The organism is Ramlibacter sp. bp-362 (assembly GCF_054956735.1).
This window is the reverse complement of record NZ_JBUDXE010000003.1, coordinates 56152-164354: the sequence shown is the minus strand read 5'-3', so window position 1 is coordinate 164354 and position 108203 is coordinate 56152. Positions and strand designations below refer to the sequence as shown.

The following is a 108203-nucleotide window of genomic DNA, read 5'->3' as shown; positions in this document are numbered from 1 at the left end:
CTCGCGCGCCGCCTGCAGGCTGGCGAGCGCCGCGCCGCAGGCGGGCGACTTCAGCGGGTCGTCCTGCGCGAAGGCCGCGGCGGCGGCGCCTGCGAGGATCAGCGCGAGGGCGGTCTTCATGGTCTGCATCGCGGGCTTGTCCGACACGGGTGGGGCGGGCCGCTGGCTAATTTTGCGGCATGAAGTCCCGTGACACGCGCCCCAGCCACGCCAAGCTCGGCGAGCGGCCGACCTCCTCGGTGCCGGCCCAGCCGGATGCGGGCGAGAACTCCGCGAGCACCATCATCGAGGCGCCGCAGGGCCGCAGGAAGGATCCGCTGGACGCGCATGATTTCCCGGACGGCGGCGGCAGCGGCGGCGCCGAAGCTTTCCGCCGCGAGCGTACCAAGCCCTAGGGCTTCTCGTGCCCCGCTCCGGGCGCGTCCTTGTCCTTCAGGTATCCCGCCTGATTGATGCCCTTGCTGGCGCGGCCTTCATTCTCCACGTCCCGGCTGAGGTCGTCCGGCGGCTGGCCGGAAGCGCCTTCGGTGGGTCGGCGTTCCTGCGGGCGGCCGGCGGCTTCCGCCACTTCCGGGGGATGGGTGTCGCCGGTGGCCTTGGTGTTGTCCTTCGCGTCGGGCATCGTTTCGCTCCTGTCCTGGTGTTCCCGCCAATCTAGGCCCGCCGGCGCGCCGCTTCTGTAGGATGGCTCCGCCCATGAAAATCGCCACCTTCAACGTCAACGGCGTGAAGACGCGGCTCGCGCACCTGCTGCGCTGGCTGGAGCGCGAGCAGCCGGACGTCGCCTGCCTGCAGGAGCTGAAGGCGATGGACGAGGCCTTCCCCGTCGCCGAGATCGAGGCGGCCGGCTACCACGCGCTGTGGCAGGGCCAGCGCTCCTGGAACGGCGTGGCCATCCTCGCCCGCGGCGTGCAGCCGGTGGAAGTGCGGCGCGCGCTGCCCGGCGACCCGGAGGACACGCAGAGCCGCTACCTGGAAGCCGCCATCGACGGCGTGATCGTCGGCTGCCTGTACCTGCCCAACGGCAATCCGCAACCCGGGCCGAAGTTCGACTACAAGCTCGCCTGGTTCGAGCGCCTCATCGCGCACGCGGCGACGCTCGTCGGCTCGGGCCATCCCGTGGTGCTGTGCGGCGACTACAACGTGGTGCCCACCGATTTCGACATCTACAACCCGCGCTCCTGGCGCAAGGACGCGCTGCTGCAGCCCGAGACGCGCGCCTGCTACGAACGGCTGCTGGCCCAGGGCTGGACCGACGCGATCCGCCACCTGCATCCCGATGCGCCGATCTACACCTTCTGGGACTACTTCCGCCAGCACTGGCCGCGCAACGCCGGCCTGCGCATCGACCACCTGCTGCTGAACCCGGTGCTGGCGCCGGCCCTGCGTGCGGCGGGCGTGGACACGTGGGTGCGCGGCGAGGAGAAGGCGAGCGACCATGCCCCAGCCTGGATCGAACTGGACCTGGCCGGCGCGGCGAAGGCGCGGCCGCGCCGCCGCTGACGAGCTTAGGCAAATTCCCTAGCAGCTCGGCCATTTTTCCTAACGCGCTGCGGCCGAGCGCATGGTTTCATCTGGTTACGTCGTAGGGGAACCAGATGGAAACGATCCAGGAACACGCGCTCCTGCTGGAAGCGCTCTCGGACAAGGTGCTGCACCAGCTGCCGCCGGCCGTTTGGAAAGGACTCTTCCTGGGCGCCGAGCGCGACAGCATCCGCTTCGAGCAGCGGCACCTGACGCTCGTCTGCGCCGACGTCGACGTGCCCGCCGGCAAGCCGGGCGGGGCCGCCGAACGGCTGTACCAGGCGGTGCAGCGACTGAACACGCGGCACAACGGCCGGCTCGACCCCTACGGCCACGAGACGGTCCTGGCGACCTTCGAGAACCCCGGCGCCGCCGTGCGCATGGCGATCGAGCTGCAGCGCACCGCCGAAGGAGTGGCCCTGCGCATCGGCGTCGTCAGCGGGGTCTGCACGCTCGCCTACTTCCGCGTCCAGGGCCGCCTGTGGTGCACGCCGCTGGGCACGCAACCGGAGCGCGCCGCGCAGGTGGCCGCCTCCGCATCGGTCGGGGGCATCGTGATCTCGCCGGAAACCTACGGCCCGCACGAAGGCCGCGCGCGCCTGCAGGCCGATGCCGATGCGCCGGATTTCGAGGACTCCGAGCTCGACCTGTCGACCCTCGCCTGGGAAACGGAAGCCGACGGCATCGACATCCGCTGCTAGCGATTCACTTCAAAAAGTCGCAAGCGACTTTTTGAAGTGGTTCAGCATGTGTGAGAAGGACCGGCGAAGCCGGATCCTTCTCACAAGGGGAACCGCGCTGCATGTTATTCCGCGCGGTTCTCGCCCGGCGGGCAGCTTGGAGCTGCCCGCCTCGAAGACTGCGCGGAATAATATGCAGCGCAGTCTTCATCCGCGGAATCCGCCCTCTTCCAGGAAGCGCTCCTCTTCCGCCGTACTCGTTCGACCCAGCACCGCGTTGCGGTGCGGGAAGCGGCCGAAGCGCGCGACGATGTCGCGATGGTGGCGCGCGAAGCGCAGCGTGTCCCCGCCCAGGGCTTCGCTCAACGCGACACAGCGCTCCAGGTCGGGCAGCTGCTCCGAATGCATGAACGGCAGGTAGAAGAAGCCGCGCAGCGCCGGCTCGACCTGCTCGTCGAAGCCGGCCCGCACGGCCGCATCGGCGGCGGCGCGCGCCTGCGCATCGGTCGCGTACATGCGCGGCGTCCCGCGGAAGGCGTTGCGCGGGAACTGGTCCAGCAGCAGCACCAGCGCCAGCGCGCCTTCGGCGTTGTCCGCCCAGGATGCCAGCGCGCCCGACGCGGCCGCTTCGTGCGCGGCCAGGAAGCGTTCCCTCAGCAGGGCATCGAAGGCCGGATCCGGGCGGAACCAGCGGCCGGGGCCGGCTTCGCGCCAGAAATCGAGCAGTTCACGGGCCAGTGGCTCCAGCATGGCCGCAGCTTAGCGCCGGGCAACGAAAAGCGGGGCCGAGGCCCCGCATGACAGGCACGTGGCGGGGTCAGCGCTGGCCGCCCTGGTTGCCCTGGTTGCCCTGGTTGCCGCCGCCCTGGGACGAGGAGCGCTGCTGCTGGCCTTGCGAGGCCTGGCCGCGGTCCTGTTGTTCCTGCGAGGACGGGTTGCGCTGTTGTTGCGAGGCCTGCCCGCGCTCGGACTGGCCCGGCTGGCCGGACTGGCCGCTGTTGCTGCCCTGGTTCATGCCCCCGCCTTGCTGCTGGCGCTGCTGGCCGCCCTGCGAGGCCTGGCTGCGCTCCTGCTGGTCCTGTTGCTGTTGGCGATTCTGGTCTTGCCCTTGAGCCATCGATTCTCTCCTTGTCGGTTGCGGGAGGGCCGGTGTGCACCGGTCCGACAACCAATGTAAGAACGCGCGTGCGTCGCGCACGTCGGACGGGGGCCCCAGGGGTGTAGGAGATGGCCTGCGTGCGGCAGATGGCTGGGCCGTGGCGCGCGGCCGGTCCTACAGCGGGGCGGCGGCGCTGCTTGCAGCCGCGGGCAGGCAGGTTGCCTAGATTGCGTCATGAGCACTGAAACCAGCATCGGTCCCGCCCCCGACCGGGGCGGCAACGAGGACCACGGCAACGCCGACGGCTGCGGCAACAAGACGCTGGGCGACCATGCCGAGCAGCAGGCGCCGGCGGGCGCCGGGATCGTCGGCGAAGCGGGCGCGCAGGTGCCCGCCGGCGTGCCGGGCGCGCGCCCGCGTCCCGAGGTGAAGAAGGGCGCCGACGCGTATCCCGACGGACCCAACGTCGAGGACAGTCCCTGGGAACTCGACGCCGCGCGCGGCAAGCTGCCCAAGGACCGCTGACGGCGGCGGCACGCGCTCGTTGCGCGCGCAACGTTGCGGCGCTATAGTTGCGCCCGCAACGAAAAGGAGCCAGCGTGGGGCCAGCCCAGCCGCTGCCGGACGGCATTCCGGTGCTCATCGCCGGCGGCGGGCCGGTCGGCCTGACGCTCGCCGCGCTGCTGGCGCGGCAGGGCATCCGCAGCCTCGTGGTGGAGGCCGACGCCGGCTACTGCACCGGCAGCCGCGCCATCTGCATCTCGCGGCGCTCGCAGGAGATCCTCTGGACGGCGGGCGCCGGCGCGGCGCTGGCGGCCAAGGCGCTGCCCTGGACCGGCGGGCGCAGCTACTGGCGCAACCAGGAGGTGCTGCACTTCCGGATGCCCAGCGAACCCACCGAGCGCTTCGCGCCGATGGTGAACATCCAGCAATACCACGTGGAGGCCTTCGTGCACGGGGCGCTGCAGCGCGTGCCGGAGCTCGTGCAGGTGGCCTGGTCCGCGCGCGTGGCGGCCGTGCGGCCGCAGGGCGATGGCGTGGAAGTCGAGGTGGAGGATGCGTCGGGCCGCAGGCGCATCCGGGCCGACTGGCTGGTCGCCTGCGACGGCGGCCGCAGCACGGTGCGCGAGCAGCTCGGGCTGCAGTTCGAGGGCACGCAGTACGAGGGGCGCTACGTCATCGTCGACATCGTGCAGGAGACGAAGCGGCCGGTGGAGCGGCTCGCCTGGTTCGATCCGCCGTCGAACCCCGGATCCACGCTGCTGATGCACCGGCAGCCCGACGGCGTGTGGCGCATCGACTACCAGCTGCGCGACGACGAGGACGCCGAGGAGGCGCTCAAGCCCGGGAACATCGGGCCGCGCGTGCAGAGCCACCTCGCGATGATCGGCGAGGACGCGCCCTGGAAGATGCTGTGGGCGTCCATGTACAACGCCAAGTGCCTGACGCTGCCCGCGTACCGCCAGGGCCGCGTCCTGTTCGCCGGCGATGCGGCGCACCTGGTGCCGATCTTCGGCGTGCGCGGCCTCAACTCCGGTCTGGACGACGCAGCCAACCTCGCGTGGAAGCTGGCCCTCGTGCTGGAAGGCGGCGCCGACGCCGCGCTGCTGGACTCGTACTCGCAGGAGCGCGTGCAGGCCGCGCGCGAGAACATCGCCTACGGCGCCAAGAGCACCGAGTTCATGGCGCCGCCGGACTTCGCCTTCCGGCTGATGCGCGAGGCGACGCTGCGCCTCGCGCCCGACGAACCGGCCGTGCGCTCGCTGATCAACCCGCGCCAGTCGGCGCCGGTCGCCTACGCGGACTCGCCCCTGAACGGGCCGGAGCAGGGGGAGTGGGCGAGCGCCCAGGCCGCGCCCGGCCAGCCCGCGCCGGAGGCGCTGCTGCAGGGCGCGCAGGGGGCGTTCCACCTCACGCAGTGCTTCGGCACCGCGTTCACCTGCCTGGTATTCGGCGACGGCGCGCTGCCGCAGGCCGTCGCCGGGCTCGCCTCGCATGGCGTCGCCGTGCTCGACATCGCGCCGGAAGCGGACGTGCACGGGCAGGCGCGGGCACGCTACGGCCTGCCGGGGGAGCGCGCCACGGGCCTGGTGCTGGTGCGCCCGGACGGCTACGTGATGGGACGCTGGCGCGGGCTGGACCCGGCGCCGGTGCTGGCCTGCCTGGCGCAGAAGGGACTGAAGCCATGACCGATGCCGACCTGGACCGCAGCTACACGGCCCTGTGCCAGGCCCTGGGCGAAGTGGGCGCCGAGCGCAGCCAGCTGCTGCTCGCGATGGTGGCGCTGGCCTTGATGGCGAAGGCGGCCGACGCCGACGAAGTGCTGGCGCTGGTGGCGCGCTCGCGCGAGCGCTGCCTGCAGGACTGAAGATGGCCGCGCGCCCGGCCACGCTGCCGCTGGACCAGTTCCTGACCTACCGCCTGCACCAGGTCAACAAGATCACCGACAAGGCGAGCACGGACGCGTATGCGGGCGAGCTCGGCCTGGCCGTCGGCGAGGCGCGCTGCCTCGCCGCCATCGGCAACTTCGCGCCGCTGTCGGTGAACCAGCTCGCGGCGCGCGCCAACCTCGACAAGGCGCAGGCCAGCCGCGCGGCGCAGGCGCTGGTGGAGCGCGGCTGGGTGCGCAAGGAGGCGAGTCCCACCGATGCGCGCGGCGTGGTGCTGCAGCTGAGCGCCGAAGGCAGGCGCTGGTGGACGCGGGTGATGCGCGTGATCGCCAGGCGCAACGAGGAGATCTTCGGCTGCCTCAGCCGCACGGAGCAGGAGACGCTCGCGGCCATGCTGGAGCGGGTCGTGGAGCACGCCCGCGGCTGAGTCAGGTCAATGACCGGCCGGGTGCGGCGCCGGGGGAGAGTCCCTACAATCCCGGGTCCCCCATGAACGCCCCCCTCGACGTCTCCTTCTTCGCCCGCGCCGCCAAGCCGCTGACCAGCTACCGCAAGTACTGGGCGCACCGCTTCGGGCCCGCGCCCTTCCTGCCCATGAGCCGCAGGGAGATGGAGGCGCTCGGCTGGGACAGCTGCGACATCGTCCTCGTCACCGGCGACGCCTACGTCGACCATCCCAGCTTCGGCATGGCGGTGATCGGGCGGGTGCTGGAGGCGCAGGGCTTCCGCGTGGGCATCATCGCGCAGCCGGACTGGCAGAGCGCGGAGCCCTTCAAGGCGCTGGGCAAGCCCAACCTGTTCTGGGGCGTGACCGCCGGGAACATGGACTCGATGATCAACCGCTACACGGCGGACCGGAAGCTGCGCAGCGACGACGCGTACACGCCCGGCGACATGGGCGGCAAGCGTCCGGACCGCGCCGCGATCGTCTACAGCCAGCGCTGCCGCGAGGCGTACAAGGACGTGCCGATCATCCTGGGCGGCATCGAGGGCAGCCTGCGCCGCATCGCGCACTACGACTACTGGTCCGACAAGGTGCGCCACAGCATCGTGCTGGACTCCAAGTGCGACCTGCTGCTGTACGGCAACGCGGAGCGCGCCCTGGTGGAGATCGCCCACCGCCTCGCCGCGCGCGAGCCCGTCGAGGACATCACCGACGTGCGCGGCACCGCGTTCGTGCGGCGCGCCACGCCCGAAGGCTGGTTCCAACTCGACTCCACCAGCGTCGACACGCCGGGCCGCGTAGAGGAACACGTCAACCCCTACATGACCATCGCCGACCAGGCGAAGGCCAAGGGCCAGTCCTGCTCGAAGGACGACTCTCCTTCACTCCCTCTCCCGCTCGCGGGAGAGGGCCGGGGTGAGGGCGGCGGCGCTGCACCCATCCAGTTCGTCCCCAACCCCCACGTCAAGCTCAAGCCCCCGCCGCGCGACCTCAGCGTCATCCGCCTGCCGTCCTTCGAGGCCGTGAAGTCCGACCCGGTCCTCTACGCCCACGCCAACCGCGTGCTGCACCTGGAGACCAACCCGGGCAACGCGCGCGCGCTGGTGCAGGCGCACGGCGAGCGCGACGTCTGGCTGAACCCGCCGCCGATCCCGCTGACGACGGCGGAGATGGACCACGTGTTCGGCCTGCCGTACGCACGCGCGCCGCACCCGGCGTACGGGAAGGCGAAGATCCCCGCCTGGGAGATGATCCGCTTCTCGGTCAACATCATGCGCGGCTGCTTCGGCGGCTGCACCTTCTGCTCGATCACCGAGCACGAGGGCCGCGTGATCCAGAGCCGCAGCGAGGATTCCATCATCCGCGAGGTCGAGGAGATCCGCGACAAGGTGGAAGGCTTCACCGGCGTGATCTCGGACCTCGGCGGCCCCACGGCCAACATGTACCGCATCGGCTGCAAGTCGCCCGAGATCGAGGCCGCCTGCCGCAAGCCCAGCTGCGTCTTCCCGGGCATCTGCCAGAACCTGAAGACCGACCACGGTCCGCTGGTGAAGATCTACCGCCGCGCCCGCGCCCTGAAGGGCGTCAAGAAGATCCTGATCGGCTCCGGCGTGCGCTACGACCTCGCGATCCAGTCGCCCGAGTACGTCAAGGAGCTGGTGCAGCACCACGTGGGCGGCTACCTGAAGATCGCGCCCGAGCACACGGAGGAGGGCCCGCTCTCCAAGATGATGAAGCCCGGCATCGGCAACTACGAACGCTTCAAGCAGATGTTCGAGAAGTTCTCGGCGGAGGCGGGCAAGGAGCAGTACCTGATCCCGTACTTCATCGCGGCCCACCCGGGCACGAGCGACGAGGACATGATGAACCTGGCGGTCTGGCTCAAGCGCAACGGCTTCCGCGCCGACCAGGTGCAGACCTTCTATCCCAGCCCGATGGCGACGGCCACGGCCATGTACCACTCGGGCAAGAACACGCTGCGCAAGGTCACGCGCGCGAGCGAGGGCGTGGACATCGTGCGCGGCGAGCGGCGCCGGCGCCTGCACAAGGCCTTCCTGCGCTACCACGACCCGAACAACTGGCCGCTGCTGCGCGAGGCCCTCAAGTCCATGGGCCGCGCCGACCTGATCGGGAACGGCAAGCACCACCTGGTGCCCACCTGGCAGCCGCTCACCGACGGCAGCTACGCGAGCCCGCGCCGCAAGAACTCGACCGCGGCGCCGAAGAAGGGCCGCATCCTCACGCAGCACACGGGGCTGCCGCCGCGGCGGGCGAAGTAGGCCTCCCGCCATCCCCGCCTGCGCGGGATGACGATTACGGCATCGTGTGGATCGGCAGGTCGCGCTCGGCGGCGAGGCGGTCCAGTTCGGCGCGGGTGCGCGAGGCGAAGTATGCGGCGATCGCCGCATGGGTCTCCGGCGCGAACATCGTCTTCGCCCCCGCATGGGCGACGCCAGCCGCGGCGCACAAGGCCGCCGCGAAGTGCGGCTCCAGCGCCGCGACGGCGGCGCGGCCGTCGCGACACGGATAGATCCGGTAGCCCGCATGCGCGCCGCCGACGGAGCCCTCCGGCTGCGTGAGGCCCCAGCGCCGGGGCAGGGCGAGGTAGCCTGCCGCATCCGACAAGGCCACCTCCAGGTACAGGCCCTCGGCGGGCCGGCGCAGCGCCGCCTGCAGGACCGCTTCCGAGGCCATCAGCGATCCGCCCATGTCGGCATAGAGCGTCGCGGGCAGTTCCAGCGCGGGCACCAGCCCGTTGTCCGCCAGGTAGGTCAGGTCGTGTCCCGGCTCTTCCGCCCGCGCGCCCGGCGCGCCGACGATCGCGACCTGGCTGAGCGAAGGGTAGCGGGCGTGCAGTTCGTTCCAGCCCAGGCCGAGCTTCTGCAATGCGGAGGGGCGGAACGACGTGAGCAGCACGTCGCAATTCCCGAGCTCCGCGTGCAGCACGTCCTGGCCTGCAGCCGTCTTCAGGTCGGCGGGCAGCACCTCCACGCCTTCGTGCAGTTCGGCGTAAGCCGCCGGGTCGTAGTGCCCCATGGGGTCCCCCGTCGGCGGCTCGATCTTCCGGCAGGCGGCTCCCATGCGCCGGCAGCGCATCAGCGCCGCCGGCCCGGGGAGGTTGAGGGCGAGGCTGAGGATGCGCAGGCCGCGCAGCGGTTCGAAGCTCATCCCCGCATTGTCATGGCTACAACGGCAAGCCGACGTAGTTCTCCGCCAGCGAGGTCGACCCCGCCCGCGAGTTGACCAGGTAGTCCAGCTCCGCTTCCTGCAGCTTCTGCCCGATCGCGCCCTGGTCCGGGAACTTGTGCATCAGCGAGGTGAGCCACCAGGAGAAGCGCTCCGCCTTCCAGACGCGGCGCAGGGCGCGGTCGGAGTAGTGGTCCAGGCCGGCGTCGCTGCGCTCGCGGTAGTGCTCGATGAAGGCGGACGACAGGTACTTCACGTCCGAGGCGGCGAGGTTCAGTCCCTTGGCGCCGGTCGGCGGCACGATGTGCGCGGCGTCCCCGGCCAGGAACAGCCGGCCGAAGCGCATCGGCTCGGCGACGAAGCTGCGCAGCGGCGCGATGCTCTTTTCCAGCGAGGGGCCGGTCACCAGCTTCTCGCGCGCTTCCGGATCCAGCCGCAGCCGCAGCTCGTTCCAGAAGGCGTCGTCCGACCAGGCCTCCACCTTGTCCTCCAGCGGCACCTGCACGTAGTAGCGGCTGCGCGTGGGGCTGCGCATGGAGCACAGGGCGAAGCCGCGCTCCGTGTTCGCGTAGATCAGCTCATGGAACACCGGCGGCACGTCCGCCAGCAGGCCCAGCCAGCCGAAGGGATAGACCTTCTCGTACTCGGTGATCGCGTCCTTCGGCACGCTCGCGCGGCTGACGCCGTGGTAGCCGTCGCAGCCGGCGATGAAGTCGCAGGCGAGCTCGTGCTCCTCGCCGCCGTGGCGGTAGCGCACCACCGGCTGGCTGCCGTCGAAGTCGTGCAGGGTGACGCTGTCGCCGACCTCGTAGACGCTGGCGAGGCCGGCCGCGGCGCGCGCGGCCATCAGGTCGCGGGTCACCTCGGTCTGGCCGTAGACCATGACCGTCTTGCCGCCGGTGAGGCCGGGGAAGTCGATGCGGTGCCGCGCGTCCTTGAACAGCAGCTCGATGCCCTCGTGCACCAGGCCTTCCCTGTGCATGCGCTCGCCGACGCCGCATTCGTCCATCAGGTCCACGGTGACCTGCTCCAGCACGCCGGCGCGGATGCGGCCGAGCACGTAGTCGGGCGATTGCCGCTCGAGGATCACGTTGGCGATGCCGGCGCGGTGCAGCAGCTGGCCGAGCAGCAGTCCGGAGGGGCCGGCGCCGATGATGGCGACCTGGGTGCGTTGCTTCATGGGGATCTCCTGTCCGCGCCAGCTTAGGCGCTGCGGCCCCCGGAGAACAGGGGCGGGCGGCGGCCGCTGTGCGATGATCGGGCAAGCTGCGCGATGATCGCGCACGATCGCCATGAGCATCGCCCACGCGGACTACATCGCCGGCATGGCCAAGGGACTGGCCGTGCTGGAAAGCTTCGACACCTCGCGCCAGCGCCTGAACGCCACGCTGGCGGCCGAGCGTGCCGGCCTCACGCGCGCCGCAGCCCGCCGGCACCTGCTGACGCTGGCCCACCTGGGCTACCTGGAGACCGACGGCAGCTGGTTCTGGCTGGCGCCCAAGGTGCTGCGCTTCTCCGGCAGCTACCTGGCGTCGGCCCGGCTGCCGCGGGCGGTGCAGCCCACGCTCAACCGGCTTGCCGGCCTGACCGGCGAGTCGTACTCCGCCGTCGTCCTGGATGGCGACCACGTGGTGATCGTCGCGCGCAGCGGCACGGCGCTGCAGGCCTACGGCCTGCACCTGGGGGCGCGGCTGCCCGCGCACGCGACGTCCACCGGCCGCGTGCTGCTGGCCGCGAAGGGCCGCCGCGAATTCGGCGCCTGGCTCCGGGGCCGCGACCTGCAGCGGCTGACCGGCCACACGGTGGCGGACGCGCGCGCCTTCCGCGGCCTGATCGAGGAAGTGCGCCGGCAGGACTGGTGCTTCGCGGCCGAGGAGCACGAGCTGGGCGTGCATGCGCTGGCCGTGCCGCTGCGGGACATGGACGGGCGCACGGTGGCCGCGCTCAACGTCGTCACGTCGCCCCAGCGGCGGGACGTGCGGGCGCTGCAGAGCGACCTGCTGCCGCTGCTCCTGGAGGCGGCGCGGGAGCTGCGCGCGCTGCTGTAGCCCAAGCTTAGACCTGCCCAGCCATAAACAAACAACGAGATATTCGTTGCAGGAAGAAGGACCGGTCCCCACAATTCCCTTTCACCGTAGAAAGGGACAACCATGAGCACCTTGCGCCTGGGCGACACGGCCCCCGATTTCGTGCAGGAATCCACCGAAGGGACGATCCGCTTCCATGAATGGGCGGGCGATTCCTGGGTGGTGCTGTTCTCCCACCCCGCCGACTTCACGCCGGTGTGCACCACCGAGCTGGGCCTGACGGCCAAGCTGGCCGAGGACTTCAGGAAGCGCGGCGTGAAGGCGATCGCCGTGAGCGTCGATCCGGTGGAGTCGCACCACGGCTGGGTGAAGGACATCAACGAGACGCAGCTGTGCAACGTCAACTTCCCGATCATCGCGGACCCGGACCGCAAGGTCGCGACGCTGTACGACATGATCCACCCGAACTCGCTGGCCAACGCCACCGTGCGCAGCGTGTTCATCATCGACCCGAAGAAGACCATCCGCGCGACGCTGACCTATCCGGCGTCCACCGGCCGCAACTTCGACGAGATCCTGCGCGTGATCGACTCGCTGCAGCTGACCGACAGCCACAAGGTGGCCACGCCGGGCAACTGGAAGCAGGGCGACGACGTCGTCATCGTCCCCAGCATCACGGACCCGAAGGAACTCGCCGAGCGCTTCCCCAAGGGCTTCAAGGCCCTGCGTCCGTACCTGCGGATGACCCCGCAACCGAATAAATAGATCCCGCTGAAGACGAGCCGCACGACCCCGCATCGCGGGGCCGGCGGGCTCGCTTTGCCTCCTGATCATGAAAACGTCTCTCAAGGTTCTCCTCGCCTCCCTCGCCCTCGCCGCCAGCGGCCTCGCCTCCGCCCAGCAGTCGCTGCTGAACGCGTCCTATGACGTCGCGCGCGAGTTCTACAAGGACATCAACGCCGCCTTCGTGCCCTGGTACAAGAAGACCACGGGCAAGGACGTGAAGATCGAGCAGGCGCACGCCGGCTCGAGCGCGCAGGCGCGTGCCGTCGCCGACGGCCTGGACGCCGACGTGGTCACCATGAACACCACGACCGACATCGAGTTCCTGGCCGACCGCGGCGTCGTGGCCAAGGACTGGCAGAAGCGCTTCCCCGACAACGCGGCGCCCACCACGTCCACCATGCTGTTCCTGGTGCGCAACGGCAATCCCAAGGGCATCAAGGACTGGGACGACCTGGCGAAGCCCGGCGTGAAGGTGGTCGTCGTGAACCCGAAGACCGGCGGCAACGGCCGCTACGCCTACCTGGCCGCCTGGGGCTACGTGAAGAAGAAGGGCGGCACCGACGCCGAGGCGGCGGAGTTCGTCGCGAAGATGTACAAGAACGTCCCCGTGCTGGCGCGCGGCGGCCGCGACGCGACCACCGCCTTCCTGCAGCGGAACATCGGCGACGTGCTGGTGACCTTCGAGTCCGAGGTGGAGTCGGTCAACCGCGAATTCGGCGCCAACAAGGTGGACGTGGTCTATCCCTCCATCAGCATCGTCGCGGAGAACCCGGTCGCGGTGGTCGAGCGCACCGTCGCCAGGAAGGGCACGGGCGAACTCGCCAAGGCCTACCTGAACTTCCTGTACTCGGAAGAGGGCCAGGAGATCGCGGCGAAGCACAGCATCCGCCCGCGCAACGCCGCGGTGCTGAAGCGCCACCCCGACACCTTCAAGCCGGTCAAGCTGTTCACGGTGCAGGAGCTGTTCGGGTCGCTGTCGCAGGCGCAGAAGGTCCACTTCAACGACGGCGGCCAGTTCGACAAGATCTACACCGTCCGATAAGGCTCTCATGTCCGGCGCTCTCGCGGCGCCGCTGCCCGGCGCGGCGGCGGCGCCTTCCCCGTCCTCCTCGCGCGGCGGCAGCCGCAAGGTGCTGCCCGGCTTCCGGCTCACCCTCGGCTACAGCCTGTTCTACCTGTGCCTGGTCGTGCTGATCCCGCTGTCGGCGCTGGTGCTCAAGAGCTTCGGCCTCAGCTGGGACCAGTTCTGGGCCGCCGTCAGCTCGCCGCGCGTGCTGGCCTCCTACCGCCTCACCTTCGGCGCCTCGCTGATCGCCGCGCTGGTGAACGTGGTGTTCGGCCTCCTGGTGGCCTGGGTGCTGGTGCGCTATTCCTTCCCCGGCAAGCGCATCGTCGACGCGCTGGTGGACCTGCCGTTCGCCTTGCCGACGGCCGTCGCGGGCATCTCGCTCACGGCGCTGCTGGCCGGCAACGGCTGGATCGGGCAGTTCCTGGAGCCGCTGGGCATCCAGCTCGCGTTCAACCCCAAGGGCGTGGTGATCGCGCTGATCTTCATCGGGCTGCCCTTCGTGGTGCGCACGGTGCAGCCGGTGCTGGAGGAGTCGGAGCAGGAACTGGAGGAGGCCGCGATGTGCCTGGGCGCGACGCGCTGGCAGACCTTCGCGCGGGTGATCCTGCCTTCGATCGCGCCGGCGCTGCTGACCGGCTTCGCCATGGCCTTCGCCCGCGCGATCGGCGAGTACGGCTCGGTGATCTTCATCGCGGGCAACATGCCCATGGTCTCGGAGATCACGCCACTGATCATCATCGGCAAGCTGGAGCAGTACGACTACGCCGGCGCCACCGCCGTCGCCGTCGTGATGCTGCTGTTCTCTTTCGTGCTGCTGCTGGTGATCAATGCGCTGCAGGGGTGGCAGCGGAAGAGGGCGGGAGGCGCCTGACATGACCGACCTGACCCGCAAGCGCATCGCCACTACCGAAGCCCCCTGGGTGCGCCGCACGCTCATCGGCGTGGCGCTGCTGTTCGTGCTGCTGTTCCTGGTGCTGCCGCTGGCCGCCGTCTTCACCGAGGCGCTGCGCAAGGGCGTCGGCGCCTACCTCGAGGCGCTGAAGGAGCCGGATGCCTGGTCGGCGATCCGCCTCACGCTGCTCACCGCCGCCATCGCCGTGCCGCTGAACCTGGCGTTCGGGGTCGCGGCCGCCTGGGCGATCGCCAAGTACGAGTTCCGCGGCAAGGCCTTCCTGACCACGCTGGTGGACCTTCCGTTCTCGGTCTCGCCGGTGGTGGCCGGCCTGATCTACGTGCTGGTGTTCGGCGCCCAGGGCTGGTTCGGCCCCTGGCTGGAGGCCCACGGCATCAAGGTCGTGTTCGCGGTGCCGGGCATCATCCTGGCCACGGTCTTCGTCACCTTCCCCTTCATCGCGCGCGAGCTGATCCCGCTGATGCAGGCGCAGGGCAACGACGAGGAGCAGGCCGCCATCGTGCTGGGCGCGAGCGGCTGGCAGACCTTCTGGCACGTGACGCTGCCGAACATCAAGTGGGGCCTGATCTACGGCGTGATCCTGTGCAACGCGCGCGCGATGGGCGAGTTCGGCGCGGTGTCGGTGGTCTCCGGCCACATCCGCGGCCAGACCAACACGATGCCGCTGCACGTGGAGATCCTCTACAACGAATACCAGTCGGTCGCGGCCTTCGCCGTGGCCTCGCTGCTGGCCCTGCTGGCCGTGGCGACGCTGGCGATCAAGTCGCTGGCGGAATGGAAGCAGGAACGTGAAATGAAGTTGGCCGCGAGCACACCATGAGCATCGAGATCCGCAACGTCAGCAAGAACTTCGGCGACTTCCGCGCGCTGAAGGATGTGTCGCTCGACATCGATTCGGGCGAGCTGGTCGCCCTGCTGGGGCCCTCCGGCTGCGGCAAGACCACGCTGCTGCGCATCATCGCGGGCCTGGAGAGTGCCGACACCGGCAGCATCCTGTTCGCCGGCGAGGACACCACCGACGTGCACGTGCGCGACCGCCAGGTCGGCTTCGTGTTCCAGCACTATGCGCTGTTCCGGCACATGACCGTGTTCGAGAACGTCGCCTTCGGGCTGCGCGTGAAGCCGCGCGGCCAGCGCCCGGGCGAGGCGCAGATCCGGCAGAAGGTGAAGGACCTGCTGAAGCTGGTGCAGCTCGACTGGCTGGCCGACCGCTTCCCCTCGCAGCTGTCCGGCGGCCAGCGCCAGCGCATCGCGCTGGCCCGCGCCCTGGCGGTCGAGCCCAAGGTGCTGCTGCTGGACGAGCCCTTCGGCGCGCTGGACGCCAAGGTGCGCAAGGAACTGCGCCGCTGGCTGCGCCGCCTGCACGACGAGCTGCACGTCACCAGCATCTTCGTCACGCACGACCAGGAGGAGGCGCTGGAAGTGGCCGACCGCGTGGTGCTGATGAACGCCGGCCAGATCGAGCAGGTCGGCTCCCCGCAGGAGGTCTGGGACCATCCGGCCAGCCCCTTCGTCTACGGCTTCCTGGGCGACGTGAACCTGTTCCAGGGCCGCGCCCACGAGGGCGAGGTCAAGCTGGGCAACGTGCTGCTGGACTCGCCCGAGCACGCCGACGCCCAGCATGCCAAGGCCTTCGCCTACGTCCGCCCGCACGACCTGGACGTCGAGCGCTACACGCCGGGCGCCGGCGTGGACGCGGAGGGGCGGCCGCGCGGCATCGTCGCCCGCCTGGACCGCGCGATCGTCGTCGGCCCGGTGGCGCGGCTGGAACTCGTGCCGGCCGACGGACACAAACCGGCGCAGAATGCGACTGCGGACGGCCTGATCGAGGCGCAGATCCCCGCGCAGCAGTTCCAGGAAATGGGCCTGCGCGAGGGCGAGGTGCTGGTGGTGACGCCGCGCCGCGCCCGCGTGTTCGTGGAGAGCGCGACCTGAAGGCCGGATCCACCGGCTCTCGCGCCGTTGGAGGAAGAAACCGATGTTCCTGAAGTGGTTCGACGCCGCGCCGCGGCGCGTCCTGGCGGCGGTGGCCGTCGTCAGCCTGGCGCTGCTCGCGTTCGGCCTGTACCTGCAGCACGTGGTGGGGCTGGAGCCCTGTCCGATGTGCATCGTGCAACGCTACGCGCTGGTACTGGTGGCGATCGTCGCCGGCATCGCGGCCCTGTTCAAGGCGCGCGGCGCGCACCTGGCCGGCAGCGGCCTCGTGGTGCTGCTGGCCGGCTTCGGCGCCTTCGTCGCCGCCCGCCAGAGCTGGCTGCAGTGGTTCCCGCCCGAGATCGCGTCCTGCGGCCGCGACTTCTACGGGATGATCGAGACCTTCCCGCTCAAGCGCGCCATCCCCATGATCTTCCGCGGCAGCGGCGACTGCACCCAGGTCGACTGGACCTTCCTGGGCGGCTCCATCGCCAACTGGTCGTTCGTGTGGTTCGTGATCTTCCTGGCGGTCGGCGCGACGCTGTTCGTGCGGCAGCTGCGCCGGGGCCGGCAGCACGTGGCCAGCGCGCCCATGGCGGCCTGAGCGGGCGCGCTGCGCGCGCGGCCTGGGTCCCCGCCTGCGCGGGGATGACGCGTCTTTCCTACAGCCCCGAAGGATAGGTCTCCGCCGGCTCGCCGGCATGCCAGGTCGGCTCCGCCACGAGCGGTTCGACCGCGCGCGTCTCGTCGACGTGGATGATCGCGTCGAACTGCGCCGGCAGGTGGGTGTGGAAGTAGTGGCTCATGCGCTCGCTGCGGGGCAGGTAGATCACGCCGATCGCCCGCTGCAGGCGGCGCTCGCGCAGCAGCCCGGACAGCGCGGCGTTGCCGCGCAGCGGCAGCCAGAAGCGCTCCTCGCCGGTCCGGTGGAAGAGGTCCTCGTAGCTGTCGGCCAGCCCGGGGCGCACGCGCTTGCGTTCCGCCACGGCGTCCCATTCGGATGCGGCCGTGACCGTGCCGTGGTGCGTGCTGAAGCCCACCAGCACCGCGCCCTCGGCCCAGCGGTCGCGCGCCAGCTGGCCGACGTTCCATTCGCCCATGTCGCCCATCTCCGTGGCGCTCGCGTCGCCCAGGTGCGAGTTGTGCGCCCAGACGATCATGCGTGACGGCCCGACCGTGGCCGCCAGGTGCTTTTCCAGCGCCTGCAGCGTCTCCACCATGTGGCTGTCCCGCAGGTTCCAGGACGACACCCGGCCGTGGAACATGGTCCGGTAGTACTCCTCCGCGTTGCGCACCAGGCGCGCGTTCTGCTGCGCGAAGAACAGGTCGCCGCGGTCCTCGCTGGAGGCGGCGAGCAGGTCCACCGCCCGCCGGTTCATCTCGCGCAGCTGCTGGATCACCTCGTCCTCGCAGCTGGGCTTCATGCCGAAGCTGGCGGCGTACCCGTAGGCCTGGCTGTCCTCGGCGAAGTGGTCGAAGCAGGCATAGCGGCTGCGGGCACGCCGTGCCGCTTCCGGGTCCACCCGGTCCAGGTAGTCGAGCACGGCGCGGACCGAGGTGAACAGGCTGTACAGGTCCATGCCGTAGAAGCCGACCTGCTGCGACAGGGGCCGTCCCTTGTTGTGTTCGCGCAGCCATTCGACGAAGTCGCGCACCACCGTGTTGCGCCACATCCAGGTCGGGAAGCGCTCGAACCCGGACAGCGCCGCCTCGGCGCTGCCGTCGTCGGAAAGGTGCCGGATGTAGCGGTTGACGCGCCAGGCGTCCGGCCAGTCCGCCTCGACCACCACCGCGTTGAAGCCGTGCTCGAGGATCAGTCGCTGGCTGAGCGCGACGCGCTCGGCATAGAACTCGTGGGTGCCGTGGCTCGCTTCGCCCAGCAGGGCGAGGCGGGCGCGGGCGAGCTGCTGCACCAGCAGCGGGTCGTCGGCGGCGGCCGAGGGCAGGGGTCGCAGGTGCGGCCGCAGGCCCTGCAGGAGCGTGTCGTCGAGGGAGGGAGAAAGGAGGCCCATGGCCTCACGCTAGGCCCGGGGCGCGGCCGGGGCTGTCGGACGGCAGCGCGCTTCCGGTCGGAAGCCGCGCAAGCCTCAGTCGAGCTTCTTCACGAAGACCATGCTGCGCCGGTCCCAGTTGTACTTGCGCTTGCGCGCTTCCGGCAGCCAGTCCGGGTCGACCTGCACGAAGCCGCGCTTGAGGAACCAGTGCATGGTGCGGGTGGTCAGCACGAAGATGCTCTCCAGGCCCATGGCGCGGGCGCGCTGTTCCACGCGGCGCAGGACCTTCTCGCCGTCGCCCTGGCCCTGGCTCTGCGGCGAGACCGTCAGCGCCGCCATCTCGCCGGTGCGCGCCTCGGGGTAGGGGTAGAGGGCGGCGCAGGCGAAGATCACGCCGTCGTGCTCCAGGATCGTGTAGTTGGCGATGTCGCGCTCGATCTCGGTGCGGTCGCGCTTGACCAGCGTTCCGTCCTTCTCGAAGGGTTCGATCAGCTGCAGGATGCCGCCGACGTCGTCGGCCGTCGCCTCGCGCAGCTCCTCCAGCTTCTCGTCGATCACCATCGTGCCGATGCCGTCGTGCACGTACACCTCCAGCAGCAGCGAGCCATCCGTGGCGAAGGGGATGATGTGGCTGCGCTCCACGCCGGCCTTGCAGGCCTTGACGCAGTGCTGCAGGTAGAAGGCGGTGTCGCTGGGGTTCTGCGCCGGCGGCAGGCTCGCAAGCAGCTGTTCGGCCGCGGCCAGCGGCAGTTCGGTGTCGACGGGGTTGTCCTCGCCCGCCGGGTCCAGCGGCCGCACCCGCACGCCGGGCACTTCCGTGAGGAAGATCAGCTTGTCCGCCTGCAGGGCGGTCGCGACGCTGGTCGCGACTTCCTCCATGGTCAGGTTGAAGGCCTCGCCGGTGGGCGAGAAGCCGAAGGGCGAGATCAGCACCATGGCGCCGAAATCGAGCGTGCGCTTGATGCCCGCCACGTCGACCTTGCGCACCAGGCCGGAGTGCTGGAAGTCCACGCCGTCCACGATGCCCACCGGGCGCGCGGTGATGAAGTTGCCCGAGATCACGCGCACCGTGGAACCGGCCATCGGCGTGTTGGGCAGGCCCTGGCTGAACGCCGCCTCGATCTCGTAGCGCAGCTGGCCGGCCGCTTCCTGGGCGCAGTCCAGCGACACGCTGTCAGTGATGCGCATGCCGTGCGAATAGCGCGAGGCGTGGCCCTTGGCCTTCAGCTGCTCGTTCGCCTGCGGCCGGAAGCCGTGCACGAGCACCACCTTGACGCCCATGCTCTGGATCAGCGCGAGGTCCTGGGCGATGTTCGGCAGCTTGCCCGCGGCGACCGCCTCGCCGGCCATGCCCACCACGAAGGTCTTCCCGCGGTGCATGTGGATGTACGGCGCGACCGAGCGGAACCAGGGAACGAAGGTGAAATTGAAGATCGCGGACATCGGCGGCGGCGGGGGCGGCGCGAGTGAGGTACGAGCGCGACAGTGTAAGGGACTCCCCTGCGGGAGCGCGTGCCGTTTGCGCTATCGTTGCGCTCCATGGATCCTCTCGCCGCCGGTTTCTGGGGCGCCTTCTTCGGCACCGCCGCCCTGATGCTCGGCGTGTCGCTCGCCGCTTTCGCGCGCCTGCAGCGCCGCGTCGCGCTCATGGCGGCGCTTTCGGCCATCCTCTCGGCCCTGTTCGTCGTCGCCTACCTCGGCTGGCTGCCGGTGGAGGGCGAGGAGGAGGCCCGCGTGCTGGCGCACGTGGGCGTGATGGTGGCGACCCTGCTGGCGCTCCTGCTCCTGACCTGGCTGGGCCTGCTGCGCGATGCCGGTGGCGCGCGCCGCGGCGTGGCGGTGCTCGTCGCGGTCGACGCCGCGGTGCTGGCCGCCGGCTGGGCGCTGCCGGCGACGCTCAGCCTGGCGCTGGCCTCGCTGCTGATCATCGCCCTGGGCCTCGTGATGCTGCTGGTGGTGGTCCGCAGCGCCCGCCGCGGCGACCGGCAGGCCTGGCTCACCGTGATCGGCATGGGCTTCGTGCTGCTGGCCGTGGCCGGCCTGAGCTGGATCGCCCTCGACCGCACGCTGCCGTGGCCGGTGCACGCGGCCAGCGCCGTCGCCGGCATGGCCTACCTGTCGGTGATGGCGGCGGCGCTGTGGCGGCGCTACTCCTACCTGCTGGAGCTGTCGGAGGTGATGGCGCACGGTCCCAGCTACGACCCGGTGACCCGCATGCGCTCGCACAGCGAGACCGGCCAGCTGGTGGGCGACGTGTTCTTCCACCGCGAGGCCGAGGCCCGCCCGGTGGGCGTGCTGGCGGTCTGCATCGCCAACCTGTACGCGCTGGAGAACCTGCACGGGCGCGCCGCCTTCAACCACGCCCTGTTCATCTGCGCCGGGCGCCTGCGCCGCTGCGTGCCGCAGACGGTGGAGATGGGGCGGCTGGGCGAGGACGGCTTCCTGCTGCTCACGCGCAGCATGGACGACATCCGCGGCATGGAGAAGCTGGCGCGCGAAATCCGCGAGCGGCTCACGCGGCCCGTGGCGTTGAGCATCAGCCGCGAGCCAGGGCGCATCGCGGGCCGGGGCACGACCTGGGCCGCCGACGTCGGCGTCGGCCTCCTCGCCACCAGCACGCAGGTGCGGCCGGCGCAGGCCGTCGCCACGGTGCGCGCGATGGCCCGCACGGCCTGGACCTACGCGACACGCGTGGCCTTCTTCGACCCGGAGGCGGGCCAGATCGCGGAGCTGCCGGGGGAGGCGGCGCCGCTGCGCGTGGCCTAGGCCCGCCCCGCGCCCGAGCCCATGGACACCATCGCAGCCGGCTTCTGGGGCGCCTTCTTCTGCACCGCCACGCTGATGCTGGTGGTGTCGCTGGCCGCCTTCCGGCGCTCGCAGCGGCGGGTGGCCCTGATGGCCGGCCTCACCTCCCTGTTCTCCGCCACCTTCGTGGTCGCCTACCTGGGCTGGCTGCCGCTGGAAGGCAGCGCGGAGGCGCGCGTGCTGGCGCACGTCGCGGTGCTCACCGCCGTCGCGCTCGCGCTGATGCTGATGTCGACGCTGGGCATGCTGCGGCAGACCGCCGTCGGCCGGAAGGCGATCGCCTGGCTGGTGGGGGCCGGGGTCGTGGTCCTCGCCGCCGGCTGGATGCTCCCGGCGACGGAGGCGCTGGCCCTCAGCTCCGTGGCGGCCTTCTCCGTGGGCAGCGCGATGCTGGTCGTCGCCACCCGGGGCGCCCTGCGCGGCGACCGCGCGGGCTGGACGGCCGTCGCCGGCATCGTCTTCATGCTGGTGGCGCTCGCCGGCCTGAGCTGGATCGCCCTCAGCCGCACCCATGCCTGGCCGGTGCACGCGATCAGCGCGGTCGCGGGCGTCGCCTACCTGTGCGTGATTGCCGCCGTGCTGTGGGCGCGCTATTCCTACCTGCTGGAACTCTCGGAGGTGCTGGCGCACGGCCCGAGCTACGACCCCGTGACCCGCATGCGCTCGCACTCCGAGACCGGGCAGATGGTGGGCGACGTCTTCTTCCAGCGCAACGCCGAGGCGCGGCCGATCGGCGTGCTGGCGATCTGCATCGCCAACCTGTACGCGCTGGAGAACCTGCACGGGCGCGCCGCCTTCAACCACGCGCTGTTCGTCTGCGCGGGCCGGCTGCGGCGCTGCGTGCCGCAGAACGTCGAGATGGGGCGGCTGGGCGAGGACGGCTTCCTGCTGCTGGTGCCCAATGCGCCCGACGTGGACCGGCTCGCGCAGCTCGCGGTGCAGATCCGCGACCGGCTGGCGCGGCCGGTGTCGCTCAGCACGAGCCGCGACCCGGCGGGGCTGGAGGCGGCCGGCACCGCGTGGGTGGCCGACCTCGGCATCGGCGTGCTCGGGACCAACACCCAGGTGCGGCCCTCGCAGGCCGTGTCGACGGCGCGCGCCATGGCGCGCACGGCCTGGAGCTACGCCAGCCGCATGGCCTTCTTCGACCAGCAGGTGGGCCAGATCGCCGAGCTGCCGGCCGGCGCCAGCCGCGCCGGCGCGCGCGCGGTCGCCGCCTGAGGACCGGCGGCATCGGATAATCACGGGCTTTCCCCGTGCCGCCTTGCCTGCTCCCCTGAACATCACGTTTCCCGAGAACCTGCCCGTCTCCGCGCGGCGCGAGGAGATCATGGCCGCGATGGCCGCCCACCAGGTGGTGATCGTCTGCGGCGAGACGGGCTCGGGCAAGACGACCCAGCTGCCCAAGATCGCGCTGGCGATGGGACGCGGCAAGCTGAACGCGCCGGCGGGGAAGGGGCGGCTGATCGGGCACACGCAGCCGCGGCGCATCGCGGCATCCAGCGTCGCCAAGCGCATCGCGCAGGAGCTGCAGACGCCCCTGGGCGAGGTGGTGGGCTACAAGGTCCGCTTCCAGGACCGGCTGGCGCGCGACGCCTCGGTCAAGCTGATGACCGATGGCATCCTGCTGGCGGAAACGCAGTCGGACCCGCTGCTGTCGGCCTACGACACGATCATCATCGACGAGGCGCACGAGCGCAGCCTCAACATCGACTTCCTGCTCGGCTACCTGCGCCAGCTGCTGCCGCGCCGGCCGGACCTGAAGGTGGTGGTGACCTCGGCGACCATCGACGCCGAGCGCTTCGCGCAGCACTTCGCCTCGGCGCAGGGGCCGGCGCCGGTGATCTACGTGTCGGGCCGGATGTTCCCGGTGGAGCAGCGCTGGCGGCCGTTCGAGGAGTCGCGCGAGTTCGACCTGAACGACGCGATCGCCGACGCCGTGGACGAACTCTGGCGCGGCAACGCGCCGGGCGACATCCTCGTCTTCCTGCCCGGCGAGCGCGAGATCCGCGAGGCCGCGGACCACCTGCGCAAGCATCTCGCGCACGATCCGCTGACGCGCAACGCCGAGGTGCTGCCGCTGTTCGCGCGCCTGTCGCAGGCGGAGCAGGACCGGGTTTTCGACAGCCACGGCGGCCGGCGGATCGTGCTGGCCACCAACGTGGCCGAGACCTCGCTCACCGTGCCGGGCATCCGCTACGTGATCGACACCGGCACGGCGCGGGTGAAGCGCTACAGTTTCCGCAGCAAGGTGGAGCAGCTGCTGGTGGAGCCGGTGAGCCAGGCCGCCGCGAACCAGCGCGCCGGCCGCTGCGGGCGGGTCGCCAACGGCATCTGCATCCGCCTGTACGACGAGCAGGACTTCGCCGGCCGCTCGCGCTTCACCGATCCGGAGATCCTGCGCTCCTCGCTCGCCGGCGTGATCCTGCGCATGAAGTCGCTGCACCTGGGCGCGGTGGAGGACTTCCCCTTCATCGACGCGCCCTCGCGCCGGGCGATCGCCGACGGCTACCAGCTGCTCAACGAACTGGGCGCCGTGGACGATGCGAACGTGCTCACGCCCATGGGCGCCGAGCTGGCGCGCCTGCCGCTCGACCCGCGCGTCGGCCGCATGATCCTGGAAGCGCGCGAGCGCGGTGCGCTGCAGGAGGTGCTGGTGATCGCCTCGGCCCTGTCGCTGCAGGACGTGCGCGACCGCCCGCTGGAACTGCAGGCGCAGGCGGACCAGCAGCACGCCAAGTTCGACGACGAGAAGAGCGAGTTCTCGGGCTACCTGAGGTTGTGGCAGTGGCTGGAGGAATCCAGGGGAGGGAGACCCTCACCCCCGCCCTCTCCCGCAAGCGGGAGAGGGTGCACTTCTCACCCTCTCCCGCTTGCGGGAGAGGGCCGGGGTGAGGGCGCGCACCACAAGCTCTCCAACCGCCAGTACGAACAGCTCCTGCGCCAGAACTTCGTGAACGTGCGGCGCGTGCGCGAGTGGCGCGACGTGCACAGCCAGCTGCTGACGGTGGTCACCGAGCACAAGTGGCGGCTGAACGCGCAGCCGGCCAGCTACGAGCAGCTGCACAAGGCGATGCTGTCCGGCCTGCTCGGGAACATCGGCTTCAAGCTGGAAGACGATGAAGCCTATCTCGGCGCGCGCGGCATCAAGTTCTACCGCCATCCCGGCGCGCACCTGAAGAAGCGGCCCGGCCGCTGGGTGGTGTGCGCCGAGCTGGTGGAGACCACGCGCCTGTTCGGCCGCGGCATCGCCAACATCGAGCCGCAGTGGGTCGAGGAGGTCGCCGGGCATTTGCTGAAGAAGCAGCTGCTGGACCCGCACTGGGAGAAGAAGGCCGCCGAGGTCGTCGCCCTGGAGCGCGCGACGCTGTACGGCATCGTGATCTACAGCGGCCGGCGCGTGCCGTTCGCGCGCGCGGACCTGCAGGGCGCGCGCGAGATCTTCCTGCGCGAAGGCCTGGTGGAAGGGCAGTGGGAAACGCGGCTGCCCTTCCTCGCGGCCAACCAGAAGCTGGTGAAGCAGGTGCAGGAGCTGGAACACAAGGCGCGCCGCCAGGACGTGCTGGTGGACGAGGAGCTGATCTACGCCTTCTACGACCAGCAGGTGCCCAGGGACGTCTACAGCGGCGTCACCTTCGAGCGCTGGTACCGCGAGGCGAGCCGCGGCCGCCCGGACCTGCTGAAGCTCACGCGCGAGGAGCTGATGCGGCACGAGGCCGCCGGCATCACCACCGACGCCTTCCCCCGGACCGTGAAGCTGGGCGGCGTGGACTGCGCCGCCGCCTACCTGCACGAACCGGGCGATCCGCGCGACGGGATCACCGTCACCGTCCCGCTGTTCGTGCTGAACCAGGTCGGCGAGGACCGGGCCGAATGGCTGGTGCCGGGCATGCTGAAGGACAAGATCCAGGCCCTGCTGAAAAGCCTGCCGCAGAAGCCGCGCTCGCGCTTCGTCCCGCTGCCGGAGTCGGCGGCGCGCCTCGCCGAGACGCTTTCGGACCCGGACCGCTTCGCGCAGGGCAGCCTGACCGACGCCCTGCTGAAGCTGGTGCGCGAAGCCACCAGCCTGGACGTGAAGCGCACCGACTTCAAGCTGGACATGCTGCCGGCGCACCTGTTCATGAACTTCCGCGTGGTGGACGAACACGGCCGCCAGCTGGGGATGGGGCGCAACCTCGGCGCGCTGAAGGCGGAACTGGGCGCCAAGGCCCGGGGCGCCTTCCAGGCGCTGGCCGGCCTCAAGGGTCTTTCTCCCTCCCCCCCTGGGGGAGGGCGGGGTGAGGGCATTCCGCCGCAAGCCGACAAGGCTGCCGCGCAGCGCCCCCCTGCCGGCCTCCCCCCAGCGGGGGGAGGAGAACAGAAATACACCGCGTGGACCTTCGGCGAGCTGCCGGAACTGATGGAGATCCGCAAGGGCGGCACCAGCCTCGTCGGCTTCCCGGCGCTGGTGGACCGCGGCGACGCGGTCACGATCGAGGTCTTCGACGAGCCGGAGCTCGCGGCGGCGAAGCACCGCGTCGGCCTGCGCCGCCTGTTCGCGCTGCAGCTGCGCGACGCGCTGAAGTACCTGGAAAAGAACATCCCGGACCTGCAGAAGATGGCCGTGGCCTACATGCCGCTGGGCACGCTCGAGGAGTTGCGGGCGCAGGTCATCGCCGTCGCCCTGGACCGCGCCTTCCTGCTGGACCCGCTGCCCGCCGACGCGGCGGCCTTCCAGCGCCGGCTGGACGAGGGCCGGGGACGGCTCACGCTGATCGCCAACGAGGTGGCGCGGCTCGCGGCCACCATCCTGGCCGACTACGCCGCGGCCGCGCGCAAGATCAAGGACACGAAGATCCAGCCCGAGGCGACGGCCGACGCCGCGCAGCAGCTGCAGCGGCTGGTTCCCAGGAACTTCCTGGCCGCCACGCCCTGGCCGCGGCTGCAGCACCTGCCCCGCTACCTCAAGGCCATCGTGCTGCGCCTGGACAAGCTGCGCGCCGACCCCGCTCGCGACGCCTCCCGCCTGGCCGAGCTGAAGCCCCAGGAGCAGCGCTACTGGCGCCTGGTCGCCGAGCGCAAGGGGGCCGTGGACGAGCGCATGGAGGACTTCCGCTGGCTGCTGGAGGAGCTGCGGGTGAGTTTCTTCGCCCAGGAACTGCGCACGCCCCAGCCGGTCAGCATCAAGCGCCTCGAAAAGGCCTGGAGCCAGTTGCAAAGCTGAGTTTTCACGCCCGAGAACCTCGGTTCGCGGTACAAAACCGGATGCCCGGCGGCGCTCCGGCCGCTACCGTGGGGCAGCAAAGGAATCAGACGCATGGATCGACGCAGCTTCCTGGAGACGTGCACCGCCGGTGCGGCCGGCCTGTCGGCCGCCGCCACGAGCTTTCCCGCCTGGGCCGCCGACGCCCGCCCGCGCGAGTACGCGCGCGCGCTGCTCGTGGACGAGCGCGGCGATCCGCTGAAGGCCTCGGCCCTGAAGCCGCAGGTGAACTACGTCTTCCACTATCCCTACGAGGCGACCCCGGTGTTCCTGCTGGACCTGGGCAAGCCGGTGAAGCCGCACGCCCTCAGCACCGAGGACCGCCACGCCTACCGCTGGCCGGGCGGGGTGGGGCGCAACCGCAGCATCGTCGCCTTCTCGGCGATCTGCGCGCACCAGCTGGTGTACCCGACGCCCGACGTGAGCTTCATCAGCTTCCGCAAGACGCGCGCGCAGCGCGGCGTGCAGGACGGGCTGATCCACTGCTGCGCGGAGCACAGCCAGTATGACCCCGCCCGCGGCGCCGAAGTCCTGTCGGGCCCGGCGCGCCAGCCGCTGTGCGCCGTGCTGCTGGAGCACGACCCGGCGGCCGACGCGCTCACGGCCTACGCGACGCTGGGCGGCGAGCTGTTCGACGCCTTCTTCCGCAAGTACCAGATGAAACTGAGCCTGGACGTCGGGCCGAAGGCGCGCAATGCGATCGCCGGCAGGACGGTCGTCAGCGAGCTGGCGAAGTTCTGCAAGAACCCGATCCAGTGCTGACGGTGCGTCAGAGCTTCGCCAGCCGCTCCAGCGCCGCGCGCAGCGTCTCGTCCTTCTTGGCGTAGCAGAAGCGCACCACGCGCTGGTCGAAGCCGCCGCCGTAGAAGGCCGACAGCGGGATCGCCGCGACGCCGATCTCGCTCGTGAGCCACTTGCAGAACTCGTCTTCCTTCAGGTCGCTGACCTGCGAGATGTCCACGCACTGGAAGTAGGTGCCTTCGCTGGGCAGCAGCTTCAGCCGCGTGCGCGCCAGGCCTTCGCGGAACAGGTCGCGCTTGCGCTGGTAGAAGGCCGGCAGCTGCAGGTAGGGCTCGGGCGAGGCCATGTAGCTGGCCAGGCCGAACTGCATGGGCGTGTTCACCGTGAACACGTTGAACTGGTGCACCTTCCGGAACTCCGCCGTCAGCACGGCCGGCGCCGCGACGTAGCCGACCTTCCAGCCGGTCACGTGGTAGGTCTTGCCGAAGCTGGAGACGATCAGCGAGCGGGCCGCCAGGCCGGGGAAGCGCGCGGCGCTCTGGTGCAGCTGGCCGTCGTAGACCATGTGCTCGTAGACCTCGTCGCTGATCACGAACACGTCGGTGGGCGCGAGCAGGTCCTGCAGCTGCAGCATCTCCTCGCGGGTCCAGACGGTGCCGCTCGGGTTGTGCGGCGAATTGATCATGATGGCCCGGGTGCGCGGCGACAGGGCCGCGGCGATCTTCGCGAAGTCGGGCCGGAAGCTGCCCGGCACGAGCGGCACGCGCACCACCTTGCCGCCGGCCAGCTCGATGTTGGGGACGTAGCTGTCGTAGCAGGGCTCCAGCACGATCACCTCGTCGCCCGGCTTCACGATCGCCAGCACCGCCGTGATGATGGCCTGCGTCGCGCCGGCCGTGATGGTGATCTCGGCGGCCGGGTCGTACTTGCGGCCGTACAGCGCCTCGATCTTGGAGGCCACCGCTTCACGGAGGGGCGCCACGCCCGCCATCGGCGGGTACTGGTTGAGGCCCTGGCGCATGGCCTGGTCGACGGCGTCGACCAGGCGCGGGTCGCATTCGAAGTCGGGGAAGCCCTGGCCCAGGTTCACGGCGGACTTCTCGGTCGCCAGCGCGGACATCACCGTGAAGATGGTGGTGCCCATGGAAGGGAACTTGGTCTGCAGGGGCGGGGTGCGTTCGGTCTGGGAAGGCATGATGGTCAAAGGTCGTAGTCACTGCCATGGCCGGTCATGGCCTTGGCGATCAGGTTGCGGTCCAGGCGGTCGGAAAGCAGTTCGGCGAAGCGGTAGACGAAGTTTCGCAGGTAGGCGCCCCGCTTGAACGCCACCCGCGCCAGGTTGCTCCCGAACAGGTGGCCGAGCGGCCGGGCGACCAGGTCGGTGGGCTGCGTGGCGGCGTCCTCGCGCATCGCCATCTCCGCCAGCACGCCGATGCCCAGCCCCAGCTTCACGTAGGTCTTGATCACGTCGGAATCGATCGCCTCCAGGACGATGCGCGGTTGCAGCTTCTTCTGCGCGAAGGCCGTGTCGATCTTCGTGCGGCCGGTGAAGGACGGGTGGTAGGTCACCAGCGGCTCCGCCGCGAGGTCCTCCAGCGTGATGCGCTCCTTCTTCGCCAGCGGATGGCCCTGCGGCAGCACCAGCATGTGCTGCCATTCGTAGCAGGGCATGGTCACGAGGTCGGGGTACTCGGAGAGCGATTCCGTCGCCACGCCGATCTCCGCCACCTCGTCCAGCACCATGCGGGCGACCTGGTCCGGGGAGCCCTGGTGCAGGCTCACGCTGACTTTGGGATAGGCCTCGCGCAGCTTCGCCACCGCATGGGGCAGGACGTAGCGCGCCTGCGTGTGGGTCGTCGCGATCGACAGCGTGCCGCTGTCCTGGGCGCTGAACTGCTCGCCGATGCGCTTGAGGTTGCCCACCTCCCGCATGATCAGCTCGATGCTTTTCAGCACGTGCTGCCCGGGCTCCGTCACGCGCTTCAGTCGCTTGCCGTGGCGCGCGAAGATCTCGACGCCGAGCTCGTCCTCCAGCTCGATGATCGCCTTCGACACGCCGGGCTGCGACGTGTGCAGCGCCTTGGCCGCTTCCGTCAGGTTCAGGTTGCGCCGCACCGCTTCCTGGACGAAGCGAAACTGATGCAGGTTCATTCCGAATTTCTTCTAAGAAAGAAATTCATTATGCCAACCGTCTTTATTCCAGCGCAATCTTTGCGATGAGGTCCACGACGCGCCCGTCCTCGCCCACGGCCTGGCGCAGGTCGAAGGACACGCCGGGATGCGCCGCCCGCAAGGCGTCGACGAGCCGCGGCAGGTCCTCGCGCGCGTGCCGCCCGGCGCCCAGGAACATGGGCAGGACGGTCACCGCGTCGGCGCCGCCCGCCACCAGTTCCGCCGCCGCTTCCGGCAAGCTGGGGGCGTCGAGTTCCAGGTAGGCGCAGCGCACCGGCGTGCCGGGGCGCAGGGCCCGCAGGCGCGCGGCGACGGTTTCCATCGGCAGGCGCCACAGCGGGTCGCGCGAGCCGTGGCCGAAGAGGACGATGGCGCGGCCCATGGCGCTAGCGTCGCAGCACCAGCCAGCCGAAGGCGGCGAGCGAGAGCATGGTGTAGATCAGGCCGGGCGCCCCGGCCGCGAGCCAGGGCCGCCAGTTCTGCAGGTTGCCGATGTAGCCGAAGACGTTGTTCAGGAGGAAGAAGCTGATCCCGATCAGCACCCCGCCGAACACGTAGCTGGTGATGCCGCCGGAGCGGAAGTGCAGGTAGGCGAAGGGCAGCGCCAGCACCACCATCACCATGCAGGAGAGCGGGTAGAACACCTTGCGCCAGAACTCGATCTCGTAGCGTTGCGAGGTCTGGGCGTTGGCCGCGAGGTGCCGGATGTACTGGAAGAGGGCGATGGTGCTCATGCGCTCGGGCCGCAGCAGGGCCACCGACACCATCTCCTGCGTGATCTCGGTGGGCCAGCGCATCGAGGGCAGGTGCATGCGCTCCACCTTGGCGGAGCCGTCCTCGGTGTGGAATTCGGTGCGGTCCACGTCGTGCAGCACCCAGGCGCCCTCGCCGAAGCTGGCGCTCGGCGCCTGCGTGATCGACACCAGGAAGCCGCGCGAGTCCGCCTCGAAGATGCGCACCTTGTTCATCTCGCCTTCGGGCGTCAGCGCGTAGACGTTGACGTTGTACGAGAGGTAGCGCTGCCGCTCCTTGAGCCAGGCGCCGGTGGTGCCGATGGAGACGCCGCCGCTCATGCGCGCCTTCAGCAGCTGCGCGGTGCGGTCGCTGAGCGGCGCCAGGTAGTCGCCGGTGGCGAAGGTGAGGATGGTGAAGGCGAGCCCGAGCAGCATCAGCGTGCGCAGGGCCCGCCACGGGCCCAGGCCGCTGGTGCGCAGGATCGTGTACTCGGAGCTCTGGGCGAAGCGCGCCATGACGAAGATGGTGCCGATCAGCACGGCGATCGGCAGCAGCTCGTACAGGTGGCTGGGCATGCGCAGGGCCACGTAGATCAGCGCCTGCGTCAGCCGGTACGGCTGCATGCCGCTGCCGACGTTCCCGAGCTCCTCGACGAAGTCGAAGAAGAAGAACAGCGCGAGGAAGCCGACGCTCACGAAGGCGACGGCGTAGAGGACCTCGACGTAGATCAGCCGGCGGATCGTCCTCACGCGCCATGCCCCCGCAGGCGCTGCACCAGCGGCAGCACGCGCCAGTTGTTGTGCTGCTTGGCGAGCCACAGCGAAGCGGCGGCGAAGGTGCCCCCGTGCACGAGGAGAAGGAAGGTGACCAGCCCCGCGCGCTCGCGCGAGATCCAGCTCTGGCCCAGGTTCAGCAGGTTGTAGTACACGACGAAGGCGAAGAGGGCGAACACCAGGTTGCCGCTGCGGCCCACGCGCGGGTTGACGCTGGAGACGGTGACGGCGAGCAGCACGAAGTTGATCCCGGCCAGCGCCAGCCCGAGGCGCCAGGACAGCTCGGCCCGGTTGGCCGGCGTGGGGTTGCGCAGCAGCGTCAGGGTGGAGCGGGTCTTCGCCGGGCTGTCGTCCGCGCTCATCAGGCTGTTGTCGCGCACGCGGCTGCCATGGAGCTCGAACTCGCTGATGCGCAGGCCCTCGCCGGTGAGGGAGTTCTCCAGCCGCTGGCCGTTGGACAGCAGCAGGAACTGGTCGTCGCCCACGGTCTCGACGCGGCCGCTGCGCGCCGAGGTCACGGTCTCGCGGTCCTTCTCGATCGTGGAGATGAAGATGTTCTTGCCCGACTTGTTGTCCGGCGTGTCCTTGTCCAGGAAGAACACCCGCCGGCCGCTGGCCGATTCCTGGAACTGGCCCGGCGCCACGCGTTCCAGGTCGCCGCGGCGGCCGTAGCGGTCCTTCAGCTCGTAGGTCTGCTGGTTGGCCCAGGGCCAGACCACCAGCGCCAGCAGCGCCGTCACCAGCAGCACGGGCCAGGCGAAGCCGAAGAGCGGCCGCACGAGCGCGGAGAGGCCGCGGCCGGCGCTGAACCAGATCACCATCTCGCTGTCCCGGTACATGCGGGACAGCGTGCCCACGATGGCGATGAACAGCGAGAGCGTCAGGATGGTGGGCAGGTAGCCGAGCACCGTGTAGCCCATCACCATCATCACCTCCTCCGGGTTCACGCTGCCGCGGCTGGCGAGGCTGAGCGTGCGGATCAGGGTCATGGTCATCACGATGGTGACCAGCACGACGAGCGAGGCCCCGAAACTGCGGGCCAGCTCCTTGCGGACGGTTGAATGGAATAACATCGGCGGCTGCAGGCGCGTCGCGCCCATGAACAACGGGATTATGGACTTCGAACTCAAGACCCTCGACCTCGCCGGCGCGGCCCAGGAGAAGACCGACGTGCTGCTGGTCGTGGTCACCGAAGGCCTGCGGGCCGGCAAGGATCCGCTGTCGCGCCTGGTGAGCGCCGCGCTGGCGGCGCGCGACCTGGAGCCCAAGCCGGGCAAGCTGCTGCAGGCCTATCGCAGCGAGGGCATCGCCGCGCCCCGCGTGATCCTCGCCGGCGCCGGCGACGGCTCGGGCAAGCGCGTGCAGCAGGCGGTTGCCGCCGCGGCCGGCGTGCTGCGTGCCTCGACGGCCCGCAAGCTGACCATCCTGCTGCCGGCCGGCAGCGGCGCCGACGCCGTCCGCGCCGCCGTGTGCGGGACGGCGGAAAGCAGCTACGTCTACGTCGCCACCAAGTCCAAGCCGGAAGCGCGCGAGCTGCGCAAGGTCGTGGTCGGCGTCGCCGACGCCGCGGCGCAGAAGCAGGCCTTCGCCCGCGCCCGCGCGGCCGCCGCCGGCATCGAGTTCGCCCGGGAACTGGGCAACCTGCCGCCCAACTACGCCACGCCGACCCGCCTGGGCGAGGAGGCCGCGAAGCTCGCGAAGTCGTACGGGCTGCAGGTCGAGGTGTTCGGGCCCAAGGAGGTCGCGCGCCTGGGCATGGGTTCCTTCATGAGCGTCGCCAAGGGCTCGGCCGAGCCGCTGCGCTTCATCACCCTGCGCTACGAAGGCGCCGGCCGCGGCGTCGCGCCGGTCGTCCTGGTGGGCAAGGGCATCACCTTCGACACCGGCGGCATCTCGATCAAGCCCTCGGCCGAGATGGACGAGATGAAGTACGACATGGGCGGCGCCGCGAGCGTGCTGGGCACCTTCCGGGCGCTGGCCGAACTGAAGCCGAAGCTCAATGTCGTGGGCCTGATCCCGAGCTGCGAGAACATGCCGGACGGCGCCTCGTACAAGCCGGGCGACATCCTCACCAGCCTGAGCGGCCAGACCATCGAGGTGCTGAACACCGACGCGGAGGGCCGCCTGATCCTGTGCGACGCGCTGACCTATGCCGAGCGCTTCAAGCCGCGGGCCGTGATCGACATCGCCACGCTGACGGGCGCCTGTGTCGTCGCCCTCGGCGGCGTGCGCAGCGGCCTGTTTGCCACCGACGACCGGCTGGCGCAGGATCTGATGGCCGCCGGCGACGCCGCGCTCGACCCGTGCTGGCGCATGCCGCTGGACGACGAGTACGCCGAAGGCCTGAAGACCCACTTCGCCGACGTGGCGAACGTGGCGGGCCGGGCCGCCGGCGCCGTGGTGGCGGCGAAGTTCCTGCACCGCTTCACGCAGAACTATCCCTGGGCCCACCTGGACATCGCCGGCACCGCCTGGAAGGGCGGCGCGGCCAAGGGCTCCACCGGCCGGCCGGTCGGCTTGCTGCTCGAGTACCTGCTGGCGCAGGAAGCCACGGCGGCGACCGAGCGCCCGGCGAAGGCCGCTCCGGCGCGCAAGGCGAAGTCGAAGGCGCGGTGACCGGCATCGCCTTCCACTTCAACGTGCCGGACAAGCTGGCCTACGCCTGCCGGCTGCTGCGCAAGGCCACGGCCACCGGTTCGCGCCTGGTGGTCACCGGCCCGGGCGACGTATTGCGCGCCCTCGACACGCAGCTGTGGACCTTCTCGGCGCTGGACTTCATCCCCCACTGCCACGCGGCCTCGGCCGACGCGCAGGTGCTGGCCGCCTCGCCCGTGGTGCTGGCCGACACGCCGCGCGGCACGCCGCACCAGCAGGTGCTGGTGAACCTGGGGGGCGGCGTTCCGGAAGGCTTCGAGCGCTTCGAGCGCCTGATCGAGCTGGTGAGCCGGGAGCCGGCCGACCGCCAGGAGGCGCGCTCGCGCTGGAAGCACTACGCCGACCGCGGCTACGCGATCGAGCAGCACGACCTCGCCGCAAGGGAGACCGCCTGATGGCCAGCAACCGTCCGCCACCGCGCTTCGTGCCCACGCTCACCGAGGTGGTGCATTCCGGACCGGCGCCGCTGTCGCCGGCGGCGGGGCTGTCGCTGTCGCAGGACCAGCTCGCGCACCGCGTCCTGCAGCGCGTGGACCTGGTCCTGGACCGGCGCCTGCGCGAGGAGATCGCCACCATCGTGCTGGAGCAGACCAGCGCGCTCGTGCCGCTGCTGCGCGAGCGGCTCGAGTCCGTCCTGCGCGAGGTCGTCGCCGAAGCTGTCGCCGAGGAGATCGCGGCGCGTCAACGCAGCGGCGCGACGGGCGTTTGAGGCAGGGCGGGAGGTCCGTTGCGGGCCTGGCTGCGGCTTGGCACGACCGGTGCCGCGACCTAGATTCTTTCCCTATGGATCGCGTCCGGAAAATGCGATACCGTCGCGCCCGTTGAGTACAAAAGACGGATCTCAACCCATTTCCCAACTCGGAGGTTTTATGCAATTCAAGCTGAAATTGACGGCTGCGCTGGCGATCGCCGCGGCCTGCGGCGTCGCCGCTGCGCAGGAGCAGGTCGTCAAGATCGGTCACGTCGCGCCGCTGTCGGGTGCGCAGGCCCACTATGGCAAGGACAACGAGAACGGCGTCCGCATGGCCATCGAGGACCTCAACGCGCAGAAGATCAAGATCGGCGGCAAGACGATCAAGTGGGAGATCCAGGCCGAGGACGACGCCGCCGACCCGAAGCAGGGCACGGCCGCCGCCCAGAAGCTGTGCGACGCCAAGGTCGCCGGCGTGGTGGGCCACCTGAACTCCGGCACGACCATCCCCGCCTCCAAGGTCTACCACGACTGCGGCATCCCGCACATCACCGGCGCCGCCACCAACCCCAACCTGACCAAGCCGGGCTACAACACCACGTACCGGATCATCGCCAACGACAACGCGCTGGGCGCCGCGCTGGCCCTGTACGCCGCCGACAAGCTGCACCTGAAGAAGGTCGCGATCATCGACGACCGCACGGCCTACGGCCAAGGCGTCGCCGAGGTGTTCGCCAAGACCGCCAAGGCCAAGGGCATGCAGGTGGTGGACCAGCAGTTCACCAACGACAAGGCCACCGACTTCATGGCGATCCTGACCGCCATCAAGGCCAAGAACCCCGACGCCATCTTCTTCGGCGGCATGGACCCGCAAGCCGGCCCGATGCTGCGCCAGATGGAGCAGCTGGGCATGGACAAGGTCAAGTACTTCGGCGGCGACGGCATCTGCACCTCCGAGATCGCCAAGCTGTCCGCCGGCGCGAAGACCCTGGGCAACGTGATCTGCGCCGAAGGGGGCTCGTCCATCGCCAAGATGCCCGGCGGCAAGGCCTGGAAGGAGCGCTACGACCAGAAGTACCCCAACCAGTTCCAGGTCTACAGCCCCTACACGTACGACGCGACGTTCGTGCTGGTCGACGCCATGAAGCGCGCCAACTCGATCGACCCGAAGAAGTACATCCCCTTCCTGCAGAAGACCAACTACAAGGGCGTGACCGCGAACATCCAGTTCGAGAAGAACGGCGAGATGAAGAACGCCGCCACCACGCTGTACACCTACATCGACGGCAAGAAGACGCCGCTGTAGGCAGCTGGTCCGCGGTAACCGCGTGTATCGACAAGGCCGCCTCCGGGCGGCCTTTTTCATTGGCGGGGCGGGGTGCACCGCGTGTTGCGCGGAGGTCGTCGCCCTGTAGGCGCGCGCGAGCTTTTCTTGTCGGAAGGCTCCTACAGTCCGCGTCCGTATTGGGTTTGCGACGGAGCAAGGGTTCCTGTCGTGTTGAAGGCCTCTCGCGAAGCCGTTACTCTGCCAAGCTTCTGTTGGTGCGCCAACAGTTGCTTACGAATGGGGGATCACATGGAAGTCCTGGCGAAACTGCCTGCTGCCGAGCATCGCGATGGTGACCTGAAGCTGGTGTTGAAGGCGCTGTCGGCGTTCCGGCGCGGAGAGCAGGGAGTGACGCTGCCGACCGAATGGGATGGCCTGTACGGCAAGATCGCCGCCGAATTCAACGAGCTCTCCGCGCAGGCCGCGCGTGCCAGCCACAAGCTGAAGACGGTCGCGACGGCGTCCCACAACGGCGGGCGCGCGAGCCGCCGGCTCGCGGACGACAAGCTCACGGGCTTCTGGCAGGAGAACGTGGCCAGCGTCAACACCTTGCTGGAGGAAGTGGAGGGCGGCGCCGAGCGCACGCGCACGCTGCTGGCGAGCCTCACCGACCTGAAGAAGGGCAACGTCAACGCCCAGCTGCCGCACGACTGGACCGGCCTGTTCGGCAAGGTGGCCGACGTCTTCAACGACGTGGTCGCCGAGAACGTGCGCACCTCGCAGGAACTGGCGCGCCTGTCGCGCGTCGTCGGCAAGGAAGGCAAGCTGAAGGAGCGCGCGGCCATGCCCAGCGCCGGCGGCTTCTGGCGCGATTCGGCCGAATCGATCAACTCGCTGATCTCCGACCTGGTGCACCCGACCTCGGAAGTGGCACGCGTGATCGGCGCGGTGGCTCAAGGCGACCTGTCCAAGTCCATGGCCCTGGAGGCCGACGGCCGCGCGCTGGAAGGCGAGTTCCTGCGCACGGCCATGACCATCAACAAGATGGTGCAGCAGCTGGGCACCTTCTCCGCCGAAGTGACGCGCGTGGCGCGCGAGGTGGGCACCGAGGGCAAGCTGGGCGGCCAGGCGGAGGTGCAGGGCGTGGCCGGCACGTGGAAGGACCTGACCGACTCGGTGAACTCCATGGCCGGCAACCTGACGGCCCAGGTGCGCAACATCGCGGAGGTGACGAAGGCGGTGGCCGCCGGCGACCTCTCCAAGAAGATCACGGTGGACGTGAAGGGCGAGATCCAGGAGCTGAAGAACACCATCAACACGATGGTGGACCAGCTGCGGTCCTTCGCCTCGGAAGTGACGCGCGTGGCCCGCGAGGTGGGTACGGAAGGCAAGCTGGGTGGCCAGGCCGACGTGCAGGGCGTGGCCGGCACCTGGAAGGACCTGACCGAGTCGGTGAACTTCATGGCCGGCAACCTGACCTCGCAGGTGCGGAACATCGCGGACGTGACGAAGGCCGTGGCGGCGGGCGACCTGTCCAAGAAGATCACGGTGGACGTGAAGGGCGAGATCCTGGAGCTGAAGAACACCATCAACACGATGGTGGACCAGCTCCGTTCCTTCGCCTCGGAAGTGACGCGGGTGGCCCGTGAAGTGGGTACCGAAGGCAAGCTCGGTGGCCAGGCCGACGTTCCCGGCGTGGCCGGCACCTGGAAGGACCTCACCGACTCGGTGAACTCCATGGCGGGCAACCTGACCGCCCAGGTGCGGAACATCGCCGACGTGACGAAGGCGGTGGCGACCGGGGACCTGTCCAAGAAGATCACGGTGGACGTGAAGGGCGAGATCCTGGAGCTGAAGAACACCATCAACACGATGGTGGACCAGCTGCGCTCCTTCGCCTCGGAAGTGACCCGCGTCGCGCGGGAGGTGGGTACCGAAGGCAAGCTCGGGGGCCAGGCCGACGTGCAGGGCGTGGCCGGCACCTGGAAGGACCTGACCGATTCGGTGAACTCCATGGCCGGCAACCTGACGGCCCAGGTGCGCAACATCGCGGAAGTGACGACCGCCGTGGCGGCCGGCGACCTGTCCAAGAAGATCACGGTGGACGTGAAGGGCGAGATCCTGGAGCTGAAGAACACGATCAACACGATGGTGGACCAGCTCTCCTCGTTCGCGTCCGAGGTGACGCGGGTGGCCCGCGAGGTGGGTACCGAGGGCAAGCTGGGCGGCCAGGCCGACGTGCAGGGCGTGGCCGGCACCTGGAAGGACCTGACCGATTCGGTGAACTCCATGGCCGGCAACCTGACGGCCCAGGTGCGCAACATCGCGGACGTGACGAAGGCCGTGGCGGCAGGCGACCTCTCCAAGAAGATCACGGTGGACGTGAAGGGCGAGATCCTGGAGCTGAAGAACACGATCAACACGATGGTGGACCAGCTCTCCTCGTTCGCGTCGGAGGTGACGCGGGTGGCGCGCGAGGTGGGCACCGAGGGCAAGCTCGGCGGCCAGGCCTACGTGCAGGGCGTGGCCGGCACCTGGAAGGACCTCACCGACAACGTGAACTCCATGGCCGGCAACCTGACGGCCCAGGTGCGCAACATCGCGGAGGTGACGACCGCCGTGGCCGCCGGCGACCTCACGAAGAAGATCACGGTGGATGTGAAGGGCGAGATCCTGGAGCTGAAGAACACCATCAACACCATGGTGGACCAGCTGCGGTCCTTCGCCTCGGAAGTGACGCGGGTGGCCCGCGAGGTGGGTACCGAAGGCAAGCTCGGGGGCCAGGCCGACGTGCAGGGCGTGGCCGGAACCTGGAAGGACCTCACGGACAACGTGAACTTCATGGCCGGCAACCTGACCTCGCAGGTGCGCAACATCGCGGACGTGACGAAGGCGGTGGCGACCGGCGACCTCTCCAAGAAGATCACGGTGGACGTGAAGGGCGAGATCCTGGAGCTGAAGAACACCATCAACACCATGGTGGACCAGCTGCGGTCCTTCGCCTCGGAAGTGACGCGGGTGGCCCGCGAGGTGGGTACCGAAGGCAAGCTCGGGGGCCAGGCCGACGTGCAGGGCGTGGCCGGCACGTGGAAGGACCTCACCGACTCGGTGAACTCCATGGCCGGCAACCTGACGGCCCAGGTGCGCAACATCGCGGAAGTGACCACCGCCGTGGCGGCCGGCGACCTGTCCAAGAAGATCACGGTGGACGTGAAGGGCGAGATCCTGGAGCTGAAGAACACCATCAACACGATGGTGGACCAGCTCCGTTCCTTCGCCTCGGAAGTGACCCGCGTGGCGCGGGAGGTGGGTACCGAAGGCAAGCTCGGTGGCCAGGCCTACGTGCAGGGCGTGGCCGGCACCTGGAAGGACCTCACCGACAACGTGAACTTCATGGCCGGCAACCTGACGGCCCAGGTGCGGAACATCGCCGACGTGACGAAGGCCGTGGCGGCCGGGGACCTGTCCAAGAAGATCACGGTGGACGTGAAGGGCGAGATCCTGGAGCTGAAGAACACCATCAACACGATGGTGGACCAGCTGTCCTCCTTCGCCGCCGAAGTGACGCGGGTGGCCCGGGAAGTGGGCACCGAAGGCAAGCTGGGCGGCCAGGCCTACGTGCAAGGCGTGGCCGGCACCTGGAAGGACCTGACCGACAACGTGAACTTCATGGCCGGCAACCTGACCTCCCAGGTGCGCGGCATCGCCAAGGTGGTGACGGCCGTCGCGAACGGCGACCTGGCGCAGAAGCTGACGGTGGAGGCCAAGGGCGAGATCGCCTCGCTGGCCGACACCATCAACTCCATGACCGACACGCTGGCGACCTTCGCCGACCAGGTGACGACGGTGGCGCGCGAGGTGGGCGTGGAGGGCAAGCTGGGCGGCCAGGCCAAGGTGCCGGGCGCCGCGGGCACCTGGAAGGGCCTGACCGAGAACGTGAACCAGCTGGCCGCCAACCTGACGACCCAGGTGCGGGCCATCGCCGAGGTGGCGACCGCCGTGACGCAGGGCGACCTGACCCGGTCGATCACGGTGGAGGCGCAGGGCGAGGTGGCCGCGCTGAAGGACACGATCAACGAGATGATCCGCAACCTGCGCGACACCACGCAGGTGAACACCGAGCAGGACTGGCTGAAGACCAACCTGGCCAAGTTCTCGCGGATGCTGCAGGGCCAGCGCGACCTGGTGGCGGTGGGCCACCTGATCCTGTCGGAGCTGGCGCCGGTGGTAGGCGCCCAGCAGGCCGAGTTCTACGTGCTGCGCTACACGCAGGAGCAGCCGCGGCTGCGCCTGATGGCGTCGTACGCCTCGGACGGCCACGGCGCCTACGGCAAGGAGGTCGACCTGGGGCAGGGCCTCGTCGGCCAGGCCGCCTTCGACAAGAAGAAGATCATGCTCACCTCGAGCTTCCCCGAGACGCTCAGGATCGTCTCCGGGCTGACCGAGACGCCGCCGCTGAACGTGCTGGTGCTGCCCATCATCTTCGAGGGCCAGGTCCGCGGCGTGATCGAGCTGGCGAGCGTGGAGCGCTTCAACCCGACCCACCAGGCCTTCCTGGACCAGCTGACGGAATCGATCGGCATCGTGATCAACACGATCGAGGCCAACATGCGGACGGAGGACCTGCTGGCGCAGTCGCAGTCCCTCGCCCAGGAACTGCAGTCCCGGCAGGAGGAACTGCAGCAGACCAACGAGGAGCTCCAGGAGAAGGCCCGCCTGCTCGCGCACCAGAACCAGGAGGTGGAGCGCAAGAACGCCGAGGTGGAGCAGGCCCGCCAGGCGCTGGAGGAGAAGGCCAAGCAGCTGGCGCTGACCTCCAAGTACAAGTCGGAGTTCCTGGCCAACATGTCGCACGAGCTGCGCACGCCGCTGAACTCGCTGCTGATCCTGTCGGACCAGCTGTGCAAGAACCCGGAAGGCAACCTGACGCCCAAGCAGGTGGAGTTCGCCAAGACGATCCACTCGTCCGGCAACGACCTGCTGATGCTGATCAACGACATCCTGGACCTGTCGAAGATCGAGTCGGGCACCGTGGTGGTGGACGTCAACGAGCTGCGCCTGTCGGACCTCCAGCTGTACGTGGAGCGCACTTTCCGCCACGTGGCCGAGGCCAAGAACGTGGAGTTCACCGTGCGCACCGGCCTGAACCTGCCGGCGTCCATGGTGACGGACGCCAAGCGCCTGCAGCAGATCCTGAAGAACCTGCTGTCCAACGCCTTCAAGTTCACCCACCAGGGCCACGTCACGCTCAAGGTCGAGGAGGCCTTCGCCGGCTGGAGCCCGGACAACGAGGACCTCAACCGCGCCCCGCAGGTGCTGGCCTTCTCGGTCTCGGACACCGGCATCGGCATCTCGCCGGACAAGCAGCAGATCATCTTCGAGGCCTTCCAGCAGGCCGACGGCTCGACGAGCCGCAAGTACGGCGGCACGGGCCTGGGCCTGGCGATCTCGCGCGAGCTGTCCAAGCTGCTCGGCGGCGAGATCCGCCTGACCTCGGCGCCGGGGCAGGGCTCGACCTTCACGCTCTACCTGCCGCTGGTCTACATGGCCACGCGTACGGCGCGCCGCATCAGCACGGACTTCCGCACCGACCCGACGCTGTCGCCCCTGCCCAAGCGGCCGCCAGCGGCGCCGGCCACGCCGCTGATCGAGGTGCAGCTGGAGGCGATGGACCTGGCGCAGGAGGGGCAGGACGCCTACGCCCCGGACAACGTCGCCAACGACGACCGCGACAACATCCAGCCCAGCGACCAGGTGCTGCTGATCGTGGAGAACGACCTCGCCTTCGCCCGCTTCCTGCTGGACGCCGCGCGCAGCAAGGGCTTCAAGGGCCTGGTGAGCACCGCCGGCGCCGGCGCGCTGACGCTGGCCAGCCAGCACAAGCCCTCGGCCATCACCCTGGACATGCACCTGCCGGACATGGCCGGCTGGCGCGTCCTGGACCGCATCAAGCACGACCTGGCGCTGCGCCACGTGCCCGTGTGCGTGATCTCCACCGACGACAGCAAGGACCGCGCCTTCAAGTCCGGCGCGCTGGCCTTCCTGGAGAAGCCGATCCGGTCCAAGGAGGTGCTGGACGCCATGCTCGAGAAGCTGCACCACTACGTGGCGCGCAGCGAGAAGAGCCTGCTGGTCGCGCTGCAGGACCAGGACGTGCGCAACGAGCTGATGGCGCAGATCGAGGGCGAGCAGGTGGACGTCACCGTGGTCGCTTCCGCGGAGCAGCTGCAGCAGGCCCTGGACGAGGGCCGCTTCGACGCCATCGTGCTCGAGGACGGCTTCGCCGGCCTCGACCCGCGCGAGCTGCGCCCGGCGATCGCCGCGCAGGCCGGCATCGGGCCGATGCCGCTGGTGCTGTACGGCGGCGAGGGCGGCGCGCGCCAGGGCTGGCATTCGGACGAGGGCATCGCCGTGCAGGAAGTGCACGGCGGCGCGCGCCTCTTCGACGCCACCCTGATCGCCCTGCACCGCAGCATCGCGCGGCTGCCGGAGGACAAGCGCGACGTGATCGACCGGGTCTACGAATCCGCCAAGCCGCTGGCCGGCAAGCGGGTGCTGATCGTCGACGACGACATGCGCAACATCTTCGCCCTGGCCACGGTGCTGGAGGAGCACGGCATGGACATCGTCTGGGCCGACAACGGCCGCGAGGCGATCAACCGCGTGGCCAACGACCCCGGCATCCAGGTCGTCCTGATGGACATCATGATGCCGGAGATGGACGGCATGGCGACGATGAAGGAAATCCGCAAGCTGCCGCAGGGCCGCAACCTGCCTATGATCGCGGTCACGGCCAAGGCCATGAAGGGCGACCGCGAGAAGTGCATCGAGGCCGGCGCCTGGGACTACCTGGCCAAGCCGGTCAACACGCCGGACCTGCTGGCGGTGCTGCGGGCCTGGCTGCAACAGTAGGTTCTACGGGAGCCCGGGTGACGAACGCTGCGACAGGGCAGGAAGCTGCAGACAAGGTCAACATCCTGGTGGTGGACGACCTGCCGGAGAAGCACGTCGTCTTCCGCACGATCCTGGACGAGCTCGGCCAGAACATCGTCAGCGCCCGGTCCGGGCAGGAGGCGCTGAAGTACATCCTGGAGATGGAGTTCGCGGTCATCCTGCTGGACGTCAACATGCCGGACATCGACGGGCTGGAGACCGCCGGCCTGATCCGCCAGTACAAGAAGTCCGCCCAGACGCCCATCGTCTTCATCACCGCCTACGTCGACGAACTGCAGGCGCGGCGCGGCTACGCGCTGGGCGCGGTCGACTACATCCCTTCGCCCGTGGTGCCGGAGGTGCTGCGCTCCAAGGTGCGCGTGTTCGTCGAGCTGTTCCGCATGAACCGGCAACTGCAGAAGCAGGCGGCGCAGCGGGAGGAACTGGCGCGCTCGGAAGCGGCCCGGGCCGCCGCCGAGGAGGCGATCCAGCGGGCCGACTTCCTGGCCGAGGCGAGCCGGGTGCTCTCGCGCTCCCTGAACCTGGACGACACGATCGCCGCCGTGCTGGACCTGTGCGTGCCCATGCTGGGCGACCGGGCCATCCTGGGCATCCCCGACAAGGAAGGCGGCGTGCGCCGGCTGGAAATGCATCCGGCGCCCCGCGCCGACGACGCCGAGGTGTTCACGCCCGAACTGCGGGCCGCGGCCGACGAGGTGATCCGCGGCAAGGAATTCAGCCTGTGGCAGAAGGACGGCCGGGCCGCCGCGATCTGCCCGCTGATGGCCGGCGACGAGCTCCGGGCCGCCATCGTGGTGCTGGGCGACGTGCGGGCATTCGACGCGAACCGCGTCGCGCTGGTCCGCGAATTCGCCAGCCGCGCCGCCATCGCCATGGAGAACGCGCGCCTCTATTCCGCCGTGCAGGAGGCCGACCGGCGCAAGAACGAGTTCCTGGCCATGCTGGCTCACGAGCTGCGCAATCCCCTCGCGCCGATCCGCAACGCCGTCCACATCCTGGCCAGCGCGGAGTCGCTGGCGCCCAAGCTGGCCTGGGCCCGCGACGTGATCGGGCGGCAGGCCGACCACATGGCGCGCCTGATCGACGACCTGCTGGACGTCTCGCGCATCGTGCAGGGCAAGGTCGCCGTCAAGCCGGAGAGGCTGCACCTCTCCACGCTGATCGAGCGCTCGGTGGAGGCCAGCTCGCCGCGCCTGGGCGCGCGCGAACAGGTGCTGGACGTGGTGCTGCCCAAGGAGTGCATCGAGCTGGAAGGCGACGCGGTGCGGCTGTCGCAGGTGCTGTCCAACCTGATCAACAACGCCTGCAAGTTCTCGCCGCCGGGCAGCCGCATCCGGCTGGAGGCGCGCTTCGCCGACGGCGAGCTGCAGCTGGCCGTGCAGGACGAGGGCGCCGGCGTCGCGCCGGAATTCCTGCCCCACATGTTCGAGCTGTTCGCGCAGGCCGACCAGTCGCTGGACCGCTCGCAGGGCGGCCTCGGGATCGGCCTCACGCTGGTGAAGCACCTCGTGGAGCTGCACGGCGGCCGGGTCTGGGCGAGCAGCGAGGGGCTGGGGAAGGGCACCGAGGTCACCATCGCGCTGCCGGCGCGCATCGGCACCGAGCCGGTGGCGGCCATGCCGGCCGGAGGCCAGCCCCGCACGGGCGCCGTGTCGGGTGTCTCGCGCATCCTGGTGGTGGACGACCTCGCCGCCTCGGCCGAGACGCTCATGACGCTGCTGGAGATGGAGGGCTTCGAGGTCCGCGTGGCCCACGACGGCCCGCAGGCCCTGGCGCTCGCCCGCGAGTTCCGGCCGGACGTGGTGCTGCTGGACATCGGCCTGCCGGGCATGAACGGCTTCGAGGTGGCGCACGGCCTGCGCAGCCTGCCGGAATGCCGGGCCGCGCTGCTGATCGCGCTGACCGGCTACGGCGAGGCGGAAAGCCGCTCCCGCTCGGCCCAGGCCGGCTTCGACTTCCACATGGTCAAGCCCGCCGACGTGAACCTGCTGCTCACCATGCTCGCGAATCCCGAGGAGGCGCGCAAGGCGGTGGTCACCGCGTGAGCTACAATCGCGGGCTTGCTGGAGAGGTGGATGAGCGGTTTAAGTCGCACGCCTGGAAAGCGTGTGTGGGTTAACAGCCCACCGCGGGTTCGAATCCCGCCCTCTCCGCCAGCTCGACCAGGAAACCCGCCTCGGCGGGTTTTTTCATTCCTGGCCCGGATCCGCCTGCGCCTCCACCAGCACCGTGTGCGCGAAGTCGATCTGCAGCCAGCGGTGCACCCACGCGCCGACCGTGCGGCGGAAGGTGCGCGCCAGGAACGGCGCGTTGTACACGCGCCAGATCCCGCTCACGCGGTAGCCGCCCAGCACCAGCAGCGCGCCCAGCTCCTCGTACTTGTAGGGCGTGACGTGGGTCAGGTCGCCCCAGTAGCGGTGCGGGTGGTACAGGTTGGGGGTGCCGAGCAGCAGGGTGCCGCCCCGCTTCAGGTGCGCGCGCAGCTTGCGCACCAGCTCCAGGCCTTCCTCGGGGCGAAGGTGCTCGATGACCTCGAAGGCATAGACGAGGTCGTAGGTGCCTTCGATGGCGTCCACGTCGTACCAGTCCTGCCGCGTGGAGCGGTCGATGTCGAAGGAGCGGTACTGCAGGTCCGGGCACAGGGCCTTCAGCCGCGCTTCGAAGCGGCGGTCGCCCGCGCCGACTTCCAGGAAGGCGGCGCCGGGCTTCAGGTGCCGGGCGAGCCGGTCCATCTCCTTCTTCGCCAGGGGGATGCCCCAGATGCTGGGGAAGGCCCGGCTCACGGTGTTGCGGGCCGCGTAGAGCCGCGACCAGTCGATGCCGCCGAGACTGCTCATGCGGCGCGGCCGTCCAGCAGGTCCTGGAAGATCCGGGCGATCGCCGGGCCGGTGGCGGCCAGCGAATAACGCTGCTGCACTTTCTCGCGGGCGGCCCGGCCCATGCGTTCGCGCAGGCCGGCATCCGCATGGAGCCGGCGCAAGGCCTCGAGCCACTCTGCTTCGGCTTCGGGAAGGAAGCCGTCCTGGCCATCGCTGACGAGGTCCCGGTTCATGCCCACCGGGCTGGCCACGGGCGGCACGCCGGCGGCCATGTACTGCACGGCCTTGAAGCCGCACTTGCCGCGGGCCCACTCGTCGTCCGCCAGCGGCATGAGGCCGACGTCCATGTCCAGCAGGTCCGCGATCTCGCTGGACTCCGACCAGCGCCGGTTCACGACTTCCACGCCGTCCAGCGCGAAGTCGCGGTCCGCGACGACCAGCAGGCGGGCAGGGCACTGCGCCGCGAAGGCGCGCAGCACCGGCCCGAGCGCGGCCAGGTAGGGGAAATTGACGGAGTGCCCGATCCAGCCCAGGGTGAGCACGTTGCGCGGGCCATGCTGGCGGGCCGGATAGCGGTCTGTGTCCAGCACCGTCGGCACTACCGCGACGCGCGGGTTGTGGCGGCGGGCATAGGCGGCGAGGTATTCGTTGCCGGCCAGCACGGCCGTGCTGTGCCGCAGGACGCTGCGCAGCCGGGCTTCCGTGCGCCAGCGGGCGAAGAAGGAGCGGCGCCCCTTCTCGGTGGTCCAGATGGCGTCGTCGAAGTCGAACACCAGGTGTCCGCTGCGGGCCAGGGCCCGCACCTGCCTGCGGGGCAGCAGCTTCTTCTGGATCCAGTAGACCGGGAAGCGGGTCGCGTCGGGCACGCCGCGCAGCAGCCTGGCCCCCAGCCCTTCCAGTTCGAGGAAGGGCAGGAACTGCAGGACGCGGTAGCGCAGCGACGCCGTCCGGTCGGAGCCGGAGGGAATGACGCCGATCAGGCGGCCGGGCAGAGCGTCCATTGCGGACGCATTCTACTCAGCCGTAGGTCCCGCCTAGTTCCAGACCGAGATGGCCAGGATCACCAGGCCGACGGCCGCCACCGCGGCGTGGACAAGAACCAACGGAATCGGCAGCGCCCGGTTTTCCCAGTGGTAGATCAGGTTGAGGGCCAGGCCGCCCAGGACGGCGATCAGCAGCAGCACCACGCCGGTCCAGCCGCCGCTGGACATTCCGGCGGTGAAGCCCGCGTAGAGCAGGAGCGTCAGGCCGGAGGCGGCGAGCAGGCCGTGCAGCATGGCGATGGAACTCGGCGGGTGCGGCCGGCCGCTGAAGCGGATCCCGGCCATCAGCAGACCGCCCAGGGCGGTGATCGCGAGCAGCACGACGGCCGTGCGAAGCATCGTTTGCGCATCCATGGTTCTCTCCACTCCTACGAAGGTTGATACGAGGCCATGGATGTCACGGCTGAGCACGGCGTTCCCGGGATTGACTGTCTAATTGAATTGGACAAATAAGTTAGACAGACATAGACAGAGTGGCGCCTGATTTGGACAGTGTGCGTATCTGTATTGGACAGCCTAGATCTTTCGGATCAGGGACTTAGCGCAGATTTCCTGTACTCTGTGTTGCATTGTCCAGACAATTGCTGACCTAAAACTTGACCGTCCATCTCGACAGTCCTACAGTCTGTCCAAACAGTCAACAGACGAGGCGCTCTTGCTCACCAGCAAGGAGATCATCGAGAGGACCGGCATCTCGCGTGCCACTCTCAACAACTACATCGCCAGCGGCCTGGTGCCGCGGCCCCAGGTGCTGCCGCCGGGGCCGGAGCATGGCGCTGCGCCTCGCATCGGCTACTTCCCGGACGACACGGTCGAGCGCGTCGAGGCCATCCAGCGCCTGAAGCGCGAAGGCTGGAGCATCGCGCGCATCACCGAGCACCTGGCGGCCCATCCGCCCGGCCAGGCGCCGGCCCCGCGCGAGGGCGCCGTGGCCGGCGTGCCCATGACGCCGCTCGCCGCCGCGATGCCCGGAGCCCGCGCCCCGGGCGCGACGGCCCCGGCCGGGCAGGCGCCGTCCCTCAGCCTGTCCGCCAGCCAGGTCGGGCACCCGGCCTACCTGGTGAACGACGCCTTCCGCATCGTCTGGGCCAACGAGCAGAACCAGGCGGGCAACCTGTCGCCGCTGGCGCACCGCGCCGGCATCCAGGGCAGCAGCGTGTTCAGCCAGCTGCTCTCGCTGGACGAAGCCCAGGGCCGCGACGCGATCGTGCGCTTCCACCTGCAGGTGGCCCGGGCCCATGGCGTGCATGCCGGCGCCCTGTTCGGCGGCCTCCCGCCGGACGAAGCGGCCCGGCTGCAGCGCCTCTACGACGAGCCGCCGCGCGGCGACACCGGCCTGCTGATGCAGGCGAGCATCCCCGCCTCCGGCGGCACGGGCGCCCGCACCGTCTACGCGGTGCAGTTCCGCGAAGGCGTGCTGTTCGCCTATGCGCCGCAGGATTCCGGCGGCTCGGTCGCCGTGCCGGTGCCGGCGCAGCGCGTCGCGACGCCGCCCATGGTCACGCCGGTCGCCGTGCTGGTCAGCACGCTGCAGGACGCCGGCGGGCTCTGGGTCAAGCTGACCGCGCAGGAGTACTTCGAGCTGCTCAACGAGGTGTGGGCCGAGCTCGATCGCATCTTCCGCCGCCACCGCGGCCGGGCCGGACCGCAGGGCGGCGAGGTGCTGGTCTGCTATTTCCTGCCGCAGGCGGACGGCAGCCACCTGTGGAACGCACTGGCCGCCGCGCACCAGACGCGGGACGCCATGCGCCAGGTGTCGCACCGCTGGCAGGTGCGCAAGGGCTGGGACGTCGAGCTGTGCATGAACATCGGCATCGACGAGGGACAGGAGTGGATGGGCGTCGTGGGAGCGACGGGGGAGGGAGCACTCCGCGTGGTCGGCGATACGGCCGACCACGCGGAGCAGCTTTCCCGCGTCAGCCGCATGGGCGCGATCCTCGTCACCCGCAGCCTCCTGGGCAAGCTGCCCGCCGCCGACCGCCAGCGCCTCAAGTTCGGCGTGCCCCGCCTCGAGGGCCGCCAGGGCGAGGCGCCGCTGCTTTTCACCTTTGCCCGCCTCGCCGACATCGCCGCCCCCTCGGCGGTGCCGGCGCGGGTGGCGGACCTCGCGGCCGCCGAACTCATCGACTTGCATTCCCCGAACAGCAACCCTCGCCCCCAAGAAGGCTGAAGCGAAAGGATTCCCCATGCGCTGGTTCAAGACAAAAGACCTGAGGAGCAGCATCTACGCGATGTTCAGCGTCAGCACGGCCGCCACCCCGCGCGCCGAAGACCCCGCCACGATGGACCAGATCCGCGAGGCGATGCTGGCGATGGCGGCGATGGACCACGGCGAACGCGCCGCCGGCCTGGCGCGCCGCATCCGCTACGCGACCGACCTGCAGGCCCTGTGGTTCATGCGCGGCGAGCTGATGCAGCTGCTCGCCCGCGACCACGGCGAAGTGGCCGCGCGGGAGAAGGTGGACGAGCTCAGCGTCATGTTCACCCACCTGCTGCCCAGCGGGCTGCGCTCCCGCCCGAGCCCGCTCAACCTGCCTTACCGGACTTCGCGCCCCCATTCGGACGAGACCTGAGGCGCCGGGGCCGGCGCCGCGGCCCCGCCGGGGCCCCGCGAGGCGGTGATCATCTTCATCGCCGAGGCGATCAGGCCCGAGACCTCGCTCATGTTGGCCGGGATGACCAGCGTGGTCGTCGCATCCTCGGCCACCTTGCCGAAGGCGTCCACCGCCCGCTCGGCCACCTTCAGCTGCACCGCCTGCTCGCCGCCCGGCTGCCGGATCGCCTCGGCCACCTTGCGGATGGCGTCCGCCGTGGCGTCGGCCACCGCGATGATCGCCGCCGCCTCGCCCTGGGCCTTGTTGATCTCGGCCTGCTTCTCACCCTCGGAGCGGGCGATGAAGGCCTCGCGCTCGCCGGTGGCGATGTTGATCTGCTCCTGGCGCCGGCCTTCCGAGGCGGCGATCAGGGCGCGCTTCTCCCGCTCCGCGGTGATCTGCTGCTGCATGGCGTGCAGGATCTCCTTGGGCGGCGTCAGGTCCTTGATCTCGTAGCGCAGCACCTTCACGCCCCAGTTCAGGGCCGCCTCGTCGATGGCCTGCACCACCTGCGCGTTGATGATGTCGCGCTCCTCGAAGGTCTTGTCCAGTTCCAGCTTGCCGATCACGCTGCGCAGCGTGGTCTGCGCGAGCTGGGTGATGGCGATCACGTAGTTGGAGGAGCCGTAGCTGGCCCGCATGGGGTCGGTCACCTGGAAATAGATGATTCCGTCGACCTGGAGTTGCGTGTTGTCCCTCGTGATGCACACCTGGCTGGGCACGTCCAGCGGGATCTCCTTCAGGCTGTGCTTGTAGGCCACGGTGTCGACGAAGGGCACCAGGAAGTTCAGGCCCGGGGTGAGGGTGGCGTGGTACTTCCCGAGCCGCTCCACCACCCAGGCGTTCTGCTGCGGGACCACCTTGACCGCGCGGACCACGAAGATCACGGCGATGACGAACAGGACGACGGCGATTTCCATTCTTCTTTCTCCTCAGATCTTTTCGACGACCAGCCGGCTGCCGTCCACCGCGCGCACGCGGTGCGGCCCCGGGCCTTCGGGCGTGCCGCCGGCCGGCACCGCCGTCCAGACGCTGCCGCGGTAGCGCACCTGCGCCGTGTTCTCGGCCGTCCAGGCCGCCACGTGGACGGCCTCGCCGGCATCGAAGTCCAGGTTGGTGCTGGTTCCCGGCGCGCCGGCGAAGCGGCGCCGCCGCACGACGTGCCAGGCCGCCACCGCGCCGCCGCCCACCAGCGCGGCGACGACGATCTGCGCCGGGATGGCGAAGCCCGCATGGGCGGCGAGCGCGCCCGCCGCCAGGCCGATGCCGAGCATCAGCAGGTAGAAAGTGCCCGTCAGCAGTTCGACGGCCACGGCCGCGCCGGCGAGCAGCCACCACAGAGTCGAGTCGGCCATAAGTCCCCTTTGGGCGCATTGTGGGCGAAAAGCGCGGCCGTGGCCCGAAGGGTCACTGCGGATTTCATACACTTCGCCCCTTCTTCGCCTTTTCCGGCCCTGGGCCCCCCTGCATGAAGTTCCGTTTCCCCATCGTCATCATCGACGAAGACTTCCGTTCGGAGAACACCTCCGGGCTGGGCATCCGCGCGCTGGCCGAGGCGATCGTGGCCGAGGGCTTCGAGGTGCTGGGCGTCACGAGCTACGGCGACCTGTCGCAGTTCGCGCAGCAGCAAAGCCGCGCGAGCGCCTTCATCCTGTCGATCGACGACGAGGAGTTCACGTCCGGCCCGGACATCGACCCGGCGGTGGTGAACCTGCGCAGCTTCATCGACCAGGTCCGGCGCAAGAACGCCGACGTGCCGATCTACGTCTACGGCGAGACCAAGACCTCGCAGCACCTGCCCAACGACATCCTGCGGGAGCTGCACGGCTTCATCCACATGTACGAGGACACGCCGGAGTTCATGGCCCGCCACATCATCCGGGAGGCGCGCGCCTACCTGGAGGGCATCCAGCCGCCGTTCTTCAAGGCGCTGCTCGATTACGCGGAGGACGGCTCCTATTCCTGGCACTGCCCGGGCCACTCGGGCGGCGTCGCCTTCCTGAAGAGCCCGGTGGGCCAGATGTTCCACCAGTTCTTCGGCGAGAACATGCTGCGCGCGGACGTCTGCAACGCGGTGGACGAACTCGGCCAGCTGCTGGACCACACCGGGCCGGTGGCGGCCAGCGAGCGCAACGCCGCCCGCATCTTCAACGCCGACCACTGCTTCTTCGTCACCAACGGCACCAGCACCTCGAACAAGATGGTCTGGCACCACCAGGTCGCGCCCGGCGACGTGGTGGTGGTGGACCGCAACTGCCACAAGTCCATCCTGCACTCGATCATCATGACCGGGGCGATCCCGGTGTTCCTGAAGCCGACGCGCAACCACTTCGGCATCATCGGACCGATCCCGCAGAGCGAGTTCACCCAGGAGGCGATCAAGGCCAAGATCAAGGCGCACCCGCTGCTGGTGGGGGTGGACCCGGAGAAGGTCAAGCCGCGCATCCTGACCCTGACCCAGTCCACCTACGACGGCGTCCTGTACAACACCGAGACCATCAAGGGCATGCTCGATGGCTACGTGGACGCGCTGCACTTCGACGAGGCGTGGCTGCCGCACGCGGCCTTCCACCCCTTCTACGGCAACTTCCACGCCATGGGCAAGAAGCGGCCGCGGCCGGAGAAGTCGCTGGTGTACTCCACGCAGTCCATCCACAAGCTGCTGGCCGGCATCAGCCAGGCCAGCCACGTGCTGGTGCAGGACGCGAAGGAAAGCAAGCTGGACCGGCACCTCTTCAACGAGGCCTTCCTGATGCACACGTCCACCAGCCCGCAGTACGCGATCATCGCGAGCTGCGACGTGGCGGCGGCCATGATGGAGCCGCCCGGCGGCACGGCGCTGGTGGAGGAGTCGATCGTCGAGGCCCTGGACTTCCGCCGCGCCATGCGCAAGGTGGAACAGGAGTACGGCAAGGACTGGTGGTTCAAGGTCTGGGGCCCTGACAAGCTGGTGGAACAGGGCATCGGCCGGGCCGACGACTGGATCATCAAGGGCGAGGCGCGCTCGGCCAAGTGGCACGGCTTCGGCAACCTGGCCGAGGGCTTCAACATGCTGGACCCGATCAAGTCCACCATCGTCACGCCGGGCCTGGACCTGAACGGCAAGTTCGCCAAGACCGGCATCCCGGCCTCGATCGTCACCAAGTTCCTGGCGGAGCACGGGGTGATCGTGGAGAAGACGGGCCTGTACAGCTTCTTCATCCTGTTCACCATCGGCATCACCAAGGGCCGCTGGAACACGCTGCTGTCGGCGCTGCAGCAGTTCAAGGACGACTACGCCAAGAACCAGCCGATGTGGCGCATCCTGCCGGAGTTCTGCCAGCAGTTCCCGCGCTACGAGCGCATGGGGCTGGCCGACCTGTGCCAGTACGTCCACGAGCTGTACGCGAAGTACGACATCGCCAAGCTCTCCACCGACATCTACCTGAGCGACCTGCAGCCGGCGATGAACCCGAGCGACGCCTTCGCGCACATCGCCCACCGCAAGACCGAGCGGGTGGAGATCGACCAGCTGGAAGGCCGCATCACCACGGCCCTGATCACGCCTTACCCGCCCGGCATCCCGCTGCTGATCCCGGGCGAGGTGTTCAATAAGCGCATCGTCGACTACCTGAAGTTCGCCCGCGCCTTCAACGAGGAATGCCCCGGCTTCGAAACCGACATCCACGGCCTGGTGGCCGAGGAGGGCCCGGACGGGAAGCTGCGCTACTACGCGGACTGCGTGAAGACGCCTTCGCCGGGATGACGGAGAGGCTTATTCCTCCACCGCGATCGCCGTCTGGCTGAACCCGCCGTCCACGTAGGTGATCTCCGCCGTCACTCCCGAAGCCAGGTCGGAGAGCAGGAAGGCGGCGACGTTGCCGACGTCCTCGATCGTCACGTTGCGGCGCAGGGGCGCGGCGCTCGCCACGATGTTCAGCAGCTTGCCGAAGTCCTTGATGCCGCTGGCCGCCAGCGTCTTGATCGGGCCGGCGCTGATGCCGTTCACGCGGATGCCCTTGGGGCCCACCGCGCCCGCCAGGTAGCGCACCGAGGCTTCCAGCGACGCCTTGGCCAGCCCCATGGTGTTGTAGTTCGGGACGACCCGCACCGCGCCCAGGTACGAGAGCGTCAGCAGCGCCGACTTCTCATTCAGGTAGGGCAGGGCCGCCTTGGCCATCGCCGGGAAGCTGTAGGCGCTGATGTCGTGGGCCACCTTGAAGGCTTCGCGCGAGAGGCCTTCCAGGAAGTCGCCGGCGATCGCCTCGCGCGGCGCGAAGCCGATGCTGTGGACGAAGCCGTCGAACTTCGGCCAGGTGGCCGAGAGGTCCCGGAACAGCTTTTCGATCTGCGCGTCGTCGCCCACGTCGCAGTCGAACACCAGGTTCGAGTTGAACTCGGCGGCGAATTCGGTGATCCGATCCTTGAACCGGTCACCGACATAGCTGAAAGCCAGCTCCGCGCCCTGCTGGTGGCAAGCCCGCGCGATGCCGTAGGCGATCGAGCGGTTGGACAACACGCCCGTGATCAACAATTTCTTCCCGGTCAGGAATCCCATGGCGCTCCCACTGAAAATTTCTCGGCAGAATTGTCGCATGCGAGCTCTGCCGCTACTGCTGGCCTGGGTCCTGGCCGCGCCGGCTGCCTGGGCCGCCCATGGCTATGCGTTGTGGGACGACCTCAAGTACCCCGCCGGCTTCACGGCCTTCGACTACGCCAACCCGGCCGCGCCCAAGGGGGGCGAGCTGCGCCTGGTGAGCAACCAGCGCTACTCCACCTTCGACAAGTACAACCCGTTCACCATCAAGGGCGCGCCGCCGGCCTACCTGGCGACCCTGATGTTCGACTCGCTATTGACGGGTTCCATGGACGAGACCGCCTCCGGCTATGGCCTGCTGGCCGAGGACGTGAGCGTCGCCCCCGACCGGTTGAGCGTCACCTTCCGCCTGCGCAAGGAGGCGCGCTTCCACGACGGCAAGCCCGTCCTGGCGCAGGACGTGAAGTACAGCTACGACACGCTGATCGGTCCCTACGTCTCGCCCGGCTACAAGACGCTGCTGGCCGACGTGGCCGGCTGCGACGTCCTGGACGACCGGACGGTGCGCTTCCGCTTCACCAAGCCGAACCGTGAACTGCCGCTGACGGTGGGCGGCCTGCCGGTGTTCAGCCGCGAGTGGGGCAAGGGCAAGCGCTTCGACGAGGTGGTGATGGACACGCCCATCGGCAGCGGGCCCTACAAGATCGGCCCGGTGCGCTTCGGCAAGGACATCACCTACGTGCGCGACCCCGGCTACTGGGCGCGCGACCTGCCGGTGCGCCGCGGCAGCGCCAATTTCGACAGCATCACCGTGAAGATCTACAAGGACAACACGGCGCGGCTGGAGGCGCTCAAGGCCGGCGAGTTCGACATGATGACCTTCTACTCCGCCGGCGACTGGGCCCGGCGGGTGAACGGCCGCAAGTTCAAGACCGGCGAACTGGTCAAGCGCGCCTTCGAGCACCGGCAGCCCGCCGGCTTCCAGAGCTACGTGCTCAACACGCGCCGGCCGCAGCTGTCCGACCCCCGGGTGCGCGAGGCACTGGACCTCGCGCTGGACTACGAGTGGATGAACCGGCAGATGTTCTACAACGGCTATCCGCGCGTGAAGGACCTGTTCGGCAACACCGACTGCGCGGCCACCGGGACGCCGTCGCCGGAGGAGCTCGCGCTGCTCACGCCCTGGCGCGGCAAGATCCCGGATGCCGTGTTCGGCCCCATGTACACGCCGCCGACCACCGAGGGCCCGGGCCATTCGCTGCGGGACAACCTGCGCAAGGCCCAGGCCCTGCTGAAGCAGGCGGGCTGGGAATACCGCGACGGGGCGCTGCGCAACGCCAAGGGCGAGCCGATGGTGCTGGAGTACCTGGACAGCCGCGAAGGCGGCATCCGCACGATCGCCCCCTGGCAGCGCAACCTGGAGAAGCTGGGGATCGAGCTGCGCTTCGTCTCGGTGGACTTCGCCCTGTACCAGCAGCGGCTGGACAAGTTCGAGTTCGACATCACCACGATCAACTTTCCCGGCACCTTCAACCCGGGGCAGCAGCTGGCCGACATCTTCGGCAGCAAGGCGGCCGACACCGAGGCCTCGGGCAACTTCATGGGCGTGAAGAACCCGGCGGTGGACGCCCTGGTGGCCGCCGCGGCCGGCGCCAGGAGCAAGGCGGAGCTGCTCCCGGCCTGCCGGGCGCTCGACCGCGTCATCATGCACAGCCACTACCTCGTGCCGCAGTGGAGCCTGTCGGCCCACCGCATGGCGTACAACGCGTGGCGGCTCGCCTTCAAGGAGCCGATGCCGCCGTACGCCCCCGCCGAGGAGTGGGTGATGTTCTACTGGTGGGCCAAGGGCAACCAGGGAGACCCCCGCTAGGCCATGTTCGCGTACATCCTCAAGCGCCTGCTGCTGATGATCCCGACGCTGCTCGGGGTCCTGCTGGTCACCTTCGTGGTCATCCAGTTCGTCCCCGGCGGGCCGGTGGAGCAGTACCTGTCCGAAGCCAAGGCGGCGGCGGGCCGCGGCAGCTTCGAGTCGGGCGGCTCCTCCTACCGCGGCAACCTGGGCGTGGATCCCAAGCGGCTGGAGGAGATCAAGGCGCTCTACGGCTTCGACAAGCCGGCGCACGAGCGGCTGCTGCAGATGCTCGGGCAGTTCGCCCGCTTCGACCTGGGCCGGAGCTTCTTCCAGAACAAGGACGTGTGGGAACTGATCGTGGAGAAGCTGCCCGTGTCCATCAGCCTCGGGCTGTGGACCTTCCTGATCAGTTATGGCGTCGCCGTCCCCCTGGGCGTGGCCAAGGCGGTCCGGGCCGGCACGCGCTTCGACTTCGTGACCACGCTGATCGTGCTGGTCGGCTATGCCATCCCGGGCTTCGTGCTGGGCGTGGCCCTGCTGGTGATCTTCGGCGGGCAGCTGCAATGGTTCCCGCTGCGCGGCCTGACCTCGGCGAACTGGGAGGACCTGAGCTGGCCGGCGCGCATCGTCGACTACTTCTGGCACATCACGCTGCCGGTCACGGCGCTGGTGCTGGGCAGCTTCGCCGTGACGGCCATGCTGACCAAGAACTCCTTCCTGGAGGAGATCCGCAAGCAGTACGTCCTGACGGCGCGGGCCAAGGGCCTGGGCGACCGGCAGGTGCTGTGGAAGCACGTGTTCCGCAACGCGCTGATCCCCATCGTCACCGGCTTTCCCGCCGCCTTCGTGGGCGCCTTCTTCACGGGCTCGCTGCTGATCGAGACGCTGTTCTCGCTCGACGGCCTGGGCCTGCTGAGCTACGAGAGCGTGATCCGCCGCGACTATCCGGTGGTGCTGGGCACGCTCTACCTGTTCACGCTGATCGGGCTGGTCACCAAGCTGATCAGCGACCTGAGCTACGTCTGGGTGGACCCGCGTGTCAAGTTCGATTGAGGTCGCCGCGCCCCTGGAAGGCGCGCCGCTGCGCCCGGACGAACCGCCGCCGAAGCCGCTGGCGGGTCGCGGCAGCCTCTCCCCGGGGCGCCGAGCCTGGCTGCGCTTCCGCCGCAACCGCCTGGGCTACGTCAGCCTGGTGCTGTTCTGCGTGATGGTGGTGCTGAGCCTGCTCGCGGAGGTGCTCTCCAACGACCGGCCGCTGCTGGTTCGCTACGAAGGCCAGTTCTACTTCCCCGTGTTCCAGGACTATCCGGAGAAGACCTTCGGTGGCGACTTCCCCACGCCCGCCGACTACCTGGACCCCTTCATCCGCGAGCGCATCACCACCCATGGCAACTGGGCCATCTACGCGCCCAACCCCTACGGCCACAAGACGATCAACTACTTCGCCAAATCGCCCAGCCCGGCGCCGCCCTCCGCGGACAACTGGCTGGGGACCGACGACCGCGGGCGCGACCTGCTGGCGCAGCTGATCTACGGCTTCCGCGTGAGCGTGCTGTTCGGACTGGCCTTGATGGCCATCGGCACGGTCCTGGGCATCCTCGCGGGGGCCGTGCAGGGCTACTTCGCCGGCAAGACGGACCTCGCGATGCAGCGCTTCATCGAGATCTGGAGCTCCATGCCCGAGCTGTACCTGCTGATCATCTTCAGCGCCGTGCTGGCCCCCAGCGTCGCCCTGCTGCTGGTGCTGCTGAGCCTGTTCGGCTGGATGTCGCTGGCCGACTACGTGCGCGCCGAGTTCCTGCGCAATCGCCAGATGGACTACGTGCGCGCCGCGCGGGCGCTGGGGGTGGGCAATGGCCGCATCATGTGGAAGCACATCCTGCCGAACAGCATGACCCCGGTCGTGACCTTCCTGCCCTTCCGCATGAGCGCGGCGATCCTGGCCCTGACCTCCCTGGACTTCCTCGGGCTGGGCGTGCCGCCGGGCACGCCCTCGCTGGGCGAACTGCTGTCCCAGGGCAAGAACAACATCGACGCCTGGTGGATCTCCCTCTCCACCTTCGCCGTGCTGGTGGTCACGCTTCTGCTGCTGACCTTCATGGGCGACGCCCTGCGCGACGCCCTGGATCCACGAAAGGCCGACGCATGACTTACGTTGTGCTCCCTCTCCCGCCCGCGGGAGAGGGCCGGGGTGAGGGCGCAAGCGCATGACCCTCCTGGACGTCACCGACCTGCGCGTCTCCTTCGGCGGCAAGGAGGTCGTGCACGGCGTCGATTTCTCCATCGCTCCCGGCGAGAAGCTGGCGCTGGTCGGCGAATCCGGTTCGGGCAAGACGGTCACGGCGCTGTCGCTGCTGCGCCTGGTGCAGAACGCGGAGCTCTCCGGCGCGGCGCGCTTCCAGGGCCGCGAGCCCGGCGCCGCGCCCATCGACCTGCTCACGGCCCCCGAGCGCACGCTGCGCGGCATCCGCGGCAGCGACATCGCCATGATCTTCCAGGAGCCGATGACGGCGCTGAACCCGCTGTTCCCGGTCGGCGAGCAGATCGCCGAGGTGCTGCAGCTCCACGAAGGCCTGAGTGCCCGCCAGGCCTGGCAGGCGGCGATCGAGGCGCTGGCGGCGACCGGCATCCCGGAGCCCCAGCGGCGCGCCGGCGCGTTCCCGCACCAGCTCTCGGGCGGGCAGCGGCAGCGGGCCATGATCGCCATGGCCCTGGCCTGCAAGCCGCGCCTGCTGCTGGCCGACGAGCCGACCACCGCGCTGGACGTCACCCTGCGCCAGCAGATCCTGGAACTGCTGTCCGACCTGCAGCGCGCCGCCGGCATGGCCATCCTGCTGATCACGCACGACCTGAACCTGGTGCGGCGCTTCGCCGACCGCGTCGCCGTGATGGAGAACGGCCACCTGGTGGAGCAGGGCACCGTGGAGTCGGTGTTCCGCGCACCGCGGCACGCGTACACCCGCAAGCTGATCCACAGCCGGCCGCAGCGCGAGGTCGTCGAAGGCCCGGCCGCGGGCGAGCCGGTGATGCAGGCCCGCGGCCTGCGCGTGAAGTACCCGGTGCCCCTCGCCGGCTTCAAGGGCTGGTTCCGCAAGGGCGCGTTCGTCGCTGTCCAGGGCGCGGATTTCCAGGTCGCACCCGGCCGGACCGTCGGCGTGGTCGGCGAGTCCGGCTCGGGCAAGTCGACCCTGGCCCTGGCGGCCCTCGGCCTGATCCCGCACGAGGGCGACCTCGACGTCGTGAAGCGCCGCTGGGGCCCCGATGCCGGCCAGAACCGCGCCATGCGCCGCCTCGTCCAGGTCGTGTTCCAGGACCCGTTCTCCTCGCTGTCGCCGCGCATGACGGTGGAAGAGATCGTGGGCGAAGGCCTGCTGGTGCACGAGCCGGCGCTGCCGCTGCCCCAGCGGCGCGAGCGCGTCATCCAGGCCCTGCAGGAAGTCGGGCTGGCCGACGAACAGTTCCCGGGCCTGCTGGGCCGCTATCCGCACGAGTTCTCGGGCGGGCAGCGGCAACGCCTGGCCATCGCCCGCGCCCTGATCGTCCAGCCCCAGGTGCTGGTGCTGGACGAGCCGACCAGCGCGCTGGACGTGACCATCCAGCAGCAGGTCTTGAAATTGCTCCAGCGGCTGCAACGTGAGAGGGGCCTCAGCTACCTCCTGATCACCCACGACGTGGACGTCATCCGCGCCATGGCGCACGAGGTGCTGGTCATGAAGGAAGGCGAGATCCTGGAGTCCGGGACGGTCGACGAGGTGCTGGCGCGCCCGCGCAACCCGTACACCCAGGCACTGGTCGCGGCGGCTGGCTGAACCGGTGCGCGAATACCCCCTGGAGCCTTGCGAGTCAAGGCTTTGCGGGCTACAATACTGGCTTCACGACCAAACGGGCGGGTACCAACCGCCCGTTTTTTTTGCTCGGTCCATTCACCAACTTGGCACTGCTCGACATCGTCGCCCAAACCGTCGCCGGCCTCGGCTACGAGCTGGTGGAGCTGGAGCGCTCCGCCGGCGGCACGCTGCGCGCGACGATCGACTTCCCCTGGCAGCCGGGGGAAGAGAAGGCGGTCAACGTGGAGGACTGCGAGCGGGTCACCCGCCAGCTGCAGTACACGCTGGAGGTGGAACAGGTCGACTACAAGCGCCTGGAGGTGTCGTCGCCCGGCATCGACCGGCCGTTGCGCAACGAGCGCGACTTCGAGCGCTTCGCCGGCGAGGTGGTGGACATCACGCTGAAGGCGCCGATGGGCGCGGCCGCCGCGGGCCAGGTGGCCGCCAACCGCCGCAAGTTCCGCGGCACGCTGGAGCGGGCTGCCGAGGGTCCGGGCTGGCAGCTGAGCTGGAGCGACGAGCCGCCGCCGGCGCCGGGGCAGAAGGTGTCGAGGAAGAGGAAGGAACCTGCGCCGGTGCAGGTCCTGGGGTTCACGCTGGACGAGATCAAGGATGCTCGTCTCGCGCCGATCGTAGATTTCAAGGGGCGCAAGCGCGCCGGGGTTCAGGAGCAGGAAAAATGAATCGCGAACTGTTGATGCTGGTGGACGCCATCTCGCGCGAGAAGAACGTCGAGCGCGACGTGGTCTTCGGCGCCGTGGAAGCCGCGCTGGCGCAGGCCACCAAGAAGCTGTACCAGGGCGAGGTGGACATTCGCGTGGCGATCGACCGCGACAGCGGCGACTACGAGACCTTCCGCCGCTGGCTGGTGGTGCCGGACAACGCCGGCCTGCAGAACCCCGACGCCGAGGAGCTGCTGATGGACGCCCGCGAGCGGGTGCCGGACGTGGAGGAAGGCGAGTACATCGAGGAAGGCGTCGAGTCGCTGCCGATCGGCCGCATCGGCGCCATGGCCGCCAAGCAGGTGATCCTGCAGAAGATCCGCGACGCCGAGCGCGAGATGCTGCTGAACGACTTCATGTCGCGCGGCGACAAGATCTTCGTGGGCACCGTCAAGCGCATGGACAAGGGCGACATCATCGTCGAGAGCGGCCGCGTCGAAGGCCGCCTGCGACGCAGCGAGATGATCCCCAAGGAGAACCTGCGCAACGGCGACCGCGTCCGCGCCATGATCATGGAAGTGGACCTGACGCTGCGCGGCGCCCCCATCATCCTGTCGCGCGCCGCCCCCGAGTTCATGATCGAGCTGTTCCGCCAGGAAGTGCCCGAGATCGAGCAGGGCCTGCTGGAGATCAAGAGCTGTGCCCGCGACCCGGGCAGCCGCGCCAAGATCGCCGTGATCTCCCACGACAAGCGCGTCGACCCGATCGGCACCTGCGTGGGCGTGCGCGGCTCGCGCGTCAACGCCGTCACCAACGAGCTCGCCGGCGAGCGCGTGGACATCGTGCTGTGGTCGGAGGACCCGGCGCAGTTCGTGATCGGCGCGCTGGCGCCGGCCAACGTGACCTCCATCGTCGTCGACGAGGAGAAGCACGCCATGGACGTGGTGGTCGACGAGGAGAACCTCGCCATCGCCATCGGCCGCGGCGGCCAGAACGTGCGCCTCGCGAGCGAGCTCACGGGCTGGAAGATCAACATCATGGACGCCAACGAGTCGGCCCAGAAGCAGGCCGAGGAGCAGTCCGCGATCCGCGCGCTGTTCATGGAGCGCCTGGACGTCGACGAGGAGATCGCCGACATCCTGATCTCCGAGGGCTTCACCAGCCTGGAGGAAGTGGCGTACGTGCCGCTGCAGGAGATGCTGGAGATCGAGTCCTTCGACGAGGACACGGTCAACGAGCTGCGCACCCGCGCCAAGGACGCGCTGCTGACGATGGAGATCGCGCGCGAGGAGAGCGTCGAGGAGGTCTCGCAGGACCTGCGCGACCTCGAGGGGCTGAGCCCGCCCCTGATCGCCAAGCTCGCCGAGAACGGCGTGCACACCCGGGACGACCTGGCCGACCTGGCGGTCGACGAGCTCACGGACATCACTGGCCAGTCCGCGGAAGAGGCCAAGACCCTGATCATGAAGGCGCGCGAACACTGGTTCACCGGCGCTGCGGCTGCGGCCGCCCATGAGTGATGGGAGGAACTGAGAACACATGTCTAGTACCACCGTCGCCGAGTTCGCGAACGAACTCAAGAAATCGACCGAAACCCTGCTGGAGCAGCTGAAGAGCGCCGGCGTGACGAAGTCCGCCCCGACGGACTCGCTGACCGATGCCGACAAGCAGAAGCTGCTGGGCTACCTCCAGGCGAGCCACGGCACCGCCACGCCCGAGCGCAAGAAGATCACCCTGGTGAAGAAGTCCACCAGCGAGATCAAGCAGGCCGACGCCACCGGCAAGGCGCGCACGATCCAGGTGGAAGTGCGCAAGAAGCGCACCTTCATCAAGCGCGACGAAGGCGCCGACACCGCCGTGGTCGAAGCGCCCGAGACGGCGCAGCCGCCGCAGCCCTCCGGCCCGGACGAGGCCGAACTCGCCCGCCGCGAGGAAGAGGCGCGCCGCCAGGCGGAGCTGATCCGCCGCCAGGAGGAAGAACTGGCCGCCAAGCGCCGCGAGCGCGAGGAAGCCGAGGCGCGCCAGCGCGCCGAGGAAGAAGCCCGCGCTGCCGCCGAACGCAAGGAGCGCGAGGCCGCGGAGCGCGCGGAAGCGTATTCCGCCGCGCAGGCCGGCGCCACCGCGGCGAAGGCCGCCGCCGACGAGGCGGCGCAGGCCGTCGCGAAGGCGCAGGCCGAGGCCCGCGAGAAGGCGGCGCAGGAAGCCCGCGAGAAGGCCGCCGCCGAATCCAAGGCGCGTGCCGACGAGGAAGCCGCCCGCGCCCGCGACCTGCAGGAACGCCGGCGCAAGGCCGAGGCGGAGGCCGCGGCCATCCGCTCGATGATGAGCGCGCCCAAGAAGGTGCTGGTCGCCAAGGCGCCGGAGAAGCCCGCCGCCAAGGCGCCGGAACCCGGCAAGCCCACCAAGGGCACGCTGCACAAGCCGCCGGCGCAGCCGGGCCGCCCGGGCGCGCCCGGCACGGCCGCTCCCGCCGGCCCGGGCGCCGGCAAGGAAGTGAAGTCCGCCAAGCTGTCCTCCAGCTGGGCGAACGATCCGGCCAAGAAGAAGGAAATCAAGACCCGCGGCGACACCTCCGGCGGCGTCGGCCGCAACAGCTGGCGCGGCGGGCCGCGCGGCGGCCGCCGGGACCACCGCGACCGCGACGACCACGTGCAGTCCGCGCCGGTGGAACAGCGCGTGATCGAAGTGCACGTGCCGGAAACCATCACGGTCGCCGAGCTGGCGCACAAGATGGCCATCAAGGCCTCGGAAGTGATCAAGGCCCTCATGAAGATGGGCCAGCTGGTCACGATCAACCAGTCGCTGGACCAGGACACGGCCATGATCGTGGTCGAGGAAATGGGCCACAAGGCGGTCACGGCCGCCCTGGACGATCCGGAGGCCTTCACCGAGGAAGAGGTGTCCAACCAGAACGCCGAGGCGCTCCCGCGCGCCCCGGTCGTCACGGTCATGGGCCACGTCGACCACGGCAAGACCTCGCTGCTGGACTACATCCGCCGCGCCAAGGTGGCGGCGGGCGAGGCCGGCGGCATCACGCAGCACATCGGCGCGTACCACGTGGAGACCCCGCGCGGCGTGATCTCCTTCCTGGACACCCCGGGCCACGAGGCGTTCACCGCCATGCGCGCCCGCGGCGCGCAGGCGACGGACATCGTGATCCTGGTGGTGGCGGCCGACGACGGCGTCATGCCGCAGACGAAGGAAGCCGTGAAGCACGCGAAGGCGGCCGGCGTCCCCATCGTCGTGGCGATCAACAAGATCGACAAGCCCGATGCCAACCCGGACCGCGTGAAGCAGGAACTGGTGGCCGAGGAAGTCGTGCCGGAAGAGTACGGCGGCGAATCGCCGTTCGTGCCGGTGTCCGCCAAGACGGGCCAGGGCATCGACGAACTGCTGGAGCAGGTGCTGCTGCAGGCCGAGGTGCTGGAACTGAAGGCGCCGGTGGACGCCATGGCCAAGGGCCTGGTGATCGAGGCACAGCTGGACAAGGGCCGCGGCCCGGTCGCGACGGTGCTGGTGCAGTCCGGCACGCTCAAGACCGGCGACGTGGTGCTGGCCGGCCAGACCTACGGCCGCGTGCGCGCCATGCTGGACGAGAACGGCAAGACCATCAAGTCGGCGGGCCCGTCCATCCCGGTGGAGATCCAGGGCCTTTCGGACGTGCCGCAGGCCGGCGACGAGTTCATGGTGCTGTCCGACGAGCGCCGGGCGCGCGAGATCGCGACCTACCGCGCCGGCAAGTTCCGCAACACGAAGCTGGCCAAGCAGCAGGCCGCCAAGCTGGAGAACATGTTCTCCGACATGACGGCCGGCGAGGTGAAGACCCTGCCGATCATCGTGAAGGCCGACGTGCAGGGCTCGCAGGAAGCGCTGGCGCAGTCGCTGCTGAAGCTGTCCACCGACGAAGTGAAGGTGCAGATGGTCTACGCGGCGGTCGGCGGCATCAGCGAGTCGGACGTCAACCTGGCGATCGCCTCCAAGGCGCTGATCATCGGCTTCAACGTGCGCGCCGACGCCGGCGCGCGCAAGCTGGCCGAGGGCAATGGCGTGGAGCTGCGCTACTACAACATCATCTACGACGCCGTGGATGAACTGAAGGCGGCGATGTCCGGCATGCTGGCGCCCGAGAAGAAGGAAGAGGTCATCGGCTCCGCCGAGATCCGCACCGTCTTCGTGGCGTCCAAGATCGGCACGGTGGCCGGCTGCATGGTCACCTCCGGCATGGTCACCCGCAACGCGCACTTCCGCCTGCTGCGCAACAACGTCGTCATCTACACGGGCGAACTCGAGTCGCTCAAGCGGATGAAGGACGACGTGCGCGAGGTCAAGGAAGGCTTCGAGTGCGGCATCAAGCTGAAGAACTACAACGACATCAAGGAAGGCGACCAGCTCGAATTCTTCGAAGTCAAGGAAATCGCCCGGACGCTGTGAAGAAGAAGTCGTCCACCCCCAACCGCGGGTTCCGCGTCGCCGACCAGATCCAGAGGGACCTGACGGAGCTGGTCGCGCGCGAACTGAAGGATCCGCGGGTGGGGATGGTCACGATCAACGCGGTGGAAGTCACGCCCGACTACGCGCACGCCAAGGTGTTCTTCAGCATCCTGGTGGGCGACCCGCAGGAGACCGAGGACGCCCTGAACCAGGCGGCCGGGTTCCTGCGCAACCACCTGTTCAAGCGCCTGCACATCCACACCGTGCCGACGCTCCATTTCCAGTTCGACCGCACCACCGAGCGCGCGGCGGACATGAACGCCCTGATCGCCAAGGCCGTTTCCTCCCGTTCCAAGGAAGACTAGGACGTGAACGCGCCACGCACCAGGGTGCAGCGGCGCCCTGTGCATGGGGTGTTGCTGCTCGACAAGCCGCTGGGTCTGTCCAGCAACGACGCGCTGCAGAAAGCCAAGTGGCTGCTGCGGGCGGAGAAGGCCGGCCACACCGGCACGCTGGACCCCATGGCCACCGGCGTGCTGCCGCTGTGCTTCGGCGCGGCCACAAAGTTCAGCCAGCTGCACCTGGACGCCGACAAGACCTACGAGGCGCTCGCCCGGCTGGGCGTGCGCACGGCCTCCGGCGATGCCGAGGGCGAGGTGGTCGAGACGCGCGAAGTGCCCGCGATCTCCGCGGAGCGTCTGGCCGAAGTGCAGGCGCGGTTCACCGGGCCGATCGTGCAGGTCCCGCCCATGCACAGCGCGCTCAAGAAGGACGGCAAGGCGCTCTACGAATACGCCCGGGCGGGCGTGGAGGTGGAGCGCGCGTCCCGGCAGGTGACCGTGTTCTCCCTGCAGCTGAGCCTGCCGGAGCCCGGCCTGCTGAGGATCGTCGCAAAGGTCAGCAAGGGCACCTACATCCGCACGCTCGGCGAAGACCTCGGCGCGGCGCTCGGCTGCGGCGCGCACCTGGTTTCGCTGCGAAGAATTGCCACCGGGCCCTTCGATGCGAACCAATGCATCACATTGGCGGAACTCGAGGCGCTGCCCGAGTCTGAAAGAGAGGCCCGGCTGCTGCCCGTGGAGGCGCTGCTGCCGGGCCACGCGCGCATCGCGCTCGAACCGGCGGAGGCAGGCCGGTTCCTGAGCGGGCTGCGGCGGCGGGGTCCCTGGCCGGATGCCGAACGGGTGGTGGTCTTCGGGCCCTCACCCCAGCCCTCTCCCGCCAGCGGGAGAGGGAGCGAATCCGCCTCTCTCCCTCTCCCGCCTGCGGGAGAGGGCCGGGGTGAGGGCTGCTTGCTGGGCACGGCCCACGTGAAAGCCGGCGAGCTGATTCCTTCCCGCCTCCTGAGTCCCATCGAAATCCAACAGATGCTCGGCGCGGCCGAGCCCCAAAACGCATGACGCAAATCCGGAACATCGCCATCATCGCCCACGTCGACCACGGGAAGACCACCATGGTCGACCAGCTGCTGCGGCAGTCGGGCACCTTCGCCGAACACGAGAAGGTGGTCGACACCGTGATGGACAACAACGCCATCGAGCGCGAGCGCGGCATCACCATCCTGGCCAAGAACTGCGCGGTCAGCTGGAAGGGCACGCACATCAACATCGTCGACACCCCCGGCCACGCCGACTTCGGCGGCGAGGTGGAGCGGGCGCTGTCCATGGTGGACGGCGTGCTGCTGCTGATCGACGCGCAGGAAGGCCCCATGCCGCAGACGCGCTTCGTCACCAAGAAGGCGCTGGCCCTGGGCCTGCGGCCGATCGTGGTGGTGAACAAGGTCGACAAGCCCGGCGCCAACCCCGACAAGGTGATCAACGCCGCCTTCGACCTCTTCGACAAGCTCGGCGCCACCGACGACCAGCTGGACTTCCCGGTGGTCTATGCCTCCGGCATCAACGGCTGGTCCTCGATGGAAGAGGGCGAGGCAGGGCAGCAGTGGGGCCCCGACATGTCCGCGCTGTTCGACACCATCCTGAAGCACGTGCCGCAGCACGAGGGCGATGCGAACGCGCCCCTGCAGCTGCAGGTCTCCGCGCTCGACTACTCCAGCTTCGTGGGCCGCATCGGCGTGGGCCGCGTGAACCAGGGGACGATCCGTCCGGCGATGGACGTCCTGGTGATGGAAGGGCCGGACGGCAAGCAGGTCAAGGGCCGAATCAACCAGGTCCTCACCTTCGAGGGCCTGGACCGCGTGCAGGTCAAGGAAGCGGGTCCCGGCGACATCGTGCTGATCAACGGCATCGAGGACATCGGCATTGGCGTGACCGTCACCGACCCGGCCGACCCGAAGCCGCTGCCCATGCTGAAGGTGGACGAGCCGACGCTGACGATGAACTTCTGCGTCAACACCTCGCCGCTGGCGGGCCGGGAAGGCAAGTACGTGACGAGCCGCCAGATCTGGGACCGCCTGCAGAAGGAACTGCAGTCGAACGTGGCCCTGCGCGTGCGCGACACCGACGAGGAAGGCGTGTTCGAGGTGATGGGCCGGGGCGAGCTGCACCTGACCATCCTGATCGAGAACATGCGCCGCGAAGGCTACGAGCTGGCGGTCTCCAAGCCGCGCGTGGTGTTCAAGGACATCGGCGGCGTGCGCCACGAGCCGATCGAGCTGGTGACGGCCGACGTCGAGGAGCAGCACCAGGGCGGCGTGATGCAGGCGCTGGGCGAGCGCAAGGGCGAGCTGGTGAACATGGAGCCGGACGGCCGCGGCCGCGTGCGCCTGGAGTACCGCATCCCGGCGCGCGGCCTGATCGGCTTCTCCAACGAGTTCCTGAACCTGACCCGCGGCTCGGGCCTGATCTCCAACATCTTCGACGGCTACGAGCCCTACAAGGGCGAGATCGCCAGCCGCAAGAACGGCGTGCTGATCTCCATGGACGACGGCGAGATCTTCACCTACGCCCTGGGCAAGCTGGACGACCGCGGCCGCATGTTCGTGAAGCCGAACGACCAGGTCTACGAGGGCATGATCGTCGGCGTGCACAGCCGCGACAACGACCTCGTGGTGAACGCCACGCGCACCAAGCAGCTCACCAACTTCCGCGTCTCGGGTAAGGAAGACGCGATCAAGATCACGCCGCCGATCGAGCTCACGCTGGAATACGGCGTCGAGTTCATCGAGGACGACGAGCTGGTGGAGATCACGCCCAAGACCATCCGCCTGCGCAAGCGCTTCCTGAAGGAGCACGAGCGCAAGCGCGCGCTGCGCGAAGCGGCTTAAGATTGCCGTCATCCCCGCGGAGGCGGGGACCCAGGGCTTCCGCCCGGCGAAGCCGGGCCCACAACAACAATGACCCTCACCCACACCCGCGCCGTCTTCCTGATGGTCGCGGTCACCCTCATGTGGTCCATCGCCGGCGTGGTCACCCGCCAGCTGGAACACGCGCGCAGCTTCGAGGTCACCTTCTGGCGCAGCTTCTTCACCGTGCTGTCGCTGCTGGTGATCCTGCCCTTCTTCCAGGGTCGCGAGGTCTTCCGCCGCATCCTGCGCGCGCCCTGGCCGCTGTGGGCGTCCGGCGCCTGCTGGAGCGTCATGTTCACGGCCTTCATGGTGGCCCTCACCATGACCGGCGTGGCCAACGTGCTCGTGACGATGGCCATCGGCCCCTTCCTCACGGCCCTGATCGCGCGCGCCTTCCTCGGCCACCGCATTCCCGTCCGCACCTGGCTGGCCATCGTCGTGGCCGGCTGCGGCATCGCCTACATGTACGGCACGCAGATCGAGGCGGGGCGCTTCGCCGGCACCGCCGTCGCCCTGTGCGTGCCGCTCGCGGCGGGCGTCAACTGGACGATCCAGCAGCGCGCCCACGCCCAGGGGCACCGCATCGACCTGGTCCCCGCCGTGCTGGTCGGCGCGGTGATCTCCACGCTGGCGACCTTGCCGCTCTCGTTCCCGCTGCAGGCCTCGGTGCGCGACGTCGGCTGGCTCGCGCTGCTGGGAACCGTGCAGCTCGCGATCCCCAGCACGCTGGCCGTGGTCTGCGCCCGGGTGCTGAAGGCGCCGGAGGTCGCGCTGCTGGCCTTGCTGGAGGTGGTCTTCGGGATCCTGCTCGCGTGGCTGGGCGCCGGCGAGGCGCCGCGGCCCGCGGTGCTCACGGGCGGCGTCTTCGTGATCGGGGCGCTGCTGCTGAACGAACTGGTCGGATGGAGGCAGAGGACATGAGCAACATCGCCACGGAAGTCCGCGGCTCGGCGGGCCTGGTCACGCTGGACCGGCCCAAGGCCCTCAACGCGCTGTCGCTGGACATGATCCGCGACCTCACCGCGGCGCTGCTCGCCTGGCGCGACGACCCGCGCATCGAGCGCGTGGGCGTGCGCGGCATGGGCAGGGAAGGGCCTTTCGGCGCCTTCTGCGCCGGCGGCGACATCCGCTTCTTCCACGCCGCCGTGCTGGCCGGCGACCCGCGGCTGGAGGACTTCTTCACCGAGGAATACACGCTCAACCACCTGATCCACGGCTACCCGAAGCCCTATGTCGTCTTCATGGACGGCATCGTCATGGGCGGCGGCATGGGCATCTCGGCCCACGGCAGCGACCACGGCCTGCGCCTCGCCACCGAGCGCACGAAGATGGCCATGCCGGAGACCAACATCGGCCTGTTCCCGGACGTGGGCGGCGGCTGGTTCCTCGCGCGCTGCCCCGGGCGCATCGGCGAGTACCTGGCCCTGACGGGCAACCTGATCACGGGCGCCGACGCGGTGGCGGCCCGCCTGGCCGACGGCATCCTTCCCTCGGCGCAGTTGCCCACCGTCTGGGAAAGCCTCGCCGACGGCGAACAGTTCGAGCAGCTGCGCGAGCGGATCCGCCAGCTGCCCGCGCCCGCGAGCACGCTCGCCGCCCAGCGGGCCGACATCGACCGCTTCTTCGGGCTGCCCAGCGTCGCGGCCATCGTGCACGCGCTCGAGGCCGATGCATCGGCGTGGGCCCGGGAGACGGCGGCGCTGCTGCGCAAGCGTTCGCCGCTGATGCTGAACGTGACCCTGGAGCACCTGCGCCGCGCGCGCCACATGACGCTGGCGGCCGACCTGCGGATGGAGCGCGACATGGTGCGGCACTGCTTCCACCTGCGGCCGGGCGCGGCCAGCGAGACCTTCGAGGGCATCCGCGCGCTGGCGATCGACAAGGACCACGCGCCGAGGTGGAACCCGGCGCGGATCGAGGACGTCACGCCGGAGATGGTGCAGGCCTTTTTCGCCAGTCCTTGGCCGACGCACGCTCACCCGCTGCGCGGGCTTGCGTGATCGCTGGGGTTCGCTGCGCTCACCGCCAGCCTACGAAGCCCGCCGGCCACCGCATGTAGGCTGGCGGTGAGCGCAGCGAACCCCAGCGTCTACAACTGCTTGTAGACCACCTCCGCGAGCTGCAACAACCCCTGCCGCGGCAGCTTCCCCGAGATCGCGTACCCGAACCCCTGGTCCACCCAGTAGAACGTGGCGATGCCGCCTTCGCTGGCATACCGGAAGGCCGTCTGCTCCATGCCGCGGGCCTTGGCGCCGTCGACGGCGCCCACGTACAGCGTGATGCGTTCGCCGGCGGCGTTCTGGTACATGAACTGCGCGCGGGCGCCGCCGTCGCCGGGCAGCAGCCGGCCGCCCACGAGCTCGTAGCCGGTCCCGGCGAGATTGGGCACCTTCAGCGGGCGGTTCAGGCGCTTGGACAGCCACTGCACCAGGTGCTGCTGCTGCCCCGCGTCCACTTCCACCGGGTGCCGCACCTCCGGCATGTAGACCGCATGCGCCACCGCCGCCTGGTGCGCGAAGGACATCACGGTGCGCGGACCGGGGCCCGCGTAGCTGCTCGCCTGCCATTGCACGTGGCCGGCCCAGCCGAGCGTGAAGGCCACCAGCACCGACGCGGCCATGCCGCCCCAGCGCTGCCACTGCGCCTGCCGCGTGCTGCGCTGGTGCAGCTGCTGCGCGGCATGCAGCAGGTGCGCGGGAATCGCTTCGTCCAGCACCTCGGCGTGCAGGCCGCGCAGGGCGTCGCGCTGCTGCGCCCACGCGCGCACGCGCTCGGCCGCGTCGGCGTCGGCGGCCAGCCTGGCCTCGACGGCGCCGCGGCGCTCGGCGTCGAGCCGCCCGTCCACGTAGGCGTGCAGGTCCGCTTCGCCGGGCAACAGTGCGTTGTCTTCCTTCATGCCGTTCATCACTTCAAGCGCCGCAGCGAAGGTGCGGCGGCGGTCGCCGGCACGGGCCGGCCATCCATCAGGTCGCGCAGGCGCGCCCGCGCCCGCGACAGGCGCGACATCACCGTGCCGATCGGCACGCCGGTGATGCGCGCGGCTTCCTCGTAGCCCAGGTCCTGCAGGCTCACCAGCAGGAGCACCTCGCGCTGCTCCGGCGGCAGCCGCAGCAGGCAGCGCTGCAGGTCCATCGCCTGGTCGGGCATGCCGCCCGGCGCGACCAGTTCGTTCGCCACGTCGTCCACGTCCACGCGGTTCGCCACCTGCTGCCGCACCGCGCGCCGCGCGCCGTCGACGAACAGGTTGTGCATCAGCGTGAACAGCCAGGCGCGCAGGTCGCTGCCCGCGGCCCACAGCCGCCAGCGCTCGCAGGCGCGTTCCAGCGTGTCCTGCACCAGGTCGTCGGCCGCCCAGGCGTCGCCGGTGAGCGAACGGGCGTAGCGGCGCAGGTCGGGGATGTGGCCCGCGAGGCTGTTGGGAGGGTGGGTTCCCGGCATCCCCGCAGCCTAGACGAAGCGGCCCGGCGAGGACACCGGCGCACCCGGCCAGCCGCGCCGGAACAGCGGGTCGATGCCCGCCATCGCTGCGTGCGCGCCACGTTCCCCCTGCGCGGCGGCCAGCGCCTGCATCAGCGAGGAACGCAGGAACCACAGCGACTGCAGGTCGTGCGCGCGCTCGATCGAGCCGAGGAGGCGCACGCCCGCCGCGCCGGGCGCCTGCTGCGCCAGTTCGCGCATCGCGCGCCGCACGACCTCGACGTCGGCCGACGCGGGTCGGGGCGCGGGACCCGGATCCAGCAGGCGGAACCAGCCGGACCAGGGGAGCGACAGCGAAGGCCTGCGCATCTCAGGGGCGCGCCAGGTGCCAGACGTTGTTGACGCCGTCGCCGGTGCGATCGCCGGGGCGGGCGTCCTTCACCCAGTAGTACACCGGCTTGCCGCGGTAGGCCCACTGGCGGGAGCCGTCGTCGCGCACCACGATCGTCCAGTCGCCCGAGGCGCTGGCGCCGGCGCTGGCCATCAGCGGCGGCCAGTTGGTGGCGCAGGGACCGTTGCAGACCGACTTGCCCGCGCCCATGGGATCGCGGTCGAAGGTGTAGAGCGTCATGCCGTTCGGGCCCACCAACACGCCGTCGGCGACGGTGGCCGGCGCGCGGCTTCCGTACATCGAGGCGCAGCCGGCGAGCAGGCCGGCAAGGGCAAGGGCGGCGAGGGGGGCGGTCAGGCGCATGGCTTTCTCCTGGAGTGAATCGTTCTGCCTGCATGAACGCACCCCGGAACCGGTTTATTCCCGCCCGCCCGGCGGCCGCGGATCAGCGGTGCCGTTCCTTCATGGCGCGCTCGACCTCGCGCTTGCCTTCGCGCTCCTTGATGGTCTCGCGCTTGTCGTGCTCCGCCTTGCCCTTGGCCAGCGCGATCTCCGCCTTGACCCGCCCGTTCTTCCAGTACAGCTGCAACGGCACCAGGGTGTGGCCCTTCTGCTCCACCTTGCCGATCAGGCGGCGGATCTGGTCCTTCTTCATCAGCAGCTTCTTGGTCCGCACGGCATCCGGGTTGACGTGGGTCGACGCGGTCTTCAGCGGGTTGATCTGGCAGCCGATCAGGAACAGCTCGCCGTCGCGGATCACCACGTAGCCGTCCGTGAGCTGGACCTTGCCCGCGCGCGCCGCCTTGACTTCCCAGCCTTGCAGCACCACGCCGGCCTCGAACCGCTCCTCGAAGAAGTAGTTGAAGGCGGCCTTCTTGTTGTCGGCGATGCGGGAGGGCGTTTCTTTCTTTGTCGTCATGGGCTTAACCTGAGAAATCCGCTTCGCGGATTTCTCAGGTTGTCTGATCAGTGCGGACAGGACCGGCAAAGCCGGATCCTGTCCGCAGGGGAGACTGCGTTGCATGTTATTCCACGCAGTCTGGGAGGCGGGCAGCTGCAAGCTGCCCGCCGGGCGTGAACCGCGCGGAATAACATGCAGCGCGGTTCCCCTTGTGAGAAGGATCCGGCTTTGCCGGGCCTTCTCACACATGCTAAGCCTCCGCAAAAAGTCGCTCGCGACTTTTTGCGGAGAATCCTGACAGTTGAGGCCTTCGGCGGCTCTCTACAATCCCGCGGTGGCCCGCAATTCTCCATGAAAACAGTCCACAAGTCCGTCCTCATCTGGTACAGCGCCGAAGAGATGTTCGCGCTGGTGACCGACGTGGCGAGGTACTGCGAGTTCCTGCCCTGGTGCGACCGCTCCACCGTCATCGCGCTGGAGCCCGACGGCATGAAGGCCGAGATCGGCATCCATTTCTCCGGCATCCACCAGACCTTCACCACGCGCAACACCCACGTGCCGGGCCGCGAGGTGCGCATGAAGCTGGTGGAAGGCCCGTTCTCCAACCTCGACGGCTGCTGGAAATTCCAGCCGCTGGGACAGGGCCAGCGCGCCTGCAAGGTCTCGCTGGAGCTGCACTACGCCTTCAAGAGCACGACGCTGGCGACCCTCGTGGGGCCCGTGTTCGACCGCATCGCCGGCAACCTGGTCGACGCGTTCGTCAAGCGCGCCGAACAGGTGTACGGCTGACCGCATGCCGCGCGTGACCGTCACCTGTTCGCCGGCGCCGCGGCGGGTGCTGGAATGGCCGCTGCTGCTGCCCGAAGGCGCCACCGTCGCCGATGCCTTGCAGGCCAGCGGCTGGCGCGAGGCCTGCCCGCAAGGGGAGCCCGCGGAGGTCGGCATCTGGGGCAAGCGCTGCGAGCCAGGCCAGGTGCTGCGCGAGGGTGACCGGGTCGAGGTCTACCGGCCGCTTCAGGTGGACCCGAAGGTAGCGCGCCGCGAGCGCTTCCGCCGGCAGGGCGCGCGGGCGGCAGGCCTGTTCGCGGGGCGGCGGCCGGGAGCGAAGCCGGGCTACTAGGGCGGCCGCGTCACTGCACGCAGTCGCGGGCGATGATCTCGTTGAGGTGCTTGACCTCGGCGGCCCGCTGGGCGTCGTCCATGATCTCGCGCTCGCCCTTCTCGTTGGTGCGCGAGACGCGCACGCCCGAGTCGAAGGTGGCCTTGGCGTTCTTCGCGCGGGCGCAGTTGTCGGCCCGCATGGCCGCCACCTTCATTTCCTGTTCCTTCTTCTTCTCGGCCTCGGCGGCTTCCAGCTGCTTCTTGCGTTCGGCCAGGGCCTTGTCCGTGCCGCTCGGCTTGGGCACGGGCAGCGCGGCGGCCGCAGCGGGCGCCGGGACGGCCTGGGTTTCGGCGGCGGGTGGCGTGAAGCGGCCGCCGGGGTGCTTGAGGATGCGGTCGGGCGCGATGTCCGGCGGCGGCGCCTTGTCGCTGAACACCTTGCGGCCGTCCTTGTCCAGCCAGAGCCACTGCGCCGAAGCGGCGAGCGGCAGGCAGCAGGCCAGGGCGAGCAGGGCGATGCGGGCGGTCTTCATCGCGCCAGTTTAGCCCGGCCGCAGCGCCGCGCCTTGCGTGAAATGCTTCCGCGTGGCGTGCCTGCCCCAGCGGCGCCGTGCGAAATTGCACGCGGGTACAATCCTTTTTTTGGAGCCCTCAGAATGCGCCTTCTCGGAAAAGCGCTCACCTTCGACGATGTGTTGCTGGTGCCGGCGTTCTCCCAGGTCCTGCCCAAGGACACCTCCCTCGCGACCCCCCTTTCCCGCAACATCCAGCTGAACCTGCCGCTGGTGTCCGCCGCCATGGACACGGTGACGGAGGCGCGCCTGGCGATCGCGATCGCGCAGGAAGGCGGCATGGGCATCGTGCACAAGAACCTGACGCCGCAGGAGCAGGCGGCCCACGTGGCGCGCGTGAAGCGCTACGAGTCCGGCGTCCTGCGCGACCCGGTCGTCATCACGCCGCAGCACACGGTGCGCCAGGTGATGGCCCTGCAGGAGCAGCTGGGGATCTCCGGCTTCCCCGTGATCGACGCGGGCCGCGTGGTCGGCATCGTCACCGGCCGCGACCTGCGCTTCGAGACGCGCTACGACGTGCCGGTGGCGCAGATCATGACCCCGCGCGAGAAGCTGATCACCGTGCGCGAGGGCACCAGCGCCGCGGAAGCCAAGGCGCTGCTGAACAAGCACCGGCTGGAACGCCTGCTGGTGGTCAACGACGCCTTCGAGCTCAAGGGCCTGATCACCGTCAAGGACATCACCAAGCAGACCACCTTCCCGAACGCCGCGCGCGATGCCAGCGGCCGCCTGCGCGTCGGCGCGGCGGTCGGCGTCGGCGAGGGCACCGAGGAGCGCGTGGAGGCGCTGGTGAAGGCCGGCGTGGACGCGATCGTCGTCGACACGGCGCACGGCCACAGCAAGGGCGTGATCGAGCGCGTGCGCTGGGTCAAGCAGAACTATCCGCAGGTCGACGTGATCGGCGGCAACATCGCCACCGGCGCCGCCGCGCGGGCGCTGGTGGAAGCCGGGGCCGATGCGGTGAAGGTCGGCATCGGCCCGGGCTCGATCTGCACGACCCGCATCGTCGCGGGCGTCGGCGTGCCGCAGATCACCGCCATCGACAACGTGGCCAGCGCGCTGGCCGGCAGCGGCGTGCCGCTGATCGCCGACGGCGGCATCCGCTACTCCGGCGACATCGCCAAGGCCATCGCGGCCGGCGCCAGCACCGTGATGATGGGCGGCATGTTCGCCGGCACCGAGGAGGCGCCCGGCGAGATCGTGCTGTACCAGGGCCGCAGCTACAAGAGCTACCGCGGCATGGGCTCGATCGGCGCCATGCAGCAGGGCAGCGCCGACCGCTACTTCCAGGAAGCGACCAGCACCAACCCCAACGCGGACAAGCTGGTCCCCGAGGGCATCGAGGGCCGCGTGCCGTACAAGGGCTCGCTGGTGGCGATCGTCTACCAGCTCGCCGGCGGCGTGCGCGCCGCCATGGGCTATTGCGGCTGCGCCGACATCGAGGAGATGCGCAACCGCGCGGAATTCGTGGAGATCACGGCCGCGGGCATCCGCGAGAGCCACGTGCACGACGTCCAGATCACCAAGGAAGCGCCGAACTACCGGGCGGACTGAATCCGCTCGAAGCAAAAAGGGCCAGAATTTTCTGGCCCTTTTTGCTGGCTCACGCTAAAATCTGGTCAGATTGATCCACAGTCGAGCCAGAATGCAGACCGTTCCCATCCACCAGGCCAAGAGCCAGCTCTCCGAACTGATCCGCGCGGTGGAGCAGGGCGAGGAGGTCGTGCTCACGCGCCACGGCAAGCGCGTCATCCGCCTGATCAAGGAGCCGGAGACGGAGCAGCCCAGCATCGAGGCGCGCCGCCAGGCCATCCTGGCCGAACTGGCGGCCCTGCGGGCCAAGGTCGGCACCGGCCAGCCCGCCTTCCAGGAGCTGTGGGGCGAACACAAGCGCGAACGCGACGCCCGCGGCGACGCATGGGTCCAGGACCCGAAGGCTCCCCGTGCTGGTCGTTGACGCCTCCGCCTTCGCGAGCTGGGCCTTCCCCGACGAGGGCGGCGACAAGGTGTCGCAGGCGCTGATCCGCATCATGACCGAGGAAGAGAGCGCCACCAGCGCCGCGATCTTTCCTCTCGAGGCGCTGCACGCGACCGGCCGGGCGCTCGCCCGCGGCCGCTTTTCGCCGGGCGTGCACCAGCACGTCCTGCGGCTGCTCAGCCGCCTGCCCGTGTCCCTGGCGCCGCTGCGCGTCTCCCCGCTGGAGTTCTGGAACTGGTCGCAGTCCCTGGAGCTCACCCCCTACGACGCCGCCTACCTGAAGGTGGCGGTGGACCTCAAGGCGCCGCTGGTCACGATGGACCGTGCGCTGCAGCGCGCCTGCCTCCGCCTCGAACACCCCCTGATCACCGACCTGGCCTGACATGCAACACGACAAGATCCTCATCCTCGACTTCGGCTCGCAGGTCACGCAGCTGATCGCCCGGCGCGTGCGCGAGGCGCACGTGTTCTCCGAAGTCCATCCGTGCGACGTGACGGACCAGTGGGTCCGCGAGTACGCGGCCGACGGCCGCCTGAAGGGGGTGATCCTCTCGGGCAGCCACGCCAGCGTGTACGAGGAGAGCACCGACCGGGCGCCGCAGGCCGTCTTCGAGCTGGGCGTGCCGGTGCTGGGCATCTGCTACGGCATGCAGACCATGGCGCAGCAGCTCGGGGGCAAGGTCGAAAGCGGCCACCTGCGCGAGTTCGGCTTCGCCGCGGTGCGGGCGCGCGGCCACACGGAGCTGCTGCGCGACATCGCCGACTTCACGACGGCCGAAGGCCACGGCATGCTGAACGTGTGGATGTCGCACGGCGACAAGGTCGTGGAGATGCCGCCCGGCTTCAAGCTGATGGCCTCCACGGAGAGCTGCCCGATCGCCGGCATGGCCGACGAGGCGCGCCGCTTCTACGGCGTGCAGTTCCACCCCGAGGTGACGCACACCGTGCAAGGCCGCGCGATGCTGGAGCGCTTCGTGCTGGGGATCTGCAAGGCGCGGCCCGACTGGGTGATGCGCGACCACGTCGCCGAGGCGGTGGAGGCGATCCGCCAGCAGGTCGGCGAGGAGGAAGTGATCCTGGGCCTGTCCGGTGGCGTCGATTCCTCCGTCGCGGCGGCGCTGATCCACCGCGCGATCGGCGACCAGCTGACCTGCGTGTTCGTGGACCACGGCCTGCTGCGGCAGAACGAGGGCGACATGGTGATGGACATGTTCGCCGGCCGCCTGCACGCCAACGTCGTGCGCGTCGATGCCAGCGAGCAGTTCCTGGGCAAGCTGGCCGGCGTGGCCGACCCCGAGGCCAAGCGCAAGATCATCGGCCGCGAGTTCGTCGAGGTGTTCAAGGCCGAGGCCGCGAAGATCAAGCAGACGCATGCGCGGCACGTCGCCTGGCTGGCGCAGGGGACCATCTACCCGGACGTGATCGAGTCCGGCGGCACCAACAAGAAGGCCGTCACGATCAAGAGCCACCACAACGTCGGCGGCCTGCCGGAGCAGCTGGGCCTGAAGCTGCTGGAGCCGCTGCGCGACCTGTTCAAGGACGAAGTGCGCGAGCTGGGCGTGGCGCTGGGCCTGCCGCCGGAGATGGTGTACCGCCATCCCTTCCCGGGGCCGGGCCTCGGCGTGCGCATCCTGGGCGAGGTGAAGCGCGAGTACGCCGACCTGCTGCGCCGCGCCGACGCGATCTTCATCGAGGAACTGCGCAACACCCGCGACGAGGCGAGCGGCAGGACGTGGTACGAGCTCACCAGCCAGGCCTTCACCGTGTTCCTGCCGGTCAAGAGCGTCGGCGTCATGGGCGACGGCCGCACCTACGACTACGTCGTGGCGCTGCGCGCCGTGCAGACCAGCGACTTCATGACGGCGGACTGGGCGGAGCTGCCCTATGCGCTGCTGAAGAAGGTCTCCAGCCGCATCATCAACGAGGTGCGCGGCATCAACCGCGTGACCTACGACGTGAGCAGCAAGCCGCCCGCGACCATCGAGTGGGAGTGAGGGGGCGCGGATGCATCCGGACAGGCAGCCCGACGAGGAGTTCCTGCGCGAGCGCAGCGCCGGTCGGCGCTGGATCGCCATCGCCGCGCCCGTGGCCATCGCCTTGTGGCTGGCCTTGGACCGGCTGCTGCCGCCGCTCGCGGGCATGGACAGCCTGGGCGACCGCATGGTGTTCACGCTCAAGTGCGCCTGCGTCGCCGTGCTGTTCTGCCTGGCCACCGGTGTCGAAGCAGTGGCGCACGAACGCCTGTTCTCGCCGGCCTTCGACCCCCTGAAGGGTTTCGAGACGCGCCGGTTGCGCGTCAACCTGCGCTACCTGCAGAACACGCTGGAGCAGACGGTACTGTTCGTCCCCGCGCTCTTCGGGCTGGCGGCGTACTCGCCCGGCGGCGCGGAGATGCGCGCGGTGGTGGCGACCACCGTCACCTGGATCGTCGCGCGCTTCGCCTTCTGGCTCGGGTATCACCACAGCGCCGCCCGCCGCGGCCTGGGGGCGCCCGGCATGGCGATGACGCTGCTCGTGCTGCTGTACGTGGCGGGCCGCTTCGGGCACGAAGTCGCCGGCGCACCTGGCGCCGCCGGCATGGTGGCGGCCTTCCTGGCGATCGAGGCCGTGCTGTTCCGGGTGGCCTCGCGTCCTGCGCCGCGCTGAGGCGGGCTTGGGCCCGGTCGGGCCGGCGATGCACAATGGCGGCCATGTACCAGCCGCCGCAGTTCAAGACCGAGGATGCCGCGATCGCGGCGGAGCTGATGCGGTCGCACCCCTTCGCGAGCCTGGTGTCGAACGACGACACGGGCTTTCCCTTCGTCACGCACCTGCCGCTCCACCTCGAGGAGCGGGACGGCCGCTTCGTGCTCCTGGGGCACTGCGCGAAGCCCAATCCGCACTGGCGCTTCCTGCAGGTGCGCCCGCAGGCGCTGGCCACCTTCCTCGGCCCGCACGCCTACATGTCGCCCTCGGTCTATCCGGACAAGCAGCGGGTGCCGACCTGGAACTACCTGGCCGTGCACTGCAAGGTGCAAGCGCGCCTGGTGGAAGATGCCGCGGGCAAGGACACGTTGCTGAAAGCACTGATCGCCGACCACGAGCCGGCCTACGCCGAGCAGTGGCGCAGCCTGGGCGAGGAGTTCGCGCAGAAGATGCTCGCCGGCATCGTGGGCTTCGAGCTGGACGTGCTGGAGTGGTCGTGCAAGCTGAAGCTGAACCAGCACCGGCCGGAGGCGCATGCGCGCATGCACGCGGGCTATGCGGCGGGCAACGCCGACGAACAGCAACTGGCCGCCTGGATGCAGCGGCTCGGAATGGAGGGCAGGGGATGAGGGCGATCTTCACGGTGGTGGGCTTGCTGGTGGTGCTGGCGATCGTCGGCGTGCTGGCGAAAAAGCAGCTGAACGCGGGCGTCGCACCGGCGATGCCGGGTGTCGAAGCGGGCGCCGCCGCGCCGGCGACGCCGCAGCAGCAGGTGCAGCAGTTCAACCAGGCGGTGGAAAAGGCCATGCAGCAGGCACGCCCGATGCCCGATGACGCCAAGTGATTTCTGCGCCCGCGCTTCTTCCCCCGTAGGGTGGCGGTGAGCGCAGCGAACCCCACCGACCGCGACGCCCGCTTCATGCGCGAAGCGCTCGCGCAGGCCCGCCTCGCCCTCGCCGCCGGCGAGGTCCCCGTCGGCGCCGTCGTCGTCCACGGCGACTCCATCGTCGGCCGCGGCCACAACGCACCCGTCTCCGGCCACGACCCCACCGCCCACGCCGAGATCCGCGCGCTGCGCGAAGCCGCGCAGGCCCTGGGCAACTACCGCCTCGACGGCTGCGAACTGTTCGTGACGCTGGAGCCCTGCGCGATGTGCAGCGGCGCGATGCTGCACGCGCGGCTGGCCCGCGTGGTCTTCGGCGCCGCGGATCCCAGGACCGGCGCGGCCGGGTCCGTGCTGGACCTGTTCGCGCAGGCGCAACTCAATCACCAGACCGCGGTGCTGGGCGGCGTGCTGGCCGACGAAGCCGCGGCCCTGCTCACCGGCTTCTTCCGCAGCCGCCGCCAGGAGGCCCGCATGAACGCACAACCGCTGCGCGAGGACGCGCTGCGCCCGCCGGAGGAGCGCTTCCGCGACCTCCCGGACTACCCCTGGGCCCCGCACTACGTGAGCGACCTGCCGTCCCTGGCGGGCCTGCGCATGCACTACCTGGACGAGGGCCCGCGCGATGCGCCGCTCACCTGGCTGTGCCTGCACGGCAACCCCTCGTGGAGCTACCTCTGGCGCCGGATGATCCCGGTGTTCCTGGCCGCGGGGGCGCGCGTCGTCGCGCCCGACCTGGTCGGCTTCGGCAAGAGCGACAAGCCCAAGCGCGACACGGCCCACACGTTCGAGTGGCATCGCCAGGTGCTGCTCGAGTTCGTCGAGCGCCTGGAGCTGCGCGACATCGTGCTGGCGGTGCAGGACTGGGGCGGCCTCCTCGGGCTGACGCTGCCCATGGAAGACCCGCAACGCTACCGCGGCCTGCTGGTGATGAACACGACGCTGGGCACGGGCGACGCGCCCCTCAGCCCCGGCTTCCTCGCCTGGCGCGACATGTGCGCGAAGAACCCCGGCTTCGACGTCGCCCGCCTGTTCGCGCGCGGCAACCCGCACCTGCGGCCGGAGGAATGCGCGGCCTACAACGCGCCTTTTCCCGACGCCGGCCATCGCGCGGCGCTGCGGGCGTTTCCCGCCATGGTCCCCGACCACCCGGACGCGAACGGCGCGGCCGTGTCGCGCCAGGCCCGCACCTTCCTCTCGCAGCAGTGGGAAGGGCAGACGCTGATGGCCGTCGGCGCGCAGGACCCGGTGCTCGGCGTGCCGGTGATGGAGGCGCTGCGCGCGCAGATCCGCGGCTGCCCCGAACCGATGGTGCTGCCGCAGGCCGGGCACTTCGTCCAGGAGCACGGCGAGGCGATCGCGCGCAGGGCGGTGGGATACTTCCGCCCGTGACGCAACGCATCTACATCTTTTCCCCCTCCAGCGCCGTGCGCAACAAGGCCGCCGTCCGGCGCGGCGTCGCGCGGCTGAAGAAGCTGGGCTACGAGGTCGAACTGGACCCGGCGGCCTTCGCCACCCACATGCGCTTCGCCGGCGAGGACGAGGTGCGGCTCGCCTCGATCGAGCGTGCCGCGGCGAGCGGCGCCGACATCGCGATCATCACTCGCGGCGGCTACGGCCTCACGCGGCTGCTGCCGGCGCTGCCCTACAAGGCCATCGCGAAGGCGATCGACCGCGGCACGCAGTTCGTGGGCCTGAGCGACTTCACCGCCTTCCAGAGCGCGGTGCTGGCCGAGACAGGGCGCGTCACCTGGTCCGGCCCCGCCGTCGGCGAGGACTTCGGCGTGGAAGGCGAGCCGGACGAGATCATGCAGGCCTGCTTCGAGGACCTCGCCAGCGGGCAGGGCGAGGGCACCGGCTGGCAGCTGCCGGCCGCGGAGCGGATCGAGCAGCCGCTGCAGCAGAGCGGCGTGCTGTGGGGCGGCAACCTGGCCATGGTCGCGGCGCTGGCCGGCACGCCCTGGCTGCCCAAGGTGAAGGGCGGCATCCTGTTCCTGGAGGACGTGAGCGAGCATCCCTACCGCATCGAACGCATGCTCACGCAACTGCTCTATGCGGGCGTGCTGCAGAAGCAGAAGGCGATCCTGCTCGGTCACTTCACGAACTGGCTGCCGGTGCCGCACGACAAGGGCTACAAGCTGAAGACGGTGATCGACTGGCTGCGCGGGCAGGTCGACGCGCCGGTGCTCACGGGCCTGCCCTTCGGCCACGTCCCGACCAAGGTGTGCCTGCCGGTGGGCGCCAGGGTCACGCTGGCGGCGGAAGGGCGCGACGCCTTCCTGCTCTGGGGCCACCGGCACTAGGGCGCGGGCAAGAAAAAAGCGCGGGGATCCCGCGCTTTTTTTTGGGGGGGCCGTACTGCGCCCGGCGCTCAGCCCATGAGCGGGCTGGGGCGCGAATTGAGGCTTCCGGGCAGCAGGCCGCGGAACATCTGCGTCACGCGCTGCACCTTCTCGCGGGCGGCCGCTTCGCCCTGCGCCGCCGCCAGCGAGGCGAGCACGTCGCCGCGCAGGTACCACAGCGCCTCGATGTCGTTCGCGTAGCGCACGCGGCGCGTCACGTTGGCGAACTGCTTCCCGCCGGCTTCGGCCAGCAGGGCCAGCATGGCCTCGCGGATGTCCTCGACGCCGGATTCGAGAATCGATTCACTGGGCGCCGGGGGATTCCCGAGCAGGCCGTAAATGCTGTTTCGGAGGGTGCCGGAAAACCAGTTCATAGCCATCCTTGTCACCAACGATCGTTTTATGGAAAGGTCCGACTAGAACTTATGCGCAAAGAAAAATCTTGACAAGCCTCGTCCGTGAAGGAGTTCACGCTCCTCGCAATTGAAAACACGTGCGGCCCGCCCGGCGACGGGCCGCGGCTACCGTCCGTCGGCACGGATGAGCAGTTCCGGGCTTTTTCCAACGATGCGGGCCTAGGACGATTCCTAGGCCGCCTCGGCGCCCTGAGCGCCGCATCTCGGAGTCCTCCGAGCCTTCGATTCAGCCGGCGCCGATGTCGCGAGAAGCGGGCTTTCGCGATAGTTACGCCCATGATTTCGACCGCTTCCATCAAGGTGTTCCTCGCGGACGACTCGCTGCAGATCCGCCAGCGCGTCAACGCGCTGCTGTCCACCGCCGAGATCGCCGTGGTGGGCGAAGCGGCCACGCCCGAGTCGTGCATCTCCGGGATCCTGCAGTCGCACCCCGACGTGGTGGTCCTCGACGTGCAGCTCGAAGGCGGCACGGGCCTGCAGGTGCTCAAGGCCGTGCGCTCGGCCGACCCGGAAGTCGCCTTCGTCGTCTTCAGCAACAACTCCGCGCCTGCCTACCGCAAGCGCTACCTGGGCGAGGGCGCCGTGCGCTTCCTCGACAAGAGCAGCGAATTCGACCAGCTCGCCCAGGCCGTGGCCACCGCCGGCCGCCGCTCCGTCCATTGATCCGAGGGAAGAAAAATGCAGACCGCCCCGCTCGCCACCCGTCCCGCCGTCGCCGTGCACATCGTGCCGCGCCAGCAGCGCATCGCCGATCCCGCGCCGCTGAAGACGCTGTGCTCCACCTGCCACCTGAAGGACCTGTGCCTGCCCTGCGGCCTGACCGGCAACGACGTGGAGCGGCTCGACGGCCTGAAGTTCGCGCGCCGCAGGGTCAAGGAAGGCCAGGCGCTGTACCGCGAGGGTGACAGGTTCCAGTTCATCTACGCCGTGCGCAGCGGCACTTTCAAGTCCACCCTGACGCTGAAGGACGGCCGCGAGCAGGTGACGGGCTTCCAGATGGCGGGCGAGCTCCTGGGCCTCGACGGCCTGGCCGCGGGCAAGCACGCGAGCAGCGCGATCGCGCTGGAGGATGCCGAGATCTGCGCCATCCCCTACGCCCACCTGAGCGAACTCGCGGCCACCAGCAGCGACCTGCAGCACGTGATCTCGCGCCTCATGAGCCGCGAGATCGTGCGCGAGCACAGCCTGATGATGCTGCTGGGGAGCATGAACGCGGAGGAGCGCCTGGCCGCCTTCCTGCTGAACATCTCCCAGCGCATGAAGGCCCGCGGCTGGTCCGCGAGCGAGTTCCACCTGCGCATGTCGCGCGCCGAGATCGGCAGCTACCTGGGCATGAAGCTGGAGACCGTCAGCCGCACCTTCTCCGCCTTCGCGCAGCAGCGCCTGCTGGAAGTGGACAAGAAGCACGTGCGCATCGTCGACCTCGAAGGCCTGCGCCAGGCGTTCGAACTGCGCGTGCAGTGAAAGCCCGCCGGCGGGCCCCCAATGCGGGGCGCCGGCGGCGTAAGCTCTGCGTGCCGGCTGGCGGGATCCGCCCCGCATCCGCCGGCCAAGGAGGCCACCATGGCCACGGAAGCTGCCTGCCCGTCCTGGGACTGCGCGCTGCGCCACGCCGGCGAGGCCGAACTGGCCAGCCTGTGGCACCTCGGCGGCGACCAGCGCGAAGCCCTGCTGCTGGGCTACCTGCTGGGCATCGCGCACCTCGGGCAGCACCTGCGCGCCCTGCAGCCGCACCTGGCGCATCCGCCCCAGCTGCCCCGCGAAGGGCCCGCGTCCTGGCGCGAGCCGCACGCCTGAGCGCGTTCAGGGCGCGGTGAACGCGCGGACCGCCTGCGCCAGCAGCCCGGCGAGCGCGATCGCATTGCTTGCGTGGGCGACGGTGTCGCAGGTCACGATGCGGGCGACGCCGGCGCGCTGCAGCAGGTCCTGCCCGGCGGGATCCAGCAGCGCGTGCACGCCGATGCACCAGGGCCGGCCCCAGCCGGCGGCGCGCAGCACCTCGGCCGCCGCGGCCATCGTGTGGCCGCTGGAGATGATGTCGTCCACCAGCACCGGGGTGCGGCCCTGGCTGTCGGCGCCCGCCGGCAGCTCCACCGTCACGTCGCGGTCGCCGCGCCGCACCTTGCGCATCACCACCCAGGGCGCCTGCAGGCGCGCCGCCACGTCGGCGACCCATTGCTCGCTCTCGCTGTCGGGCCCGACCAGGATGGGCTGCGGCACCTCGCGCGCGACCCATTCGGCGATCGCCGGCGCCGCGGCGACGACGCGCGTGGGGATCGTGTAGATCTTGTCGAGGCTGGGCCAGCGGTGCAGGTGCGGATCCACGGTCACCAGCCAGTCGAGCGTGGAGGACAGCAGCCGCGCGTAGGTGCGCGAGGTGACGGCCTCGCCGGGACGGAAGCGGTCGTCCTGGCGCATGTAGGGCAGGTAGGGCACGACCAGGCCGACCTCGGTGGCGCCGAGTTCGCGCGCGGCATCGGCGGCGAACAGCAGGGACAGCGTCTTGTCGTCGGGATGGTCCATGTGGGCCACCAGCAGCACGCGCTGGCCGGCGACGTCGGCGCGCTGGCGCACCACCACTTCGCCATCGGGGAAGCGGTGCGCCTCGACCGTGCTGGCGGCGCAGTGCAACTGCCGGGCCAGCACCTCGGCCAGGGCCTCGGCACCGGGTAGCGCGAGGATGATCAGGTTCATCCCGCGGAGCGTACGCCGATCTTGGCGCCGGCGGCGCGAAGGTGTACGTTCCGGCTTGGCAGGGCACCATGTTCGAGGACCGCCTCGCTGCCGCCGGGCAGCTCGCGCAGGCGCTCGCGCACCATCGCGGGCAGCATCCGCTCGTGCTCGCGATCCCCCGGGGCGCCGTGCCCATGGCCGACGTCATCGCGAAGCAGCTCGGCGGTGAGCTCGACCTGGTGCTGGTGCGCAAGCTCGCGGCGCCCGGGGCGCCTGAGTTCGCCATCGGCGCGGTGGACGAGGCCGGCCGCGTGTACCTGGCGCCGCATGCCGGCGCCGTCGGCGCGACGCCGGGCTACATAGCGGAGCAGAAGCAGCTGCAGCTGGAGGAGCTCGCGCGCCGCCGCCAGCGCTACACGCCCGGACGCCGTCCCGTCCCCGCCCAGGACCGCGTGGTGATCGTGGTCGACGACGGCCTCGCGACCGGCGCGACCATGGTGGCGGCGCTGGAGGCGGTGCGCCAGCGCGGCCCGGCGCAGCTGGTGTGTGCCGTGCCCGTCGCCTCGCCCGAAAGCCTCACGCTCGTTGCCGCGCATGCCGACGAAGTCGTGTGCCTGGCCGCGCCGCCGCGCTTCCGCTCCGTCGGCCAGTTCTATCGTTCCTTCCCGCAGCTGGAGGACGAGGAAGTCGTGGCCCTGTTGCGCCGCTGAACCTTCCGCCGCCGCGACGCTCCATCCTCCGGATGAACATGTTCCGCGCCCTCGCCGCCGGCCTCGCGCTGGTCCTGCTCGCCGCCACGGGGCAGGCAGCCGATGCGATCGGCGCGGCCGCCCTGCATGCGCGCCGCGCCACGCTGGCTCCCCGGCTCGCCAGCAATGCCTTCGGCGGTCCGCTCGTGCTGGAGTCGGAGCAGGCGGCGCGGCGCATCGAAGGCGACGTCTACGCCGTGCTGGATCACCCGTACCCGCAGGTCGCGGCGGCGCTCGCCGACCCGCGGCAGTGGTGCGAGATCCTGATCCTGCACCTGAACACCAAGCAGTGCCGCGCGCTCGAAGGACGGGACGGCACGCGGCTGGAAGTGCGGGTGGGCCGCAAGGAGCCGCAATCGGCGAGTGCCGCGTCCCTGCTGGCCTTCGGCTGGCGCCCGCCGGTCGCGCGCCCCGACTACCTGTGGGTGCAGATGGACGCGGCCGACGGGCCCTACGACACGCGCGACTACCGGCTAATCGCGGAGGCCGTGCCCCTGGAAGGCGGCCGCAGCTTCCTGCACCTGGGTTACGGGCTGGCGTATGGCGGCGCGAGCGACTTCGCGATGCGCCTGTACCTCTCCACCATGGGGCGCGACAAGGTGGGCTTCACGCGCGTCGCGCCGGGCGGCGGCGACGAAGAGGGCTTCGTCGGCGGCATGCGCGGCGTCGTGGAGCGCAACACCATGCGCTACTACCTCGCCCTCGACGCCTACCTCGACTCGCTGGCGGCGCCGCCGGCGCAGCAGCTCGAACGCCGCTTGCAGGCGTGGTTCGCGGCCACCGAGAGATACCCGCGGCAGCTGCACGAGGTGGAGCGCGACGCCTACCTCCGCATGAAGCGCGAGGAAGTGCGCCGCCAGCGCGCCGCTTCCTAGCGCCGCGCCGCCCGCCGCTCCCGCAGCGCCTGGCAGGCGGTGCAGACGGGCGTGGCGGGCAGGGCGCGCAGGCGGCGCTCGTCGATGGGCTCGCCGCAGTCCTGGCACTCGCCGTAAGTCCCGTCGTCCACGCGACGCAGCGCCGCGACCACCTGCGCCAGCTCCTCGGCGGCGATGGACAGGGCGACCTCGTCGACGACGGCCCGCGTCTCCTCGGCGGCGACATCCTTGAAGTCGCCGAGCTCGGGCGGGCTTTCGGCCGCGGCCGCGGCGGCCTGCAGCAGCGCGCGCAATTCGGAGGCACGCCAGCGCAGCACGGCTGCGAGTTCGCGGACGACGGGGCGGGCGACGAGGGCGGTGGTCATGGCGGCGATCGGGTGGGTTGGGCTTCGCGAACCATTCTGGGCCGCGCTCGCGATCGCGCTTTGATCTGCGGCAAGCATCTGCCGCCTTGCCGCCGTTTTCGCTAGCGCAGCGTCACCGGCTGCCAGCCAGCCGCGCTGCGCGCGCGCAACTGGCCGCAGCCGCCGTCCACGTCCTGCGCCGCCGACTGCCGCAGCTTCGTCAGCACGCCGCGCCGGTGCAGCGTGCGGGCGATCTCGGCGCAGCGCTCCCACGAGGGCCGGCGGAAGTCCACGCCGTCCACCTTGTTGAAAGGGATCATGTTCAGCACGCCGTACTTGCCCGCCAGCAGCCGCACGATGCCCTCGATCTCGTCGGCGCCGTCGTTCACGCCTTCCATGAGGGTCCACTGGTACTGGATCGGATAGCCGGTCGCGCGGGCGTAGCGCTCGCCGGCGGCGACGAGCTCCTCGGGCGTCATGCGGGGCGCGCGCGGCAGCAGCTGCGCACGCAGCTCCGGTTTCGTGGTGTGCAGCGACAGCGCCAGCGCCGGCTTCACGCCGGCCCGCGGCAGCCGCTCGAAGACGCGCGAGTCGCCCACGGTGGAGAACACCAGGTTCTTGTGGCCGACGTTGCCGGCCGTGCCGAGCAGCTCGATCGCCTCCAGCACGTTGTCGAGGTTGTGGGCGGGCTCGCCCATGCCCATGAACACCACCTTCTTCACGGGCCGGCGGGCGCGCGCCAGCACCACCTGCGCCACCATCTCGGCGCTCCCGAGCTGGCGCAGCAGGCCGTCGCGGCCCGTCATGCAGAAGCGACAGCCGACGGCGCAGCCCACCTGGGACGAAATGCACAGGCCGTCGCGCGGCAGCAGGACGCTCTCCACCGTCTGGCCGTCGGCCAGACGCACCAGCATGCGCTCGGCACCGTCGCCGCCCGGATGGACGGAGACGACGCGCGCCAGTGCCTCCAGCTCCTGCTCGATCGCGGGCAGCGCCGCGCGCAGCGCGAGCGGCAGGAAGTGCTGCGGGTCGCGCCGGCCGCTGCCCTGCGGCAGCGCCTGCGACCACAGGCGCAGCACGCGGCGTTCGTGGGTGGGGCCGGCGCCGGCGGCGCGCAGCCGCTGCCTCAGGTCCGCGATGCGCATCGCACTGCCTGCCGGGCCCGCGGGGCGGGGAAGGGGGATCGGGACGTCGTCATTCGAACCCGTATTTTCGCCGGCCCGGCCGCGCCTGATTAGACTTCGCGTCCAGCCCGCCAAACGCAACCATGGACCAGCCCAAGCCACGCCCCTACCAAGGCGACTTCGTCGCGTGGAATGGCGGCTGCCTGCTGATCGGGCTGACCGGCACGCAGGCCGGGTCCATCGCCCCGCATTCGCACTATGCGATCCAGCTGGCACTGGCCGCGCCGGACGGGCTGCGCGTGCAATTCGGCCGCAACGGACCCTGGCAAGCCTGCCAGGCCGCGCTCTTTCCCTCGCGGGCCACCCACACCATCGACGTCGCCGGCTCCGAGTGGACGGCCGTCCTGTTCGTCGAACCGGAGACGCCGGAGGGGCGGGCCCTCGGCGCGCGGCTGCAGGGCAGGCTGGAGATCCTCGACGCGGACACCATGGCCGTGACGGCCCGGCGGCTCGAGCGGGCCTGGCGCACCGAGAAGAGCCCGGACGCGGTGCGGGCGGTCTGCCAGCAACTGCTGCGGGACCTGTCGCAGGCCGCCCCGCAGACGCCCTCCGACCCGCGCATCCTGGCGGCCATCGCGTACCTGCGGGAGCGGGTGGACGAGAACGTGCCGCTCGCGACCGTCGCCGAAGCGGCGCACCTGTCGCCCGGCCGCTTCCGCCACCTGTTCGTGCAGGAGACCGGCATGCCGCTGCGCACCTACGTGCTGTGGCGCCGCATGCTCCACGTCTGGGAGCGGGTGATGCAGGGCGAGACCTTGTCGATGGCGGCGCACGCGGCGGGCTTCTCCGATTCGGCCCACCTGTCGCGCACGGCGAAGACCATGTTCGGCCTGCCGCCTTCGGTGCTGCAGATGAACGGGCCGCTCAGCACGCGCCTGCGCACGCCGCAGCACTACCTGGGCTGAAGCACCGGCCCGCTCAGGGTCCGCAGGAAGGCCGCGACGTCCTGGATGTCGGCCGCGGACAGGCGGATCGCCTGCCGGTCGTGGCCCTTCTCGCCCGGCCGGGCCAGTTCGCTGTGGCCCAGGGCCGCCTTCGGCGAACGCGCGTAGTGCTGCAGCACGTCTTCCAGCGTGGCGACCTGGCCGGCGTGCATGTAGGGCGCGCGGTCGGCGACGTTGCGCAGGCTGGGCGTGCGGAAGGCGGCCAGCTGCGAGGCGTCGTCGCTCGCGAGGAACTGCAGCTCGCCGCACTGCTCGGGCTTCGCGTCGCTGTAGCGGCCCAGGCAGTTGAACTCGTCCCGCAGCAGCTTCAGCACGCCGTCGGCCCGGCCGCGATCCGGCGCTTCCGGCCGCGACGGCGGCACGCCCGTGTTGTGGAAGGCCTGGTCCGTCAGCATCGGGCCGTTGTGGCAGGTGACGCACTGGCCGCGGTTGAGGAACACGCGCAGGCCGCGCACCTCCTGCGCCGTCAGCACCTCCTGGCCGCGGGCGTCGCCGGCGACGGTCGCCTGCGCGTAGCGGTCGAAGCGCGACTCGCCATAGGAGATGCCGCGCTCGTAGGCGGCGATGGCCTTGCCCATGTTGGCGAAGACGCGGTTGACGGCTTCCCGGCTCGCCTCGGGCATGGCCTGCCAGGCCGCGCGCTCCGCCGGCGTTCCGCCCGGCGAGGCGGAGACGGGCAGGGCACCCAGCGCCGGGAAGGGCCCGAAGATCCGCTCGTAGGGCACCTTGTAGTGCGCCTGCACCAGCCGCGCCAGCTGCACGCGGTTGGCGCCGTGTTCGGCCGGGTCCTCCAGCGGCCCGAGCGCCTGCGACCAGAGGCTGTCCTTGCGGCCGTCCCAGAAGAGGAAGGGCGCATGCGCGGCGCCCATCACGGGCATCGTCCGGCGCTTTCCCGTGCCGATGCCCTGGCCCACCGGGCGTCCGTCCTGGAACTGCTGGCCGCTCGCGTGGCAGCTGGCGCAGGACACCTGGCCGTTGCGGCTCAGGCGCGTGTCGTTGAACAAGGCCTTGCCCAGCGCCGCGGCGTCCGTGCGCTGCTCGTAGGCGTTGGACGGATCCGCCGGCCGCTCGCCCGCTTCCTTCAGCCGCATGGCGCCGAGCGTGGCGACCTCCTGGACGGTCCACGTGTCGCGCAAGGGCTGGCGCGGGGCGTCCGGGCCGGCCCAGGCCAGGCTCGCCAATGTTGCGGCGGAGAGCGCGGCGGCGAGGCCGCGCCGGACCAGGGCAGCGCTCACAGCCTGGCCTTCGGGCTCGCCACGACCGTGTTGAAGGTGACCCGGTCGGCGCCCTGCGGCCCCTCGATGTCCAGCTTCACCTCCCACCATCCGGTCATGCTGAACTTCATGCCTTCGAGCAGGTAGGTGCCGTCGGCGAGCTCGCGCGTCACGCGCGGGTGCGTCGGGAAGCCGTGGCCGTGCTGCGGCATGCCGCCGCCGACGTCGAAGTGCGCACCGTGCACCGGCGCGCCGGCCGGCGTGGCCAGCTTCACCTTCCAGCTGTGCATCTGGTTGATGGCCGGCGCCTGCGCGGGCGGCACCAGCGTGACGCGATAGAGGCCGGCGGCCGAGGGCTTGTCGAACGCGAGGTCCAGGTCGGCCGGCGTGCTGCAGCCGGCGGAGAGCAGGGCGGTGGCGAGGAGGGCGGTGGCGCCCAGGAATCTGCGGATCATGGAAGGGCTCCTTGGCGGGTCGATCAGGAACGGGTGGAGGCCAGCGCGATCACCGTGCGCAGGTCGGCCGGGATGCGCATGCGGCGGAAGCCGCTCACGTCGCTGCCGCCCGTATTGCCCTCCGGCACCAGGCCGAAGGCGGTGAAGAGCGAGGCGGCGACGATGCGCCAGGCCTGCCCGGCCGCCTCTCGGCGCAGGCCGTTGCGCAGCGCGAAGCGCAGCATGTGCCAGTGCACCCGCACGTGCTCCCGGGTCACGGGCTGGCCGAGCACGTGCGCGCGCTCCAGGTGCCCGAAGGCGGTGGTGAAGTGGCCGAGCGATTCGGCGCGGGCGGCGGCATCGAGTTCCTCCTGCACGGCGGGACGGATGCGGCGGGAAAAGGTCGTCATGGAAGGGCTCCGGTGGTTGCGTTGGGGATGCCCTGATTCTTCGAGACCGGGCCGTTTTCCACTTGAACGAAGGGGCCGACATCGCAGCCCTTTCGTTCAAGTGCATCGCGGCCGCGCTGCCTAAGCTTCGCTCCCCGATCAACAGGAGATGCGATTGACGATGAAGCAAGACGAGAAGGTCCTGGTCCTGGGTGCCAGCGGCCTGGTGGGCAGCCGGGTGGTGGACCTGCTGGCGCGCGAAGGCCGCGACGTCACGGGCGCGAGCCGCGAGCCGCGCGGTCCGGAGCAAAGGAAACTGGACCTGCTGGACCCCGGAAGCTTTCCGCCGGCGCTGGACGGGATCACCACGGTGATGCTGATGTCGCGGCCCGGCGACGAGGACGCGCACCTGCATGCGGGGCCGCTCGTCCAGGCCATGGTGGCGGCCGGGGTACGGCGGGTGGTCACGCTGTCCGCGCTGGGCGCCGAGCAGCGCCCCGAGTTCTCGCTGCGCAAGGTCGAAGTCCTGGTGGAGCAGTCCGGCCTGTCCTGGACGCACGTCCGGCCCAACTTCTTCATGCAGATGCTGGCGCTGCCGCCGCTGTCCACCGAGATCGCGGCCCGGGGCACGCTGAGCCTGCCGCTCGCGAACGCGGCGATCGCGTACGTGGACGCCGACGACGTGGCCGCGGTGCTGCATCGGGCGCTGGTCGATCCGTCCTTGGCCGGCCAGGGCCTGACCGTCAGCGGGCCGCGGGCGCTGACGCACGCGGAGATCGCGGCGTCGATCTCGGAAGCGGTCGGCGCGGACGTCCGCTACATCGAACTCGATGAGGATGCGGCACGCCAGTTGATGCTGGCCCGTGGCTTCGCGCCGCGGCACGTCGAACGGGTGCTGACGTTCTACCGGTTGATCCGCGCGGGCTTCTGCAGCGAACCGGACCAGCGCCTGCAAGATTTGCTGGGACGCCCCCTGCGGACCTGGGAGGACTTCGTCCGGGGAAGCGCCAGGGCGTGGCGCAGTGAAGCACAGGCGGCCTGACGACGCCGGGCGGGCCGGGTGCCGGCCCATCCGGCTGCCTGCCTGTCTGCGTGTCTCATTGATTTTACATAATACGCATCGTATCAAATGAACGATCCAGCCGGCGGGCGCTGTCAGCGCGTCTCCTCGCGCGCGCGCTGCTCCATTTCGGGCGTCAGCTCCGCCGACCGCGCCGGCAGTTCCGTCTTGCCCCGGGAACCGTTGCGGCCGATGTCGTCGATGAGGAGCTTCATCTCGGCGATCTCGCGCACCTGCGATTCGATGATGCCGTCGGCGAGCTTGCGCACGCGCGGGTCCGTGATGCCCGCCTTGCGGGCGTTGTTGATGGCGATGGAATGGTGAGGAATCATCGCCTGCATGAAGCGGACATCGTCGATGAGCCACTGGCCCCGGTTGGCCGCGAGCAGCGCCACCGCTGCCACCGCGGCGGCGATCACCACCGCCACCTTCGGGCCGCGGTACATCGACCACATGAATCCCAGCATGACGACGGTCATCACGCATCCCATCACGAGCGATGCGACCAGGCGGTTGACGCTGAAAAGCACGTGATCGAAGCTGTACACCAGCTGGTACATCAGGAAGAACATGATGGCCACCGAGGTGAGGATCATGGCCGCGAAGCGGCCCCAGCCCATGTGCATTCCGTGCTCGCGCTGGCTGCTGCCGTGCTCCGCGGTCCGGGCGTGCCGGCGCTCCGGTTGGATCGGGGCCCTGGTGCTCATGACGACTCCTTTGACAAGTATCCGGTGCCTTCCCGGGAGCCCTGCTCCCCCAGGCTTTCCTGCAGGCGGCGCAGCCGGCGCCGCAGGGCCAGGGCGTCGCGCCGCGGTCGCAGGCGCTGCACGGGCCGCTGCAACTCGCGGGCGAGCGCCAGCAGCACGCCGCGCCGCTGCGCCTGGCGGGCCCGCGCCGCGGCGGTGTGCAGCGCGCCGATCACGCTTTCCATCACCTGCGGGTCCGCGCCGCCGTGGCGCACGATCGGCCGCAGCGCCGCGGCCGCGAGCTCACCGAAGTCGACCGTCGGGGCGATGACCCGAAGCTTCCCCTCCGCGAAGCGCAGCGGCAGCGGCATCGCCCGGCTCGCCAGCCGCCCGAGGAGGGTGCCGATGGCGTGGAGGCACATCCGGGCCGTGCTCGGGTCGTTCACGCCCGGCGAAAGCGCCCGCAGCGCCACGTCGACGAGCTGCTCCAGCCCGAAGGCGGCGTCCTGGTCCACGGTCCGCTGGCGACCGAGGGCGACGCACTGGCGCAGCGCGCCCTCCTCCCCTTCGCGCAGCGGGCCGCCGCCTGCCTCGAGCAGGCTGTCCCCTTCGGAAACGTAGGCGCCGATGCTCACGCACAGGCGCACGACGCGGTCGGCCTGCGTCGCCAGGGCCAGCAGGTTCGCCGCATCCACGGACTGCACGTAGCCGCTGCGCAGCGCCGCGACCGGGGTCCAGGTGATGGGCAGGTCCACGGCCGCCCTTTCCTCGGCCGGCGCCTGGTGGCCCAGCTCCTGCGGGAACAGTCGGTCGATGGCGGCCGCGGTGTCCGAGGAGATGCGGTCGAGGATGGAGGCCGCCTGGATGGACAGCGCCACGTGGTGGATGAAGTAGATCAGCACCGCGATGCCCACCAGCGCATAGGCCATGGCCGCGATCACGGCGAGCGACGGGATGAAGGCGCCCTCGTCGCCGCCGCGGATCGTGCGCAGGACGACGAGGCAGTAGGCGAAGATGCCGACGAAGACGCCCAGCACCACCTGAGTCGGCTGATCGCGCATGAAGTTGCGCAGGACGCGCGGCGAGTACTGCGTGGAGGTCAGCGACAGCGTCACGATCGTGATCGAGAACACGACGCCGGCCACCGTCACCATCGACGTGGCGATGGCCGACAGCATGCCGCGGGAGCCCTCGGCACTGGCGCCGAACAGGCGGGGCGACACGCTGGCCAGGTCCATGTCTTGCCGCGCCTCGCATTCGACGAGCAGCACGGCGAGCACGAGGGAACCCACCACGATCACGGCCGGGGTGAACCAGAAGCTGGCGCGCAGGCGGATCCAGAGCCGGGACGTGCCCATCGCGCCATTGTCCGGACTGGGCGGCGCGCGCGGGGCGCGGCCGCCACGGATTCATACGGATCGATACATCCGGACGGCCACTGCCGCGCTCATGCCTGGCCGGCCCCTGCAACAAATGCTTGCAGTGGCACACCAGCGCCCGACGGCCTTGCTACAAAGCGGAGTCCTTTCCGGCGCCAGACCGCCGGCCAAGAAACTTGGGAGATTCCATGCCGTTGCTCACGCGACTTTCCACCGTCGCAGCCTTCGCGGTCCTCGCCGGCTGCGCCTCGCAGACCACCGTGCCGGCTGGACCGCCGGGCAAGCACCTCGTGTACCGCGACAGCAGCGGCCAGGTGATCCGCCAGTTCGACTATCCGGACGACGCCTTCTGCCGCCGCGTCGAGGCCATGGCCGGCCGCGGCGCCCGTTGCCAGGCGGAATCGGCCACCGGCATGCAGGCCCGCGCGACGCTGCGCTACAACCCGCCGGGCGTGCTGGTCCAGGGCCACTACGCCGACATGGCGCGCTGCCGCGCCGACACCAGCGTGATGTCGCCGGGCGTCGAGCTGATCAACGCCTGCACGGCGCAGTAGCCGCGCTCACGCGAAGTTCGCCGGGCAAGTGGTTGTCACCACTTGCCTTTCGGCTTGCGCTCCCGGATCGCCGCGGCGATCAGGTCGGCCGCGTCGCGCCGGTTGCCGCGCTGCGCGAAGTCCACCGCGGACAGGCCCAGCTCGTTGCGCAGCGTCGGGTCGGCGCCGGCCTCCAGCAGCAGCTTCACGGCCGCCGGCGAGCCGTAATGGGCGGCCATCATCAGCGGGGTCGTCTTGTTGGGCGATTCGGCGTCGATGTAGGCGTTCTCGTCCAGCAGGAACTGCATGATCTCCAGGTGGGCGCCGGTCGCCGCGTAGTGCAACGGCGTCCAGCCGGTCTTGTTCACGTCCGCGTCGCGCGCGACCAGCTTCCGGACCAGGTCCAGGTGGCCCTTCAGGGCCGCGATCATCAGCGGGCTTTCGTCCCGGGGGCTGCGCCACTCGACCTGCGTCCTGGGCCAGGCGACCAGCACCTCGGCGACCTTCAGCGAGCCGTCCTGCAAGGCCATGAACAGGCCCTGCCGCCCCGAGGGATCGATGGTGTTGGCATCGAAGCCGCGCCGCAGAAGGTCCCGCACGGCGGCCGCGTCGTCGCGCTTGATGGCGGTGAACCAGTCGTCGTAGGAGCCGGCGCGCGCGACGGAAAGCGCAAGTGCCAGAACGAGATAGAACGCGAACTTGAGGCAGGTTCTCATGATCAGGCCGGCCGGAACAGGCGGTCGAAGTTGCGGCTGGTGAGCTCGCCGACGGCTTCCGTCGTCATGCCGCGCAGCTCCGCCACCTGCTTCGCCACATAGGGCACGTAGGAGGGGTTGTTGGTCTTGCCGCGGTAGGGCACGGGGGCCAGGTAGGGGCTGTCGGTCTCGATCAGCAGCCGGTCCTCCGGCACGAACTTCGCCACCTCGCGCAGGTCGGCGGCGTTGCGGAAGGTCAGGATGCCGGAGAAGGAGATGGAGAAACCCAGGTCCAGCGCGGCCCGGGCCACCTCCGCGGTCTCGGTGAAGCAGTGGAACACGCCGCCGGCGGCGCCGGGCGAGCCGTCCTCGCCCTCTTCCTTCAGGATGGCGATGGTGTCCGCCGAGGAGGCGCGCGTGTGGATCACCAGCGGCTTGCCGCAGGCGCGCGCCGCCCGGATGTGCGTGCGGAAGCGGTCGCGCTGCCACTCCAGGTCGGCCACGCTGCGGCCGCCCTTGCGCTCTTCCATCTGGTAGTAGTCCAGGCCGGTCTCGCCGATCGCCAGGACGCGGGGCCGGGCGGCCAGTTCCAGCAGCTTGTCGACCGTCGGCTCGGCGATGCCCTCGTTGTCCGGGTGCACGCCCACGGTGGCCCAGAAGTTGTCGTAGCCCATGGCCAGGGCGTGCACGTCCTCGAACTCCTCCAGCGTCGTGCAGATGCACAGGGCGCGGTCCACCTGCGCTTCCGCCATGGCCTGGCGGATCTGCGGCAGCTGGGCGGCGAGCTCGGGGAAGCTGAGGTGGCAGTGGGAGTCGACAAACATGGCAATGCGTCCGCGCCGCGGCGCGCGGGCCGCGGGCAAACAGGGATTCTAGGGAATCAGATGGTCTGGGTCGGACGCTCGGAAGCCAGGTGGCCGCCGAGGATCTCCTCGATCTTCACCTTCAGCAGCTTCGACTTGTCGTCCGAGGGAAAGCGCACGCCGACGCCCTGGGTGCGATTGGCGGCGGCGCGGGCCGGAGTCACCCAGGCCACCTTGCCGGCGACCGGGTAGCGCTGCGGGTCGTCCGGCAGCGACAGCAGCACGTAGACGTCGTCGCCCAGCTTGTAGTCGCGCGTGGTCGGGATGAACACGCCGCCGTCCGAGAACAGCGGGATGTAGGCGGCATACAGCGCGGCCTTTTCCTTGATGGCCAGCTGGATGACGCTCGGGCGCGGCGAGTTGGGTTGGGCGGTGCTCATGGGCTCAGGCTTTCGAGTGTAGGGCCGCCCGCGCCCCGGCCACAAGGTCTTCCAGCATCAGGCCGGCGTTGAACGGGTGTTCAGCCGTCCTGGCCGTCTCGGCGAGGCTGCGCCACCACGCCGTGAGGGCCGGCAGCGACCCGCCGGCGGGCAGGTCGCCCCCGTCGAAGAAGCGCGGCGCCGCCCCGGAACGCACGGCCAGCAGGTCGTGGCACAGCTTCTGCAGGGCTTCGACCAGCTGCGCCGGGCTCCAATCCGCCAGGGCGGCGATGTCGCCGCGAACCAACGCCTTGGGCCATTGCGCCCAGGTTTTCGCGTCCAGGCCGGCCGCGTGGAGGCGCAGCGCGTCGTCCGGCCGGCCGCCGGCGGCGCGCAGCAGGCCGGGCGCGGCGGCCGCCGGGACGCCCTCTTCCTGCAGCCAGGCCACCGCTTCGCCCGGTTCCGGCCAGGCCAGCGCGTGGCCGAGGCAGCGGCTGCGGATCGTCGGCAGCAGCTGGTGTGCCGCCTCGGTGGCGAGCACGAAGCGAACGTCGCCGGGCGGCTCCTCCAGGGTCTTCAGCAGGGCGTTGGCCGTGACCTGGTTCATGCGCTCGGCCGGGTAGACCAGCACCACCTTGCCCTGCCCGCGGCCGCTGGTGCGCTGCGCGAACTCCAGCGCGTCGCGCATCGCGTCGACGCGGATCTCGCGGCTGGGCTTGCGCTTCTTGTCGTCCAGGTCGGCCTGCGCCTTTTCCGACAGCGGCCAGCCCAGCTCCAGCATCGCCGTCTCCGGCATCAGCACGGCGAGGTCGGTATGCGCCCTCACCTCGACCTGGTGGCAGCTCTCGCATTCGCCGCAGCCGCCCTCGGGCGTGGGCCGGTCGCAGAGCCACGCCTGCGCCAGCGACAGCGCCAATTTGTACTGTCCAAGTCCGGAGGGGCCATGCAGCAGCCAGGCATGCCCGCGCTGCGCCAGCAACTGGCGCAGCTGGGTGCGGATCCAGGGAGCGGTCATGCGAGAACCCCGCGTTCGCGCAGGCCTTGTTCGACCGCCTGCCACACGGCCTCGCGCGGCTGGTCCGCGTCGACGCGCAGGAAGCGCTTCGGGTCGGCCGCCGCGCGTTCGGCATAGCCGGCGGCGACGCGGGCGAAGAACTCCTGCGGCTGCGCCTCGAACTTGTCCGGCACCCGCGCGCCCGCCAAGCGCTGCGCGGCCACGGCCGGGGCGAGGTCGAACCAGACCGTCACGTCCGGCTGGCGCACGCCGGGCGCCGGCACCGCGTCGACCGCCTGCACCCAGCGCTCCAGCGTGGCGAGCAGCGCGCGGTCGAAGCCGCGGCCGGCGCCCTGGTAGGCGAAGCTCGCGTCGGTGAAGCGGTCGCACAGCACGACGTCGCCGCGGGCCAGGGCCGGCTCGATCACCTGCAGCAGGTGGTCGCGGCGGGCCGCGAACATCACCAGCGCCTCGGTCAGCGGGTCCATGGGGTCGTTCAGCGCCAGTGCGCGCAGCTTCTCCGCCAGCGGCGTGCCGCCCGGCTCGCGCGTGCGCACGACGGTGCGGCCGCGCTCGCGCAGGGCGGCGGCCAGCGCCTCGATGTGCGTGGACTTGCCGGCGCCGTCGATGCCCTCGAAGCTGACGAACAGACCCTTCATCGGCGGCGCTGGTACTGGTTGACGGCGCGGTTGTGCTCGTCGAGCGAGCCGCTGAAGTGGCTGGTGCCGTCGCCGCGGGCGACGAAATAGAGGAAGTTGCCGGGCGCCGGCTGCACGGCCGCCAGCAGCGACTCCTTGCCGGGCATCGCGATGGGCGTCGGCGGCAGGCCCGTGCGCAGGTAGGTGTTGTAGGGCGAGTCGGTCTGCAGGTCGATCTTGCGCAGGTTGCCGTCGAAGCGCTCGCCCAGGCCGTAGATCACCGTGGGGTCGGTCTGCAGGGGCATGCCCACGCGCAGCCGGTTCTGGAAGACGGCGGAAATCAGCGTGCGGTCGGCCGCCTTGCCGGTTTCCTTCTCCACGATGCTGGCCAGGATCAGCGCCTCGTCGGGCGTCTTCAGGATCGACTGGGGCGAGCGCAGCGCCCAGGCCTCGGCCAGGCGCTTGTCCATTGCGTGCAGGGCGCGGCGCAGCACGGCGACGTCGCTGGAGCCCTTGGAATAGGTGTAGGTGTCGGGGAAGAAGCGCCCTTCCGGCGGCACGCCCTCGCGCCCCAGCAGCTTCATCACGTCGGCGTCCGCGAGGTTGCGCGTGTCGCCGCGCAGCTGGTCGGCCCGCGCCAGCGCGGCGCGCACCTGCCGCCAGTTCCAGCCTTCCACCAGCGTCACCGCGCGCAGCGACTCCTCGCCACGGGCCAGCTTTTCCAGCAGGCGCTGCGGCGTGATGCCGCGCTCCAGCTCGTAGCTGCCGGCGCGGATGCGGTTGGCCTGGCCGGAGACGCGGAACCAGGCATACAGCAGGCGCGGATCGACGGCCACGCCGGCGTCGTGCACCTGCTGGGCGACGGCGCGCGGCAGCGTGCGGGGTTCGATGGAGAGTTCGACCGTGTTGGCCGGCAGCTTCAGCGGCTGGTTGAGCCACCACCAGCCGGCGGCGGCGAGACCGAGCCCGCCCAGCAGGGCGAGCCAGAAGACGGTGGTGAGAAAGCGGCGCACGTCCCTGCTTCGTCCGTGGAAAGTCCCGGCCATGATAATTCAGGCCATGTCGCATCCCCTCCACGGTGTCGCTCCCCTGCCCCACCTCGGCGTGATCCGCGTCCAGGGCGCGGACGCGGGCAGCTTCCTGCACGGCCAGCTGACCCAGGATTTCGCGCAGCTCGGCGAGGCCGAGGCGCGCCTGGCCGCCTTCTGCACGCCCAAGGGCCGCATGCTGGCCAGCTTCGTCGGCCTGCGGCGCGGGCCCGACGAGATCCTGCTGGTCTGCGGCCGCGACGTGCTGCCGGCGGCGCTGAAGCGCCTGTCCATGTTCGTGCTGCGCGCCAAGGCGAAGCTCAGCGACGCCAGCGCGGAATTCGCGCTGGCCGGGCTGGCCGGCGCGGACCTGGCCGGCTCCGGCGCGCCCTGGTCCGTGCAGCGTGAGGGCGAAGCGCAGCGCGTGCAGCTGTATCCGGGCGACGGCCAGCCGCGCGCCCTGTGGATCGCGCCGGCCGGCACGCAGGCGCCCGCCGGGCCGCCGCTCGCGCCCGCCCTGTGGCAATGGGGCGAGGTGCGCAGCGGCATCGCCCGCATCAACGCGCCGGTGGTCGAGGCCTTCGTGCCGCAGATGCTCAATTACGAATCGGTCGGCGGCGTGAACTTCAAGAAGGGCTGCTATCCCGGCCAGGAGGTGGTGGCGCGCAGCCAGTTCCGGGGCACGCTCAAGCGCCGCGGTTTCCTGGTGCATGCGGATGCGGAGCTCGCGGCGGGGCAGGAAGTCTTCCAGGCCGCGGATGCCGAACAGCCGGCGGGCACCGTGGCGCTGGCCGCGCCGGCGCCGCAGGGCGGCTGGGAGGCGATCGTGTCGCTGCAGCTCGCGGCGGTGGAAGCCGGCGACCTGCACGCGCAGCGCGCCGACGGCCCCGCGCTGCAGCTGCTGCCGCTGCCCTACCCGCTGCTCGCCGACATCTAGGGCGCCCCGCCGGGCGCGAGCTGCGCGCGGAAGGGCGCCGGCACCTGCGCCAGCAGCGCGGCCCGCTCCTGCGGCGACGCCTCCTTCAGGCCCTGGCGGAAGGAGGCCAGGGCCCGCGCCGGGTCGTGGAAGCCCTCGTCGTACAGCAGGCCCATCTGCACGAGGCCGCGCGCGCGGCTGTCCGGCCACTGGCGCATGCGCTCCTGCAGCAGGCGCTGCGCCAGCGGGAAGTCGCGCGCCCGCCAGGCGAGCACGAAATAGGTGTTCACGAGGTCGTAGTCGACGATGCCCTCGGCCATCGCCTCGCGGGCGCGTTCCATCGCCTGCTGCTCCTGGCCGGCGCGCGCCAGCATCAGCACCTCCAGCGAGCGCACGGCCGGCGCGCGCGGCTGCAGGCGGCGGGCGCGCTCCAGGTAGGCGCGTGCGCGGTCGATGTGTCCCATCGCGTCCTCGCCGCGGGCGGCGTTGGTGAGGATGGCGACCACATAGGGGCGCGAGGTCAGGACACTCTCCCAGATCCAGGTCGCGTTCGCCCAGTCGCCCCAGCGCGCCAGCTCGTCGGCGACCATGGGCGTGACCTTGCGGTAGTGCGGATTGATGGCGATGCCCGCGCGCACCTGCTGCAGGATGCGTTGCCGGGTCGCGGCGAAGCGCGGGTTGTTCGGGTCGCCCGAGGCCGTGACGCCCAGCGCCAGCTTGGCGGCCCCGAGCAGGTTGCGTTCGGCCTGCGCTGCCTGCCAGGTGACGTACACCGCCAGCAACATGCAGGCGCTCGCCGCGGCGAGCGCGCTGCGGCCGATGGCGGGCGACCAGCGCAGCGGCCGCGCGGCGAAACCGAGCCGCGCATCCGAGGCGGCGAGGCCGCCCAGGCAGAAGGCGAACAGCGCGCCGGTGGCGGCCATGCGCCAGGGAAAGCCGATGTTGCTGACGACCATCAGCGCCAGCAGGCTGCACAGGAAGGTCGCGCGCCACGGCCGGTCCGCGTCGGCCTCGGCACCGTCGACGCGCCAGGTGCGCCACGCGGCCCGCAGCAGCCAGCCGGCGAGCAGCAGCAGGAAGGCCCAGCCGACCAAGCCGTACTCCGCCACCAGCTGGAGGAACTCGTTGTGCACGTAGTAGTCGGTCTCCAGCTGCGCGCCGTCGGCCTGGTACAGCGGGATCCGGTTCTCCCAGGCGCCGGCGCCCAGGCCCGCGAGCGGCCGGTCGGCGATGGCGCGCAGGGTCGCCCGCCACATCACCATGCGGATGTTCAGCGAATGGTCCGAGGGGCCAATGGACTGCGCGCGATGGAAGCCGCGCGCCAGCGCCGTGTTGCCGTAGCCTTCCTCCACGATCTTCTGGTTGCCGCTTTGAATCGAACCCAGGACCAGCACGGTCCCCACCAGCGCGGCCGGCGCCAGCACCCGCAGGGCGCGCGGCCAGGCGGCGAAGGCCAGCTGCCGCCGGCACCGCCATGCCGCCAGCGGCAGCGCGACGAGCACCAGCAGCCACATCGCGATGAGGGCGCCGCGCGTGCCCGTCATCAGGATGGCCGTGGCCACGAAGCCGACGCTGGCCGCCAGTCCCAGGACGGCCGCGCCCGAACGCGCCCGTGCCAGCAGCAGCGCGCCGAAAGGCAACGTGCAGACGGCGAACTCGGCGAAGAAGTTGCGGTTGATGAAGGTCGAGGCCGGATTCGGCCCCTGCGGGAACAGGTCCAAGGCGGTGAAGAACTGCAGCACCGCCCACAGCGAAGCGACGACCGCCCCGGCGTGCACGCAGGCCGCCAGGAGCGGCAGACGCTCGCGCGAGAAGCTGTTCAGGCCCAGCCAGGCGAGCAGCGCGAACACGAACCAGCGCACCGCCTCCACGCCGCCCAGGTAGGCGTGGGACCACAGCATGCTGCCCAGCGCGTAGGCCATCAACGCGAGCGGCAGCCACAGGACCTGGTGCCAGCGCAAGGGCTCGCGCCCGCCGCGCTGCGCGCCCAGGAACAGCAAGGCGGCAACGAGCGTGCAGAGCGCCACGACCGCGGACTTCAGCGTGTCCTGCAGCATGAACTCGCCCGGCACGCCGATCGCGGGCGCCAGGACCAGCATCAGCCCGAGCAGCAGCGCGGCATCGCCGCTGCCCGCCGGCTCGGAGGGCAGCGAGGTCGGCGCCGCCGCCTGGGCCACGGCCTCAGCGCGCCAGCGGCAGCGCGCTGGTCATGGTGATGTGCGGGATGCCGGCCTCCTCGTACGGCTCGCCCTGCGCCTCGAAGCCCAGGCGCGCGTAGAAGGAGCGTGCGGTGCGCTGCGCGTGCAGCGCGATCGCGCGGTCGCCGCGCCGCTGCGCCTGCGCCGCCAGCGTGCGCAGCACTTCCTCGCCGAAGCGGCGGCCGCGCAGCACCTGGTGCACGGCCATGCGGCCGATGGTCGCGGTGCCGTCCTGCGCGGGCAGCAGCCGGCCGGTGGCGACCGGCTGGCCCAGGCGGTTGTAGGCGACCGCGTGCAGTGCGCTCGCATCGGCCTCGTCCCACTCCAGCTCCACCGGGATGCCCTGCTCCTGCACGAACACCTCGGTGCGCAGGCGGCCCGCGTCCTCGCCCAGTTCGGCCCAGCTGCCGGTCTTCACCTGCAGCATGGGTTCGCCGGCTTCGTAGCCCGTGATCACGTCCCGCAGCGGGCCCGGCACCGGGCGCGAGGTCTGCGTCGCCGGGTCGGCGAACACGTAGACCAGCTCGCAGGTGATCAGCAGCTGCTCGCCGCGGAAGATCGCGCCCTGGAACAGCATGGACGAATTGCCGATGCGGCCGCACTTCAGCGCCACGTCGAGCCGGTCGTCCATGCGGGCCGAGGCGTGGAACTCCACCGTCGCCTTCTTCACGTACAGGTCGCCCTGCAGCTGGTGCATCGCCTGCTCGTAGGGCAGCGCGAGCGCCCGCCAGTAGTCCGCCACCGCCGTGTCGAAGTACATCAGGTAGTGGGCGTTGAAGACGATCTTCTGCATGTCCACTTCCGCCCAGCGGACCCGCAGCGGGTGGAAGAAACGGAACTCTTCTCTCTTCATGCCTGCCATGCGCGTTGGAGGGCCGCCGCGGCATCCGCGTGCGCCTGCCGGGCTTCCGGCAGCGCGCGGCCCATCTTGATGAATTCGTGGGTGACGCCGCGGTAGATCTCGAGGTCCACCGCGACGCCGGCTGCGCGCAGTTTATCCGCGTAGGCCAGGCCCTCGTCGATGAGCGGGTCGCACTCGGCCAGGCCGAACCAGGCGGGCGCCACGCCTTCGACGTCGGGCGTTTCCAGAGGCGCGAAGCGCCAGTCCTCGCGCTGGTCGTCTTCGACGTACTGGCCGAAGAAGTAGTCGATGTGCGCCTGCTCCAGCAACAGGCCCTGCCCATAGCGCGCCTGCGAGGGCGTGTCCTGCCGGGCGGCGCAGCCGGGATAGAACAGCAGCTGCAGGCGCAGCGCGAGCCCGGTGTCGCGCGCGAGCGTCGCGCAGACGGTGGCGAGCGTGCCTCCGGCGCTGTCGCCGCCCACCGCGAGCCGCCTTGCGTCGAGGCCGAGGCGGGGCGCCTCGCGCGCCGCCCACTGCGTCGCCGCCCAGGCATCGTCCACCGCGGTCGGGAAGCGGTGCTCCGGCGCCAGCCGGTAGCCGACCGAAAGCACGGCCCCGCCGGAGCGCTGCGCCAGCACGCGGCACAGCGTGTCGTGGCTGGCGATGCTGCCGATGGTGAAACCGCCGCCGTGGAAGTACACGAGCAGCGGCAGGCTCGCGTCTTCCGAAGGCGCATAGAGACGCGCCGGGAGCATGGCGCCGTCGGCCGCGGGAAACTGCAGGTCCTGCACGCGGGGCAAGGCGGGGCGCGGGACCTCCAGCACGCCGGCGCCGGCCTCGTAGGCGGCGCGCGCCTCGCGGGGCGGCAGGCTGTACAGGGGCGGCTGGCCGGCGCGCGCCATGCGCTCCAGCACCGAACGCATGGCAGGGGTCAGTTCGGGAAACTGCGGAAGAAAAGGCACGGGGGCGGCGGCGCCCCCCGATGCGGGCGGGCGTACAGTGAAGCCCTCATCGTAAGCGACAAGAAGCCATGGCCCTCATCTACTACCTCACCCAGGTCCAGTTCGATTTCGGCGCGATCCGCCTGCTGAAGCAGGAGTGCGAGCGCGTGGGCATCTCCAAGCCGCTGGTGGTCACCGATGCCGGCGTGCGGGCCGCCGGCGTGCTGCAGAAGGCGCTCGATGCGCTGGCGGGCGTGCCGCACGCCGTGTTCGACCAGACGCCGTCCAATCCCACCGAGGCTGCGGTGCGGGCGGCGACGGAGATCTACCGCCAGGAAGGCTGCGACGGGCTCGTCGCCGTCGGCGGGGGCTCGGCGATCGACTGCGCCAAGGGCGTCGCCATCGCCGCCACGCACGAAGGCCCCTTGAAGCACTACGCCACCATCGAGGGCGGTTCGCCGCGCATCACCGAGAAGGTCGCGCCCCTGGTCGCGGTGCCCACCACCAGCGGCACGGGCAGCGAGGTCGCGCGCGGCGCGATCATCATCGTGGACGACCACCGCAAGCTCGGCTTCCATTCCTGGCACCTGCTGCCCAAGACGGCGATCTGCGACCCGGAACTCACCATGGGCCTGCCGCCCAAGCTCACGGCCGCCACCGGCATGGATGCCATCGCGCACTGCATGGAGACCTTCATGGCCGCGGCGTTCAACCCGCCGGCCGACGGCATCGCCCTGGACGGACTCGAGCGCGGCTGGAGCCACATCGAGCGCGCCACGCGCGACGGCAGCGACCGCGAGGCGCGGCTGAACCTGATGAGCGCGTCCATGCAGGGCGCGATGGCCTTCCAGAAGGGCCTGGGCTGCGTCCATTCGCTCAGCCACAGCCTGGGCGGCGTCGATCCGCGCCTGCATCACGGCACGCTCAACGCGATGTTCCTGCCGGCGGTGGTGCGCTTCAACGCGCAGGCGCCGTCGGTGCAGAAGGACCGCCGGCTGGACCGCATGGCGCACGCGATGGGCCTGCGCTCGGGCAACGACATCCCGGAGGCGATCCGCGACATGAACGCGCGGCTGGGGCTGCCTTCGGGGCTGGCGGCCATGGGCGTGCAGCGCGAGTGGTTCGACAAGATCATCGAGGGGGCGATGGCGGACCATTGCCACAAGACGAATCCGCGGGAGGCGAGCCGGCAGGATTACGTGGAGATGCTCGAAGCGTCGATGTGATTGCTGGTGGTTCGCTGCGCTCACCACCAGCCTACGAATACCCACGAGCGCCGGCTTCGTAGGCTGGCGGTGAGCGGAGCGAACCCCAGCACTACAAGGCTTCCACGCGCGAGGGATCCGGCCGCTCCAACCACCCCGCGAACTCCTCCGCCAGCCGCTCGCTCTCGCGCGCGGCCCGCGTCCAGTCGCGCATGCGCCCCGGCGCGTCGTTCGCGTAGCGCGCGAAGTCCGTGCGGTCCGGCAGCTTCCCGTTCGGCAGGCTGCGCACCCATCCGGGATCGGGCGCCAGCACGATCATCCGGTCGAGGAAGGCCGTCGGCCGGTGCCGCCACTTCAGGCCCTTGTCCAGCCAGCCCGGCACCACCGCCTTCTGGAAATGCGGATAGAGCACCAGGCCCGGCCCCGGCTCGCAGGCGTAGTTCAGGTGCAGGTGGTAGTCGGTGATGCCGCCGTCCCAGTAGGCGCCGGGCGGCGCGCCGGGGATGTCGTGCACGGCCTGCAGCAGGAAGGGGATCGAACAACTCGCCTGCAGCGCCGGCTGGAAGTTTTCCTCGGTCAGCGCCACCTGCCGCGTCGGGAAGTCACCGGTGTCGAATGGCAGCGGACACGGGCTGCCCTGCTCCGGCCCCGAGAACACCACGCGCTCCAGCCACGCGCCCATCGCCTTGCGGTGCACCACGTTGCTGACGAAGGCACCCAGGTAACCGAGCGGCGTGGCGATGCGGTGTTCGCGCCGCAGCAGGTGCCGCCCCCGCGTCGTGACGACGTGCAGCCGGAAGCGCGGATGCGACAGCACCTCGGCGATGCGCCCGCCGTAGAAGGCCGTGAGCCCTTCGGCGAAGCGCCGCGACAGCAGCGCCGCGGTCGGCCTGCGCATGCCCAGCGGCAGGGAAAAGTCCTGCGCGATGTAGTCGCGCTCCATCTGCGCGAAGGCCTGCGCCGGGTCGCGCAGGCAGGCGGTGGCCATCCGCCAGGCACCGATGGAGGCGCCGACGAGATGGATGGTGTGGTCGGTCCGCGGCAGCCAGCGGCCGAACAGGAAGCGGTCCAGCGGCCCGAGGACCAGGCCCTTGGGGCCGCCGGCCGCGCCGGGCACGATGCCGACGTCGGCGGCCTGCAGGCCATGCTGCCCGATGTGGCGCCGGGCGGCCGGCCCGGCGTAGATGCGCAAGGCTTGCATCGCGGAATTCTAGGGAGCCGCGCCGCGGCGCGGCTTCAGCGCAGCGCGATCGCGAGCGCGCCCGCCGTGGCCAGCAGGTAGGCCGTGGCCCAGGCCAGCCAGCGGCCGGTCCTGCGCGGCGCGGCCGGCGCGGCCGCTGCGGGTTGCCGGCGCAGGCTCTCGAGCCCGGCGGAGGAATCGAAATCCGGCGCCAGCGGCAGGCCGCGCGCGGGCGCCTCGGCCTCCTGCATCGTCGTGATCGCCGCCGTCGCCGCATAGGGATCGGCCGCGCCATCGCCGGCCGCCGGGGCCTGCTCGCCTCGGCCGCGCGGCAGCGTGCCGCGGATCTGCGCGAGCTCGCGGGCCATCTCCCCCGCATCCTGGTAGCGCGCGGCGGCGTTCCTCTGCATGGCGCGCGCGATCACCGCATCCAGCGCCGGCGGAATGCCGGCGCGGAACTGGCTGGGCGGTGGCGGCGTGCCGTGCAGGATGGCGTTGAGCAGCTGGCCGAGGTTGCTGCCGTCGAAGGGCGGGACGCCGGCGATCATCTCGTACAGCATGGAGCCGAGCGAGAACACGTCCGTCCGGTGGTCCACCGCGTGCCCGCTCACCTGCTCCGGCGACATGTACTTGGGCGAACCCATCATCGTGCCGCTGCGCGTGCGCACGTCGGACGTCTGCATGCGCGCGATGCCGAAGTCCATGATCTTCGCGTGCCCGTCGGCCAGCAGCATGATGTTGCCCGGCTTGATGTCGCGGTGCACGACGCCGCGCGCGTGCGCCGCGCCCAGCGCCGCCGCGACCTGCGCGCCGATGTCCACCGCCTCGTGCAGCGACAGCATGCCGGCGGCCATGCGGTCGCGCAGCTCCTTGCCCTCCAGCAGCTCCATGGCGATGTAGAGCCAGTCGCCCTGGCGCCCGAGGTCGTGGATGGTGATGATGCCCGGGTGGTTCAGGCTGCCCGCGGCCTTCGCTTCCTGCAGGAAGCGGGCCTCGAGCTCGCGCCGCTCGCCGGCCTCGTCGGGCAGCAGCAGGGTCTTGACCGCCACCTGGCGCTGCAGCGAATCGTCCTCGGCCAGGTACACCACGCCCATGGCGCCGCGCCCGAGCTCGCGCACGACGCGGTAGCGGCCGAGGTGCGTGAAGGGGGAGGTACCGGCGTCCACCGTCACCAGAGCCTCCGCCAGCGGTCCTTGAGCTGCTCGATCACGCTCGGCCGCTCCTGCTCGCGCACGCGCGGACGGCGCGGCGGCGGCGCGGCGAACACGTGCTTCAGCTGCAGCTGCTCGCCCGGCTGCAGCTGCACGTCCAGGCGCAGCGGCGGGAAGCGGCCGCTGCGCACCTCGATGCTGTGCGGCCCCGGCGGCACCTTCAGTTCGAGCATGGGCGGCGTCGCGCCCTCGCGCTTTCCGTCGATGAACACCTCGCCCGAAGGCTGCACGTCGAAATGGATCACGGCGGGCCGGCGCGCCGCTTCGTAGCGCTCGCGCGCGATGCGCGCTGCGGCGCCCGCGCCGAGCAGCAGCACCAGGCCGCCGCCCGCCAGCAGGCGGCGGCGCAGCGTGCGATCGCGCGCCGCGGCGGCGTCGAACACGAAGATCGGGTGCTTGCGCAGCTGCTCGTCCACCATGTCGCCGGCCGGCCGCAGGTCGTCAGCCTCGCGGCGCGAACGCGCGGCGAGCGCATCGCGGAAAGGCTGCGACGCCACCACGGCCTGCGTCGCGGTGAAGCCGGCGAGCGCCGCCGCGGTCTCGAGGCCTTCGCCGGCCACGCGCGGCTGCCCGCCCTCCTGCAGCAGTTCCACGGGACCGTGGTGCAGGCCGATGCCGAGCGGCGCGCCGGCGGCCTCGCGCGCGGCGATGCCGGCCGCGCGCAGGGCGACGGACGGGGGCACGTGCCCGACGAACGCGAGGCCGTCGGGTGCCTCCAGAACAACGCGGTGGGCCGGATCCCAGTCCGCGAGCGCCTTGCGCGCCGCGGCCAGCAGGGTTTCACGCAGGCCCGCCTGCCGCGCGGGATCGTCCGCGAAGCCGCGCATCCGCAGGGAGAGCACGCTCGCTGCGACGCCCGCCTGGCCCGGTGCGGCGTTCATCCGCGGGAAGGTTTCGCCTGCATGCGGCTATTTTCGCAATCCCTGCAGTTTTG

Annotated in this window: 108 protein-coding genes and 1 tRNA gene (2 of these 109 only partly in view); 62 read left to right on the top strand and 47 right to left on the bottom strand. The window is 70.2% G+C overall.

From position 1 onward, the window contains the following. Positions 1–120 carry the start of a hypothetical protein gene (locus ACY0MJ_RS05265; protein ID WP_462637269.1) on the bottom strand. It extends 336 nt beyond the left edge of the window, so the window shows 120 of its 456 coding nt (coding positions 1–120); it begins with the start codon at positions 118–120; its stop codon lies beyond the left edge, outside the window. 59 nt (positions 121–179) lie between these two features. On the opposite strand from ACY0MJ_RS05265, the gene ACY0MJ_RS05260 reads away from it, so the two are divergent. Continuing rightward, positions 180–395 carry a hypothetical protein gene (locus tag ACY0MJ_RS05260; RefSeq protein WP_462637268.1) on the top strand — a complete coding sequence of 72 codons (216 nt, stop codon included), beginning with the start codon at positions 180–182 and terminating at the stop codon, positions 393–395. Here the strand turns inward: ACY0MJ_RS05260 and ACY0MJ_RS05255 are convergent. Next, on the bottom strand, positions 392–622 hold the full coding sequence (locus ACY0MJ_RS05255) for a hypothetical protein (RefSeq protein WP_462637267.1): 231 nt from the start codon (positions 620–622) through the stop codon (positions 392–394). The two genes, ACY0MJ_RS05260 and ACY0MJ_RS05255, sit on opposite strands and share 4 nt — an antisense overlap. Positions 623–696: 74 nt before the next feature. On the opposite strand from ACY0MJ_RS05255, the gene xth reads away from it, so the two are divergent. After that, entirely contained in the window at positions 697–1503 is an 807-nt protein-coding gene (gene xth, locus ACY0MJ_RS05250; protein WP_462637266.1) for an exodeoxyribonuclease III, read from the top strand. Positions 1504–1598: 95 nt separating this feature from the next. Next, entirely contained in the window at positions 1599–2225 is a 627-nt protein-coding gene (locus ACY0MJ_RS05245) for a nucleotidyl cyclase domain-containing protein (RefSeq protein WP_462637265.1), read from the top strand. A gap of 186 nt (positions 2226–2411) precedes the next feature. Here the strand turns inward: ACY0MJ_RS05245 and ACY0MJ_RS05240 are convergent, their stop codons facing one another. Together ACY0MJ_RS05240 and ACY0MJ_RS05235 are read right to left on the bottom strand one after the other, a co-directional pair. Further along, positions 2412–2954 (bottom strand): DUF924 family protein, encoded by a 543-nt coding sequence (locus tag ACY0MJ_RS05240; protein WP_462637263.1) that lies wholly within the window; start codon positions 2952–2954, stop codon positions 2412–2414. 67 nt (positions 2955–3021) lie between these two features. Then, entirely contained in the window at positions 3022–3321 is a 300-nt protein-coding gene (locus tag ACY0MJ_RS05235) for a hypothetical protein (RefSeq protein WP_462637262.1), read from the bottom strand. 216 nt (positions 3322–3537) lie between these two features. Between ACY0MJ_RS05235 and ACY0MJ_RS05230 the strand changes: the two genes are divergently transcribed. From ACY0MJ_RS05230 to ACY0MJ_RS05210, 5 genes are all read left to right on the top strand, one after another. Further along, positions 3538–3828: a hypothetical protein gene (locus ACY0MJ_RS05230; protein WP_462637261.1), complete on the top strand. Its 291-nt coding sequence runs from the start codon at positions 3538–3540 to the stop codon at positions 3826–3828. A gap of 74 nt (positions 3829–3902) precedes the next feature. Then, complete coding sequence (locus tag ACY0MJ_RS05225) at positions 3903–5492, top strand: FAD-dependent monooxygenase (protein WP_462637260.1); 1590 nt, start codon at positions 3903–3905, stop codon at positions 5490–5492. Continuing rightward, positions 5489–5671, top strand: coding sequence for a hypothetical protein (locus ACY0MJ_RS05220; protein ID WP_462637259.1), 183 nt, complete (start codon positions 5489–5491; stop codon positions 5669–5671). Before ACY0MJ_RS05225 ends, ACY0MJ_RS05220 begins: the two co-directional genes overlap by 4 nt. A gap of 2 nt (positions 5672–5673) precedes the next feature. Beyond that, entirely contained in the window at positions 5674–6120 is a 447-nt protein-coding gene (locus tag ACY0MJ_RS05215) for a MarR family winged helix-turn-helix transcriptional regulator (protein WP_462637258.1), read from the top strand. 62 nt (positions 6121–6182) lie between these two features. After that, complete coding sequence (locus ACY0MJ_RS05210) at positions 6183–8417, top strand: YgiQ family radical SAM protein (RefSeq protein ID WP_462637257.1); 2235 nt, start codon at positions 6183–6185, stop codon at positions 8415–8417. 34 nt (positions 8418–8451) lie between these two features. Here ACY0MJ_RS05210 and ACY0MJ_RS05205 read toward each other — a convergent pair whose 3' ends face one another. Both ACY0MJ_RS05205 and pobA read right to left on the bottom strand, forming a co-directional pair. Next, positions 8452–9306: a CoA transferase gene (locus tag ACY0MJ_RS05205; RefSeq protein WP_462637256.1), complete on the bottom strand. Its 855-nt coding sequence runs from the start codon at positions 9304–9306 to the stop codon at positions 8452–8454. Positions 9307–9322: 16 nt separating this feature from the next. Next, complete coding sequence (gene pobA / locus ACY0MJ_RS05200; protein WP_462637255.1) at positions 9323–10504, bottom strand: 4-hydroxybenzoate 3-monooxygenase; 1182 nt, start codon at positions 10502–10504, stop codon at positions 9323–9325. Positions 10505–10616: 112 nt separating this feature from the next. Between pobA and ACY0MJ_RS05195 the strand changes: the two genes are divergently transcribed. The 7 genes from ACY0MJ_RS05195 (at position 10617) to ACY0MJ_RS05165 (ending at position 16637) form a co-directional block, all read left to right on the top strand. Next, complete coding sequence (locus tag ACY0MJ_RS05195; protein WP_462637254.1) at positions 10617–11372, top strand: IclR family transcriptional regulator domain-containing protein; 756 nt, start codon at positions 10617–10619, stop codon at positions 11370–11372. Between the two features lie 102 nt (positions 11373–11474). Beyond that, on the top strand, positions 11475–12116 hold the full coding sequence (locus ACY0MJ_RS05190) for a peroxiredoxin (protein WP_462637253.1): 642 nt from the start codon (positions 11475–11477) through the stop codon (positions 12114–12116). Positions 12117–12183: 67 nt separating this feature from the next. Further along, positions 12184–13179 carry a sulfate ABC transporter substrate-binding protein gene (locus ACY0MJ_RS05185; RefSeq protein WP_462637251.1) on the top strand — a complete coding sequence of 332 codons (996 nt, stop codon included), beginning with the start codon at positions 12184–12186 and terminating at the stop codon, positions 13177–13179. A gap of 7 nt (positions 13180–13186) precedes the next feature. Then, positions 13187–14077: a sulfate ABC transporter permease subunit CysT gene (cysT, locus tag ACY0MJ_RS05180; protein ID WP_462637250.1), complete on the top strand. Its 891-nt coding sequence runs from the start codon at positions 13187–13189 to the stop codon at positions 14075–14077. 1 nt (position 14078) lies between these two features. Then, the gene (cysW, locus tag ACY0MJ_RS05175; protein WP_462637249.1) at positions 14079–14939 is read left to right on the top strand and encodes a sulfate ABC transporter permease subunit CysW; all 861 of its coding nucleotides are present in this window, start codon (positions 14079–14081) and stop codon (positions 14937–14939) included. Next, positions 14936–16054, top strand: a complete 1119-nt coding sequence (locus ACY0MJ_RS05170) for a sulfate/molybdate ABC transporter ATP-binding protein (RefSeq protein WP_462637248.1) — start codon at positions 14936–14938, stop codon at positions 16052–16054. Before cysW ends, ACY0MJ_RS05170 begins: the two co-directional genes overlap by 4 nt. 43 nt (positions 16055–16097) lie before the next feature. Beyond that, positions 16098–16637, top strand: a complete 540-nt coding sequence (locus ACY0MJ_RS05165; protein WP_462637247.1) for a disulfide bond formation protein B — start codon at positions 16098–16100, stop codon at positions 16635–16637. A gap of 58 nt (positions 16638–16695) precedes the next feature. Here the strand turns inward: ACY0MJ_RS05165 and ACY0MJ_RS05160 are convergent, their stop codons facing one another. Both ACY0MJ_RS05160 and argA read right to left on the bottom strand, forming a co-directional pair. Continuing rightward, complete coding sequence (locus ACY0MJ_RS05160; protein WP_462637246.1) at positions 16696–18045, bottom strand: erythromycin esterase family protein; 1350 nt, start codon at positions 18043–18045, stop codon at positions 16696–16698. Positions 18046–18120: 75 nt separating this feature from the next. Continuing rightward, a complete protein-coding gene (argA, locus tag ACY0MJ_RS05155) occupies positions 18121–19470 on the bottom strand; it encodes an amino-acid N-acetyltransferase (RefSeq protein ID WP_462637245.1) in 1350 nt (449 codons plus the stop codon). A gap of 96 nt (positions 19471–19566) precedes the next feature. Here argA and ACY0MJ_RS05150 point away from each other — a divergent pair, with 96 nt between their 5' ends. The 4 genes from ACY0MJ_RS05150 to ACY0MJ_RS05135 all read left to right on the top strand — a co-directional run bounded on the left by ACY0MJ_RS05150 (position 19567) and on the right by ACY0MJ_RS05135 (position 26836). Further along, positions 19567–20793, top strand: coding sequence for a 7TM diverse intracellular signaling domain-containing protein (locus tag ACY0MJ_RS05150; RefSeq protein WP_462637244.1), 1227 nt, complete (start codon positions 19567–19569; stop codon positions 20791–20793). 21 nt (positions 20794–20814) lie between these two features. Then, positions 20815–22053: a GGDEF domain-containing protein gene (locus ACY0MJ_RS05145; protein WP_462637243.1), complete on the top strand. Its 1239-nt coding sequence runs from the start codon at positions 20815–20817 to the stop codon at positions 22051–22053. Positions 22054–22162: 109 nt separating this feature from the next. After that, positions 22163–26035: an ATP-dependent RNA helicase HrpA gene (gene hrpA / locus ACY0MJ_RS05140; RefSeq protein WP_462637472.1), complete on the top strand. Its 3873-nt coding sequence runs from the start codon at positions 22163–22165 to the stop codon at positions 26033–26035. A 93-nt stretch (positions 26036–26128) separates the two neighbouring features. Then, the gene (locus tag ACY0MJ_RS05135; protein WP_462637242.1) at positions 26129–26836 is read left to right on the top strand and encodes a twin-arginine translocation signal domain-containing protein; all 708 of its coding nucleotides are present in this window, start codon (positions 26129–26131) and stop codon (positions 26834–26836) included. Between the two features lie 7 nt (positions 26837–26843). Here the strand turns inward: ACY0MJ_RS05135 and ACY0MJ_RS05130 are convergent, their stop codons facing one another. Genes ACY0MJ_RS05130 through lptF form a run of 5 tightly spaced genes read right to left on the bottom strand, consistent with a single transcriptional unit; the run spans position 26844 to position 31568 of the window. After that, a complete protein-coding gene (locus ACY0MJ_RS05130) occupies positions 26844–28010 on the bottom strand; it encodes a pyridoxal phosphate-dependent aminotransferase (RefSeq protein WP_462637241.1) in 1167 nt (388 codons plus the stop codon). A 5-nt stretch (positions 28011–28015) separates the two neighbouring features. Beyond that, positions 28016–28966, bottom strand: coding sequence for a CysB family HTH-type transcriptional regulator (locus ACY0MJ_RS05125; RefSeq protein ID WP_462637240.1), 951 nt, complete (start codon positions 28964–28966; stop codon positions 28016–28018). A gap of 43 nt (positions 28967–29009) precedes the next feature. Then, on the bottom strand, positions 29010–29369 hold the full coding sequence (locus ACY0MJ_RS05120) for a sirohydrochlorin chelatase (protein WP_462637239.1): 360 nt from the start codon (positions 29367–29369) through the stop codon (positions 29010–29012). Positions 29370–29373: 4 nt separating this feature from the next. Next, positions 29374–30471 carry an LPS export ABC transporter permease LptG gene (gene lptG, locus ACY0MJ_RS05115; RefSeq protein ID WP_462637238.1) on the bottom strand — a complete coding sequence of 366 codons (1098 nt, stop codon included), beginning with the start codon at positions 30469–30471 and terminating at the stop codon, positions 29374–29376. Then, positions 30468–31568 carry an LPS export ABC transporter permease LptF gene (gene lptF / locus ACY0MJ_RS05110; protein ID WP_462637471.1) on the bottom strand — a complete coding sequence of 367 codons (1101 nt, stop codon included), beginning with the start codon at positions 31566–31568 and terminating at the stop codon, positions 30468–30470. Before lptF ends, lptG begins: the two co-directional genes overlap by 4 nt. Before the next feature lie 40 nt (positions 31569–31608). On the opposite strand from lptF, the gene ACY0MJ_RS05105 reads away from it, so the two are divergent. The 7 genes from ACY0MJ_RS05105 (at position 31609) to ACY0MJ_RS05075 (ending at position 44218) form a co-directional block, all read left to right on the top strand. Then, positions 31609–33111: a leucyl aminopeptidase gene (locus tag ACY0MJ_RS05105; RefSeq protein WP_462637470.1), complete on the top strand. Its 1503-nt coding sequence runs from the start codon at positions 31609–31611 to the stop codon at positions 33109–33111. Further along, positions 33108–33545 (top strand): DNA polymerase III subunit chi, encoded by a 438-nt coding sequence (locus tag ACY0MJ_RS05100; RefSeq protein WP_462637237.1) that lies wholly within the window; start codon positions 33108–33110, stop codon positions 33543–33545. Before ACY0MJ_RS05105 ends, ACY0MJ_RS05100 begins: the two co-directional genes overlap by 4 nt. Further along, entirely contained in the window at positions 33545–33859 is a 315-nt protein-coding gene (locus ACY0MJ_RS05095) for a hypothetical protein (RefSeq protein WP_462637236.1), read from the top strand. Before ACY0MJ_RS05100 ends, ACY0MJ_RS05095 begins: the two co-directional genes overlap by 1 nt. Before the next feature lie 160 nt (positions 33860–34019). Next, positions 34020–35147 (top strand): branched-chain amino acid ABC transporter substrate-binding protein, encoded by a 1128-nt coding sequence (locus ACY0MJ_RS05090; RefSeq protein ID WP_462637235.1) that lies wholly within the window; start codon positions 34020–34022, stop codon positions 35145–35147. 270 nt (positions 35148–35417) lie between these two features. After that, entirely contained in the window at positions 35418–42020 is a 6603-nt protein-coding gene (locus ACY0MJ_RS05085) for a hybrid sensor histidine kinase/response regulator (protein WP_462637234.1), read from the top strand. 17 nt (positions 42021–42037) lie between these two features. Beyond that, entirely contained in the window at positions 42038–44107 is a 2070-nt protein-coding gene (locus ACY0MJ_RS05080; protein WP_462637233.1) for a hybrid sensor histidine kinase/response regulator, read from the top strand. A 20-nt stretch (positions 44108–44127) separates the two neighbouring features. After that, positions 44128–44218: transfer RNA gene (locus ACY0MJ_RS05075), tRNA-Ser, on the top strand. 33 nt (positions 44219–44251) lie between these two features. On the opposite strand, the gene ACY0MJ_RS05070 is transcribed toward ACY0MJ_RS05075, so the two are convergent. Genes ACY0MJ_RS05070 through ACY0MJ_RS05060 form a run of 3 tightly spaced genes read right to left on the bottom strand, consistent with a single transcriptional unit; the run spans position 44252 to position 46278 of the window. Beyond that, positions 44252–44899, bottom strand: a complete 648-nt coding sequence (locus ACY0MJ_RS05070; RefSeq protein ID WP_462637232.1) for a class I SAM-dependent methyltransferase — start codon at positions 44897–44899, stop codon at positions 44252–44254. After that, entirely contained in the window at positions 44896–45882 is a 987-nt protein-coding gene (locus ACY0MJ_RS05065) for a glycosyltransferase family 4 protein (protein ID WP_462637231.1), read from the bottom strand. The genes ACY0MJ_RS05070 and ACY0MJ_RS05065 overlap by 4 nt, the downstream gene beginning before the upstream one ends. Positions 45883–45915: 33 nt before the next feature. Further along, positions 45916–46278, bottom strand: a complete 363-nt coding sequence (locus tag ACY0MJ_RS05060; protein ID WP_462637230.1) for a hypothetical protein — start codon at positions 46276–46278, stop codon at positions 45916–45918. Between the two features lie 301 nt (positions 46279–46579). Here ACY0MJ_RS05060 and ACY0MJ_RS05055 point away from each other — a divergent pair, with 301 nt between their 5' ends. Further along, on the top strand, positions 46580–48094 hold the full coding sequence (locus tag ACY0MJ_RS05055; protein WP_462637229.1) for a MerR family transcriptional regulator: 1515 nt from the start codon (positions 46580–46582) through the stop codon (positions 48092–48094). A 16-nt stretch (positions 48095–48110) separates the two neighbouring features. Then, positions 48111–48497 (top strand): hypothetical protein, encoded by a 387-nt coding sequence (locus ACY0MJ_RS05050; RefSeq protein WP_462637228.1) that lies wholly within the window; start codon positions 48111–48113, stop codon positions 48495–48497. On the opposite strand, the gene ACY0MJ_RS05045 is transcribed toward ACY0MJ_RS05050, so the two are convergent. Beyond that, positions 48461–49438, bottom strand: coding sequence for an SPFH domain-containing protein (locus tag ACY0MJ_RS05045; protein ID WP_462637227.1), 978 nt, complete (start codon positions 49436–49438; stop codon positions 48461–48463). The two genes, ACY0MJ_RS05050 and ACY0MJ_RS05045, sit on opposite strands and share 37 nt — an antisense overlap. 12 nt (positions 49439–49450) lie before the next feature. Further along, complete coding sequence (locus tag ACY0MJ_RS05040) at positions 49451–49873, bottom strand: NfeD family protein (protein ID WP_462637226.1); 423 nt, start codon at positions 49871–49873, stop codon at positions 49451–49453. Between the two features lie 113 nt (positions 49874–49986). On the opposite strand from ACY0MJ_RS05040, the gene ACY0MJ_RS05035 reads away from it, so the two are divergent. Continuing rightward, positions 49987–52263, top strand: a complete 2277-nt coding sequence (locus ACY0MJ_RS05035) for an Orn/Lys/Arg family decarboxylase (RefSeq protein WP_462637225.1) — start codon at positions 49987–49989, stop codon at positions 52261–52263. 9 nt (positions 52264–52272) lie between these two features. Here ACY0MJ_RS05035 and fabI read toward each other — a convergent pair whose 3' ends face one another. Continuing rightward, positions 52273–53055 carry an enoyl-ACP reductase FabI gene (gene fabI / locus ACY0MJ_RS05030; RefSeq protein ID WP_462637224.1) on the bottom strand — a complete coding sequence of 261 codons (783 nt, stop codon included), beginning with the start codon at positions 53053–53055 and terminating at the stop codon, positions 52273–52275. Between the two features lie 37 nt (positions 53056–53092). Here fabI and ACY0MJ_RS05025 point away from each other — a divergent pair, with 37 nt between their 5' ends. The 12 genes from ACY0MJ_RS05025 (at position 53093) to ACY0MJ_RS04970 (ending at position 69050) form a co-directional block, all read left to right on the top strand. Continuing rightward, the gene (locus ACY0MJ_RS05025) at positions 53093–54904 is read left to right on the top strand and encodes an extracellular solute-binding protein (RefSeq protein ID WP_462637223.1); all 1812 of its coding nucleotides are present in this window, start codon (positions 53093–53095) and stop codon (positions 54902–54904) included. Positions 54905–54907: 3 nt separating this feature from the next. After that, positions 54908–55939 (top strand): microcin C ABC transporter permease YejB, encoded by a 1032-nt coding sequence (locus ACY0MJ_RS05020; protein ID WP_462637222.1) that lies wholly within the window; start codon positions 54908–54910, stop codon positions 55937–55939. 28 nt (positions 55940–55967) lie between these two features. Next, positions 55968–57035: an ABC transporter permease gene (locus tag ACY0MJ_RS05015; RefSeq protein ID WP_462637469.1), complete on the top strand. Its 1068-nt coding sequence runs from the start codon at positions 55968–55970 to the stop codon at positions 57033–57035. Positions 57036–57093: 58 nt separating this feature from the next. Beyond that, positions 57094–58695, top strand: coding sequence for an ABC transporter ATP-binding protein (locus tag ACY0MJ_RS05010; RefSeq protein ID WP_462637221.1), 1602 nt, complete (start codon positions 57094–57096; stop codon positions 58693–58695). A gap of 122 nt (positions 58696–58817) precedes the next feature. After that, positions 58818–59396, top strand: coding sequence for a ribosome maturation factor RimP (gene rimP, locus ACY0MJ_RS05005; RefSeq protein ID WP_462637220.1), 579 nt, complete (start codon positions 58818–58820; stop codon positions 59394–59396). Next, on the top strand, positions 59393–60895 hold the full coding sequence (nusA, locus tag ACY0MJ_RS05000) for a transcription termination factor NusA (protein ID WP_462637219.1): 1503 nt from the start codon (positions 59393–59395) through the stop codon (positions 60893–60895). Before rimP ends, nusA begins: the two co-directional genes overlap by 4 nt. A gap of 19 nt (positions 60896–60914) precedes the next feature. After that, the gene (infB, locus tag ACY0MJ_RS04995) at positions 60915–63806 is read left to right on the top strand and encodes a translation initiation factor IF-2 (RefSeq protein ID WP_462637218.1); all 2892 of its coding nucleotides are present in this window, start codon (positions 60915–60917) and stop codon (positions 63804–63806) included. Next, the gene (rbfA, locus tag ACY0MJ_RS04990) at positions 63803–64171 is read left to right on the top strand and encodes a 30S ribosome-binding factor RbfA (protein ID WP_462637217.1); all 369 of its coding nucleotides are present in this window, start codon (positions 63803–63805) and stop codon (positions 64169–64171) included. Before infB ends, rbfA begins: the two co-directional genes overlap by 4 nt. A 3-nt stretch (positions 64172–64174) precedes the next feature. Continuing rightward, positions 64175–65206: a tRNA pseudouridine(55) synthase TruB gene (gene truB, locus ACY0MJ_RS04985; RefSeq protein ID WP_462637216.1), complete on the top strand. Its 1032-nt coding sequence runs from the start codon at positions 64175–64177 to the stop codon at positions 65204–65206. After that, on the top strand, positions 65203–67029 hold the full coding sequence (typA, locus tag ACY0MJ_RS04980) for a translational GTPase TypA (RefSeq protein ID WP_462637215.1): 1827 nt from the start codon (positions 65203–65205) through the stop codon (positions 67027–67029). Before truB ends, typA begins: the two co-directional genes overlap by 4 nt. Before the next feature lie 69 nt (positions 67030–67098). After that, positions 67099–67971, top strand: coding sequence for a DMT family transporter (locus ACY0MJ_RS04975; protein WP_462637214.1), 873 nt, complete (start codon positions 67099–67101; stop codon positions 67969–67971). After that, positions 67968–69050 (top strand): enoyl-CoA hydratase/isomerase family protein, encoded by a 1083-nt coding sequence (locus ACY0MJ_RS04970; RefSeq protein ID WP_462637213.1) that lies wholly within the window; start codon positions 67968–67970, stop codon positions 69048–69050. The genes ACY0MJ_RS04975 and ACY0MJ_RS04970 overlap by 4 nt, the downstream gene beginning before the upstream one ends. 89 nt (positions 69051–69139) lie before the next feature. Here the strand turns inward: ACY0MJ_RS04970 and ACY0MJ_RS04965 are convergent, their stop codons facing one another. From ACY0MJ_RS04965 to smpB, 5 genes are all read right to left on the bottom strand, one after another. Beyond that, a complete protein-coding gene (locus ACY0MJ_RS04965; RefSeq protein ID WP_462637211.1) occupies positions 69140–69946 on the bottom strand; it encodes an anti-sigma factor family protein in 807 nt (268 codons plus the stop codon). Between the two features lie 8 nt (positions 69947–69954). Continuing rightward, positions 69955–70488, bottom strand: a complete 534-nt coding sequence (locus tag ACY0MJ_RS04960; RefSeq protein ID WP_462637210.1) for an RNA polymerase sigma factor — start codon at positions 70486–70488, stop codon at positions 69955–69957. Between the two features lie 9 nt (positions 70489–70497). Beyond that, a complete protein-coding gene (locus ACY0MJ_RS04955; RefSeq protein WP_462637209.1) occupies positions 70498–70836 on the bottom strand; it encodes a hypothetical protein in 339 nt (112 codons plus the stop codon). A 1-nt stretch (position 70837) separates the two neighbouring features. Next, positions 70838–71221 carry a COG4315 family predicted lipoprotein gene (locus tag ACY0MJ_RS04950; RefSeq protein WP_462637208.1) on the bottom strand — a complete coding sequence of 128 codons (384 nt, stop codon included), beginning with the start codon at positions 71219–71221 and terminating at the stop codon, positions 70838–70840. An 82-nt stretch (positions 71222–71303) separates the two neighbouring features. After that, a complete protein-coding gene (gene smpB, locus ACY0MJ_RS04945) occupies positions 71304–71777 on the bottom strand; it encodes an SsrA-binding protein SmpB (protein WP_462637207.1) in 474 nt (157 codons plus the stop codon). A gap of 333 nt (positions 71778–72110) precedes the next feature. Between smpB and ACY0MJ_RS04940 the strand changes: the two genes are divergently transcribed. Further along, entirely contained in the window at positions 72111–72548 is a 438-nt protein-coding gene (locus ACY0MJ_RS04940; protein WP_462637206.1) for a type II toxin-antitoxin system RatA family toxin, read from the top strand. A 4-nt stretch (positions 72549–72552) separates the two neighbouring features. Continuing rightward, positions 72553–72879 carry an RnfH family protein gene (locus ACY0MJ_RS04935; protein WP_462637205.1) on the top strand — a complete coding sequence of 109 codons (327 nt, stop codon included), beginning with the start codon at positions 72553–72555 and terminating at the stop codon, positions 72877–72879. Positions 72880–72889: 10 nt separating this feature from the next. Here ACY0MJ_RS04935 and ACY0MJ_RS04930 read toward each other — a convergent pair whose 3' ends face one another. Continuing rightward, a complete protein-coding gene (locus ACY0MJ_RS04930) occupies positions 72890–73393 on the bottom strand; it encodes a DUF4124 domain-containing protein (protein WP_462637204.1) in 504 nt (167 codons plus the stop codon). Between the two features lie 123 nt (positions 73394–73516). Between ACY0MJ_RS04930 and guaB the strand changes: the two genes are divergently transcribed. From guaB to ACY0MJ_RS04885, 9 genes are all read left to right on the top strand, one after another. Then, positions 73517–74986, top strand: a complete 1470-nt coding sequence (gene guaB, locus ACY0MJ_RS04925) for an IMP dehydrogenase (protein WP_462637203.1) — start codon at positions 73517–73519, stop codon at positions 74984–74986. 91 nt (positions 74987–75077) lie between these two features. Then, positions 75078–75389 (top strand): type II toxin-antitoxin system Phd/YefM family antitoxin, encoded by a 312-nt coding sequence (locus ACY0MJ_RS04920; protein WP_462637202.1) that lies wholly within the window; start codon positions 75078–75080, stop codon positions 75387–75389. Further along, positions 75376–75792, top strand: coding sequence for a type II toxin-antitoxin system VapC family toxin (locus tag ACY0MJ_RS04915; RefSeq protein ID WP_462637201.1), 417 nt, complete (start codon positions 75376–75378; stop codon positions 75790–75792). The genes ACY0MJ_RS04920 and ACY0MJ_RS04915 overlap by 14 nt, the downstream gene beginning before the upstream one ends. A gap of 1 nt (position 75793) precedes the next feature. Then, the gene (gene guaA, locus ACY0MJ_RS04910) at positions 75794–77404 is read left to right on the top strand and encodes a glutamine-hydrolyzing GMP synthase (protein WP_462637200.1); all 1611 of its coding nucleotides are present in this window, start codon (positions 75794–75796) and stop codon (positions 77402–77404) included. Between the two features lie 10 nt (positions 77405–77414). Next, complete coding sequence (locus tag ACY0MJ_RS04905) at positions 77415–78056, top strand: MAPEG family protein (protein ID WP_462637199.1); 642 nt, start codon at positions 77415–77417, stop codon at positions 78054–78056. Positions 78057–78100: 44 nt separating this feature from the next. Further along, positions 78101–78724: an FMN-binding negative transcriptional regulator gene (locus tag ACY0MJ_RS04900; protein ID WP_462637198.1), complete on the top strand. Its 624-nt coding sequence runs from the start codon at positions 78101–78103 to the stop codon at positions 78722–78724. Beyond that, complete coding sequence (locus ACY0MJ_RS04895) at positions 78721–78939, top strand: hypothetical protein (RefSeq protein WP_462637196.1); 219 nt, start codon at positions 78721–78723, stop codon at positions 78937–78939. Before ACY0MJ_RS04900 ends, ACY0MJ_RS04895 begins: the two co-directional genes overlap by 4 nt. 36 nt (positions 78940–78975) lie before the next feature. Further along, the gene (gene tadA, locus ACY0MJ_RS04890; protein WP_462637194.1) at positions 78976–80370 is read left to right on the top strand and encodes a tRNA adenosine(34) deaminase TadA; all 1395 of its coding nucleotides are present in this window, start codon (positions 78976–78978) and stop codon (positions 80368–80370) included. Then, positions 80367–81281 (top strand): LD-carboxypeptidase, encoded by a 915-nt coding sequence (locus ACY0MJ_RS04885; protein WP_462637192.1) that lies wholly within the window; start codon positions 80367–80369, stop codon positions 81279–81281. Before tadA ends, ACY0MJ_RS04885 begins: the two co-directional genes overlap by 4 nt. A 68-nt stretch (positions 81282–81349) precedes the next feature. Here the strand turns inward: ACY0MJ_RS04885 and ACY0MJ_RS04880 are convergent, their stop codons facing one another. Further along, positions 81350–81694, bottom strand: coding sequence for a hypothetical protein (locus ACY0MJ_RS04880; RefSeq protein WP_462637191.1), 345 nt, complete (start codon positions 81692–81694; stop codon positions 81350–81352). Positions 81695–82012: 318 nt separating this feature from the next. On the opposite strand from ACY0MJ_RS04880, the gene ACY0MJ_RS04875 reads away from it, so the two are divergent. From ACY0MJ_RS04875 to ACY0MJ_RS04865, 3 genes are all read left to right on the top strand, one after another. Next, positions 82013–82399 (top strand): response regulator, encoded by a 387-nt coding sequence (locus ACY0MJ_RS04875; RefSeq protein ID WP_462637190.1) that lies wholly within the window; start codon positions 82013–82015, stop codon positions 82397–82399. Positions 82400–82414: 15 nt separating this feature from the next. Next, positions 82415–83200, top strand: coding sequence for a helix-turn-helix domain-containing protein (locus ACY0MJ_RS04870; RefSeq protein ID WP_462637189.1), 786 nt, complete (start codon positions 82415–82417; stop codon positions 83198–83200). Positions 83201–83299: 99 nt separating this feature from the next. After that, entirely contained in the window at positions 83300–83533 is a 234-nt protein-coding gene (locus tag ACY0MJ_RS04865; RefSeq protein ID WP_462637188.1) for a hypothetical protein, read from the top strand. 6 nt (positions 83534–83539) lie between these two features. On the opposite strand, the gene ACY0MJ_RS04860 is transcribed toward ACY0MJ_RS04865, so the two are convergent. After that, entirely contained in the window at positions 83540–84430 is an 891-nt protein-coding gene (locus ACY0MJ_RS04860; RefSeq protein WP_462637186.1) for a ribose-phosphate diphosphokinase, read from the bottom strand. A 68-nt stretch (positions 84431–84498) separates the two neighbouring features. Here ACY0MJ_RS04860 and ACY0MJ_RS04855 point away from each other — a divergent pair, with 68 nt between their 5' ends. Both ACY0MJ_RS04855 and ACY0MJ_RS04850 read left to right on the top strand, forming a co-directional pair. Continuing rightward, entirely contained in the window at positions 84499–85119 is a 621-nt protein-coding gene (locus tag ACY0MJ_RS04855; RefSeq protein ID WP_462637185.1) for a phosphoribosyltransferase, read from the top strand. A 38-nt stretch (positions 85120–85157) separates the two neighbouring features. Beyond that, complete coding sequence (locus ACY0MJ_RS04850; RefSeq protein ID WP_462637183.1) at positions 85158–86033, top strand: hypothetical protein; 876 nt, start codon at positions 85158–85160, stop codon at positions 86031–86033. Here the strand turns inward: ACY0MJ_RS04850 and ACY0MJ_RS04845 are convergent. Continuing rightward, on the bottom strand, positions 86030–86398 hold the full coding sequence (locus tag ACY0MJ_RS04845; RefSeq protein WP_462637181.1) for a TraR/DksA family transcriptional regulator: 369 nt from the start codon (positions 86396–86398) through the stop codon (positions 86030–86032). The two genes, ACY0MJ_RS04850 and ACY0MJ_RS04845, sit on opposite strands and share 4 nt — an antisense overlap. A 101-nt stretch (positions 86399–86499) precedes the next feature. Then, entirely contained in the window at positions 86500–87522 is a 1023-nt protein-coding gene (locus ACY0MJ_RS04840; protein WP_462637180.1) for an RNA methyltransferase, read from the bottom strand. Positions 87523–87644: 122 nt separating this feature from the next. On the opposite strand from ACY0MJ_RS04840, the gene ACY0MJ_RS04835 reads away from it, so the two are divergent. Next, positions 87645–88466, top strand: a complete 822-nt coding sequence (locus ACY0MJ_RS04835) for a helix-turn-helix domain-containing protein (RefSeq protein WP_462637179.1) — start codon at positions 87645–87647, stop codon at positions 88464–88466. Here the strand turns inward: ACY0MJ_RS04835 and ACY0MJ_RS04830 are convergent. Genes ACY0MJ_RS04830 through ACY0MJ_RS04820 form a run of 3 tightly spaced genes read right to left on the bottom strand, consistent with a single transcriptional unit; the run spans position 88454 to position 90563 of the window. Next, positions 88454–89740, bottom strand: a complete 1287-nt coding sequence (locus ACY0MJ_RS04830) for a cytochrome-c peroxidase (RefSeq protein ID WP_462637178.1) — start codon at positions 89738–89740, stop codon at positions 88454–88456. The genes ACY0MJ_RS04835 and ACY0MJ_RS04830 overlap by 13 nt on opposite strands. Next, positions 89737–90174: a FixH family protein gene (locus ACY0MJ_RS04825; protein ID WP_462637176.1), complete on the bottom strand. Its 438-nt coding sequence runs from the start codon at positions 90172–90174 to the stop codon at positions 89737–89739. Before ACY0MJ_RS04825 ends, ACY0MJ_RS04830 begins: the two co-directional genes overlap by 4 nt. Positions 90175–90197: 23 nt before the next feature. Continuing rightward, a complete protein-coding gene (locus tag ACY0MJ_RS04820; RefSeq protein WP_462637174.1) occupies positions 90198–90563 on the bottom strand; it encodes a DUF3703 domain-containing protein in 366 nt (121 codons plus the stop codon). 160 nt (positions 90564–90723) lie between these two features. Here ACY0MJ_RS04820 and ACY0MJ_RS04815 point away from each other — a divergent pair, with 160 nt between their 5' ends. Next, positions 90724–91584, top strand: a complete 861-nt coding sequence (locus ACY0MJ_RS04815; RefSeq protein WP_462637468.1) for an NmrA family NAD(P)-binding protein — start codon at positions 90724–90726, stop codon at positions 91582–91584. Between the two features lie 113 nt (positions 91585–91697). On the opposite strand, the gene ACY0MJ_RS04810 is transcribed toward ACY0MJ_RS04815, so the two are convergent. Together ACY0MJ_RS04810 and ACY0MJ_RS04805 are read right to left on the bottom strand one after the other, a co-directional pair. After that, positions 91698–92309 carry a DUF305 domain-containing protein gene (locus ACY0MJ_RS04810; RefSeq protein ID WP_462637172.1) on the bottom strand — a complete coding sequence of 204 codons (612 nt, stop codon included), beginning with the start codon at positions 92307–92309 and terminating at the stop codon, positions 91698–91700. Then, positions 92306–93646 carry a DUF2254 domain-containing protein gene (locus ACY0MJ_RS04805; protein ID WP_462637171.1) on the bottom strand — a complete coding sequence of 447 codons (1341 nt, stop codon included), beginning with the start codon at positions 93644–93646 and terminating at the stop codon, positions 92306–92308. Before ACY0MJ_RS04805 ends, ACY0MJ_RS04810 begins: the two co-directional genes overlap by 4 nt. Before the next feature lie 209 nt (positions 93647–93855). Between ACY0MJ_RS04805 and ACY0MJ_RS04800 the strand changes: the two genes are divergently transcribed. Continuing rightward, a complete protein-coding gene (locus tag ACY0MJ_RS04800) occupies positions 93856–94221 on the top strand; it encodes a hypothetical protein (protein ID WP_462637169.1) in 366 nt (121 codons plus the stop codon). 35 nt (positions 94222–94256) lie between these two features. Here ACY0MJ_RS04800 and ACY0MJ_RS04795 read toward each other — a convergent pair whose 3' ends face one another. The 6 genes from ACY0MJ_RS04795 to mltG are packed head-to-tail and all read right to left on the bottom strand — an operon-like array spanning position 94257 to position 98762. Further along, positions 94257–94916: an ankyrin repeat domain-containing protein gene (locus ACY0MJ_RS04795; protein ID WP_462637167.1), complete on the bottom strand. Its 660-nt coding sequence runs from the start codon at positions 94914–94916 to the stop codon at positions 94257–94259. 2 nt (positions 94917–94918) lie between these two features. Continuing rightward, positions 94919–95719 (bottom strand): TatD family hydrolase, encoded by an 801-nt coding sequence (locus tag ACY0MJ_RS04790; RefSeq protein ID WP_462637165.1) that lies wholly within the window; start codon positions 95717–95719, stop codon positions 94919–94921. Positions 95720–95775: 56 nt separating this feature from the next. After that, entirely contained in the window at positions 95776–96138 is a 363-nt protein-coding gene (locus ACY0MJ_RS04785) for a PilZ domain-containing protein (protein ID WP_462637163.1), read from the bottom strand. Between the two features lie 4 nt (positions 96139–96142). Then, positions 96143–97132, bottom strand: a complete 990-nt coding sequence (locus ACY0MJ_RS04780; protein WP_462637161.1) for a DNA polymerase III subunit delta' — start codon at positions 97130–97132, stop codon at positions 96143–96145. Further along, positions 97129–97770 (bottom strand): dTMP kinase, encoded by a 642-nt coding sequence (gene tmk / locus ACY0MJ_RS04775; protein ID WP_462637160.1) that lies wholly within the window; start codon positions 97768–97770, stop codon positions 97129–97131. The genes ACY0MJ_RS04780 and tmk overlap by 4 nt, the downstream gene beginning before the upstream one ends. Beyond that, on the bottom strand, positions 97767–98762 hold the full coding sequence (gene mltG / locus ACY0MJ_RS04770; RefSeq protein WP_462637158.1) for an endolytic transglycosylase MltG: 996 nt from the start codon (positions 98760–98762) through the stop codon (positions 97767–97769). Before mltG ends, tmk begins: the two co-directional genes overlap by 4 nt. 46 nt (positions 98763–98808) lie before the next feature. Between mltG and ygfZ the strand changes: the two genes are divergently transcribed. After that, positions 98809–99714, top strand: a complete 906-nt coding sequence (gene ygfZ, locus ACY0MJ_RS04765) for a CAF17-like 4Fe-4S cluster assembly/insertion protein YgfZ (RefSeq protein ID WP_462637157.1) — start codon at positions 98809–98811, stop codon at positions 99712–99714. Here the strand turns inward: ygfZ and ACY0MJ_RS04760 are convergent. The 3 genes from ACY0MJ_RS04760 to ACY0MJ_RS04750 are packed head-to-tail and all read right to left on the bottom strand — an operon-like array spanning position 99711 to position 103655. Continuing rightward, complete coding sequence (locus tag ACY0MJ_RS04760) at positions 99711–101870, bottom strand: O-antigen ligase family protein (RefSeq protein WP_462637155.1); 2160 nt, start codon at positions 101868–101870, stop codon at positions 99711–99713. The genes ygfZ and ACY0MJ_RS04760 overlap by 4 nt on opposite strands. 4 nt (positions 101871–101874) lie before the next feature. Beyond that, positions 101875–102744: a YbgC/FadM family acyl-CoA thioesterase gene (locus ACY0MJ_RS04755; protein ID WP_462637153.1), complete on the bottom strand. Its 870-nt coding sequence runs from the start codon at positions 102742–102744 to the stop codon at positions 101875–101877. Then, positions 102741–103655, bottom strand: a complete 915-nt coding sequence (locus tag ACY0MJ_RS04750) for an alpha/beta hydrolase (protein ID WP_462637152.1) — start codon at positions 103653–103655, stop codon at positions 102741–102743. Before ACY0MJ_RS04750 ends, ACY0MJ_RS04755 begins: the two co-directional genes overlap by 4 nt. Positions 103656–103762: 107 nt before the next feature. Between ACY0MJ_RS04750 and ACY0MJ_RS04745 the strand changes: the two genes are divergently transcribed. Continuing rightward, positions 103763–104899, top strand: a complete 1137-nt coding sequence (locus ACY0MJ_RS04745) for an iron-containing alcohol dehydrogenase (RefSeq protein WP_462637150.1) — start codon at positions 103763–103765, stop codon at positions 104897–104899. 91 nt (positions 104900–104990) lie between these two features. Here ACY0MJ_RS04745 and ACY0MJ_RS04740 read toward each other — a convergent pair whose 3' ends face one another. The 4 genes in view from ACY0MJ_RS04740 to ACY0MJ_RS04725 are tightly spaced (at most 35 nt apart) and all read right to left on the bottom strand, a layout consistent with a single transcriptional unit that may run on beyond the window. Beyond that, positions 104991–106079, bottom strand: a complete 1089-nt coding sequence (locus ACY0MJ_RS04740; RefSeq protein WP_462637148.1) for a patatin-like phospholipase family protein — start codon at positions 106077–106079, stop codon at positions 104991–104993. A gap of 35 nt (positions 106080–106114) precedes the next feature. Beyond that, complete coding sequence (locus ACY0MJ_RS04735; protein ID WP_462637147.1) at positions 106115–107230, bottom strand: serine/threonine-protein kinase; 1116 nt, start codon at positions 107228–107230, stop codon at positions 106115–106117. After that, positions 107227–108150, bottom strand: a complete 924-nt coding sequence (locus ACY0MJ_RS04730; protein WP_462637146.1) for a PEGA domain-containing protein — start codon at positions 108148–108150, stop codon at positions 107227–107229. Before ACY0MJ_RS04730 ends, ACY0MJ_RS04735 begins: the two co-directional genes overlap by 4 nt. Positions 108151–108177: 27 nt before the next feature. Beyond that, positions 108178–108203 carry the 3' end of a Tex family protein gene (locus ACY0MJ_RS04725; protein ID WP_462637145.1) on the bottom strand. 2293 nt of this gene lie beyond the right edge of the window, so 26 of the gene's 2319 nt are visible here — the last part of the coding sequence; the start codon falls outside the window, past its right edge — the gene reads right to left on this strand; it ends in the stop codon at positions 108178–108180.

Coding starts and splice junctions, on each gene's coding strand:
- ACY0MJ_RS05260 (WP_462637268.1), top strand. CDS start 180: ATGAAGTCCCGTGACACGCGCCCCAGCCACGCCAAGCTCGGCGAGCGG.
- ACY0MJ_RS05255 (WP_462637267.1), bottom strand. CDS start 622: ATGCCCGACGCGAAGGACAACACCAAGGCCACCGGCGACACCCATCCC.
- xth (WP_462637266.1), top strand. CDS start 697: ATGAAAATCGCCACCTTCAACGTCAACGGCGTGAAGACGCGGCTCGCG.
- ACY0MJ_RS05245 (WP_462637265.1), top strand. CDS start 1,599: ATGGAAACGATCCAGGAACACGCGCTCCTGCTGGAAGCGCTCTCGGAC.
- ACY0MJ_RS05240 (WP_462637263.1), bottom strand. CDS start 2,954: ATGCTGGAGCCACTGGCCCGTGAACTGCTCGATTTCTGGCGCGAAGCC.
- ACY0MJ_RS05235 (WP_462637262.1), bottom strand. CDS start 3,321: ATGGCTCAAGGGCAAGACCAGAATCGCCAACAGCAACAGGACCAGCAG.
- ACY0MJ_RS05230 (WP_462637261.1), top strand. CDS start 3,538: ATGAGCACTGAAACCAGCATCGGTCCCGCCCCCGACCGGGGCGGCAAC.
- ACY0MJ_RS05220 (WP_462637259.1), top strand. CDS start 5,489: ATGACCGATGCCGACCTGGACCGCAGCTACACGGCCCTGTGCCAGGCC.
- ACY0MJ_RS05215 (WP_462637258.1), top strand. CDS start 5,674: ATGGCCGCGCGCCCGGCCACGCTGCCGCTGGACCAGTTCCTGACCTAC.
- ACY0MJ_RS05210 (WP_462637257.1), top strand. CDS start 6,183: ATGAACGCCCCCCTCGACGTCTCCTTCTTCGCCCGCGCCGCCAAGCCG.
- ACY0MJ_RS05205 (WP_462637256.1), bottom strand. CDS start 9,306: ATGAGCTTCGAACCGCTGCGCGGCCTGCGCATCCTCAGCCTCGCCCTC.
- pobA (WP_462637255.1), bottom strand. CDS start 10,504: ATGAAGCAACGCACCCAGGTCGCCATCATCGGCGCCGGCCCCTCCGGA.
- ACY0MJ_RS05195 (WP_462637254.1), top strand. CDS start 10,617: ATGAGCATCGCCCACGCGGACTACATCGCCGGCATGGCCAAGGGACTG.
- ACY0MJ_RS05190 (WP_462637253.1), top strand. CDS start 11,475: ATGAGCACCTTGCGCCTGGGCGACACGGCCCCCGATTTCGTGCAGGAA.
- ACY0MJ_RS05185 (WP_462637251.1), top strand. CDS start 12,184: ATGAAAACGTCTCTCAAGGTTCTCCTCGCCTCCCTCGCCCTCGCCGCC.
- cysT (WP_462637250.1), top strand. CDS start 13,187: ATGTCCGGCGCTCTCGCGGCGCCGCTGCCCGGCGCGGCGGCGGCGCCT.
- cysW (WP_462637249.1), top strand. CDS start 14,079: ATGACCGACCTGACCCGCAAGCGCATCGCCACTACCGAAGCCCCCTGG.
- ACY0MJ_RS05170 (WP_462637248.1), top strand. CDS start 14,936: ATGAGCATCGAGATCCGCAACGTCAGCAAGAACTTCGGCGACTTCCGC.
- ACY0MJ_RS05165 (WP_462637247.1), top strand. CDS start 16,098: ATGTTCCTGAAGTGGTTCGACGCCGCGCCGCGGCGCGTCCTGGCGGCG.
- ACY0MJ_RS05160 (WP_462637246.1), bottom strand. CDS start 18,045: ATGGGCCTCCTTTCTCCCTCCCTCGACGACACGCTCCTGCAGGGCCTG.
- argA (WP_462637245.1), bottom strand. CDS start 19,470: ATGTCCGCGATCTTCAATTTCACCTTCGTTCCCTGGTTCCGCTCGGTC.
- ACY0MJ_RS05150 (WP_462637244.1), top strand. CDS start 19,567: ATGGATCCTCTCGCCGCCGGTTTCTGGGGCGCCTTCTTCGGCACCGCC.
- ACY0MJ_RS05145 (WP_462637243.1), top strand. CDS start 20,815: ATGGACACCATCGCAGCCGGCTTCTGGGGCGCCTTCTTCTGCACCGCC.
- hrpA (WP_462637472.1), top strand. CDS start 22,163: ATGGCCGCGATGGCCGCCCACCAGGTGGTGATCGTCTGCGGCGAGACG.
- ACY0MJ_RS05135 (WP_462637242.1), top strand. CDS start 26,129: ATGGATCGACGCAGCTTCCTGGAGACGTGCACCGCCGGTGCGGCCGGC.
- ACY0MJ_RS05130 (WP_462637241.1), bottom strand. CDS start 28,010: ATGCCTTCCCAGACCGAACGCACCCCGCCCCTGCAGACCAAGTTCCCT.
- ACY0MJ_RS05125 (WP_462637240.1), bottom strand. CDS start 28,966: ATGAACCTGCATCAGTTTCGCTTCGTCCAGGAAGCGGTGCGGCGCAAC.
- ACY0MJ_RS05120 (WP_462637239.1), bottom strand. CDS start 29,369: ATGGGCCGCGCCATCGTCCTCTTCGGCCACGGCTCGCGCGACCCGCTG.
- lptF (WP_462637471.1), bottom strand. CDS start 31,568: ATGTTATTCCATTCAACCGTCCGCAAGGAGCTGGCCCGCAGTTTCGGG.
- ACY0MJ_RS05105 (WP_462637470.1), top strand. CDS start 31,609: ATGGACTTCGAACTCAAGACCCTCGACCTCGCCGGCGCGGCCCAGGAG.
- ACY0MJ_RS05095 (WP_462637236.1), top strand. CDS start 33,545: ATGGCCAGCAACCGTCCGCCACCGCGCTTCGTGCCCACGCTCACCGAG.
- ACY0MJ_RS05090 (WP_462637235.1), top strand. CDS start 34,020: ATGCAATTCAAGCTGAAATTGACGGCTGCGCTGGCGATCGCCGCGGCC.
- ACY0MJ_RS05085 (WP_462637234.1), top strand. CDS start 35,418: ATGGAAGTCCTGGCGAAACTGCCTGCTGCCGAGCATCGCGATGGTGAC.
- ACY0MJ_RS05070 (WP_462637232.1), bottom strand. CDS start 44,899: ATGAGCAGTCTCGGCGGCATCGACTGGTCGCGGCTCTACGCGGCCCGC.
- ACY0MJ_RS05065 (WP_462637231.1), bottom strand. CDS start 45,882: ATGGACGCTCTGCCCGGCCGCCTGATCGGCGTCATTCCCTCCGGCTCC.
- ACY0MJ_RS05060 (WP_462637230.1), bottom strand. CDS start 46,278: ATGGATGCGCAAACGATGCTTCGCACGGCCGTCGTGCTGCTCGCGATC.
- ACY0MJ_RS05050 (WP_462637228.1), top strand. CDS start 48,111: ATGCGCTGGTTCAAGACAAAAGACCTGAGGAGCAGCATCTACGCGATG.
- ACY0MJ_RS05045 (WP_462637227.1), bottom strand. CDS start 49,438: ATGGAAATCGCCGTCGTCCTGTTCGTCATCGCCGTGATCTTCGTGGTC.
- ACY0MJ_RS05040 (WP_462637226.1), bottom strand. CDS start 49,873: ATGGCCGACTCGACTCTGTGGTGGCTGCTCGCCGGCGCGGCCGTGGCC.
- ACY0MJ_RS05035 (WP_462637225.1), top strand. CDS start 49,987: ATGAAGTTCCGTTTCCCCATCGTCATCATCGACGAAGACTTCCGTTCG.
- fabI (WP_462637224.1), bottom strand. CDS start 53,055: ATGGGATTCCTGACCGGGAAGAAATTGTTGATCACGGGCGTGTTGTCC.
- ACY0MJ_RS05025 (WP_462637223.1), top strand. CDS start 53,093: ATGCGAGCTCTGCCGCTACTGCTGGCCTGGGTCCTGGCCGCGCCGGCT.
- ACY0MJ_RS05020 (WP_462637222.1), top strand. CDS start 54,908: ATGTTCGCGTACATCCTCAAGCGCCTGCTGCTGATGATCCCGACGCTG.
- ACY0MJ_RS05010 (WP_462637221.1), top strand. CDS start 57,094: ATGACCCTCCTGGACGTCACCGACCTGCGCGTCTCCTTCGGCGGCAAG.
- nusA (WP_462637219.1), top strand. CDS start 59,393: ATGAATCGCGAACTGTTGATGCTGGTGGACGCCATCTCGCGCGAGAAG.
- infB (WP_462637218.1), top strand. CDS start 60,915: ATGTCTAGTACCACCGTCGCCGAGTTCGCGAACGAACTCAAGAAATCG.
- typA (WP_462637215.1), top strand. CDS start 65,203: ATGACGCAAATCCGGAACATCGCCATCATCGCCCACGTCGACCACGGG.
- ACY0MJ_RS04975 (WP_462637214.1), top strand. CDS start 67,099: ATGACCCTCACCCACACCCGCGCCGTCTTCCTGATGGTCGCGGTCACC.
- ACY0MJ_RS04970 (WP_462637213.1), top strand. CDS start 67,968: ATGAGCAACATCGCCACGGAAGTCCGCGGCTCGGCGGGCCTGGTCACG.
- ACY0MJ_RS04965 (WP_462637211.1), bottom strand. CDS start 69,946: ATGAAGGAAGACAACGCACTGTTGCCCGGCGAAGCGGACCTGCACGCC.
- ACY0MJ_RS04960 (WP_462637210.1), bottom strand. CDS start 70,488: ATGCCGGGAACCCACCCTCCCAACAGCCTCGCGGGCCACATCCCCGAC.
- ACY0MJ_RS04955 (WP_462637209.1), bottom strand. CDS start 70,836: ATGCGCAGGCCTTCGCTGTCGCTCCCCTGGTCCGGCTGGTTCCGCCTG.
- ACY0MJ_RS04950 (WP_462637208.1), bottom strand. CDS start 71,221: ATGCGCCTGACCGCCCCCCTCGCCGCCCTTGCCCTTGCCGGCCTGCTC.
- smpB (WP_462637207.1), bottom strand. CDS start 71,777: ATGACGACAAAGAAAGAAACGCCCTCCCGCATCGCCGACAACAAGAAG.
- ACY0MJ_RS04940 (WP_462637206.1), top strand. CDS start 72,111: ATGAAAACAGTCCACAAGTCCGTCCTCATCTGGTACAGCGCCGAAGAG.
- ACY0MJ_RS04935 (WP_462637205.1), top strand. CDS start 72,553: ATGCCGCGCGTGACCGTCACCTGTTCGCCGGCGCCGCGGCGGGTGCTG.
- ACY0MJ_RS04930 (WP_462637204.1), bottom strand. CDS start 73,393: ATGAAGACCGCCCGCATCGCCCTGCTCGCCCTGGCCTGCTGCCTGCCG.
- guaB (WP_462637203.1), top strand. CDS start 73,517: ATGCGCCTTCTCGGAAAAGCGCTCACCTTCGACGATGTGTTGCTGGTG.
- ACY0MJ_RS04920 (WP_462637202.1), top strand. CDS start 75,078: ATGCAGACCGTTCCCATCCACCAGGCCAAGAGCCAGCTCTCCGAACTG.
- guaA (WP_462637200.1), top strand. CDS start 75,794: ATGCAACACGACAAGATCCTCATCCTCGACTTCGGCTCGCAGGTCACG.
- ACY0MJ_RS04905 (WP_462637199.1), top strand. CDS start 77,415: ATGCATCCGGACAGGCAGCCCGACGAGGAGTTCCTGCGCGAGCGCAGC.
- ACY0MJ_RS04900 (WP_462637198.1), top strand. CDS start 78,101: ATGTACCAGCCGCCGCAGTTCAAGACCGAGGATGCCGCGATCGCGGCG.
- ACY0MJ_RS04895 (WP_462637196.1), top strand. CDS start 78,721: ATGAGGGCGATCTTCACGGTGGTGGGCTTGCTGGTGGTGCTGGCGATC.
- ACY0MJ_RS04880 (WP_462637191.1), bottom strand. CDS start 81,694: ATGAACTGGTTTTCCGGCACCCTCCGAAACAGCATTTACGGCCTGCTC.
- ACY0MJ_RS04875 (WP_462637190.1), top strand. CDS start 82,013: ATGATTTCGACCGCTTCCATCAAGGTGTTCCTCGCGGACGACTCGCTG.
- ACY0MJ_RS04870 (WP_462637189.1), top strand. CDS start 82,415: ATGCAGACCGCCCCGCTCGCCACCCGTCCCGCCGTCGCCGTGCACATC.
- ACY0MJ_RS04865 (WP_462637188.1), top strand. CDS start 83,300: ATGGCCACGGAAGCTGCCTGCCCGTCCTGGGACTGCGCGCTGCGCCAC.
- ACY0MJ_RS04860 (WP_462637186.1), bottom strand. CDS start 84,430: ATGAACCTGATCATCCTCGCGCTACCCGGTGCCGAGGCCCTGGCCGAG.
- ACY0MJ_RS04855 (WP_462637185.1), top strand. CDS start 84,499: ATGTTCGAGGACCGCCTCGCTGCCGCCGGGCAGCTCGCGCAGGCGCTC.
- ACY0MJ_RS04850 (WP_462637183.1), top strand. CDS start 85,158: ATGTTCCGCGCCCTCGCCGCCGGCCTCGCGCTGGTCCTGCTCGCCGCC.
- ACY0MJ_RS04845 (WP_462637181.1), bottom strand. CDS start 86,398: ATGACCACCGCCCTCGTCGCCCGCCCCGTCGTCCGCGAACTCGCAGCC.
- ACY0MJ_RS04840 (WP_462637180.1), bottom strand. CDS start 87,522: ATGCGCATCGCGGACCTGAGGCAGCGGCTGCGCGCCGCCGGCGCCGGC.
- ACY0MJ_RS04835 (WP_462637179.1), top strand. CDS start 87,645: ATGGACCAGCCCAAGCCACGCCCCTACCAAGGCGACTTCGTCGCGTGG.
- ACY0MJ_RS04825 (WP_462637176.1), bottom strand. CDS start 90,174: ATGATCCGCAGATTCCTGGGCGCCACCGCCCTCCTCGCCACCGCCCTG.
- ACY0MJ_RS04820 (WP_462637174.1), bottom strand. CDS start 90,563: ATGACGACCTTTTCCCGCCGCATCCGTCCCGCCGTGCAGGAGGAACTC.
- ACY0MJ_RS04815 (WP_462637468.1), top strand. CDS start 90,724: ATGAAGCAAGACGAGAAGGTCCTGGTCCTGGGTGCCAGCGGCCTGGTG.
- ACY0MJ_RS04810 (WP_462637172.1), bottom strand. CDS start 92,309: ATGAGCACCAGGGCCCCGATCCAACCGGAGCGCCGGCACGCCCGGACC.
- ACY0MJ_RS04805 (WP_462637171.1), bottom strand. CDS start 93,646: ATGGGCACGTCCCGGCTCTGGATCCGCCTGCGCGCCAGCTTCTGGTTC.
- ACY0MJ_RS04800 (WP_462637169.1), top strand. CDS start 93,856: ATGCCGTTGCTCACGCGACTTTCCACCGTCGCAGCCTTCGCGGTCCTC.
- ACY0MJ_RS04795 (WP_462637167.1), bottom strand. CDS start 94,916: ATGAGAACCTGCCTCAAGTTCGCGTTCTATCTCGTTCTGGCACTTGCG.
- ACY0MJ_RS04790 (WP_462637165.1), bottom strand. CDS start 95,719: ATGTTTGTCGACTCCCACTGCCACCTCAGCTTCCCCGAGCTCGCCGCC.
- ACY0MJ_RS04785 (WP_462637163.1), bottom strand. CDS start 96,138: ATGAGCACCGCCCAACCCAACTCGCCGCGCCCGAGCGTCATCCAGCTG.
- ACY0MJ_RS04780 (WP_462637161.1), bottom strand. CDS start 97,132: ATGACCGCTCCCTGGATCCGCACCCAGCTGCGCCAGTTGCTGGCGCAG.
- tmk (WP_462637160.1), bottom strand. CDS start 97,770: ATGAAGGGTCTGTTCGTCAGCTTCGAGGGCATCGACGGCGCCGGCAAG.
- ygfZ (WP_462637157.1), top strand. CDS start 98,809: ATGTCGCATCCCCTCCACGGTGTCGCTCCCCTGCCCCACCTCGGCGTG.
- ACY0MJ_RS04755 (WP_462637153.1), bottom strand. CDS start 102,744: ATGAAGAGAGAAGAGTTCCGTTTCTTCCACCCGCTGCGGGTCCGCTGG.
- ACY0MJ_RS04750 (WP_462637152.1), bottom strand. CDS start 103,655: ATGCGTTCGGTGCTGGAGCGCATGGCGCGCGCCGGCCAGCCGCCCCTG.
- ACY0MJ_RS04745 (WP_462637150.1), top strand. CDS start 103,763: ATGGCCCTCATCTACTACCTCACCCAGGTCCAGTTCGATTTCGGCGCG.
- ACY0MJ_RS04740 (WP_462637148.1), bottom strand. CDS start 106,079: ATGCAAGCCTTGCGCATCTACGCCGGGCCGGCCGCCCGGCGCCACATC.
- ACY0MJ_RS04730 (WP_462637146.1), bottom strand. CDS start 108,150: ATGAACGCCGCACCGGGCCAGGCGGGCGTCGCAGCGAGCGTGCTCTCC.